Annotated in this window: 116 protein-coding genes, 3 tRNA genes and 3 pseudogenes (1 of these 122 cut by a window edge); 62 read left to right on the top strand and 60 right to left on the bottom strand. The window is 69.2% G+C overall.

Features of this window, described 5'->3' with window-relative positions; all coding sequences use genetic code 11:
• The 5 genes from rplI to ABEA10_RS39915 form a co-directional block, all read right to left on the bottom strand.
• Positions 1-163, bottom strand: the beginning of a protein-coding gene (gene rplI, locus ABEA10_RS39935; protein WP_329248684.1) for a 50S ribosomal protein L9. 284 nt of this gene lie to the left of the window's left edge; only the first 163 of its 447 coding nucleotides appear in the window; it begins with the start codon at positions 161-163; its stop codon lies beyond the left edge, outside the window.
• A 17-nt stretch (positions 164-180) separates the two neighbouring features.
• A complete protein-coding gene (gene rpsR, locus ABEA10_RS39930; RefSeq protein WP_252781265.1) occupies positions 181-417 on the bottom strand; it encodes a 30S ribosomal protein S18 in 237 nt (78 codons plus the stop codon).
• Between the two features lie 72 nt (positions 418-489).
• Complete coding sequence (locus ABEA10_RS39925; protein ID WP_345473078.1) at positions 490-1059, bottom strand: single-stranded DNA-binding protein; 570 nt, start codon at positions 1057-1059, stop codon at positions 490-492.
• 46 nt (positions 1060-1105) lie between these two features.
• Complete coding sequence (gene rpsF, locus ABEA10_RS39920; RefSeq protein WP_329248690.1) at positions 1106-1396, bottom strand: 30S ribosomal protein S6; 291 nt, start codon at positions 1394-1396, stop codon at positions 1106-1108.
• A gap of 140 nt (positions 1397-1536) precedes the next feature.
• Positions 1537-1674 carry a hypothetical protein gene (locus ABEA10_RS39915; protein WP_285577270.1) on the bottom strand — a complete coding sequence of 46 codons (138 nt, stop codon included), beginning with the start codon at positions 1672-1674 and terminating at the stop codon, positions 1537-1539.
• A gap of 134 nt (positions 1675-1808) precedes the next feature.
• Between ABEA10_RS39915 and ABEA10_RS39910 the strand changes: the two genes are divergently transcribed.
• Both ABEA10_RS39910 and ABEA10_RS39905 read left to right on the top strand, forming a co-directional pair.
• On the top strand, positions 1809-2234 hold the full coding sequence (locus tag ABEA10_RS39910; RefSeq protein ID WP_345473073.1) for a hypothetical protein: 426 nt from the start codon (positions 1809-1811) through the stop codon (positions 2232-2234).
• Positions 2235-2303: 69 nt separating this feature from the next.
• Positions 2304-3059 (top strand): deoxyribonuclease IV, encoded by a 756-nt coding sequence (locus tag ABEA10_RS39905; RefSeq protein ID WP_345473071.1) that lies wholly within the window; start codon positions 2304-2306, stop codon positions 3057-3059.
• 30 nt (positions 3060-3089) lie between these two features.
• Here ABEA10_RS39905 and ABEA10_RS39900 read toward each other — a convergent pair whose 3' ends face one another.
• The 5 genes from ABEA10_RS39900 to ABEA10_RS39880 all read right to left on the bottom strand — a co-directional run bounded on the left by ABEA10_RS39900 (position 3090) and on the right by ABEA10_RS39880 (position 9184).
• Positions 3090-3503: a barstar family protein gene (locus ABEA10_RS39900; protein ID WP_345473069.1), complete on the bottom strand. Its 414-nt coding sequence runs from the start codon at positions 3501-3503 to the stop codon at positions 3090-3092.
• A 50-nt stretch (positions 3504-3553) separates the two neighbouring features.
• Positions 3554-4669: a mannosyltransferase family protein gene (locus tag ABEA10_RS39895; RefSeq protein WP_345473068.1), complete on the bottom strand. Its 1116-nt coding sequence runs from the start codon at positions 4667-4669 to the stop codon at positions 3554-3556.
• The gene (locus ABEA10_RS39890; RefSeq protein WP_345473067.1) at positions 4670-6091 is read right to left on the bottom strand and encodes a glycosyltransferase family 87 protein; all 1422 of its coding nucleotides are present in this window, start codon (positions 6089-6091) and stop codon (positions 4670-4672) included. It lies immediately after the preceding gene.
• Between the two features lie 11 nt (positions 6092-6102).
• The gene (locus ABEA10_RS39885) at positions 6103-8349 is read right to left on the bottom strand and encodes a transglycosylase domain-containing protein (protein WP_345473065.1); all 2247 of its coding nucleotides are present in this window, start codon (positions 8347-8349) and stop codon (positions 6103-6105) included.
• Positions 8350-8785: 436 nt separating this feature from the next.
• The gene (locus ABEA10_RS39880) at positions 8786-9184 is read right to left on the bottom strand and encodes a DUF5318 family protein (protein ID WP_329248711.1); all 399 of its coding nucleotides are present in this window, start codon (positions 9182-9184) and stop codon (positions 8786-8788) included.
• A gap of 185 nt (positions 9185-9369) precedes the next feature.
• Here ABEA10_RS39880 and ABEA10_RS39875 point away from each other — a divergent pair, with 185 nt between their 5' ends.
• The 8 genes from ABEA10_RS39875 to ABEA10_RS39840 all read left to right on the top strand — a co-directional run bounded on the left by ABEA10_RS39875 (position 9370) and on the right by ABEA10_RS39840 (position 19259).
• Positions 9370-9942, top strand: coding sequence for a PadR family transcriptional regulator (locus ABEA10_RS39875; protein WP_329248714.1), 573 nt, complete (start codon positions 9370-9372; stop codon positions 9940-9942).
• 46 nt (positions 9943-9988) lie between these two features.
• The gene (locus ABEA10_RS39870; RefSeq protein ID WP_329248716.1) at positions 9989-11068 is read left to right on the top strand and encodes an inositol-3-phosphate synthase; all 1080 of its coding nucleotides are present in this window, start codon (positions 9989-9991) and stop codon (positions 11066-11068) included.
• Positions 11069-11777: 709 nt separating this feature from the next.
• Complete coding sequence (locus tag ABEA10_RS39865) at positions 11778-13583, top strand: ABC transporter substrate-binding protein (protein ID WP_345473061.1); 1806 nt, start codon at positions 11778-11780, stop codon at positions 13581-13583.
• A 182-nt stretch (positions 13584-13765) separates the two neighbouring features.
• Positions 13766-14854: an ABC transporter ATP-binding protein gene (locus tag ABEA10_RS39860; RefSeq protein WP_345473059.1), complete on the top strand. Its 1089-nt coding sequence runs from the start codon at positions 13766-13768 to the stop codon at positions 14852-14854.
• Positions 14851-15921 (top strand): ABC transporter ATP-binding protein, encoded by a 1071-nt coding sequence (locus ABEA10_RS39855; RefSeq protein WP_345473057.1) that lies wholly within the window; start codon positions 14851-14853, stop codon positions 15919-15921. The genes ABEA10_RS39860 and ABEA10_RS39855 overlap by 4 nt, the downstream gene beginning before the upstream one ends.
• A 9-nt stretch (positions 15922-15930) precedes the next feature.
• Positions 15931-16917 (top strand): ABC transporter permease, encoded by a 987-nt coding sequence (locus tag ABEA10_RS39850; RefSeq protein ID WP_345473055.1) that lies wholly within the window; start codon positions 15931-15933, stop codon positions 16915-16917.
• A gap of 11 nt (positions 16918-16928) precedes the next feature.
• Entirely contained in the window at positions 16929-17873 is a 945-nt protein-coding gene (locus tag ABEA10_RS39845; protein ID WP_345473053.1) for an ABC transporter permease, read from the top strand.
• Positions 17874-17954: 81 nt separating this feature from the next.
• Positions 17955-19259 (top strand): MFS transporter, encoded by a 1305-nt coding sequence (locus tag ABEA10_RS39840; RefSeq protein ID WP_345473051.1) that lies wholly within the window; start codon positions 17955-17957, stop codon positions 19257-19259.
• 57 nt (positions 19260-19316) lie between these two features.
• Here the strand turns inward: ABEA10_RS39840 and ABEA10_RS39835 are convergent, their stop codons facing one another.
• Together ABEA10_RS39835 and ABEA10_RS39830 are read right to left on the bottom strand one after the other, a co-directional pair.
• Positions 19317-20582: an adenosylmethionine--8-amino-7-oxononanoate transaminase gene (locus ABEA10_RS39835; protein WP_345473049.1), complete on the bottom strand. Its 1266-nt coding sequence runs from the start codon at positions 20580-20582 to the stop codon at positions 19317-19319.
• Positions 20583-20606: 24 nt separating this feature from the next.
• Positions 20607-22031, bottom strand: a complete 1425-nt coding sequence (locus tag ABEA10_RS39830) for a CCA tRNA nucleotidyltransferase (protein WP_425551023.1) — start codon at positions 22029-22031, stop codon at positions 20607-20609.
• 244 nt (positions 22032-22275) lie between these two features.
• Between ABEA10_RS39830 and ABEA10_RS39825 the strand changes: the two genes are divergently transcribed.
• From ABEA10_RS39825 to trxA, 8 genes are all read left to right on the top strand, one after another.
• On the top strand, positions 22276-22776 hold the full coding sequence (locus ABEA10_RS39825) for an NUDIX domain-containing protein (RefSeq protein WP_345473047.1): 501 nt from the start codon (positions 22276-22278) through the stop codon (positions 22774-22776).
• Positions 22773-24863: a DUF6049 family protein gene (locus tag ABEA10_RS39820; protein WP_345473045.1), complete on the top strand. Its 2091-nt coding sequence runs from the start codon at positions 22773-22775 to the stop codon at positions 24861-24863. The genes ABEA10_RS39825 and ABEA10_RS39820 overlap by 4 nt, the downstream gene beginning before the upstream one ends.
• On the top strand, positions 24856-26622 hold the full coding sequence (gene murJ, locus ABEA10_RS39815; protein WP_345473043.1) for a murein biosynthesis integral membrane protein MurJ: 1767 nt from the start codon (positions 24856-24858) through the stop codon (positions 26620-26622). Before ABEA10_RS39820 ends, murJ begins: the two co-directional genes overlap by 8 nt.
• 184 nt (positions 26623-26806) lie before the next feature.
• Positions 26807-28381, top strand: coding sequence for a protein kinase family protein (locus tag ABEA10_RS39810; RefSeq protein ID WP_345473042.1), 1575 nt, complete (start codon positions 26807-26809; stop codon positions 28379-28381).
• Between the two features lie 183 nt (positions 28382-28564).
• A complete protein-coding gene (gene sigM, locus ABEA10_RS39805; RefSeq protein ID WP_425551022.1) occupies positions 28565-29185 on the top strand; it encodes an RNA polymerase sigma factor SigM in 621 nt (206 codons plus the stop codon).
• On the top strand, positions 29182-29925 hold the full coding sequence (locus ABEA10_RS39800) for a zf-HC2 domain-containing protein (protein WP_345473041.1): 744 nt from the start codon (positions 29182-29184) through the stop codon (positions 29923-29925). Before sigM ends, ABEA10_RS39800 begins: the two co-directional genes overlap by 4 nt.
• 175 nt (positions 29926-30100) lie before the next feature.
• Complete coding sequence (gene trxB / locus ABEA10_RS39795) at positions 30101-31105, top strand: thioredoxin-disulfide reductase (protein WP_345473039.1); 1005 nt, start codon at positions 30101-30103, stop codon at positions 31103-31105.
• A gap of 41 nt (positions 31106-31146) precedes the next feature.
• A complete protein-coding gene (gene trxA / locus ABEA10_RS39790; RefSeq protein ID WP_329248764.1) occupies positions 31147-31467 on the top strand; it encodes a thioredoxin in 321 nt (106 codons plus the stop codon).
• A 299-nt stretch (positions 31468-31766) separates the two neighbouring features.
• Here trxA and ABEA10_RS39785 read toward each other — a convergent pair whose 3' ends face one another.
• From ABEA10_RS39785 to rsmG, 4 genes are all read right to left on the bottom strand, one after another.
• A complete protein-coding gene (locus tag ABEA10_RS39785) occupies positions 31767-32369 on the bottom strand; it encodes a GNAT family N-acetyltransferase (RefSeq protein ID WP_425551021.1) in 603 nt (200 codons plus the stop codon).
• Between the two features lie 3721 nt (positions 32370-36090).
• On the bottom strand, positions 36091-37053 hold the full coding sequence (locus ABEA10_RS39780; RefSeq protein ID WP_345473035.1) for a ParB/RepB/Spo0J family partition protein: 963 nt from the start codon (positions 37051-37053) through the stop codon (positions 36091-36093).
• A gap of 91 nt (positions 37054-37144) precedes the next feature.
• Positions 37145-37969 carry a ParA family protein gene (locus tag ABEA10_RS39775; protein ID WP_425551020.1) on the bottom strand — a complete coding sequence of 275 codons (825 nt, stop codon included), beginning with the start codon at positions 37967-37969 and terminating at the stop codon, positions 37145-37147.
• 270 nt (positions 37970-38239) lie between these two features.
• Positions 38240-38947 (bottom strand): 16S rRNA (guanine(527)-N(7))-methyltransferase RsmG, encoded by a 708-nt coding sequence (gene rsmG, locus ABEA10_RS39770; RefSeq protein WP_345473395.1) that lies wholly within the window; start codon positions 38945-38947, stop codon positions 38240-38242.
• Positions 38948-39174: 227 nt separating this feature from the next.
• Here rsmG and ABEA10_RS39765 point away from each other — a divergent pair, with 227 nt between their 5' ends.
• Positions 39175-39507, top strand: a complete 333-nt coding sequence (locus tag ABEA10_RS39765; protein WP_345473033.1) for a DUF6458 family protein — start codon at positions 39175-39177, stop codon at positions 39505-39507.
• Positions 39508-39582: 75 nt separating this feature from the next.
• On the opposite strand, the gene ABEA10_RS39760 is transcribed toward ABEA10_RS39765, so the two are convergent.
• Genes ABEA10_RS39760 through rpmH form a run of 5 tightly spaced genes read right to left on the bottom strand, consistent with a single transcriptional unit; the run spans position 39583 to position 42004 of the window.
• Positions 39583-40083, bottom strand: coding sequence for a Jag family protein (locus ABEA10_RS39760; protein WP_345473031.1), 501 nt, complete (start codon positions 40081-40083; stop codon positions 39583-39585).
• Between the two features lie 43 nt (positions 40084-40126).
• Positions 40127-41191: a membrane protein insertase YidC gene (gene yidC, locus ABEA10_RS39755; protein WP_345473029.1), complete on the bottom strand. Its 1065-nt coding sequence runs from the start codon at positions 41189-41191 to the stop codon at positions 40127-40129.
• Between the two features lie 10 nt (positions 41192-41201).
• A complete protein-coding gene (gene yidD, locus ABEA10_RS39750; RefSeq protein WP_329248787.1) occupies positions 41202-41498 on the bottom strand; it encodes a membrane protein insertion efficiency factor YidD in 297 nt (98 codons plus the stop codon).
• Positions 41495-41854, bottom strand: a complete 360-nt coding sequence (gene rnpA, locus ABEA10_RS39745) for a ribonuclease P protein component (RefSeq protein WP_329248790.1) — start codon at positions 41852-41854, stop codon at positions 41495-41497. The genes yidD and rnpA overlap by 4 nt, the downstream gene beginning before the upstream one ends.
• A gap of 12 nt (positions 41855-41866) precedes the next feature.
• Positions 41867-42004 (bottom strand): 50S ribosomal protein L34, encoded by a 138-nt coding sequence (gene rpmH, locus ABEA10_RS39740; protein ID WP_345473026.1) that lies wholly within the window; start codon positions 42002-42004, stop codon positions 41867-41869.
• 314 nt (positions 42005-42318) lie between these two features.
• Here rpmH and dnaA point away from each other — a divergent pair, with 314 nt between their 5' ends.
• The 9 genes from dnaA to ABEA10_RS39695 all read left to right on the top strand — a co-directional run bounded on the left by dnaA (position 42319) and on the right by ABEA10_RS39695 (position 54640).
• Positions 42319-44064: a chromosomal replication initiator protein DnaA gene (gene dnaA, locus ABEA10_RS39735; RefSeq protein ID WP_345473024.1), complete on the top strand. Its 1746-nt coding sequence runs from the start codon at positions 42319-42321 to the stop codon at positions 44062-44064.
• A 495-nt stretch (positions 44065-44559) separates the two neighbouring features.
• Complete coding sequence (gene dnaN, locus ABEA10_RS39730; protein WP_329248795.1) at positions 44560-45681, top strand: DNA polymerase III subunit beta; 1122 nt, start codon at positions 44560-44562, stop codon at positions 45679-45681.
• A 40-nt stretch (positions 45682-45721) separates the two neighbouring features.
• Entirely contained in the window at positions 45722-46654 is a 933-nt protein-coding gene (gene gnd, locus ABEA10_RS39725) for a phosphogluconate dehydrogenase (NAD(+)-dependent, decarboxylating) (RefSeq protein WP_345473394.1), read from the top strand.
• Positions 46655-46840: 186 nt separating this feature from the next.
• Positions 46841-47962 (top strand): DNA replication/repair protein RecF, encoded by a 1122-nt coding sequence (gene recF / locus ABEA10_RS39720; RefSeq protein ID WP_329248801.1) that lies wholly within the window; start codon positions 46841-46843, stop codon positions 47960-47962.
• Positions 47963-47981: 19 nt separating this feature from the next.
• Complete coding sequence (locus ABEA10_RS39715; RefSeq protein ID WP_345473021.1) at positions 47982-48476, top strand: DciA family protein; 495 nt, start codon at positions 47982-47984, stop codon at positions 48474-48476.
• Between the two features lie 339 nt (positions 48477-48815).
• The gene (gene gyrB, locus ABEA10_RS39710) at positions 48816-50756 is read left to right on the top strand and encodes a DNA topoisomerase (ATP-hydrolyzing) subunit B (protein ID WP_345473019.1); all 1941 of its coding nucleotides are present in this window, start codon (positions 48816-48818) and stop codon (positions 50754-50756) included.
• A 54-nt stretch (positions 50757-50810) separates the two neighbouring features.
• Positions 50811-53327: a DNA gyrase subunit A gene (gyrA, locus tag ABEA10_RS39705; RefSeq protein ID WP_345473018.1), complete on the top strand. Its 2517-nt coding sequence runs from the start codon at positions 50811-50813 to the stop codon at positions 53325-53327.
• Positions 53328-53376: 49 nt separating this feature from the next.
• Positions 53377-54456 (top strand): DUF3566 domain-containing protein, encoded by a 1080-nt coding sequence (locus ABEA10_RS39700; protein ID WP_345473017.1) that lies wholly within the window; start codon positions 53377-53379, stop codon positions 54454-54456.
• Between the two features lie 110 nt (positions 54457-54566).
• Positions 54567-54640 (top strand) — tRNA-Ile (locus ABEA10_RS39695).
• 583 nt (positions 54641-55223) lie between these two features.
• Here ABEA10_RS39695 and ABEA10_RS39690 read toward each other — a convergent pair.
• The 3 genes from ABEA10_RS39690 to ABEA10_RS39680 form a co-directional block, all read right to left on the bottom strand.
• Entirely contained in the window at positions 55224-55724 is a 501-nt protein-coding gene (locus ABEA10_RS39690; protein ID WP_345473016.1) for a hypothetical protein, read from the bottom strand.
• A gap of 70 nt (positions 55725-55794) precedes the next feature.
• Complete coding sequence (locus tag ABEA10_RS39685) at positions 55795-56211, bottom strand: hypothetical protein (protein WP_345473014.1); 417 nt, start codon at positions 56209-56211, stop codon at positions 55795-55797.
• Between the two features lie 325 nt (positions 56212-56536).
• On the bottom strand, positions 56537-57055 hold the full coding sequence (locus ABEA10_RS39680; RefSeq protein ID WP_345473012.1) for a cation efflux transmembrane domain-containing protein: 519 nt from the start codon (positions 57053-57055) through the stop codon (positions 56537-56539).
• 217 nt (positions 57056-57272) lie between these two features.
• Between ABEA10_RS39680 and ABEA10_RS39675 the strand changes: the two genes are divergently transcribed.
• The 3 genes from ABEA10_RS39675 to ABEA10_RS39665 all read left to right on the top strand — a co-directional run bounded on the left by ABEA10_RS39675 (position 57273) and on the right by ABEA10_RS39665 (position 59181).
• A complete protein-coding gene (locus ABEA10_RS39675) occupies positions 57273-57644 on the top strand; it encodes a CPCC family cysteine-rich protein (RefSeq protein WP_345473009.1) in 372 nt (123 codons plus the stop codon).
• Positions 57645-57965: 321 nt separating this feature from the next.
• Positions 57966-58430: a GNAT family N-acetyltransferase gene (locus ABEA10_RS39670; RefSeq protein WP_345473007.1), complete on the top strand. Its 465-nt coding sequence runs from the start codon at positions 57966-57968 to the stop codon at positions 58428-58430.
• A 355-nt stretch (positions 58431-58785) separates the two neighbouring features.
• Positions 58786-59181, top strand: coding sequence for a hypothetical protein (locus tag ABEA10_RS39665; protein WP_345473005.1), 396 nt, complete (start codon positions 58786-58788; stop codon positions 59179-59181).
• A gap of 148 nt (positions 59182-59329) precedes the next feature.
• On the opposite strand, the gene ABEA10_RS39660 is transcribed toward ABEA10_RS39665, so the two are convergent.
• The 3 genes from ABEA10_RS39660 to ABEA10_RS39650 form a co-directional block, all read right to left on the bottom strand.
• Entirely contained in the window at positions 59330-59503 is a 174-nt protein-coding gene (locus tag ABEA10_RS39660) for a hydrophobic protein (protein ID WP_285577350.1), read from the bottom strand.
• A gap of 94 nt (positions 59504-59597) precedes the next feature.
• The gene (locus ABEA10_RS39655) at positions 59598-60008 is read right to left on the bottom strand and encodes a RidA family protein (protein ID WP_345473003.1); all 411 of its coding nucleotides are present in this window, start codon (positions 60006-60008) and stop codon (positions 59598-59600) included.
• Positions 60009-60066: 58 nt separating this feature from the next.
• The gene (locus ABEA10_RS39650; protein ID WP_345473001.1) at positions 60067-60591 is read right to left on the bottom strand and encodes an XdhC family protein; all 525 of its coding nucleotides are present in this window, start codon (positions 60589-60591) and stop codon (positions 60067-60069) included.
• A 296-nt stretch (positions 60592-60887) separates the two neighbouring features.
• Between ABEA10_RS39650 and ABEA10_RS39645 the strand changes: the two genes are divergently transcribed.
• Both ABEA10_RS39645 and ABEA10_RS39640 read left to right on the top strand, forming a co-directional pair.
• A complete protein-coding gene (locus ABEA10_RS39645) occupies positions 60888-61007 on the top strand; it encodes a DLW-39 family protein (protein WP_285577356.1) in 120 nt (39 codons plus the stop codon).
• Between the two features lie 40 nt (positions 61008-61047).
• Positions 61048-61761, top strand: coding sequence for an HAD family hydrolase (locus tag ABEA10_RS39640; RefSeq protein ID WP_345472996.1), 714 nt, complete (start codon positions 61048-61050; stop codon positions 61759-61761).
• 568 nt (positions 61762-62329) lie between these two features.
• On the opposite strand, the gene ABEA10_RS39635 is transcribed toward ABEA10_RS39640, so the two are convergent.
• Positions 62330-62569 (bottom strand): helix-turn-helix transcriptional regulator, encoded by a 240-nt coding sequence (locus ABEA10_RS39635; RefSeq protein WP_329248848.1) that lies wholly within the window; start codon positions 62567-62569, stop codon positions 62330-62332.
• A 133-nt stretch (positions 62570-62702) separates the two neighbouring features.
• Between ABEA10_RS39635 and ABEA10_RS39630 the strand changes: the two genes are divergently transcribed.
• The 4 genes from ABEA10_RS39630 to ABEA10_RS39615 all read left to right on the top strand — a co-directional run bounded on the left by ABEA10_RS39630 (position 62703) and on the right by ABEA10_RS39615 (position 65174).
• Positions 62703-63155, top strand: coding sequence for a helix-turn-helix transcriptional regulator (locus ABEA10_RS39630; protein WP_329248850.1), 453 nt, complete (start codon positions 62703-62705; stop codon positions 63153-63155).
• Positions 63156-63327: 172 nt separating this feature from the next.
• Positions 63328-63403, top strand: a tRNA-Ala gene (locus ABEA10_RS39625).
• A 567-nt stretch (positions 63404-63970) separates the two neighbouring features.
• Positions 63971-64249, top strand: coding sequence for a hypothetical protein (locus ABEA10_RS39620; protein ID WP_345472991.1), 279 nt, complete (start codon positions 63971-63973; stop codon positions 64247-64249).
• A gap of 244 nt (positions 64250-64493) precedes the next feature.
• On the top strand, positions 64494-65174 hold the full coding sequence (locus ABEA10_RS39615) for an MmyB family transcriptional regulator (RefSeq protein ID WP_345472989.1): 681 nt from the start codon (positions 64494-64496) through the stop codon (positions 65172-65174).
• 303 nt (positions 65175-65477) lie between these two features.
• On the opposite strand, the gene ABEA10_RS39610 is transcribed toward ABEA10_RS39615, so the two are convergent.
• Positions 65478-65984, bottom strand: a complete 507-nt coding sequence (locus ABEA10_RS39610; protein ID WP_345473393.1) for a cell division protein SepF — start codon at positions 65982-65984, stop codon at positions 65478-65480.
• Positions 65985-66114: 130 nt separating this feature from the next.
• Here ABEA10_RS39610 and ABEA10_RS39605 point away from each other — a divergent pair, with 130 nt between their 5' ends.
• Positions 66115-66357: a cold-shock protein gene (locus tag ABEA10_RS39605; protein ID WP_345472987.1), complete on the top strand. Its 243-nt coding sequence runs from the start codon at positions 66115-66117 to the stop codon at positions 66355-66357.
• Positions 66358-66411: 54 nt separating this feature from the next.
• Entirely contained in the window at positions 66412-66795 is a 384-nt protein-coding gene (locus tag ABEA10_RS39600; protein ID WP_345472985.1) for a nuclear transport factor 2 family protein, read from the top strand.
• Between the two features lie 112 nt (positions 66796-66907).
• Here ABEA10_RS39600 and ABEA10_RS39595 read toward each other — a convergent pair whose 3' ends face one another.
• The 4 genes from ABEA10_RS39595 to ABEA10_RS39580 form a co-directional block, all read right to left on the bottom strand.
• Entirely contained in the window at positions 66908-67525 is a 618-nt protein-coding gene (locus ABEA10_RS39595; RefSeq protein WP_345472983.1) for a hypothetical protein, read from the bottom strand.
• Positions 67525-67962 (bottom strand): hypothetical protein, encoded by a 438-nt coding sequence (locus tag ABEA10_RS39590; RefSeq protein ID WP_345472981.1) that lies wholly within the window; start codon positions 67960-67962, stop codon positions 67525-67527. The genes ABEA10_RS39595 and ABEA10_RS39590 overlap by 1 nt, the downstream gene beginning before the upstream one ends.
• Positions 67963-67994: 32 nt before the next feature.
• The gene (locus tag ABEA10_RS39585; RefSeq protein WP_345472979.1) at positions 67995-68393 is read right to left on the bottom strand and encodes a YbaB/EbfC family nucleoid-associated protein; all 399 of its coding nucleotides are present in this window, start codon (positions 68391-68393) and stop codon (positions 67995-67997) included.
• Positions 68394-68609: 216 nt separating this feature from the next.
• Entirely contained in the window at positions 68610-69110 is a 501-nt protein-coding gene (locus ABEA10_RS39580) for an FBP domain-containing protein (protein ID WP_345472977.1), read from the bottom strand.
• 191 nt (positions 69111-69301) lie between these two features.
• Between ABEA10_RS39580 and ABEA10_RS39575 the strand changes: the two genes are divergently transcribed.
• The 3 genes from ABEA10_RS39575 to ABEA10_RS39565 are packed head-to-tail and all read left to right on the top strand — an operon-like array spanning position 69302 to position 71066.
• Positions 69302-69709 carry a YbaB/EbfC family nucleoid-associated protein gene (locus ABEA10_RS39575; protein ID WP_345472975.1) on the top strand — a complete coding sequence of 136 codons (408 nt, stop codon included), beginning with the start codon at positions 69302-69304 and terminating at the stop codon, positions 69707-69709.
• A gap of 23 nt (positions 69710-69732) precedes the next feature.
• Positions 69733-70062 (top strand): hypothetical protein, encoded by a 330-nt coding sequence (locus ABEA10_RS39570; RefSeq protein WP_345472973.1) that lies wholly within the window; start codon positions 69733-69735, stop codon positions 70060-70062.
• The gene (locus tag ABEA10_RS39565) at positions 70059-71066 is read left to right on the top strand and encodes a hypothetical protein (RefSeq protein ID WP_345472971.1); all 1008 of its coding nucleotides are present in this window, start codon (positions 70059-70061) and stop codon (positions 71064-71066) included. The genes ABEA10_RS39570 and ABEA10_RS39565 overlap by 4 nt, the downstream gene beginning before the upstream one ends.
• A gap of 128 nt (positions 71067-71194) precedes the next feature.
• Here the strand turns inward: ABEA10_RS39565 and narI are convergent.
• The 6 genes and pseudogenes from narI to ABEA10_RS39535 form a co-directional block, all read right to left on the bottom strand.
• Positions 71195-71719: pseudogene (gene narI, locus ABEA10_RS39560) on the bottom strand (respiratory nitrate reductase subunit gamma); the annotation flags it as partial.
• Positions 71698-71907, bottom strand: a pseudogene (locus ABEA10_RS39555) (hypothetical protein); the annotation flags it as partial. The pseudogenes ABEA10_RS39555 and narI, both read right to left, overlap by 22 nt.
• A 103-nt stretch (positions 71908-72010) precedes the next feature.
• Complete coding sequence (locus tag ABEA10_RS39550; protein ID WP_345472969.1) at positions 72011-72301, bottom strand: hypothetical protein; 291 nt, start codon at positions 72299-72301, stop codon at positions 72011-72013.
• A gap of 402 nt (positions 72302-72703) precedes the next feature.
• Positions 72704-73291: a dihydrofolate reductase family protein gene (locus tag ABEA10_RS39545; RefSeq protein ID WP_345472967.1), complete on the bottom strand. Its 588-nt coding sequence runs from the start codon at positions 73289-73291 to the stop codon at positions 72704-72706.
• The gene (locus tag ABEA10_RS39540) at positions 73291-73788 is read right to left on the bottom strand and encodes an SRPBCC family protein (protein ID WP_345472965.1); all 498 of its coding nucleotides are present in this window, start codon (positions 73786-73788) and stop codon (positions 73291-73293) included. Before ABEA10_RS39540 ends, ABEA10_RS39545 begins: the two co-directional genes overlap by 1 nt.
• The gene (locus tag ABEA10_RS39535) at positions 73785-74123 is read right to left on the bottom strand and encodes an ArsR/SmtB family transcription factor (RefSeq protein ID WP_329248913.1); all 339 of its coding nucleotides are present in this window, start codon (positions 74121-74123) and stop codon (positions 73785-73787) included. The genes ABEA10_RS39540 and ABEA10_RS39535 overlap by 4 nt, the downstream gene beginning before the upstream one ends.
• A gap of 108 nt (positions 74124-74231) precedes the next feature.
• Here ABEA10_RS39535 and ABEA10_RS39530 point away from each other — a divergent pair, with 108 nt between their 5' ends.
• Both ABEA10_RS39530 and ABEA10_RS39525 read left to right on the top strand, forming a co-directional pair.
• Positions 74232-74900, top strand: coding sequence for a GNAT family N-acetyltransferase (locus ABEA10_RS39530; RefSeq protein WP_345472962.1), 669 nt, complete (start codon positions 74232-74234; stop codon positions 74898-74900).
• Between the two features lie 58 nt (positions 74901-74958).
• Positions 74959-75858 carry a proteasome assembly chaperone family protein gene (locus tag ABEA10_RS39525; protein ID WP_345472960.1) on the top strand — a complete coding sequence of 300 codons (900 nt, stop codon included), beginning with the start codon at positions 74959-74961 and terminating at the stop codon, positions 75856-75858.
• A gap of 54 nt (positions 75859-75912) precedes the next feature.
• Here the strand turns inward: ABEA10_RS39525 and ABEA10_RS39520 are convergent, their stop codons facing one another.
• On the bottom strand, positions 75913-76305 hold the full coding sequence (locus ABEA10_RS39520; protein ID WP_345472958.1) for a hypothetical protein: 393 nt from the start codon (positions 76303-76305) through the stop codon (positions 75913-75915).
• Positions 76306-76404: 99 nt separating this feature from the next.
• Complete coding sequence (locus ABEA10_RS39515) at positions 76405-76650, bottom strand: hypothetical protein (RefSeq protein WP_345472956.1); 246 nt, start codon at positions 76648-76650, stop codon at positions 76405-76407.
• Positions 76651-76851: 201 nt separating this feature from the next.
• On the opposite strand from ABEA10_RS39515, the gene ABEA10_RS39510 reads away from it, so the two are divergent.
• On the top strand, positions 76852-77694 hold the full coding sequence (locus ABEA10_RS39510; protein ID WP_345472954.1) for a DUF5919 domain-containing protein: 843 nt from the start codon (positions 76852-76854) through the stop codon (positions 77692-77694).
• Positions 77691-78515 carry an inositol monophosphatase family protein gene (locus tag ABEA10_RS39505; protein WP_345472952.1) on the top strand — a complete coding sequence of 275 codons (825 nt, stop codon included), beginning with the start codon at positions 77691-77693 and terminating at the stop codon, positions 78513-78515. Before ABEA10_RS39510 ends, ABEA10_RS39505 begins: the two co-directional genes overlap by 4 nt.
• A 35-nt stretch (positions 78516-78550) precedes the next feature.
• Here the strand turns inward: ABEA10_RS39505 and ABEA10_RS39500 are convergent, their stop codons facing one another.
• Positions 78551-79306, bottom strand: coding sequence for a sulfite exporter TauE/SafE family protein (locus ABEA10_RS39500; protein WP_345472950.1), 756 nt, complete (start codon positions 79304-79306; stop codon positions 78551-78553).
• 136 nt (positions 79307-79442) lie between these two features.
• Between ABEA10_RS39500 and ABEA10_RS39495 the strand changes: the two genes are divergently transcribed.
• Positions 79443-82625 (top strand): AfsR/SARP family transcriptional regulator, encoded by a 3183-nt coding sequence (locus ABEA10_RS39495; RefSeq protein WP_345472948.1) that lies wholly within the window; start codon positions 79443-79445, stop codon positions 82623-82625.
• Here ABEA10_RS39495 and ABEA10_RS39490 read toward each other — a convergent pair.
• Both ABEA10_RS39490 and ABEA10_RS39485 read right to left on the bottom strand, forming a co-directional pair.
• Positions 82622-83416 (bottom strand): ABC transporter permease, encoded by a 795-nt coding sequence (locus ABEA10_RS39490; RefSeq protein WP_345472946.1) that lies wholly within the window; start codon positions 83414-83416, stop codon positions 82622-82624. The genes ABEA10_RS39495 and ABEA10_RS39490 overlap by 4 nt on opposite strands.
• Positions 83413-84369, bottom strand: coding sequence for an ATP-binding cassette domain-containing protein (locus ABEA10_RS39485; RefSeq protein ID WP_345472944.1), 957 nt, complete (start codon positions 84367-84369; stop codon positions 83413-83415). The genes ABEA10_RS39490 and ABEA10_RS39485 overlap by 4 nt, the downstream gene beginning before the upstream one ends.
• A gap of 202 nt (positions 84370-84571) precedes the next feature.
• On the opposite strand from ABEA10_RS39485, the gene ABEA10_RS39480 reads away from it, so the two are divergent.
• The 3 genes from ABEA10_RS39480 (at position 84572) to ABEA10_RS39470 (ending at position 88021) form a co-directional block, all read left to right on the top strand.
• Positions 84572-85663, top strand: a complete 1092-nt coding sequence (locus ABEA10_RS39480; RefSeq protein ID WP_345472942.1) for a sensor histidine kinase — start codon at positions 84572-84574, stop codon at positions 85661-85663.
• 6 nt (positions 85664-85669) lie between these two features.
• Positions 85670-86323, top strand: a complete 654-nt coding sequence (locus ABEA10_RS39475; RefSeq protein ID WP_329248946.1) for a response regulator transcription factor — start codon at positions 85670-85672, stop codon at positions 86321-86323.
• 99 nt (positions 86324-86422) lie between these two features.
• Positions 86423-88021: a carboxylesterase/lipase family protein gene (locus tag ABEA10_RS39470; RefSeq protein WP_345472939.1), complete on the top strand. Its 1599-nt coding sequence runs from the start codon at positions 86423-86425 to the stop codon at positions 88019-88021.
• Positions 88022-88042: 21 nt separating this feature from the next.
• Here the strand turns inward: ABEA10_RS39470 and ABEA10_RS39465 are convergent, their stop codons facing one another.
• Entirely contained in the window at positions 88043-88789 is a 747-nt protein-coding gene (locus ABEA10_RS39465; protein ID WP_345472937.1) for an acyltransferase, read from the bottom strand.
• Positions 88790-88902: 113 nt separating this feature from the next.
• Positions 88903-89364, bottom strand: coding sequence for a hypothetical protein (locus ABEA10_RS39460; protein WP_345472935.1), 462 nt, complete (start codon positions 89362-89364; stop codon positions 88903-88905).
• Positions 89365-89508: 144 nt separating this feature from the next.
• Here ABEA10_RS39460 and ABEA10_RS39455 point away from each other — a divergent pair, with 144 nt between their 5' ends.
• On the top strand, positions 89509-90027 hold the full coding sequence (locus ABEA10_RS39455) for a peptidylprolyl isomerase (RefSeq protein ID WP_345472933.1): 519 nt from the start codon (positions 89509-89511) through the stop codon (positions 90025-90027).
• A 32-nt stretch (positions 90028-90059) separates the two neighbouring features.
• Entirely contained in the window at positions 90060-90950 is an 891-nt protein-coding gene (locus ABEA10_RS39450) for a rhomboid family intramembrane serine protease (RefSeq protein WP_345472931.1), read from the top strand.
• A gap of 394 nt (positions 90951-91344) precedes the next feature.
• Here ABEA10_RS39450 and ABEA10_RS39445 read toward each other — a convergent pair whose 3' ends face one another.
• Positions 91345-91602 carry a cell division protein CrgA gene (locus tag ABEA10_RS39445; RefSeq protein ID WP_345472929.1) on the bottom strand — a complete coding sequence of 86 codons (258 nt, stop codon included), beginning with the start codon at positions 91600-91602 and terminating at the stop codon, positions 91345-91347.
• 120 nt (positions 91603-91722) lie between these two features.
• Between ABEA10_RS39445 and ABEA10_RS39440 the strand changes: the two genes are divergently transcribed.
• From ABEA10_RS39440 to ABEA10_RS39425, 4 genes are read left to right on the top strand one after another with little or no spacing between them, the layout of a single operon-like run.
• A complete protein-coding gene (locus ABEA10_RS39440) occupies positions 91723-92481 on the top strand; it encodes a DUF881 domain-containing protein (protein WP_345472927.1) in 759 nt (252 codons plus the stop codon).
• Positions 92462-93106, top strand: a complete 645-nt coding sequence (locus ABEA10_RS39435) for a class E sortase (protein ID WP_345472925.1) — start codon at positions 92462-92464, stop codon at positions 93104-93106. Before ABEA10_RS39440 ends, ABEA10_RS39435 begins: the two co-directional genes overlap by 20 nt.
• Before the next feature lies 1 nt (position 93107).
• Positions 93108-93296 carry a hypothetical protein gene (locus ABEA10_RS39430; RefSeq protein WP_329248967.1) on the top strand — a complete coding sequence of 63 codons (189 nt, stop codon included), beginning with the start codon at positions 93108-93110 and terminating at the stop codon, positions 93294-93296.
• Positions 93296-93868 (top strand): anthranilate synthase component II, encoded by a 573-nt coding sequence (locus tag ABEA10_RS39425; protein WP_345472922.1) that lies wholly within the window; start codon positions 93296-93298, stop codon positions 93866-93868. The genes ABEA10_RS39430 and ABEA10_RS39425 overlap by 1 nt, the downstream gene beginning before the upstream one ends.
• 214 nt (positions 93869-94082) lie before the next feature.
• Here the strand turns inward: ABEA10_RS39425 and pknB are convergent, their stop codons facing one another.
• From pknB to ABEA10_RS39390, 7 genes are all read right to left on the bottom strand, one after another.
• On the bottom strand, positions 94083-95873 hold the full coding sequence (gene pknB / locus ABEA10_RS39420) for a Stk1 family PASTA domain-containing Ser/Thr kinase (RefSeq protein WP_345472920.1): 1791 nt from the start codon (positions 95871-95873) through the stop codon (positions 94083-94085).
• A 22-nt stretch (positions 95874-95895) separates the two neighbouring features.
• Positions 95896-97242 (bottom strand): protein kinase domain-containing protein, encoded by a 1347-nt coding sequence (locus tag ABEA10_RS39415; protein ID WP_345472917.1) that lies wholly within the window; start codon positions 97240-97242, stop codon positions 95896-95898.
• A 141-nt stretch (positions 97243-97383) separates the two neighbouring features.
• A complete protein-coding gene (locus ABEA10_RS39410; RefSeq protein ID WP_345472915.1) occupies positions 97384-98826 on the bottom strand; it encodes a peptidoglycan D,D-transpeptidase FtsI family protein in 1443 nt (480 codons plus the stop codon).
• Positions 98823-100319 carry an FtsW/RodA/SpoVE family cell cycle protein gene (locus ABEA10_RS39405; protein WP_345472914.1) on the bottom strand — a complete coding sequence of 499 codons (1497 nt, stop codon included), beginning with the start codon at positions 100317-100319 and terminating at the stop codon, positions 98823-98825. The genes ABEA10_RS39410 and ABEA10_RS39405 overlap by 4 nt, the downstream gene beginning before the upstream one ends.
• A complete protein-coding gene (locus ABEA10_RS39400) occupies positions 100316-101884 on the bottom strand; it encodes a PP2C family protein-serine/threonine phosphatase (RefSeq protein WP_345472912.1) in 1569 nt (522 codons plus the stop codon). Before ABEA10_RS39400 ends, ABEA10_RS39405 begins: the two co-directional genes overlap by 4 nt.
• Positions 101881-102363: an FHA domain-containing protein FhaB/FipA gene (locus tag ABEA10_RS39395; RefSeq protein WP_329248986.1), complete on the bottom strand. Its 483-nt coding sequence runs from the start codon at positions 102361-102363 to the stop codon at positions 101881-101883. Before ABEA10_RS39395 ends, ABEA10_RS39400 begins: the two co-directional genes overlap by 4 nt.
• 11 nt (positions 102364-102374) lie before the next feature.
• The gene (locus ABEA10_RS39390) at positions 102375-103115 is read right to left on the bottom strand and encodes an FHA domain-containing protein (protein ID WP_285629075.1); all 741 of its coding nucleotides are present in this window, start codon (positions 103113-103115) and stop codon (positions 102375-102377) included.
• Positions 103116-103222: 107 nt separating this feature from the next.
• On the opposite strand from ABEA10_RS39390, the gene ABEA10_RS39385 reads away from it, so the two are divergent.
• Positions 103223-103305, top strand: a tRNA-Leu gene (locus ABEA10_RS39385).
• Here the strand turns inward: ABEA10_RS39385 and ABEA10_RS51425 are convergent.
• A pseudogene (locus ABEA10_RS51425) lies at positions 103287-103613 on the bottom strand (MmyB family transcriptional regulator); the annotation flags it as partial. The gene ABEA10_RS39385 and the pseudogene ABEA10_RS51425 overlap by 19 nt on opposite strands.
• A complete protein-coding gene (locus tag ABEA10_RS39380; RefSeq protein WP_425551019.1) occupies positions 103613-103822 on the bottom strand; it encodes a helix-turn-helix domain-containing protein in 210 nt (69 codons plus the stop codon). The pseudogene ABEA10_RS51425 and the gene ABEA10_RS39380, both read right to left, overlap by 1 nt.
• A 147-nt stretch (positions 103823-103969) precedes the next feature.
• On the opposite strand from ABEA10_RS39380, the gene ABEA10_RS39375 reads away from it, so the two are divergent.
• Positions 103970-104563: an SDR family NAD(P)-dependent oxidoreductase gene (locus tag ABEA10_RS39375; protein WP_345472907.1), complete on the top strand. Its 594-nt coding sequence runs from the start codon at positions 103970-103972 to the stop codon at positions 104561-104563.
• A gap of 78 nt (positions 104564-104641) precedes the next feature.
• Here ABEA10_RS39375 and ABEA10_RS39370 read toward each other — a convergent pair whose 3' ends face one another.
• Complete coding sequence (locus tag ABEA10_RS39370; RefSeq protein ID WP_345472905.1) at positions 104642-105601, bottom strand: alpha/beta hydrolase; 960 nt, start codon at positions 105599-105601, stop codon at positions 104642-104644.
• A gap of 73 nt (positions 105602-105674) precedes the next feature.
• On the opposite strand from ABEA10_RS39370, the gene ABEA10_RS39365 reads away from it, so the two are divergent.
• The gene (locus tag ABEA10_RS39365; protein ID WP_345472903.1) at positions 105675-105848 is read left to right on the top strand and encodes a hypothetical protein; all 174 of its coding nucleotides are present in this window, start codon (positions 105675-105677) and stop codon (positions 105846-105848) included.
• A 171-nt stretch (positions 105849-106019) separates the two neighbouring features.
• Positions 106020-106787 carry a MerR family transcriptional regulator gene (locus tag ABEA10_RS39360; RefSeq protein ID WP_345473391.1) on the top strand — a complete coding sequence of 256 codons (768 nt, stop codon included), beginning with the start codon at positions 106020-106022 and terminating at the stop codon, positions 106785-106787.
• Between the two features lie 180 nt (positions 106788-106967).
• Here ABEA10_RS39360 and ABEA10_RS39355 read toward each other — a convergent pair whose 3' ends face one another.
• Positions 106968-107852, bottom strand: a complete 885-nt coding sequence (locus ABEA10_RS39355) for a ClpX C4-type zinc finger protein (RefSeq protein WP_345472901.1) — start codon at positions 107850-107852, stop codon at positions 106968-106970.
• Between the two features lie 98 nt (positions 107853-107950).
• Complete coding sequence (locus tag ABEA10_RS39350; RefSeq protein ID WP_345472899.1) at positions 107951-108562, bottom strand: TetR/AcrR family transcriptional regulator; 612 nt, start codon at positions 108560-108562, stop codon at positions 107951-107953.
• Between the two features lie 127 nt (positions 108563-108689).
• On the opposite strand from ABEA10_RS39350, the gene ABEA10_RS39345 reads away from it, so the two are divergent.
• Positions 108690-110156 (top strand): MFS transporter, encoded by a 1467-nt coding sequence (locus ABEA10_RS39345; protein WP_345472897.1) that lies wholly within the window; start codon positions 108690-108692, stop codon positions 110154-110156.
• A 111-nt stretch (positions 110157-110267) separates the two neighbouring features.
• Here the strand turns inward: ABEA10_RS39345 and ABEA10_RS39340 are convergent, their stop codons facing one another.
• The gene (locus ABEA10_RS39340; protein WP_345472895.1) at positions 110268-111254 is read right to left on the bottom strand and encodes an Acg family FMN-binding oxidoreductase; all 987 of its coding nucleotides are present in this window, start codon (positions 111252-111254) and stop codon (positions 110268-110270) included.
• A gap of 391 nt (positions 111255-111645) precedes the next feature.
• Here ABEA10_RS39340 and ABEA10_RS39335 point away from each other — a divergent pair.
• On the top strand, positions 111646-112039 hold a 394-nt coding region (locus tag ABEA10_RS39335; RefSeq protein ID WP_345472892.1), incomplete at its 3' end, for a ferritin family protein.

Below are 112039 nucleotides of genomic sequence, written 5' to 3'. Positions count from 1 at the left end.
CGCGGGCCTTGCGGATCGAGGCGATCTGCTTCTCCGCGCCACGAGTCCACTGCATGGCGAAGCCGCGCGGGATCAGGTAGTTACGGCCGTAGCCGTCCTTGACCTCGACGACCTCGCCCGGGGCGCCGAGCCCGGAGACCTGCTGAGTCAAAATGAGCTTCATGATCAGTGTCTCCTTTCTCAGCGAGCCGTGCTGGTGTACGGCAGCAGCGCCATCTCGCGGGCGTTCTTGATCGCGGTGGCGACGTCGCGCTGGTGCTGGGTGCAGTTGCCCGTCACCCGGCGGGCGCGGATCTTGCCGCGGTCGGAGATGAACTTGCGCAGCAGCGCCGTGTCCTTGTAGTCGACGTAGGAGAGTTTCTCCTGGCAGAACAGGCAAACCTTCTTCTTCGGCTTGCGTGGTGCCGGTTTCGCCATCGTGGTGCTCCTCCTAGGAGAGCCCCGCTCGCGCGGGAATGGTCGGTTGGATGATGAGGGGTGTCGCAGGGGCTAGAACGGCGGGTCGTCGGAGAATCCTCCGCCGCCGCCTCCGGTGGCCCACGGGTCGTCGGCGGGCTGGTTGCCCCCGCCGAAGCCGCCGCCACCCTGGCCGCCGCCGCCGAAGCCGCCGCCCTGACCGCCGCCGCCTCCGCCGCCGAAGCCGCCGCCCTGACCGCCGCCGCCACCGAAGCCGCCGCCACCGCCGCCCTGCCGCTGGGTCTTGTTGACCTTCGCGGTGGCGCTCTTCAGGGACGGACCGACCTCGTCGGCCTCGACCTCGTACACGGTGCGCTTCTCACCCTCGCGGGTCTCGTACGACCGCTGCCGGAGCCGGCCCTGCACGATCACGCGCATGCCACGCTGGAGGCTCTCGGCGACGTTTTCGGCCGCCTGCCGCCAGACGTTGCAGGTGAGGAAGAGGCTCTCGCCGTCCTTCCACTCACCGGACTGCTGGTCGCGGAAGCGTGGGGTGGAGGCCACGCGGAAGCGCGCGACCGCCTGGCCGTTGGGGGTGAAGCGCAGTTCCGGATCGTCGACGAGGTTGCCGACGATCGTGATCTGGGTGTCGCCTGCTGCCATGCGGCTCTCCAGCTAACAGATTCGGGTTACGTGGGCGGCCGGAAACTCAGTGAGCCTCGGGCCGGATGACCTTCGTACGCAGGATGGAGTCCTGAAGGTTCAGCTGCCGGTCGAGTTCTTTGACCGTGGCAGGGTTGGCCGTCAGGTCGATCACCGCGTAGACGCCCTCGGACTTCTTGTCGATGTCGTACGAAAGGCGCCGGCGGCCCCAGACGTCGACCTTCTCGACGCTGCCGCCGTCGGTCTTCACGACGTTGAGGAACTGGTCGAGCGACGGAGCGACAGTGCGCTCTTCGGTGTTGGGGTCGAGGATGACCATGAGCTCGTAACGACGCATGCGGGTCCCAACCTCCTTTGGACTGGTGCGGTCACGGTCTCTCCGTGACAGGAGGGCCTTGCGTCTCGCCGCGGATCGGCTCCGCGCGATCGACACAGGCTATCAACAACGAGCAGCTCAATCGTCCGTGACGCGAGGACTCAGCTCGCCCTGCGCCGATCGAGCTCGGACATGATGTCGGCCATCCGTGACCGCATTCGCGCGGTCTGGGTGGTCAGCAGGGACAGCTCCTCGATCAGCTCGACGTCGTCGACGGCCGTCAGGTCGCGGGTCATCATCTCAGGCCTCCGTTCGAAACCACGTTCGAGCGTAGCGGGTGGGTCCGACAGAATCGGGCGCGCCCACACCGACATGGGCCCAGGCCACCGCGGGAATCACCCCGAAAACGGACGAATCACGGGGGATGGAAACCATGCGGAAGGTTCTCTCCAGGCATCACCATCGGCAGCCCGCTCCGCCGCAACACCACCGGGAGCCGCCACCGCCGCCGGTCAAGGACGAGGCCACGGCCGCCCACCCGGGCGCCGCCGACGTTGAGAGCCCCCACCAGTGCCCGGTGCATCACCGGGAGTACGCACGCGAGCATCCAGGTGAGTGCCGGCGCAAGGCCTCGCTCGCGTACCTCACCATCGCCGGCGGGGTGATCGCGTTCGTGTGCGGCGCCCTCAGTCCCACGCACTTCGCCGCGGTCTGCGTCGGCATCATGACCATAGCGTTCGGCCTGTACTCCCAGCTGGTGTCGGACACGACGGTCGAGCGCTGGATCAACGTGATCGGCCTCGGCCTGGCGTTCCTGGGCCTCGGACTCGGGCTCAGGCACGGCGGGTTCCACATCTGAGCGACCGTCCGGAGCATCACCCGGCGAGCAGGGGGCTCCGGGCGGTCCGTTGCGCGTAGGCTCGTCGCCATGGTGCGTATCGGAGCCCACGTGGACCAGACCGACCCTCTCGCCTCGGCCGCGGCCAAGAAGGCGGAGGCCGTGCAGTTCTTCCTCGGCGACCCGCAGGGGTGGAAGGCCCCCGTGCTCCCGGAGGGGCACGAGGCGATCCGCGACTCCGAGGTGGACGTCTACATCCACGCCCCGTACGTCGTCAACGTGGCGACCTCGAACAACCGCATCCGGATCCCGAGCCGCAAGATCCTCGCCCAGCAGCTCGAAGGCGCGGCCCAGATCGGCGCCAAGGGCCTGATCGTGCACGGCGGCCACGTACTGAAGAAGGACGATCCGCAGACCGGCTTCGACAACTGGCGCAAGGTCTTCGAACGCATGGAGTGCCCCATCCCGGTGCTCATCGAGAACACCGCGGGCGGCGACAACGCCATGGCACGCATGCTGGAGCGGATCGCGCGGCTGTGGGACGCGCTCGACGGCTTCGACGTGGGCTTCTGCCTGGACACCTGCCACGCGCACGCGGCGGGCGAGGACCTGACGGACATCGTCGACCGCGTACGCGCGATCACCGGCCGGATCGACCTGGTGCACTGCAACGACAGCCGTGACGCCTTCGGCTCCGGCGCCGACCGGCACGCGAACCTCGGCGACGGCCAGATCGACCCCGAGCTGATCCTGAAGGTCGTACGCGAGGCGGGCGCGCCGGTCATCGTCGAGACGCCCGGCGACGGGCAGGCCGCCGACATCGCCTGGCTCCGCGACAACCTCTGACAGTCGTCGCGGCGCGCGGGGCCCGCGGCCTCAATCGGCGGGCGACAGCAGCAGCACGGCCATCGGCGTCGCGGTGCGCCGCCAGTGGTCGACGGCGGTCTCGAAGACGTCCACGAGGGTACGGTGCGCGGCCGGATCGGCGTCCGCCAGCTCGCCCCAGTGGTCGTACACCACGAGGTATCCGCAGTTCGCCGGCGTCCAGGACAGGTCGCGCAGGGAGTCCTGCAACGCGTCCCAGTTGTGCCCGAAGTACGACGGCAGCGCGAACTCCTCCGCGCACCGCGCCAGCAGCGTCCGCTTGTCGCGCACCCCGGCACCGTCGAGCCAGAACACCCGCCAGCCCGCGCGCTCGGCCTCGGTGACGCCGCGGGCCGCCTCACGCCGGTCGGCGGCCCACGCGTGCACGCCCGGTTCCCGGCGCCCGGTCAGCAGTTCCTCGATCATTCGCAGCTCCCTACCCCGATCATGCGCCCGCAGACGCCGGTTCGGAAGGCTCAGCCCGCCCAGTGGCCGGAGGTGAAGAGGATGACCTCCTCGGTGAGCAGCGGCACGAACACCACGAGCACCACCGCGTACGCCGGCCACCGCAGCCTGCCGATGCCCAGCCAGAGCGGCCACCACAGCAGCGCCGCCCGCCCGATCGACAGGTAGAACGCCGAGGTCAGGAGCGAGGCGAGCGGCAACCCGACATAAACGGCCTCGGACCAGCGGCGCCGGGCCAGCAGCCAGCAGGTCAGCGCGACCCCGACGACCGCCGCGACGATCTCCACCCGGAAGGCTCCGGAGAACTCGTTGGACTCCCCGAACGCCGCCTGCCACGTCGTACGGAACGCGTCCCACGGCCAGGCCATCGACCGGCCCCAGCCCTCCTGCTGGGCGTGCTGCCACGCCAGCCAGTCGCCCGTACGCCGCCACTGGTAGAGCGCGTAGGCGGCCACGGGTGCGAACGGCAGCGCGAGCCACGGCGTCAGCCGCCATCGCCGGTCCGCCACCAGGAACTCCACGATCAGCGCCAGCGCGAGGAAGATCCCGGTGACGCGTACGCACGCCGCCCCCATCGCGCACAGGACGGCCGGCTCCCAGCGGCGCTGCCGGGCCAGCAGCCAGGCGGGCACCGCGAAGGCCAGGAACAGCGACTCGGAGTACCCCGCGAACAGGAACACCGCGTACGGGCTGAGCAGCAGCGCCATCACGGCCTTCAGGCCGGTGCCCGGGCCGGTGAGGCGCGCGAGCCGCGCGAGCGCGACCGTCGCCACCGCCCCGGCCACGAGGCTGATCAGCAGTGCCGACAGCTCCCAGCTCGGGATCACGTAGTGGACGCCGCGGATCAGGATCGGCAGGCCGGGGAAGAACGCCGGCAGCCCCGCGTCCTGCGGCTGGCTCGGATCGCCCCGGTAGCCGTACTTGGCGATCTCGATGAACAGGTCGACGTCCCACTGCGTCCACCGGCCGAGGAACGAATCCTTCAGGTCCCCGTACGACCAGACGGCCGCGACCGTGACCGACAGGACGAGCACGCCCAGGCGGGTGCCGGCCCAGGCGCCCAGCGCGGCCCGGTCGGTATCGAGACCGGGGAGGAGACCGGCGCCCTCACGCGTGCGAACGGCCACTCACGCGGCCTGAGGTGCCGGGCGCCGGAGCAGGACGAACCGGTCCTCGGCACCGTCGAGGACGCCGCCGGCCGGGTCGTCGACGCCGTCGCGGCGAACGACGTCGAGCCGTGGCACCAGGATGTCGACGACGACGAGCGCGGCGAGCATCAGGACGGTGAGGAACCGGGCGAGCAGTGCGATGTAGTAGACGCTGTCGTTGATGCCGCCGGCGGGCGCGTGCCCGGACAGCACGGCCGACAGCGTCTCGGACAGGCCCATTCCCGGCTGCTCCAGCGACCCGGCCATCAGGTACCACCAGATGCCGAAGAAATAGACGATCTCTCCGGCCTGCCAGACCAGATACGCGGGCAGCTTGGGCCGGGCCAGCGCGATCACGGGCAGCAGCCAGAGGACGTACTGCGGCGACCACACCTTGTTGGTCAGCAGGAACGCCGCGAGCACGAGGAACAGCACCTGAGGAAGCCGGGGGCGCCGCGGCGCGAGCAGCACGAGCAGCGCGATGAGCAGCGCCAGCACGGCGAACCCCGCCTCACCCATGAGGTTCAGCGTCGGCACCTTGTCGACCGACGACAGGCCCTCGCGCCCGGCCATGAAGAAGATCGAGCCCCAGTCGACCGGACGCTCCTGGTTGAAGGTGTAGAAGCGGCTCCAGCTGTCGAAGGCCGCCAGCATGATCGGCACGTTCACGACGAGCCAGGCGATGACGGCCCCGGCGAGCATGCGGCCGAACTCCCGCCACCGGCCGGCGCGCAGGCACAGCAGGAACAGCGGCCCGAGGAACAGCAGCGGGTAGAACTTGGCGGCGACGCCGAGGCCGAGCAGCACGCCGGCGGTGGCGTGGTGGCGGCGCGCCCAGGCCGCGACCGCGAGCGCGGACAGCGCGACGGCGAGCAGGTCCCAGTTGATGTACGCCGACAGCAGCAGCGCGGGCGAGGCGGCGACGAGCAGGCCGGCGCGCAGGCCGTGCCGCCCCGAGGAGTACGCGGTGGCGATGACGGTGACGACGGCGCAGAGCATGAGCGCCACGGCCGTCAGGTCGTAGAACCACATGCCGCGCGAGACCGCGTCCGGCCCGCCGAACCAGCGGGAGATCACCGCCATGACGTGCATGAACCCGCCGGTGAGCACGGGGTACTCGACCGGCTCAGGGATCTTGTCGAGATAGGGGATCTTGCCGTCGGCGAGGCCGCGCCCGAAGTAGAGCGGATAGATGTCGGTGTAGCAGGCGTTGCGCACCGTCGGCAGGAAGTCGAACCCGACGCCGCGACAGGGCAGCTTCTGCAGGTAGCCGAGAAGCGAGACGACGACGGTCGTGGCGAACAGCGCGGGCACCGCGTGCCAGGGTCCGGTGCGTACGGCGGCGGGGCCGGAGGAGCGCGCGGCTCCTCCGGCCCCGTCGGTGACCTGGGGCTCCTGCATCAACGGTCAGGCTATTCGTCGATCGGCCTCGCGGCGCGGGCGTTCGGCCCCTGTCCTCCGTTGTTGTTCCCGTCCGGCGGCGACTCGCAGCCGACGATGCGCTTGCAGGTCGGCGATGCCGGAGGCGAGGTCTCCGGACAGTTCGGCCGGGTCGGGTGCAGAGTGCAGTTCGGGTTCTGGTTGCCGCCGTCGCCGGGCTTGCAGTTGTCCCTCATCGGGCTCTGGTTCGGCAGGCAGGTCGGCGTCGGGGTGTTCTCCGGCGTCGGCTTCGTGGTCGGCTTCGCCGTGGCGAACGCCTGATCGTCGCCGACGTACGCCGGCGGCGGGAAGGTTGTGACTTCCTTGCCCTGCAGCGCGGCGCTCATGTAGTCGTGCCAGATCCGCGCCGGGAAGTCGCCACCGTTGACCCTCGGAATTCCGCCGATGCCCACCATCGGCAGATAGCGGCCGGCGCGCTTGTGCTTGCCCTTGGAGATCGGATCGTCGTATCGCCACATGCCGACCGAGGTCACTAGTTGCTTCGCGGTGAAGCCGTTGAACCAGGCGGCCTTGTTCTCGTTGGTGGTACCGGTCTTACCGGCGACCTCCCGACCGGGCAACGCGGCCCGGAAGCCGGTGCCGCCCGTCTTGACCACGGACTGCATGGCGAACTGCGTGTCGTGCGCGACGTCGGCGCTGAACGCCCGCCTGTGCTCGATGTCCTTCCACTTCGACTGCAAGTACGGGTGACTCTGGGCGTCCAGGACACGGCGGATGCTGTGCGGACGGATGTACTCACCGTCGTTGGCGATCGTGGCGTACCCGGTCGCCTGGTTCAGCACGCTCATCGAGGACTGGCCGAGGAAGAAACCTGCCTGGCCGACGTGCGGCTTCATCGCGTCCCCGGGCAGCCCGGCCTTCTCGGCGAGGCTTTCGACATTGTCCGAGCCCGCCTTGTATCCGAGCGGCACGTAGACCGTGTTGTAGGACATCTGGGTCGCCGTGATCAGGTCCACGATCGGGTTCGTCGGGTTGCCCTCGTCGTTGTGCACCTGGAACGCGTCACTGGAGGAGCCGGGCGATACCCGGTCGCCCTTGGTGTCGATCCAGGCGGGCGCGGTCGCGTCGAACTGGCTCTTGAGCCCGATGCCCTGGCTGAGCGCGGTGGCGAGCACGTACGGCTTGAAGCCCGAACCCACCTGTGCCGTCGCGTAGAAGGCGTCGTCGACGTACCGCTTCAGGTAGTCCTTGCCGCCGTACGCCGCCTTGATCTCACCGTTCTTGGGGTCGATCGAGACGAGACCGACGCGGGTGTCGCTGGGCAGATGGTTCGCGGTGAGGGTGTGCTCCACCGCCGTCTTGGCCTTCGCCTGCAGCCCTTGGTCCCACGTGGTGTAGATCTTCAGGCCCTTGGTCTCCAGATCCGCGTCGGAGATGCCCATGTTGTGCATGGCGTTCTTCGTGCGCTGGAGCAGGTAGCCCTTCTGCCCGGCGTAGGTCTCGGAGTCCTTGCGAGCGATCGTCATCTTGGGATGGTCTTTGTACTTGGCGTAGTCGGCCGGGGACAGCTTCCCCATCTTGACCATGCCGTCGAGCACAAAGTTGTACCGCGCGATGGCGTCGGCGTGCTGCTTGCCCTTGCTACGCGGGTCGTAGTACGTGCTTCCCGAGCCATCGTCCGGCTCTTTGATCGCGGCTGCCAGCACTGCGGCCTGCTGGACCGTCAGGTCCTTGGCGTGGACGTTGTAGTAGGCCTGGGCCGCAGCCTCGATGCCGTTCGCGCCACGCCCGAAGTAGATGGTGTTGAGGTAGTTCTGCAGGATAGTCTGCTTATCCTGCTGCTTGCCGACCTTGACGGCGATGAACAGTTCCTTGAACTTACGCGTGATCGTTCGCTGCTGGTTCAAGTAGGCGTTCTTGACGTACTGCTGGGTGATGGTCGAGCCACCCTGCGTGTCACCGCCGGCCAGGTTGTTGGCCATGGCGCGGGCGATGCCGGTCGGGGAGATCGCCGACTCGGAGTAGAACTTGCGGTCCTCCGCAGCCAGTACGGCGTTCTGCATGGCCGGCGAAATCTGGTCGAACCGAACGATCGTGCGGGAGGACCCGATCTTGCCCATCACGGTCTTGCCGTCGCTGTAGTAGATCGTCGAGCCCTGGATCGTCGCGTCGGCGTTCACCTTGGGCACCTTCACCATGGCGTACGCGACACCGAACATGCAGATGCTGGCGAGCGTGCCGATGCCCATGGTGGCGAGCACGAGCTTCCAGGAGGGCATGAAGCGCCGCCAGCCGGTCGCGGGGGGCTCGCCACCGCGCGGGCCGCGTCCGCCTCCTCCGGTGCCGCCGTTGGCGGCGCGCCGCCGCCCCGGGCCACCGGGACCACCGGCGCCTCCAGGACCGCCGGGACGTCCCCCCGGACCGCCAGGACGCCGTGGCGGGCCGTCACCGCGGCGGGGCGGGCCTCCGTAGCGTTCGAGGCCCCCTGCGGGCGATCCGCTGGGCAGGGATGGCATGTCCGACCGCCCGACCGGCGTCTGCGGTCGGGTCGGTGGGGTGGGCCGTTCTCGTCCCCGCTGCCCGTACTCTGGCCCGTAATCGCTTCCGTAACTCACGCGACCTCGTTCACTGGGGTACGGCGGTCAATCCGTCCGACAGTACTGGGGTGGGCAAGCGACCGAGACCACCACTCGGGGTTTCCACGCCGGAACGCGGCTACGAGCGTGCGGTTCTGCCCTCGTCGGAGGGGGCCTCCCCATGCCCTAGTACGTACGAGAGAGTCAAGTGGTTCCAGCCACAACTTTGGCACACTTCGACCACATACGCCCGGAACTCCCCAAATTCGTGGGCCATCTGCTGGAGCTCCGGGGTGGCCTTGACGCGTCCGGCGTAGCGGCCCAGCTGGTCACCGTAGACGTACGTCACATGCGTGAGCCGCTCTTTCCGGCAGACGGGGCACACCTTCTCGGTCGGCTCCCCGTGGTACTTGGCGGCCCTCAGGAGGTACGGGTGCGCGTCGCAGGCGTCGTCGACGGTCAGCCCGCCGGAGAACAGGTCGGACAGGGTGGCCCGCCGGGCGAGCCCGTAGTCGACGACCATTCGCTGCGACCACATGCCAGCAGAGTACGACGCACCGCAAGGCCGGCCCCAGCCCCGGGCTCGCTCCTCTCTCGCCCGAGTCACGGAAACCCCGTCCGCGTGGGCGCTTGCGGCCGCTTACCCGTCGCCGTATCGTTCTGATGTATCGGTTCGATACATTCGAGCGATACATCGAGGCGAGTGGTCGGACGGAGGGGTGCATGAGAGGCAAGGGTGGCGAGCTCGAGCTCGCAGTGCTCGGGCTGCTCCACGAGTCCCCGATGCACGGCTATGAGCTGCGCAAACGGCTCAACGCTCTGCTCGGCATGTTCCGCGCCTTCTCCTATGGCTCGCTCTACCCCTGTCTGAAGCAGCTGCTCGAACAGGGGTTGATCACCGAGGACGACCAGGAGCCCGCCGTGGTCCGGCCCGCCGCGACCCGCCGTTCGAAGATCGTGTACAAGCTCACCGCCGAAGGAAAGGAGCGCCTGCAGGAGCTCCTCTCCGAGGCGGGCCCCGCTTCCTGGGAGGACGAGGGCTTCGGGGTGCATTTCGCCTTCTTCGCCCACACCCGCGCCGACGTACGGCTGCGGATTCTCGAAGGCCGGCGCAGCCGCCTCGAGGAACGGCTGGAGGGCGTACGTGCCGCGCTGGCCCGCACTCGGGAGCGAGTCGACAACTACACGCTCGAGCTGCAACAGCACGGGCTGGAGTCGGTCGAGCGCGAGGTCCGGTGGCTCAACGAGCTGATCGGGCGCGAGCGCGCACAGCAACAAGAGGAAGAGAACCGCTGAGAGACGCGAGCGCGTCCCGGCATCAAGAGAAAAAGGAGCACCCCGCATGGGTTCAGTGCGCGTCGCCATCGTCGGTGTCGGCAACTGCGCGAGTTCGCTCGTCCAGGGAGTCGAGTACTACAAGGACGCCTCGCCCGACACTCGTGTTCCCGGCCTGATGCACGTCCAGTTCGGTGACTACCACGTCGGTGACGTGGAGTTCGTCGCCGCGTTCGACGTGGACGCCAAGAAGGTCGGCCGCGACCTGTCCGAGGCGATCGTGGCCAGCGAGAACAACACGATCAAGATCTGCGACGTCCCGCCGTCCGGGGTGACCGTACAGCGCGGCCACACCTTCGACGGCCTCGGCGAGTACTACCGCGAGATCATCCAGGAGTCCGACGAGACCCCGGTCGACGTCGTGCAGGTCCTCAAGGACACCAAGGCCGACGTGCTCGTGTCGTACCTGCCGGTGGGCTCGGAGGAGGCCGACCGCTTCTACGCACAGGCCGCCCTCGACGCCAAGGTCGCGTTCGTCAACGCGCTGCCGGTGTTCATCGCCAGCGACCCCGCCTGGGCCCAGAAGTTCACCGACGCCGGCGTCCCGATCGTGGGCGACGACATCAAGTCCCAGGTGGGCGCCACCATCACGCACCGTGTGATGGCCCGTCTGTTCGAGGACCGCGGGGTCGAGCTGCTGCGCACGTACCAGCTCAACTTCGGCGGCAACATGGACTTCATGAACATGCTGGAGCGCAAGCGCCTCCAGTCCAAGAAGATCTCCAAGACCCAGTCGGTCACCTCGCAGATCCCGCACGAGATGGCAAAGGCCGACGTGCACATCGGCCCGTCCGACCACGTGCCGTGGCTCGACGACCGCAAGTGGGCCTACGTCCGCCTGGAGGGCAGGTCCTTCGGTGACACGCCGCTGAACCTGGAGTACAAGCTCGAGGTCTGGGACTCCCCGAACTCCGCCGGCGTCATCATCGACGCGGTGCGCGCCGCGAAGATCGCCAAGGACCGCGGCATCGGCGGCCCGATCCTGTCGGCGAGCTCGTACTTCATGAAGTCGCCGCCCGTCCAGTACAACGACGACCAGGCCCACCAGGCGGTCGAAGACTTCATCGCCGGCAAGGTGGAGCGGTAGCGAACGAGCGAGCGGAGTGGGTGGTGAGGTACGAGCCGCCCGCGAAGCGAGTGAGGAGCTACCGCGACCGGAAGCACGAGCGGTAGCGAACGAGCGAGCGGAGTGGGTGGTGAGGTACGAGCCGCCCGCGAAGCGAGTGAGGAGCTACCGCGACCGAAAGCACGAGCGGTAACGAGCGCTAACGAGCGAGCTGCCGCGCCGAGGATACGAACGGTAGCGACGCCGGTGAGCGGAGAGTCACCGTCACCGCGGATGTGAGCGGTGGCTTCCGCGACGCCCCAGGAGGCCCGCACGCGATTGCGCGTGCGGGCCTCCTGATGTCGGCGTTCTGGGGCGACCGGCCTACAATCCCCTTGATGGACGGCCGTGACCTGCTAGAACGCCAAGGCCTTATCTCAGGCGCTCCAGCGTCGGCCGTCTGTCGCAACGGGAATGCGAGAGAGGAAAGGGCTCGACCAGAGCGGATACGCCGGCCAGGACTCCCCCAGGTTTTTGCGACACGTAGTGCGATGCCCCATTAACGGTATGTCGTCACGTTGTCACGGGCTTGTCTCGCGATCTGAACGGTTGAGTAACCAGTCCCACTCTTTACCAATCTGAGCTGGACAGTGACTCCGGCTCAGGGTGTTCTCGCACCTTGAGGCGTGCCTGCCCCGGCATGCTTTGACCCCATAGCGTAAGACGGCCGCAAGGCCGGAGGAGGGCGTACATGACTGGTAGAACGACGGGGCTAAAGGCAGCGGCCGCCATCGGCGCGCTCGCTGTCGGCCTTGCCGCCTGCGGCGGCGGCAGTGGTGGCGGCGGCGGCTCTGATGACGGCAAGCCCAAGAAGGGCGGCACGCTGAAGATCGTCGGTGCCGGTGGTCAGGAGAACCTGGACCCGACCAGCGCCTACAGCACGGTCTCAAGCGCCCTCCAGCGGACCTACTCGCGCCAGCTGTTCGCCTACCCCGCGTCGAAGGACCCGAAGGCGGCCAGCACCCCGGTGCCGGACGCTGCGGCCGAGATGCCGACGGCGGAGAACGGCGGCATCAGCAAGGACGGCCTGACCTACAAGATCAAGGTCCGTCAGGGCATCATGTGGGACTCGCAGCCGCCGCGGCCGATGGTCGCCGGCGACTTCGTGCGGGCCTTCAAGCACATGTGCAACCCGGCCTCCCCGGTCGGTGCGCCGAACTACTACGTGCCCAACATCAAGGGCATGCAGTCGTACTGCGACCCGTTCCTGAAGGACAAGAAGCTCCAGCAGGACCCCAAGGGCATCGAGAACTACGAGAACAGCCACGACATCTCCGGTGTCAAGGCGCTCGACGACTACACGCTCCAGGTCACGCTGACCAAGCCCGCCTCGGACTTCATCAGCCTGCTGGGCATGACCTTCGCGTCGGCCGTGCCGGTCGAGTACTACAAGTACGTGCCGGGCAGCCCGGACCAGTTCCGTCACCTGGTGTCGGCCGGTCCGTACAAGGTCACGGTGTTCAACCCCGGCAAGCAGATCGTGCTGGAGAAGAACACCAACTGGAAGCAGGAGACCGACCCGCTGCGCCACCAGTACGTGGACCGCATCGAGGTCACCGAGGGCCAGGAGTCGCCCGAGACCGTCCAGCAGCAGCTTGAGGGCGGCAACGCCGACATCTCCCTCGACCAGCCGGTGCCGGCGTCGGCGCTCGGCCGGCTCGCGTCCAAGAACGACCCGAACCTGACGGTCAACGGCCCGCCGGTCTCCAACCCGTACCTGGTGTTCAACTTCCGGAGCCCGAACGCCAACAAGGCGATGTCGAAGCTCAAGGTGCGGCAGGCGATCGAGTACGCCATCAACAAGGTGGCGCTGGCCCGCATCTACGGTGGCCCGAAGTACAACACGCCGCTGAACACCATCATCCCGCCGGACAGCGTCGGCTACCAGGACTACAACCTGTACCCGACGAACGGCAGCCAGGGTGACCCGGCCAAGTGCAAGCAGATGCTCGCCGAGGCCGGCTACCCGAACGGCCTCAAGGTCAAGGCCGCCTACCGCCAGGCGGGCAACCACCCGGCGATCTTCCAGAGCTACGCGCAGGACATGAAGGCGTGTGGCATCACCGTCGAGGGCGTGCCGGTTCCGCAGGCCGACTTCTACACGCAGTTCCTGCAGAAGACGGACAACACGCTCGCCGGCAAGTGGGACGTCGCCGCTCCGGGCTGGGTGCCGGACTGGTTCGGCAACAACGGCCGTGCGGTCATCTCCCCGCTGTTCGACGGCCGCAACTGGGCCGATGGCACCTCGAACTACGGTGACTACAACAGCCCCACCACCAACGGTCTCATCGACAAGGCCCTCACCGCCAAGACGACGGACGAGGCCGCGAACTTCTGGCACCAGGCCGACCAGCAGATCATGAAGGACGCGGCGATCGTGCCCTTCATGGCGCAGAAGACCCCGTGGTACCACTCCTCGAGGGTCAAGGGCGCCACGTGGCTGCCGATCGCTCAGCAGTTCGACTACACCAACCTGTGGATCAGCTCCGGTAGCTGACGCACCACAGCGAGTATGGCGGCCGGGCGCGTCGGTGGCGGCGAGCCCGGCCGCAGTGCTGTACGACGGCTCAAGTGAGCCGGGCCGCGTACTCGCTAGACGGTGATGTCGCAGGCAGAGCCGTTATCAGGTAGACATGCTGTGGCTCTTAGATGAGGCGCTAGTTTTTCGAAGGGGAGGACATGAGCCTTCTCGAGGTTCGAGACCTAAAGGTCTCTTTCGACACATCTGACGGATTGGTCCAGGCCGTCCGCGGAGTGTCGTTCACCGTCGAGCGAGGAAAGACACTTGGGATCGTCGGTGAGTCAGGATCCGGGAAAAGCGTCTCGACCCAGACGCTTCTTGGCCTGACGGCAGGCGCTCTGATCGATGGGGAGGCCCTCTTCGAGGGCCAGGACCTTCTGGCCATGACCGACGAGCAGCTTCGTCGCGTCCGTGGCAAGGAGATCGCGATGATCTTCCAGGACCCCCTGTCGAGCCTCCACCCGCTCTACAAGGTGGGCAAGCAGATCGTCGAGATGATCCGGCAGCACGAGCCGGACGTCACCAAGGCCCAGGCCCGCAAGCGGGCGATCGAACTTCTCGGCATGGTCGGCATTCCCGAGCCCGGCCAGCGCGTCAACGACTACCCGCACCAGTTCTCCGGGGGTATGCGTCAGCGCGCGATGATCGCCATGGCGCTCGCGCTCAACCCGAAGCTCATCGTCGCGGACGAGCCGACCACCGCGCTCGACGCGACCGTCCAAGCCCAGATCCTCGACCTCATGCTGCGGCTGCAGCGTGAGTTCGACACCGCGCTCATCATGATCACGCACGATCTCGGTGTGATCGCCGACCTCGCCGACGACGTGTTGGTGATGTACGGCGGCAAACCGGTCGAGCACGCGGACCGGCGGTCGCTCTACTACCGACCCCACCACCCGTACACCAAGGGCCTGCTGGAATCGATCCCCGGTTCGACCGGCGCCAAGACGCGGCTCAAGCCGATCGCCGGGCAGCCGCCCTCGCTCATCAACCTCCCGACGGGATGCGCCTTCCACCCCCGGTGTGAATACGTCATGGACCGTTGTGTTCCGGAGGAGCCGCCGCTGACGGCCGTGGGCGACAAGGACGGCTTCCCCGACCTGGGGCACACCTCCGCGTGCTGGCTGCCCAAGGAGGCCGCCGGTCTGGACGCGGAGGCCGACCGCCTGCGGCAGGAGGCCGCCGAGCTCGGCCGGTCGGCGGATTCGCCCGCAGCTACCGTCGTGGACGCCGGGGAGGCGCAGTGAGTCAGGACGCGGACGTCCTCGTTGAGATCGACGACGTCTACAAGCACTTTCCGATCAGGCAAGGGATCATCTTCAAGCGCGAGGTCGCCCGCGTGCACGCGGTCGACGGCGTCAGCCTGCGGATCCGACGCGGCGAGACGATCGGCATCGTGGGTGAGAGCGGCTGCGGCAAGTCGACTCTCGCCCGTTGCATCACCGGCCTGCATCCCATCACCAAGGGCCGGATCGTCTTCGACGGCCAGGACATCTCCCAGCTGCGCGGCCGGCAGCTCAAGCCGTTCCGCCGCGACGTGCAGATGATCTTCCAGGACCCGTACGGCTCGCTGAACCCGCGCCGCCGGGTCGGCGCGATCATCGGTGACCCGTTCGACATCCATGGCATCGCGTCGGGCGCCGACCGCAAGAAGCGCGTCCAGGAGCTGATGGAGCTCGTCGGCCTGAACCCCGAGCACTACAACCGGTTCCCGGCGGAGTTCTCCGGCGGACAGCGGCAGCGCATCGGCATCGCGCGGGCGCTGGCCCTCAAGCCGAAGCTCATCGTCTGCGACGAGCCGGTCTCCGCACTCGACGTCTCGATCCAGGCCCAGGTCATCAACCTGCTGAAGGACCTGCAGGAAGAGCTCGGCCTGACCTACGTCTTCATCGCACACGACCTGTCGGTCGTGCGCTACGTCAGCGACCGGGTCGCGGTGATGTACCTCGGCAAGATCGCCGAGTACGCCGAAGGCGAGGACCTGTACGAGAAGCCCCGTCACCCGTACACCAACGCGCTGCTCTCCGCGGCCTCGATCGCCGACCCCGACGCCGCCGAGCGCCGGGAGCGCATCGTGCTCACCGGCGACGTGCCCTCGCCGATCCGGCCGCCGTCCGGCTGCCGGTTCCACCCGCGCTGCCCGAAGGCACAGCCGAACTGCGTCGAGCTCGTACCTGAGCTGACCGCACGGGACGGCGACACCGCGGACCACGTGACCGCGTGTCACTACCCCGTCGATCCGGCCGAGAACCTCGCCACCGAGGAAGCGGCGATCGAGCAGCTGTCCACTGAGCCCACGCTCCCGAGCGCATAGGTATCGATCATGAGCCTCACTGATCTCGAAGCCGAGGCCTCGGTCCCGCCCGCGAGCGAGGAGCCCGACGGACGCAAGATCGAAGGCCGCAGCCCCTGGCAGCTCGCCTGGGCCCGCCTCCGCCAGGACAAGGCCGCGATGACCGCCATCGTGGTGATCGTCCTGCTCATCGTCATGGCGCTGATCGCGCCGCTCATCGCCAAGTGGGTGGGCTACGCCCCCGACTTCGGCGACCGCAAGCTGGGCCAGACCGCCGACGGCCTGCCGGTCGGCCCTAACGGCCACCACCCGCTCGGCACCGACCGGCTCGGCCGCGACATCCTCGTCCGCGCCGTGTACGGCGCCCGGATCTCGCTTCTCGTCGGCCTGGTCTCCACGCTCCTCGCCGTCATCTTCGGTGTGATCATCGGCTCGGCGGCCGGCTACTACGGCGGCGCCATCGACACGATCCTCGCCCGCTTCATGGACGTGACGCTGTCGTTCCCGTACCTGCTGTTCGCCATCGCGCTCGCCGCGGCCTTCGGCGCCAGTACCCCGCTGACGATCTTCGTCATCACCTTCTTCTCCTTCGCCTCGATCGGCCGGATCGTGCGAGGGCAGGTACTGCAGATCAAGGAGCGGGAGTTCATCGAGGCGGCCCGGTCGCTCGGCGCCGGCAGCGTCCGCACGATGTTCATCGACGTGATCCCCAACCTGATCGCGCCGGTGACCGTGCTCGGGTCGATGACGATCCCCACCGCGATCATCTTCGAGTCGACGCTGTCGTTCCTCGGCGCCGGCATCGACCCCCGCACGCCGAGCTGGGGCAACATGCTCTCCGACGCGACCGAGACGTACACGGTCGCGTGGTGGACGCTGTTCATCCCGGCGCTTTTCCTGCTCATCACCACGCTGGCCTTCAACATCCTCGGTGACGCCGTACGGGACGCTCTCGACCCGCGGGCCGAGCGGCTGTTCGCGGCGCAGAAGGCCAATCGGAAGAAGAAGAGGAAGTAGGGAACACCGATATGTTTCGTTTCCTGATCCGACGGATCCTCTTCGGAATCCTGGTCCTGTGGATCGTCACCCTGGGCGTGTTCATCCTGTTCTTCGCCACGTCCAAGGACCCGGCGGCCCGTTTCGCCGGCAAGTCCGCGACCCCGGCCACGCTCGCCCTGGTCCGGCACCGGCTGGGTCTGGACGACCCGCTGCCGGTGCAGTACTGGCACTTCCTGACGCGGCTGCTCCACGGCGACCTGGGCTACTCCTTCGCCACGCAGGCCTCGGTCACCAGCATGATCAAGCAGGCGCTGCCGGCCAGCCTGTCCCTGATCCTGGGGGCGGCCGTCCTGTGGCTGGCGGCCGGCCTCGTCGCCGGTGTCATCAGCGCGACACGCGCCCGCACGCTCCTCGACCGTGGCATCACCCTGTCGGTGCTGGTGGGAATCTCGATGCCGGCGTTCATCGTCGGTATGACCCTGCAGTACGTTCTGGCGGTCAAGCTGCAGATCTTCCCGCAGACCCAGTACAAACCGCTCGGGGAGAACCCGGTGCAGTGGTTCGAGCACATGATCATGCCGTGGATCACGCTGGCGCTGCTGCAGTCGGCCATCTACACCCGGCTGACCCGCGGCTCGCTACTGGACGTGCTCGGTGAGGACTACATTCGCACCGCCCGCGCCAAGGGCCTGCGAGAACGGCGTGTCATCTACCGGCACGGCCTGCGGTCGGCCCTGACGCCGGTCGTCACCCAGGCGGGTGTCGACATCGGCGTCCTGATCGGCGGCACGCTCGTCACCGAGACCGTCTTCGGCCTGCAGGGCATCGGCCAGATGACCGTCCAGTCGCTGACCAACGGCGACCTGCCGGTCATCATGGGCGTCGTGCTGATCGCCTCGTTCTTCGTGGTGCTCGGCAACCTGGTCGTCGACGTCGTCTACTCCTTCCTCGACCCGCGCGTCCGGCTCTCCTGACGCTGGTTCTCGCCACGCGGCCGGTCGCCTCCGTACTGGGGCGACCGGCCGCTTCGCGTTCCGCTGCCCTACGCTGTGCTGGTGTCATACGCGTCGGATCTGCGGCTGGTCCTCAAAGGGCGGGACTTTCGCCGACTCTTCGCGACGCGGATCGTCTCCGCGCTCTCCGACGGCGTGTTCCAGGTGGGTGTCGCCGGGTATGTCCTGTTCTCCCCCGAGCAGGAGGCGACGGCGGCGGAGGCGGCCGTCACGGCGGCCGTGCTACTCCTGCCTTACTCCGTGCTCGGGCCGTTCGTCGGCGTCTTCATCGACCGCTGGCGGCGCCGGCAGATCCTCGTCCACGCACCGCTGATCCGGGCGCTCCTGCTGGTCGTCACCGCGGCGCTGCTGGTGTACGCGCGCCGCGAGGGGCCGTTCCTGTTCGCCGCGCTCCTGGTGCTGGGGGTCAACCGGTTCTTCCTGTCCGCGCTGTCGGCCGCGCTGCCGCACGTGGTGGGCCGCCAGGAGCTGATCACCGCGAACGCCGTGTCGGTCACCTCCGGGACGATGGCCTCCTTCGTCGGCGCGGGTGTCGGCTACCTGCTGCGGCTGGTGTTCGGCGCCGACCGGCACGGCACGGCGCTGATCCTGTTCTGTGCCGCCGCGGCGTACGTCGCGACGTCGGCCATCGCAACGAGGCTCGGCCGCGACCTGCTCGGCCCCGAGCTGCGGACGGCCCGCCCGGAGGCTCGTGAGGCGGTGCGGCGGGTGCTGCGCGGCCTGCTCGACGGCGCGCGGCACGTACGCGACCGCCGTCCCGCGGCGTTCGCCCTCGGGGCGATCGGGGCGCACCGCTTCCTGTACGGCATCACGACGATCATGACGGTGCTGCTGTTCCGCAACACCTTCACCGGCAGCGCCGAGGCGGGCATGGGCGGCTTCGCGCTCGCCCTCGTCGTCTCCGGCGCCGGCTACTTCCTGGCCGCCGTGGTCACGCCGCTGGTCACCGAGCGGATCAGCAAGGAAGTGTGGATCACCGTGCAGCTGGCCTTCGCGGCCGTGGCCGAGGTGGTGTTCGGCGCGCCGTTCGCGGCGTTCCCGTTCATCGTCGGCGGCTTCCTGCTGGGCCTCGCCGCCCAGGGCGTGAAGCTGTGCGTGGACACGATCGTCCAGACGATCATCTCGGACGCCTACCGGGGCCGCGTGTTCTCGTTCTACGACATGATCTTCAACGGCCTGTACGTGGCGGGCTTCGCGGTCGCCGCGATCATCCTGCCGCCGAACGGTAAGTCGTACGGCGTCCTGATGCTGATCGGCTGCGGTTACGCCATGGCTGCGGCGGCGTACTGGCTGGGCGCCAGAAACCAGAGGAATGTTGCCACCGCCGGTAGTGACCTGAGCCCATGAGCAAGTCTGCTCGGGCGGATGACTCCGGACATGACGTATCCCATCCTGCATGTCTGATCAGGTGTGGGCGGCGGCGACCATGGCGGTGGTGATGCGGTGGACGTCGCCGGGCTCGGTGACGTACGGGGGCATCGTGTAGATGAGGTTGCGGAACGGGCGGAGCCATACGCCCTCGCGCATCACCGTCTCCTGGACGGCCGCGACGTCCACCTCCTCGACCATCTCGATCACCCCGATGGCGCCCAGCACCCGCACGTCGCGCACGCCCGGCAGGGCCCGGGCCGGCGCCAGGCCCTCGGTGAGCCCCTTCTCGATGGCGGCGACCTCGGTCCGCCAGTCGCGCTCGCGCAGCAGCTCGATCGATGCCACCGCGACCGCGCACGCGAGCGGGTTGGCCATGTAGGTCGGTCCGTGCATGAGCACTCCCGCCTCGCCCTCGCTGATCCCCCGCGCCACCCGGTCGGTGCACAGAGCCGCCGCCAGGGTGAGGTATCCGCCGGTCAGCGCCTTGCCGACGCACATGATGTCGGGCGACACGCCCGCGTGCTCGCAGGCGAAGAACGCGCCCGTACGGCCGAAGCCGGTGGCGATCTCGTCCAGGATCAGCAGCACGTCGTGCTCGTCCGCGAGCGAGCGCAGCAGCCCGAGCCACGCCGGATCGTAGAAGCGCATCCCGCCGGCGCCCTGCACGACCGGCTCCACGATGATCGCGGCCAGCTCGTCCGCGTGCGTCGCCACCAGCCGCGACAGCTCCGCGGCGTACCCCGGCTCGTACGCGCTGGGCGGCGGCGGCGCGAACACGTGGCGCGGCAGCAGATCCGCGAACACGTGGTGCATCCCGCCGACCGGGTCGCACACCGCCATCGCCCCGAACGTGTCGCCGTGATAGCCGCCGCGCACCGTCAGCAGCCGCGACTTCGACCCGCGTCCGCGCGAACGCTGGTACTGCAACGCCATCTTGATCGCGACCTCCACCGACACCGATCCGGAGTCGGCGAAGAACACCTTCGTGAGCGGCTCCGGCGTGAGGGATATCAGCAGCCGCGCCAGGTGCACCGCGGACGGGTGCGTCAGCCCGCCGAACATCACGTGCGCCATGTCCCGCAGTTGCCCGGTCACCGCCGCGTCGAGGACGGGATGCCGGTAGCCGTGGATCGCCGCCCACCACGACGCCATGCCGTCCACCAGCTCACGGCCGTCGGCCAGCGTCAGGCGTACGCCCTGGGCCGAGACCACCGGATGGACCGGCGTGGTGGCGGGCATGGGGGAGTACGGGTGCCAGATGTGCTCACGGTCGAAGGCGAGAAGCTCGTCGGCGGACATGCGTCCCCATGATGGCAGGGCCGGTCAGCCCTGGTCACGCCACCACTCGCGCAACGCCTTCGCTGCCGCCTCCTTGCCGATCGGCCCCTGGTCCAGGCGCAGGTCGAGCAGGAACTTGTAGGCCCGGCCGACGGCCGGTCCCGGCTTCAGGTCGAGGATCTGCTGGATCTCGTGCCCGTCGAGCTCAGGACGGATCTTGGCGAGCTCCTCTTCCTTCTCCAGCCGCGCGATCCGGCGTTCGAGGTCGTCGTAGGTGCGCGCCAGCGCCGCCGCCTTGCGCTTGTTGCGCGTCGTGCAGTCGGCGCGGGTCAGCTTGTGCAGCCGCGACAGCAGGGGACCCGCGTCGCGTACGTAGCGCCGCACCGCCGAGTCGGTCCACTCGCCCGTGCCGTACCCGTGGAACCGCAGGTGCAGCTCGACCAGCCGCGACACGTCCGCGACGACGTCCTTGGGGTAACGCAGGGCGGTGAGCCGCGCCTTGCTCATCGAGGCGCCGACGACCTCGTGGTGGTGGAAGGTGACCCGGCCGCCGTCGACGAACGAGCGGGTCTTCGGCTTGCCGATGTCGTGCAGCAGCGCGGCCAGCCGCAGGATCAGGTCCGGGCCGTCCTTCTCCTGCGCGATCGCCTGCTCCAGAACGATCAGCGAGTGCTCGTACACGTCCTTGTGCCGGTGGTGCTCGTCGATCTCCAGCCGGAGCTTGGGCAGCTCCGGCAGCACTCGCGCGGCCAGGCCCGTGTCGACCAGGAGCGACAGGCCCTGGCGCGGGTGCGCCCCGGTCAGCAGCTTGGACAGCTCGTCACGGACCCGCTCGGCCGAGACGATCTCGATCCGGCCGGCCATCTCCGTCATGGCCGCCACGACCGCCGGCTCGACGGTGAAGCCGAGCTGGGAGGCGAACCGGGCCGCACGCATCATCCGCAGCGGATCGTCGCCGAAGGAGTCCTCCGGGCGGCCGGGCGTGCGGATCGTCTTGGCCCGCAGGTCGGCCAGCCCGCCGTACGGGTCGACGAACTCGTGTCCGGGCAGCCGGGTGGCCATGGCGTTCACCGCGAAGTCGCGGCGTGCGAGGTCTTCGGTGAGCGACGTGCCGTACGCGACCTCCGGCTTGCGCGACTTCGGGTCGTAGGACTCGCTGCGGTACGTCGTGATCTCGATCTGGTGGTCGCCCTTGCGCAGGCCGATCGTGCCGAACTCGATGCCGATCGTCCACACCGCGTCGGCCCAGCCGTTGACGATCTGGAGGATGCGCTCCGGGTGGGCGTCGGTGGTGAAGTCGAGGTCGCTGACCGGACGCCCCAGCAGAGCATCGCGTACGGGGCCGCCGACCAGCGCCAACTCGTGGCCGGCCGCGGCGAAGACCCGGCCGAGATCGTTGGCGAGGGGGGCCACGCGGCTCAGCAGTTCGCTGATCGCTGCGGCCGGATTGGAGGTCAGTTCGTTCGACACGGCAATCGAGCGTAGATCCTCGCAGGTGGCAGGCAAAACAGGAATCGCCTACCTGCCGGTCCTCATTTGTTCCGATACGGGGTGCAGCGCGATGAGATCCCAGGCAGCGAAGTCTGTCCGCCGCCGTATCTCCCCCGACCAACCAGCCCCGACCGACCTCCCGGGGCGCGGACTCTCGGTACGGCCCGGCGAAATCACCCCGAGCAATGACCGATTACGCATGCCTGGCTACTACCATAACGCCGTGCCCCGCCCGCGTAATCGTCGACGGCTCGCCGGTCCGCCCGGTCCTCATCACGAGGAGACGTCGGCGGGCGGCCTGGTCGTCGACATCGCGGGCGCCGCGCGAGCTGCACTGATCGCCCGGTACGACCGTGATGGCCGACTGCGGTGGTCACTGCCCAAAGGACACATCGAAGGCGCGGAGACGATCGAGGAGGCGGCGGTGCGCGAGGTGGAGGAGGAGACCGGCATCCGCGGCCGGATCGTCGCTCGCCTGGGCTCCATCGACTACTGGTTCTCCGCGAGTCATGCCCGTCATGCCCCACCGTCCAGAGACCGGCGGGTCCACAAGACCGTGCACCACCACCTGCTGCTGGCGACCGGCGGGGTCCTTTCCGACACCGACCCGGAGGTCGCCGAGGTCGCCTGGGTCCCGCTCGCCGAGGTGGCCGGCCGCCTCGCCCACGCCGACGAGCGCCGGCTCGTCGCCCACGTACCCGAGATCCTCGTGGCCGTCACGTGAGACGACTCATCGCCCTGGTCCTGCCTCTGCTGTTCAGCGGAGCACCGGCGTTCGCCGCGGCACCGAAGCCGACGCCGTCCTCCGCGCACACTCACGCCTCATCGCACGCCTCGCAGGGGCGCGCCTCACGGGACCGCGAGCCCACGCCCAAGTCCCCCGTCAGCGTGAAGCTGTCCTCGATCCATCCCGCCGGGTACCTCCGGGCGAACTCGACTCTGCACGTGACCGGCCGGATGATCAACCAGTCCGAGAGCGGGTACCAGCGGGTCTCGGTACGGCTGCGGTTCCGCTCGCAGCCGATGGCCAACCGCGGCGAGCTGGAGACGTACGCCGACGGAAAGGGGCTGGACCCGCAGCAGGCCGGGCCGCAGCGGCTCGCCGCGGCGAGCCTGCCGGTCGGTGGCCAGCAGTCCTGGTCGGTGTCGCTCAAGGTACGGCAGATGGGCCTGAGCACGTTCGGCGTCTACCCGATCTCGGTGGAGGTGCTCAGCGCCGCGGGCACCGTGCTCGGCCACGTGCGCACGTTCGTCACCTACTACCCCGCGGGCAGCTCTCCCCAGAAGACCAAGGTGGCCTGGGTCTGGCCGATCATCGACCAGCCGCACCGCGCCGACGACTCCACGTTCGTCGATGACGGCCTCGAACGCCAGCTCGGCTCCGGAGGCCGCCTGTCGAATCTGGTCGCCGCCGCGGCGCGGACGACCACCCAGGTGAGCTGGCTCCTCGACCCGAGCCTGGTCGAAGACGCGACCCGCATGGGCGACACCGACGGCTACTCCATCAAGGGCACGTCCCGGCCCCAGAGCGTGGCGGCGAACGACTGGCTGCGATCGCTGCACGCGGCGGTCACCGCCCCCGGTGACCGTCTCATCGCCACGCCGTACGCCGATCCCGACGTGATGGCCCTCGCTCAGCACGGCATGAGCGACGACGTCAAGTTCGCCGCCCAGCAGGGCACGCGCACGCTCGCCACGGCCGGCCTGAGCGGCGCGACGCCGGAGGTGGCGATGCCCCCGGACGGCCTCGCCGACCAGGCCACGCTCTCCTCGCTCGTCGCCAGTGGCTCTCGTACCATCCTGCTGAGCAGCTCGGTGCTGCCGGACTCGCGCGCCGCGACGTACACCGTGGACCCGGTCGCGCACAAGATGGTCTCGGGCACGAACGTCAGGCTCGTCGCCTACGACGACACCCTGCGCAAGATCCTGGCCACCCCCACGACCGAGCCCGGCGGCACGATCGCCGCCGAGCAGCGGTTCCTGGCCGAGACCGCCATGATCACCGGTGAGGCGCCCCAGAAGTCCCGCACCATCGTCATCACTCCGCCGCGCCGCTGGAACCCCAGCCCGGCCTTTGCCAAGGCGGTGCTGTACTACACCTCCAAGATGCCCTGGATGCAGGCCGTGCCGCTGGGCGCGGCGGAGAACACCCCGGCCGCCGGCCGCGTCTTCCAGGCGCAGAAGGACTCCGGCCTGAGCAAGAACTACCTGCGCCAGGTCCGGGACCTCCGTTCCAGGGTCCGGCAGTTCACCTCGATCTTCACCTCGGCCGCCAGCGGCTTCACCCTCGGCATCGCCCGCACCGAGTCCTCGGCGTGGAACGGCCAGTCGCGCAAGGGCACGAAACTGCGCGACACGCTCACGGACGAACTCGACCACGACATCGGCAAGATCAAGGTGCTGAACGACGGCATCACGATGGCGGGCAGGTCGGGCCGTACCGCGATCACCATCTCCAACGGGCTCGACCACGGCACCGTCGTCGTCACCCTGCGCGCCTACTCACAGAACAAGACACGTCTGCGAGTGGACTCCGTCAACCGCACCCTGAGGCTCGAACCCGGGCACAAGGACCAGGTCACCCTCGACATGAAGGCGTCCGCCAACGGCATCGCCTATGTCAACCTCGAGCTCCTGGCCCCGGACGGCCGCCCGTTCGGCACGGGTCCGCACGTGCTGCACGTACGGACGACCGCGTACGGGCGAACCGCGCTGCTCATCACCGGCGTCTCACTTGCCGTACTCTTCGTCGGCGTCGCCATACGCGTCGTACGCCGCAGAGCCGAGCGAGCGGAGGAGTCCGTTGAGTGACCTGGAGCCGGGCCGATCGGAGGCGGCGAGCACGCTGCCGGACATTCCGATCGTCGACCCGAGCACACAGATCATGGAGACCGCCGAGGACGTCCGGGCGGAGCAGGCCGGATCCTCCGGCTCCCGCGTCGGCGGCCTGCTGAAGTCCAGCGCCGTCATGGCGCTGGGCACCGTGGCGTCGCGCGCGCTCGGCTTCGTCCGCAACGCCGTCATCGTGATCGCGCTGGGCACCGGGCCGCTCGGCGACGTCTACAACGTCGCGAACACCTTCCCCAACGTCGTCTACGACCTGCTGCTGGGCGGCATCCTCACCGCGGTGCACGTCCCGATGCTGGTCCGCGCCCTGGAGAAGGACCGCAGGTACGGCGAGGAGTACGAGGCGCGGCTGCTGACGATCGTGCTCGGCGGCCTGCTGGCCCTGACCGCGATCGCGATGGTCTGCGCGCCGCTGCTCGTCGACCTGTACGCCAGCGGCTTCACGCCCGCGCAGCACAAGCTGGCCGTGATCTTCGCGCTGTTCTTCCTGCCGCAGATCTTCTTCTACGGCGTCGGTGCACTGGCCGGCGCCTCGCTGAACGCCCGCGGCAGCTTCGCCGCGCCGATGTGGACACCGGTGCTCAACAGCGTCGTCGTGATCATCATCGGCGGCGCTTTCCTGCTCGTGGCGGGCCCGGGCGTCACGCCGTCCAGCATCAGCAACAACGAGGTCACTCTCCTGGCGGGCGGCACCACGCTGGGCATCGTCGTCCAGACCGTCGCGATGTGGCCCTCGCTGCGCAAGGTCGGCTTCCGCTTTCGGCCACGCTTCGACTTCCGTCGCGATGAGCTCGCCCCGGTCGGCGGCATGGCCCTGTGGACCCTGCTGTACGTCGCGATCATGCAGGTCGGTTTCGTGGTGAACACCAACATCGCCGTACGCGCCGGGGTGCGGGGGGAGCACGAGCACCTCGGTTACGGCGTCGGGCTCACTCCGTGGAACAACGCCTACCTGCTGTTCCAGCTCCCGTACGCGATCGTCGGCGTCTCGGTGATGACGGCGCTGCTGCCGCGGATGAGCCGGCACGCCGCCGAGAACCGCACGGACCTGGTCCGCGACGACCTGGCCTCGGGTCTCAACCTCACCTCGGTGATCATCATCCCGTCGGCGGCGCTGCTGTTCGCGCTCAGCCCTGAGCTGGTCACCGCGTTCTTCGCGCACGGCGCGACCGGCCTGGCCGACGGTCTGATGATCGCCAACGTCGTGCAGGCGTTCGCGCTGACCCTGGTGCCGTTCGCCGTACAGCAGCTGTTGCTGCGGGTCTTCTACTCCCTGGCCGACACGCGTACGCCGGCGCTGATGGCGATGGGCACCATCGTCATCAGCATCACGCTCGGCCTCGTCGGCTACGCGATCCTGCCCACCGACATGATCGTCGAGGGCATCGCGATCTCGCTCGGCATCTCCTGGACGGTCGGTTGCCTGGTGTCGGCGACGATCCTTCGGCGGCGGCTGGGCGGGCTCGGCGCGGGGCGGATGGTGCGCACCCACACCAAGATCGCGGTGGCGACCGTGCCGGCGTTCGTGTTCGCTCTCGGAGTCCACGAACTGTTCTTCAAACTTTTCTATTATCGGCTGATCACCTCAGTGGCGGCGCTGGCCATCGGAGGCGCGGGGGCCGCCGTGCTGTATGTGCTGGTTGCGCGTCGAATGCGGATCTCCGAGGTGGAAACGCTCACGGGAACCGTGATGCGCAGGTTGCCCGGACGTGTCTCGAGTTAGGAGAGGGTGCCCGTATGGTGGGAGAGCGCAACCGTCTACGGGTAGTAATCCGAAGACGCTCCTCGAGCGTCCTACCTAAGGGCGGGGGCACGCACAACACCGCCCACGAGGCATCGAGGGAGGGTCGAAGGCGTAAGGGAGCCACGGCACATATGGGACGCGATTACCTGCGCCGGACGCCGCGTTGAGCACGTCCGTCATCGAACCCGGCACCCGCCTCGCCGGTCGTTACCGTCTGGACGACCGTGTCAGCGAAGCGGGTGGTTCCACGTTCTGGAAGGCGACAGACGAGATCCTCGCCCGCCCCGTCGCGGTGCTGACCTTCGCCCCGGGCTTCCCCCGGGTGCACGACGTGGTCACCGCCGCCCGTGCCGCCAGCCGGCTCACCGACCCCCGCCTCACCCAGGTGTTCGACGCGGACGACAGCGGCGAGAACGCCTACGTCGTCAGCGAATGGGTCACCGGTGAGACGTTGGAGGACCTGCTCGCCGAGGGCCCGATGGAGCCCGGCCGCGCGGCCGCGTTCCTCATGGAGGCCGCCGAGGCGCTCGCGTCGGCGCACAGCGCGGGCCTGGCCCACCTGTGCATCACGCCGCACAACCTGGTCTGGACCAGCGGCGGCACCGTCAAGGTCACCGGCCTGGGCGTCGAGGCCGTGCTCGCCGGCTCCGTCTCCGACACGCCGGCCGCCGACGACACCCAGGGGCTCGGAGAGCTGCTGTACGCCTCGCTCACCGGGCACTGGTGCGGCGCCGAGGGCACCCAGCTGCCGGCCGCGCCGAGCGGCCCGGACGGACGCCCGGCGCCGCCCTCCCAGGTCCGCCCCGGCGTGCCGCCCGACCTCGACGACATCGCCTGCCGGGCGCTGCACATCCCCGCACGAGCCGGTCAGGAGCCGCTGAGCGCCCCGTCGGAGTTCGTCTCCGCCCTGAGCCGGGTGCCGCGCTCCCCGCTGCCCTTCGTGCCGCTGGCGGGCTCCACGCCGCCCGGCGTGATCAACCGGCCCGACCAGCCGCGCTCGACGAGCACGACGACCTCTCCGGTCGACCCGCTCTCGCGCACCGTGCCCGACCCGCCGCAGGCCCGCACCCAGGCCACGCACCGGCCCCAGCGGTCCGCGCAGCCTCCGCGCCAGGCGCCGGTCCGGCACTCCTCCTCCGGCGGTGGCGGCTCGATCAGCCGGCCCGTGCTCGCGGCGATCATCGTCGGCGTCCTGGTCATCATCGCGCTCGGCGGCTGGGGCCTGTCCCAGCTCGGCGGTGGTGACGACAACGGCACCAACCCCAAGGCCGGCACGAAGACCAGCCCGGCCACCAAGGCGGCGACCGAGAAGCTCCCCGTCAGCAAGGTGCTGGCCTACAACCGGGGGCCCCATGCGGACAGCTCGGCCAACAGCGACCTGGGCAAGGCCACCGACGACAACAAGTCGAGCTACTGGACCACCCAGCACTACAACGGCGCCGACTTCGGCAGGCTGCGGTCGGGCATCGGGCTGGTCCTCGACATGGGCAAGACCGTTTCCGTCTCCAACGTCAAGGTGTCGATGCCCCCGGGCACGCCGGGCACCGTGGAGCTGCACATCGGCGACTCCCCGACCTCCGGCACGCAGCAGACCGACACCGGTGACGCGGTCGGCTCCTTCACGCTGAACGGCAAGCAGGCCAAGGGTCGTTACGTCACGCTCTACTTCACCAAGCTGCCCAACATCGGCGAGTTCAAGGCCCGCGTACAGAACGTCGCGGTGTACGGAACCGGCTGATTCCGTCACATCGGGCACGATGGAGCGCAGACGACTACCATCGGGTGCGTGCTGATGATCCCCCAAGTGGCCGAGACCGGTAAACGCGACCGTTTTCCCGCTGGTACGGGACGGCCTGGGCAGGTCCGGCACACGCTCAGCGACGATGCCCTCGACGGAACGGGCTGACGGACTATGGCGATCATGCGTGGGGGACGCTCGGTCGAGGCTGCTCCGGACAAGGAGCTGCTGCGACGTCACGCCGACGGCGATCCGGACGCTTTCTCAGAACTCGTACAACGGCACCGCGACCGAATGTGGGCGGTGGCGCTGCGCACGCTCGGCGATCAGGAAGAGGCCGCGGACGCGCTGCAGGAGGCGTTCCTGTCCGCCTACCGCGCGGCGGGCCGGTTCCGCGGCGACGCGGCGGTGACGACCTGGCTGCACCGCATCGTCGTCAACGCCTGCCTCGACCGGCTGCGCCGGCGCTCGATCCGGCCGGTCGTCCCCATGGGCGACGACGCCACGCTCGACTCGGTCGCCCCCAAGAACCCCGACCCGACGTCGGCGCACGAACTGTCGCTCGACGTCAGCGACGCACTCCAGCGCATACCCTTCGAGCAACGGGCGGCACTCGTCCTCGTCGACATGATGGGGTACGCCGTCGATGACGCGGCCAAGGTCCTGGAGGTACCCCCGGGCACGATCAAGAGCCGGTGCGCGCGCGGTCGCGCGCGGCTCGCACCGCTTCTTGGTCACCTTCGGAACCAGGGCGCCGGCTCCGACGTCAGATCTGCGGAGGAAGGAGGTGGCAAACCCGCGTGACTGCCGCACACCTTGACTATGAAGCGCTGGCCGACTTCGCCGAGGGAATTCTCGACGACGCCACGGCCACATCCGCTGAGGCCCACTTGGCGGCGTGCGACGACTGCCGCCGACGCGCTGCCGAGGTGGCGGAGGTCTCCCGCGTTCTCGCGCGGGCGCCCGTACCACCGATGCCCGCGCATCTCGTCGACCGGCTCGACGCGGCGCTGGCCGCCGAAGCGGCCTCGCACGCACCCGTGCGCCGGCCTCACCGCCGGTTTCAGTACATCGCCGCGGCTGCCGCGGCGGTCGTGCTGGTAGGCGGGGGAGCCGCCGCCGTCCGCACCGTCGTGGACGACGGAGGCTCCAGCAACGCGACGAGCGCCCGGCCGCCGATCGCCGACCCTACGCACTCGGCACCGGGGCCGGCGGTCGCGCCGGCGGTTCCGTTCACCGTCGTCCATTCCGGCACGAAGTACACCTCCAAAGATCTGCGGTCGCAGGTCGTGCGCGTTCTCGCGAAGCCCGCCACCGGCGGCGCACACGCGTTGAGCGCGCCGGAGGCACTCGGCGCCTGCGTGGCCCGGGTGGGCGGCGGAAAGGTCCCGCTGCTGGTCGACTCTGCGACGTACGACGGCCGGGCGGCCACCGTCATCACGCTGCCCGGACAGGACGCCGGACACGCGGACGTGTGGGTCGTGGGCGATCGGTGTTCGGGCTCGAACGCCGACGTACTGGCACATCGGTCGGTCGAGCGCTGACCGACCGCTTCACGGGCCGGTCCTTCCCCTCCCGGGGACGGGCCGGCCCTTTCTCATGCTTGTCGGTGCCGGTGACCGGTGCGGGAATCCAGGCCGCCTAGGATCGGTTTACTCGTACTGCGAAGCAAAGTGATCGACACGGGCTTCGACGACAGGATCGGAAAGAGGCGCGACTGTGAGCGACGTGCGTAATGTGATCATCATCGGGTCGGGGCCCGCGGGCTATACGGCCGCGATCTACGCCGCGCGTGGTGACCTCAAGCCCTTGGTCTTCGAAGGCGCCGTCACCGCCGGCGGGGCGCTGATGAACACCACCGAGGTGGAGAACTTCCCCGGCTTCCCCGACGGCATCCAGGGCCCGGAGCTCATGGACAACCTGCGCAAGCAGGCCGAGCGCTTCGGGGCCGAGCTGGTGGCCGACGATGTGACCGAGGTCGACCTGGCGGCGAACCCGAAGGTCGTCAAGGTGGACGGCGAGACCCATCTGGCCCGCGCGGTCATCATCGCGACCGGGTCGCGGTACCGCGAGCTGGGGCTGCCGAACGAGAAGCGACTGTCCGGGCACGGCGTGTCCTGGTGTGCGACGTGTGACGGGTTCTTCTTCCGCGAGAAGGAGATCGCCGTGGTCGGCGGTGGCGACTCCGCGCTCGAAGAGGCCATCTTCCTGAGCCGCTTCGGCCGCTCGGTCACCGTCATCCACCGTCGCGACCAGCTGCGCGCCAGCAAGATCATGCAGGACCGCGCCTTCTCGAACGAGAAGATCAACTTCTTGTGGGACTCCGAGGTCGTCGACATCCTCGGCGACGACCGTGTCACGGCCGTACGGACCCGCAACGTCAAGACCGGCGAGGAGAGCACGCTCGACGTGTCGGGTGTGTTCATCGCCATCGGGCACGAGCCACGCACGGAGCTGTTCGCGGACCAGCTCGACCTCGATGAGGAGGGCTACCTCCGCGTCAACGCGCCGACGACCGAGACCAAGCTGCCCGGCGTGTTCGGGGCCGGTGATGTGGTCGACCATCGGTACCGTCAAGCCATCACCGCCGCCGGCACCGGCTCGGCGGCCGCGCTCGACGCCGAGCGCTGGCTGCAGGAGCAGGGCACCGCCGAGCTGACGGAGCAGTCACCGGCCGAAATGCCGGAGCAGCCGCCGGCCGAGGTCAAGCCGCAGCGCGCGTGAGTTCCGCCCAGTCATACCTCAGCACGAGTTAGGAGATCCCCGTGGCAACCAAGGCTGTCACCGACGCCGACTTCGACGTCGAGGTCCTCAAGAGCGACAAGCCGGTGGTGGTGGACTTCTGGGCTGAGTGGTGCGGCCCGTGCCGCCAGGTGAGCCCGATCCTCGAAGAGATCGCCACCGAGCACGCCGACAAGCTCTCCGTCGTAAAGATCAACATCGACGAGAATCCCAAGGTGCCGGCGACCTACGGCATCATGCAGATCCCGACGCTCAACGTCTTCCAGGGCGGTGAGGTCGTCAAGCAGATCATCGGCGCCAAGCCGAAGGCCGCTCTTCTGAAGGACCTCGCCGACTTCATCTGAGCGCTGCCTGCGCTTCCGCGGCCCTTTCGGCTCCGGCTCCACGTCTCTGACGTGGGGCCGGAGCCGTTTTTACGCCCCTGACCTGGTAAAACTCGCGAGAGGCCCGCTGGCGGGAGAACGCCGTTGTTCTGGTGTGATCGGTTAGAGATGGGGTCTGAGAGGCCTGTGGGCCTTCTGAGACGGCAAAACGGCGTACGTACGGGGTGAGGGGGCGAGGCCGGTCGTACGGCGTCCGTTGATGTTGATTTTGGGCGGCGTGTCGTCTTGCTTTGCCGCTGGGCCGTGGTCGTCAGAGGGTCTCAGACGGGGCGGAGGGCGCCTTCGGGGGACATGGACCCGAGGAGGCGTTCGAGGGCGACCTCGACGTCCTCACGCCAGGAGACGGCGGATTTGAGCTCGAGCCGGAGGCGGGGGTAGCGGTGGTGCGGCCGTACGGTCTTGAAGCCGACGGCGAGCATGTACTCCGCGGGCAGGACGCAGCCGGGCTTCTCCCACTTGAGATCCCCGAACGCCTCGATGGCCCGTACACCGCGGCGGGTCAGATCCTTGGCGACGCCCTGGACGAGCATGCGCCCGAGCCCACCACCCTGAAACTCGGGAAGGATGTGAGCGGTCATCATGAGCGCCGCGTCGGCACTGACCGGACTGGTCGGAAACGCAACCGAACGCGGAACGTAGAGCGGCGGCGCGTACATCACGAATCCGGCCGGCACCCCGTCGACGTAGACGAGCTTGCCGCAGCTTCCCCACTCGAGGAGCGTGGAGGAGATCCAGGCTTCCTTTTCGAGTGCGGGATCCCCGGTGTCCTCGGCGCGCTGCATGCTGACCGGGTCGAGCTCCCAGAACACGCACTTGCGACAGCGGGTCGGCAGATCCTCGACGTTGTCGAGCGTGATATTCACTAGACGACGCGACACCGGCCAGGCCCCCTTCTTGGGCGGAGCGCCTTCATCACCAGGACCTATTCCCGCTACAGGAAGATCTTAGAGCTACTTCTCGAACTCTGTTATCACCAGAGCACAACCCTCAGGCCACGCCTACGCGGAACAGTCCCGGCTCTGACTCCGAGATTAACCCGGCAACGGGCACGACGACCCGCCTCTCCGAGGACGAACGCCGGCGTCTTGCGTCAGGCGCTCCATGACGCCCGAGATACCCGACAACCCTGAGGCAAATTCGGACGTTGGTGGAGCGGCCCGAGATTCGGATTGCGGCGTGGGGCGCGGGCCGAGGGCCAGGCGGCCGAACTGGGCAATGCCGTGGGCTTGCCGGGTGCGTACGGCGCAACGCCGCCCAGCGCACGGTGCACCGGTCCATGACCTCGCCGCAGTCGTACGTGGAGCGGACCGGTTCCGCCCTGGCAGGGGGCAACGACCCGGCCTCGCGCCACGCGGTCCGGTCGTTGCGGCACTGGTGGCTCACTATGCCCACGTCTTCGGCCACCTCGACGTCAGTGCGGGATCCGAAACACTGGTGCGGTGGGTGCGGGGCTGGGCAGCGGGGGATTGCATGCCGCGGGCGGGATGTGACGCCGCGCGCTTCCGAGGCCCCCACCGGCTGGGCCTTCGACGCCCCGGGGCCGATGGGCTGGAGCGTCCGGTCAGCGGAGCTGATGAGGTCTCCCGGTCCGTGGGCAGTGGATGAGGATCCGGTCCGGCAGGGCACGAACCTAACGCTCGGCACGCAGAGGGCCTCCCGGCATGCCAACGACTGTGCGGGCAGGCATTCGTTCCTGCCATCACATGCCTGGCGGACCCGGCGGTGGAGCCGACCGAACAGTGCATGGCCCTGGCGTGGTTGCGACGGACCGCCTTCTGGTGCTCTCCGGTGGTCTCCGTACCTCGATGATGCCTACCAACCGCTCGTGGGTTAAGGGCCACCCAGAGCGCTGGTCGATGGGTGAGTCACCCGGCCACCGCTTCCCGCTCTCCCCCGCACGTATGAAGACGGCCCCGCTGTACTCGCTGAAGGGAAGTCCGTCCTGGGACGCCTGGCAAATCTTTGTCGACGGCGATCGACCACGTGGGTTTCACGTGAAACGGGCTACCGGCCGAAGATCTGGCCAACTCAGTCATGCGATACGCGCTGCGTCCACTCGGCCGTGTCTGCCGTCGACGCCGGGGCCATCGGCCTGTCGGCATGGTTGATGAGCCGGCAAAGCGATCCGGATTGTCCCGCCGTCGTAGGTCACCGGGGCCGGGCTCATCGAACGGGCCACCACCCAGTGACACGAACCACGGGAACTGGCAGCCGAACGCGAGAAGAACTCCGAGTGCGGCGAAGGGAGCTCCCTTCGCCGTCGCGGGCATATTCGAGGCCCATGCCGCTCATCATTGCGGCGCATCCAGCGGTGCGAGCAGGCGGCGGGCGTGGAACACCAACCGGCCGTTAGTGACCGGGTTAGGCCGGGCTAGACGTTCCTTCTGGCGACATCAAGGTGCCCCACACCTGGCGTCCACCAAGAGCTACATTGCCTGCTTCCCCATCGTCGACAGCGGCGCGGGCCGGTGTTCATCGCGGCCGCCAGAGCAGTATTCCCAAAGGCCTCGCTGGAGCGGCAAAGCCCCCGGAGCGCGTCGGCCAACTCAAGTGCCGTGCCGCCACATGTGCCTCACTGGCCGCGTGCCGGTCCGCACTGACGCACCCATCCATCCGTCCCCGGCATCACACCACCACGCCTGCGAACGCAACGCGGTCTCCGCGTCCGTGGCCAGCGGGTCGTCCTCTGTTGCCCTGGGACGCGAAGGCCATCTCTTTCGTAGGCAATGTTCTTGCGCCGTTTCACGTGAAACCCGTCGAGCAGACAGTCTTCCGCCAACTCCGTGCCAGGCATCGACCTACGACGTGGGTGGCACAGAACAGCCTGGTCGCCGTGAAGGGAGTTCAGCATTCCGAGGGGAGGACACGGCGGGAATCAGACGTCCCTTGCCGAGCACCGCCCTCGATCGAACCGGAGCAGCCTCGCCGGTCGTGCGCTGAACGCGACGCAGCCCGCCCGGCCGGTGGGGCCCCCGGTGTCGGCGCTGGCGGTCGGCATCGCGGAGGCGTTGCAGGCGATCTACTTGGAGCGCGTTGGAGTGCTTGAGCATCTGCCGCGGGCCGCGCCTCGCCGTCAAAGAGGCTCGGTTGGCCATCTCGCCTTCAGCTCACCGTCGGTGCACCCCGGTCGTTCCATCGGGTACGGCCGCTGTACCCGTTCGCTGCGCCGATCGAACGATCCCCCGACAGCCTCTTGGAAGGCCAACCCGCCACCTACCGCCGAGAACCAGAAACCCCTCGCGTCGCGCGCAACCGCGGACTGTCGATGGCCCGCCATGGGCGCCCCCGTTTCACGTGAAACACGGACTGAAGACCGAAGAAGGTGGCTACCGATTTGGCGAAGGAACCCGGGCAGCAGCCGACCGCGACGATGGGCTCGTAATGATCGCCAATCGGAGCGCGGCGTGTTCGGCCCGCGCGAGATCGATGAGATCGTCCCTAGCGTCGAAGCCGCCCGCGCCGCCGGGGTGGACGCGGGGCCCGTTCCCCCTCGACACGATCTCCCTGAAGGGCCGCAGCGGCCGCTCCGACGGCATCTTGACGATGTACCACGATCCAGGTCGCGGTGAAGCTCATGCGCCACGAAGGCCGTTGTCTTGGCAATCGAGCGCGGCCGCATCGGATCGGCGTGGATGGTCTTCAGCCGACGCCTAACGCCCAACTGCGGCACGTCTCCGTGCGTCACGACCGGTGGGCGGTGCAGCGCGCGCAGCTCGTCCGCGCGCCGACGTGTCCGCGGCGATATGCGGCGGAGGCTCAGACGTCACGGGCGTCCAAACGATGGCGCCGACCACCGCGCGGCACCCGAACCAACCGGTGCGAGAAGACAGCCAGGCGCACCGCGAACCAGCGCCGGGTGCCGGGTCATCCGGCGCTCCGGCCAATATCCGTCAGCCCCTGGGCCCAGTCTGTGATGCGGCTTCGGAAGGGACGATCGCCTCGGTCCGAGAATGCGTATCTGCGCTCAACCCTCCGCCCCGTGTCGCGTACACGCACCGCTGCACGCCGGGGGGCTGGAGACGCATGGGGAGTGTCGGTTCCGGACTGCATGCGCCCGTGGGAGCTCACCGGTCGCGGCGGAAAGTCGATTGTCGTCCTCGCGGGCCGTCGGACAACGCCGCCTCTGAGTCGTTGCCGACGCCACCTCACCGGCTAAGGCGCAGCCTTCCACGGACGGCTGGAGAGCCATCTACGCAAAGTCGCATCGGACGGTGCAAGGGGACGAGCAGCGTGCGCCATTCAGCCAACACGACCGCCCGATCGCCATGCGGCCCTTCCCCGTTTCACGTGAAACGGGGAAGGGCCGCATGGAGGGCCTCGACGATTCGCGGCCTGGACTCCGTCAGTTTGCCGTTGGCACCGCGCGAGGGGTTCCGGGCTCTCAGCGGTCAGGCGGCGGATCGTCTTCCGAGACGCTGGTAGGAGTCTGCCCGATAGATGGAAGATCGGTCGCGCGCCGCCGGTGCGCTGGCTGCGCGCCGGTCATCGGGGGGCCCTGGCGGCAAGGGCCGCGGCAGATACTCAAGCCCGCCAGCCGAGACGGCTGCCCCAGGCGTCGGCTCGACGGACGAGCCGCCAGGTGTCCTACTGTGGGTCGGGGCCCGGTCGGGATCCGGGACTCATCGCGTCGATGATGCGTTCCAAATCCTCAAGGGACGCGAACTCGACCACGATCTTCCCCTTGCGGTGGCCGAGGTCGACTCTGACCTTGGTCTCGTAACGTTCCGAGAGCTCCGCGGCCAGTTCCTGGACGCGAGGGTTCACCGGTTTGTTCCCCGACTTCCGGCGCGCCGCCTTCTTGGTGTCGCCGGCCTCCCCCAGGGCGATCAGTTCCTCCACCGCGCGCACCGACAGGCCTTCCGCCACGATGCGGGTCGCCAGTCGCTCCTGCATCTCCGCGCTGTCCAGACCCAAGAGCGCCCTCGCGTGGCCCGCGCTCAGCACGCCGGCCGCGACCCGGAGCTGGACCGCCGACGGCAGGTTCAGCAGGCGGAGCGTGTTGGTGATGTGCGGCCGGGAGCGGCCGATGCGGGCCGCCAGTTCTTCGTGCGTCGCGCCGAAGTCGTCCAGCAGCTGCTGGTACGCCGCCGCCTCCTCCAGGGCGTTCAGCTGCTGCCGGTGGAGGTTCTCCATGAGCGCGTCGCGCAGCAGGTCGTCGTCGGTCGTGTCCCGTACGATCGCCGGGATCGTGTCGACGCCGGCGAGTTTCGACGCCCGCAGGCGCCGCTCGCCCATGATGAGCTCGTACTCACCCGAGCTCAGCTCGCGGACCACGATCGGCTGCAGCAGGCCCACGATGCTGATCGACGCCGCGAGCTCCTCCAGCGCCTCGTCGTCGAACGTCTTCCGCGGCTGGCGTGGATTCGGGGTGATCTTCTCGATGGGGAGTTCGGCGAAGTGCGCACCCGCGACGAGGACCGGCTCCTGCACCTCGCCGTCGCCGGACGGCGGTGCCGGGCGGGTGGCCTCCTGGTCCGCGGACGGCGCGGGCGCCGTCGGGATCAGTGCGCCCAGGCCCTTGCCCAGCCCGCGTCGTTGCTGACTCACTTCGGTCCCTCCATGCCCCCAGCGCCGGGCGACCGCCCTGGCTCACTGACACCGCGAAGGTCAAGCGTACGGGCGGACCGGCGCCGCGTCCTCATTTGCTGTCTTCCGCCCCGCGGTAGGCCATCTCCCGTGCCGCCTCCGTGTACGCGAGCGCACCGCTGGATCCCGGGTCGTACGTCAGGACCGACTCGCCGTAGCTGGGGGCCTCCGACACCCGGACGCTGCGGGGGATCACCGTCCCGAGGACGAGATCGCCGAAGTGGCTACGGACCTCGTCCGCCACCTGGGCCGCCAAGCGCGTACGCGCGTCGTACATGGTGAGCAGGATCGTGGAGACCGCGAGGTTCGGGTTCAGGTGCTGCTTGACCAGATCGACGGTGTGGAGCAGCTGGCTCAGGCCTTCGAGCGCGTAGTACTCGGTCTGGATCGGGATCAGCAGTTCGTTCCCGCCCGTGAGCGCGTTGACCGTGAGCAGCCCGAGCGAGGGCGGGCAGTCGATGAGCACATAGTCGAGGTTGCTCAGGTCGTACGACTCGAGCGCCTTCCGCAGCCGCGACTCGCGAGCCACCATCGGGACGAGGTCGACCTCGGCGCCCGCCAGGTGCAGGGTCGCCGGAGCGCAGTAGAGGTTGGGCAGACCCTCCGCCGGCACGACGATGTCCTCGAACGCCCCACCCTCGAGGATCACGTGGTAGACCGACGGGATGTCGCTGTGGTGCTCGACGCCGAGAGCCGTGGAGGCATTGCCCTGCGGGTCCAGGTCGACCACGAGCACACGGTTGTTGTGCATCGCCAGCGCCGCGGCCAGGTTGACCGCGCTCGTCGTCTTTCCGACGCCGCCCTTCTGGTTGGCGATCGTGATGACGCGGCACCGCGGGGGACGGGGCCACTCCTTCTCGCCGCGCTTCGCCTGCACCCGTAGCGCCGCGGCTGCCGCCTGAGCGATCGGCTGGCTCGTTTCACGTGAAACTTCGGCCGCTTTGAGCGCCTCGCTTACCAACTTCGACTCCCCGTGTGCCGGATCACGTTGCGACGTCTCTTTGACAGGATCAGGAGCGGGCTGCGGCGGACTCTCCGAACTCTCCGAAGGACCCTGCGACGGCCATCCGAGCCCCGTCGCATCGTCCGAAGGCGCCCGCGTGGCTCGGTTCGGCCAGCCCAGTCCCTCTGCCGTGGTCAAGGACCGTCACCTCTTCCGTCCATGCGCTCCACCGCGCCGACGCCCGCCTCGACGGGAACCAGACCGCCCCTTCGGCGGCTGCGGGACCCTCCCCGCGACCGCGCGAACTACCGTCGTCGGCGGCTCGACCTTACCGTGACCGACGTGGAGTACCTCTGCCACGCGGACCCCGAATTTCTCCAGAACGGGTCGTGCTTCGTCGAGTTCCGCCGCCGCGCGCTCACCTTTCAACGCGAGAAGCTCGCCTTCCGGCCTGAGCAACGGCAGTGCCCACCCGGCGAGTCGCTCAAGGGGAGCGACGGCCCGGGCCGTGACGACGTCCACGGCGTACTCGCCGGCGACCTCCTCGGCACGCGCCCGGCGTACGGTGACGTGAGAGAGCGACAGGAGATCAACGCATTCCTGAAGAAAGACAGTACGCCGCAAAAGCGGCTCCAGGAGCGTTACCGACAGATCCGGGCGCATGATCGCGAGAACGATGCCCGGCAGGCCGGCGCCCGAGCCCACATCAATGACATTCGCCGACTCGGGCACCAGTTCGGTCAGCACGGCACAGTTGAGCACATGCCGGTCCCAAAGACGCTCGACCTCGCGAGGTCCGATGAGACCGCGCTCGACGCCGGGACCGGCCAGGAAGGCGGTGTACCGCTCGGCGAGGGGAAGCGCGTCACCGAAGATCTCGCGGGCGGCCGACGGCGCAGGAAGTGAAGGCATGGTCACAGGCTCTGGAAGCGACTCGGGAACGGTTGGGGATTCCCACCGACATCGAATGCTTCCACACGTGAGCGGCCTCGCGAACGCCGACCCGGCAACGCCTCCGATTCGATGCCTCCCACCAGGGCGGATGTCCGTCGTACGGAACGAAGATGCCACGACACGCATATCCCCCGAGGCAGGGGTATCCCTCCGATGGATGTTCCGTCGAAGGAGAGGTAGCAACCATGGGTATCGGCTCAGCGTTGGTGTTGATCGCACTGGGTGCGATCCTCGCGTTCGCGACCCATTTCCACGTCAGCGGGATCGACGTCCAGATGATCGGCTGGATTCTCATCTTCGTAGGCATCGCGATGTTGGTCATCACGCTCGCCTACACGAGGCCGCGCGCCCGGCGCCGCGCCGCCGTGGTGCAGGACGTCGACGTCATCGACGGCGAGCCCCAGCCCGGGGCGTACATGAGGGGGGCCGCAGACGAGCCGACCGTGGTCGAGCCGGTCGACCCCGCGGGTCACTCCCAGGTACGCCGCACCGTCCACGAACGCCGGGACGTCCGGTGACGCCTACAAAGGCCACAAAAAGACGGTCCCGTCACAGGTGACTGTGACGGGACCGTCGATGGCCGAGAGTGCCGGCTACTCCACGTGGACCACAACGTAGCGGCTGGGCTCCTCGCCCTCTGACTCGCTGCGCAGCCCGGCCGCGGCGACGGCGTCGTGCACGACCTTGCGCTCGAACGGGGTCATCGGCGCCAGCGGCTTGGACTCGCCGGTGCGCTTGACCTCCTCGGCCGCCTCGCGGCCCAGCTTGGTCAGCTCCGCGCGGCGCCGCTCGCGGAAACCGCTCACGTCGAGCATCAGCCGGCTGCGTTCGCCCGTACGGCGGTGGACCGCCAGGCGGGTGAGCTCCTGCAGGGCCTCGAGCACCTCGCCGTTCTTGCCGACGAGCTCATCGAGGGTGGCACCGACGACGGAGACCATCGCGCGCTCGCCCTCGACGTCCATGTCGATGTCGCCGTCGAGGTCCGCGATGTCCAGCAGGCCCTCGATGTAGTCGGCCGCGATCTCACCCTCTTGCTCCAGCGCCTGGACGTCGACCGTCCTGGGCTCGGTGGTCTCGGCTTCGGCTTGGCTCACACCGGGCTCCTCGTGGGTACTCGGACTGGACTGAGAAGTCACGCTACCGCTTCCTCTTGCTGCGGGACTGCCGTGTCGGCTGCTGTCGCGCGACCTTCGGCACCGGAGGGGTGTCCTCCGGCTCCGGTTCGGCGTCCGCCTTCTTTCTGGTCTTGCCGCCGGCCACGGAGCTGCCGGCCCGCACACTCGCCTTCGCGCCGGTCTTGGTCGCGCCCGCCTTGGCGGCACCCGCCTTCGCCGTACCCGCCTTGGCCGTGCCGGTACGCGAGGCGCCCGTCTTGGAGGTACCCGTCTTGGCCGTGCCCGCCTTGCCGTCGGCCGTGGCCTGCCCCTGCGCCGTGGACATCGGGTACTTCTTGTAGACGTAGTGCGACTGGGCCAGGGTCCAGGAGTTGGTGGTCACCCAGTAGATCAGCACACCGAGCGGCAGCGTGAGGCCGAAGAGGCCGAACAGCGGCGAGAGGTACACCAGGAACTTCTGCGACTGCATCATCGGATTGTCGGCCGTCATCGTCTGCATCGAACGGCCGACGCTCGACTTCATCGTGAAGAACGTCGTGGTGGAGCTGATCAGCACCGCCAGCAGCGTCACGATCATCGCGCCGACGTGCTTGTCGTGGAACGACTCGACGAACGTCGTGGGGATGGAGGCGCTGAAGATGTGCGCGTGCTGGGCGCTCTGGATCAGGTCGGCCGACATGCCGTACTTCGACTGGCCCGGCTTGGTGGTCGAGATGGCCCGCAGCACGTTGTACAGCGAGATGAAGATCGGGAACTGCACGACGAGCGGCAGACACCCGGAGAGCGGGTTGGCGCCCGCCTCCTGGTAGAGCTTCATCATCTCCTGGTTGAGACGCTGCTTGTCCTTCTTGTACTTCTTGCGCAGCGCCTGAACCTGGGGGTTCAACTCCTGCATCTTCCGCGACGCGTGAATCTGCTTCACGAACAGCGGGAAGATGATGAGCCGCATGAGGACGGTCAGGAGGAAGATCGACAGACCCCACGCCCAGCCGCTGTCCGCGGGGAAGATCAAGCTGAGGCCGGCGTGGATCTGGACGATGACCCACGCGACCGCCTCGAACAGCGGATCGAGGAAGCTGAAACTCACCGACTGGCTCCTAGTGCTCTCCGATTGCGGTGCCGCTCTGCCGCGGCGTGAGGTCAGGGGGTGCCTCGTCCTTGCGCGGCGGCACGGGGTCGTACCCACCGGGGTTGAACGGGTGGCAGCGGGCGATGCGGCGTACGGCCAGCCAGCCTCCACGCAGCGCGCCGTGCCGTCGCAACGCGACGAGTGCGTACGTGCTGCAGCTGGGCTGGAAGCGACAGACGGGCCCGAAGAGGGGGCTGATGAATCGACGGTAGAAGACGATCGGCAGCATCAATGCCCGGGCGACGGGCGTCGGCTTCCCTGTCATCTCCGCCTCTTGACCTCTCGCCGAAGGAGCCGGTCGAGTGCCGCGTCGACATCCGCGGCGAGTTCGTCGTTTCGTGCGGTCGCCGCCTTCGGATTGGCGCGCACCACAAGCAGGCTACCCGCTGGCAGCCGGTAGAGGCGCTCACGCACGATATGCCGGAGTCTGCGGCGCACCTTGTTGCGGGTCACCGCGTCACCGACCGGCCGACCGACGGTGAAACCGACACGTACCGGCTCGTCGGCGTCGTCGCGATGCTGCAGATGCAGGACCAGACGCGGCCGTCCGGCACGATCACCGCGCCGGACGGCCGAAGTGAACTCTTCTCGCCGCCGCATCCGGTTTCCGGACGGCAGCATGACTGCCGCTGGTCAGACCGCGACGTGGGCGCGCCCCTTGCGACGGCGCGAGGAAAGGATCGCGCGCCCCGCCCGGGTGCGCATGCGGAGCCGGAAGCCGTGCTTCTTGTGCCGGCGACGGTTGTTCGGCTGGTAAGTACGCTTGCTCACTCGAGACTCCAGAGGGGTGCTGCGGTCAACGTTGGTATAGGTCGCATCACGGGCGCATAGACCCCGCCTGCGGGAGTCGGCGACCTGCGGGCGTGCAGCACCGCCGTCGATGCGACTCGACCGTCGTACGTTACGGTCTGACCTGCCTCGCGGTCAAACCGGCGAGAGTTATCCACCGCGTTCCCCCTCCCCGTGCACAACTTGTGGACAACCCTGTGGATGACGCATGAGAGAGTGGTCCACTGCAGGTGCACGCGGTACGCCGGGGAAGTGACGTGTCGCCGCACACCTGGCGAAGGAGGGGAGAACAAAGGATGGACGGTCTGGATCTCGCCCTGGTATGGACCAGGGCGCTCGAGGCCCTTCCGGGTGATCTCCCGCCCCAGCACCGGGCATGGCTGGCCATGACCCGGCCGCTGGCCCTGGTCGAGGACACCGCCCTGTTGGCGACCCCCAACGACTTCGCCAAGGACGTGCTGGAGAACCGCCTGCGGCCGCTGATCACCCAGGTGCTGTCGAACCAGCTCGGCCGCGACATCCGGGTCGCCGTCACCGTACAGCCCGACCAGCCGCCACCCGCCGACCGGCCGCTGCCGGCCGAGCCGGAGTCCGACCACGAGCAGCCCCGGCCGTACCCACCCGAGCCGCAGGGATACTCCGGCCAGACGCTGCGCGGCCCGGCCGCCGACCCGCGCCCGTACACCCCGGAGCACTACGGCGAGTACACCGACCGGTACGCCGGCCGCTACGGCGCAGGCTCCGAGGGCAACCGTGACTACACGGGAGGCCCGGGGAACGGCCAGGACTATCCACAGGACTACGGCGCGGGCTCCCCCAGGAACGGCCAGGACTACGGCGGCCACTACCGCCAGGACCAACAGCCCGCGGGCCAGAACCCCACCGACCAGAAGGGTCCGCAGCGCGACCCGTTCGTCCCCACACCCGGGTCGGCGCCCGGCGGGGGCTGGCAGCCGCGCCCGTCCGCGGCGCCCGCCGAGAGCAAGGGCACCGGCGAGCACGCGCGGCTCAATCCCAAGTACACCTTCGACACGTTCGTGATCGGCTCGTCCAACCGGTTCGCGCACGCCGCCGCGGTCGCGGTGGCCGAGGCGCCGGCCAAGGCCTACAACCCGCTGTTCATCTACGGCGACTCGGGCCTGGGCAAGACGCACATGCTGCACGCCATCGGCCACTACGCGCAGAGCCTGTTCAACGGTGCGCGGGTGCGCTACGTGAGCTCGGAGGAGTTCACCAACGACTTCATCAACGCGATCCGCGACGGCAAGGCCGACAACTTCCGCCGGCGCTACCGCGACATGGACATCCTCCTGGTCGACGACATCCAGTTCCTGGAGAACAAGGAGCAGACGCAGGAGGAGTTCTTCCACACGTTCAACACCCTCCACAACGCCAACAAGCAGATCGTGATCTCCAGCGACCGCGCGCCCAAGCAGCTCGTGACGTTGGAAGACCGGCTGCGCAACCGGTTCGAGTGGGGGCTGATCACCGACGTGCAGCCGCCCGAGCTCGAGACGCGCATCGCGATCCTGCGCAAGAAGGCCGTGCAGGAGGGCCTGGTCGCGCCGCCCGAGGTGCTCGAGTACATCGCCTCGAAGATCTCCACCAACATCCGTGAGCTGGAGGGCGCGCTCATACGGGTCAGCGCGTTCGCGAGCCTCAACCGGCAGTCGGTGGACCTCCAGCTCGCCGAGATCGTGCTGAAGGACCTCATCCCCAACGACACCGGCCCGGAGATCACCGCGGCGACGATCATGGCGCAGACCGCGACGTACTTCGGCATCGACATGGAGCAGCTGTGCGGCCCGTCGCGCTCGCGGGTGCTGGTGACGGCCCGGCAGATCGCGATGTACCTGTGCCGCGAGCTGACCGAGCTGTCGCTGCCCAAGATCGGTCAGCAGTTCGGGGGGCGCGACCACACGACCGTCATGCACGCGGAGAAGAAGATCCGCAAGCTGATGGCCGAGAAGCGCCCGATCTACAACCAGGTCACCGAGCTGACGAACCGCATCAAGCAGCAGGCGCGCAACGGCGGGGCCTGAGCCGCCTCGGAGTCCCTGAGCAGCCGTCCCGGAGTTATCCCGATGCCGTCCCGGAGTTCTCCACAGTCGTCCACAGGCGTCCACAGAGTCTCCACAGCGGTTATCCAGAGACGGTGGATTGCACAGGGTGGGGAAAACTCTGTGGATCAATCCGGTGGACAACCATGTGGACGGCGGGGCCGATCCGGTGGATGAGATGGGGATGAACGGTGGACCGTCGGTGGATGAGATGGGGACGCTTCGCGACTGTCCTCAGGCATCCACGGAGTCCACAGGCTCGATACACAGCAGCGGTGGACAGAGATTCGGGGGTTGACCTGCGAAGACTAGGGTTTTCCCCAGTATCCACGGCCCCTAAGACTGTGACTGTTGTTCTATCTACTGAAGAGAAAGACAAGAACTAGGGGCTCGCGCGGGGCCACGATTGGGTGGACCCCGTACGGTCTCTTCTGTTCCACGACCCCAGGTGATCAAAACCTCAGGAGACGGTCCAAAGTGAAATTCCGCATCGACAGAGACGTCCTCGCCGACGCCGTTGCCTGGACCGCGCGCACACTGCCGGTCCGCCCGCCCGTCCCGGTGCTCGCCGGCATGCTCATCGAGGCCGGGGAGACGCTCAAGCTGTCCTCGTTCGACTACGAGGTCTCCGCGCAGATGACGATGGACATCGACGCGGACGAGCCGGGCACCGCGCTGGTGTCGGGCCGGCTCCTCGCCGAGATCTCCCGCAGCCTGCCCGCGCATCCGGTCGAGATCACCACCGACGGGGCCAAGGTCACCCTCAAGTGCGGCACGGCGAAGTTCACACTGCTGACCATGCCTGTGGAGGACTACCCGAGCCTCCCGGCGATGCCGCCCGCCGCCGGCACGGTCGGCAGCGACGAGTTCGCCGCGGCGGTGTCGCAGGTGGCCATCGCCGCCGGCCGCGACGACACCCTGCCGATGCTCACCGGCGTGCGGGTGGAGATCGAGGGCGAGACCGTCACGCTCGCCTCCACCGACCGCTACCGCCTCGCCGTACGCCAGTTCCGGTGGAAGCCCGAGCAGCCCGACATCTCCGCCGTCGCCCTGGTGCCCGCCAAGACGCTGTCGGACACCGCCAAGTCGCTGACCTCCGGCGCCGAGGTGTCGATCGCGCTCGCGTCCGGCGGCAGCGGCGAGGGCATGATCGGCTTCGACGGCGGCGGCCGCCGTACGACCACACGGCTCCTCGACGCGGAGTTCGTCAAGTACCAGTCGCTGTGGCCGAAGGAGACCTCCTCGGTCGCCGAGGTCGAGACCGGTCCGTTCGCCGAGGCCGTCAAGCGCGTCGGTCTCGTCGCCGAGAAGAACACCCCCGTGCGCCTGTCGTTCCGGCAGGGCGAGGTGGTGCTGGAGGCGGGCAGCGGTGACGATGCACAGGCTGTGGAAGTTCTCGGCGCCTCGCTGGAGGGCCAGGACATCGACGTCGCCTTCAACCCGCACTTCCTGCTCGACGGGCTCAGCGCGATCGGCTCCGACGTCGCGCGCCTGGCCATGACCACCTCGACCAAGCCGGCCGTCATGACCGGTAAGCCGGCCGACGACGCCGACCCGGACTACCGTTACCTGATCATGCCCATCCGCCTGTCGAGCTGATCAACAGGTTCACTACGCTCATAGGGGACAGGGATCCCTTCTGAGGAGAACTCACATGGAACTGGGGATGATCGGCCTTGGCCGCATGGGCGGCAACATGGCCGAGCGCCTGCGCCAAGCCGGCCACACGGTCGTCGGTTACGACCGCGACCCGAAGGTCAGCGACGTCGGCTCGCTCCAGGAGCTCGCCGACCGGCTCAGCGCGCCACGTGCGGTGTGGGTCATGGTCCCGGCCGGTGAGGCCACCCGGGCGACCGTGGAGAGCCTCGCGGACGTCCTCGAGCCCGGTGACCTGGTCATCGACGGCGGCAACTCGCACTACATCGACGACCAGGAACACGCGAAGCTGCTCGATCAGAAGGGCATCGGTTTCGTGGACGTCGGGGTCAGCGGCGGCGTCTGGGGCCTGAAGAACGGTTATGCCCTCATGGTCGGCGGCAGTGAGGAGCACGTGAAGCGCCTCATGCCGATCTTCGAGGCGCTCAAGCCCGAGGGCGACTTCGGCTTCGTGCACTCCGGCGAGGTCGGCGCCGGCCACTTCGCCAAGATGGTCCACAACGGCATCGAGTACGGCATGATGCAGGCCTACGCCGAGGGCTGGGAGCTGCTCGAGGCCACCGACCTGGTCAAAAACGTGCCCGAGACCTTCCGTAGCTGGCGCGAGGGCACGGTCATCCGTTCCTGGCTGCTCGACCTGGCCGACCGGGCGCTGCAGGACGACCCGGAGCTGCACAAGCTCAAGGGTTATGCACAGGACTCCGGCGAGGGCCGGTGGACGGTGCAGGCGGCGGTCGACCACGCCGTCCCGCTGCCGGTGATCACGGCCGCACTCTTCGCGCGGTTCGCCTCGCGGCAGGACGAGTCGCCGGCCATGAAGATGATCGCGGCGCTGCGCAACCAGTTCGGCGGCCACGCGGTGGAGACGGCGAAGGGCGCCGACTCGCCCGGCGCCGACGTCACCCCGCCGGCCTGATCCACGTACGACGCGGGCGGTCTCCACAGCCGGCGACCGCCCGTGCTCGGTGGCCTTCGGCCGCCTCAGGGGACGATCCCCCGGAACCGCGCAGCGTCGTTTCCACAGACCGGCCCGGGTTGTGCACAGCCTGGGGACAACGCGTCGGTGCGGCGAGCGCGCCGCACAGGCCCTACTCTCGTCTGGGTGTACGTCGCCCACCTGACGCTGCGGGACTTCCGGTCCTATGAGTCCGCCGAGATCGCCCTGGATCCGGGGATCAGCGCGTTCATCGGGCCGAACGGCCACGGCAAGACCAACCTCGTCGAGGCCGTCGGCTATGTCGCGCTGCACGGCAGCCACCGGGTTTCCACAGACGCTCCCCTGGTCCGGCAGGGCGCGCCGCGGGCGATCGTACGGGCCGGGGTGGTCCGCGACGAGCGCCGCGCGCTGATCGAGCTGGAGATCAATCCCGGTCGCGCGAACCGCGCCCGCCTGAACCGTTCGCCGGTGCAGCGGCCCCGCGAGGTGCTGGGGATGCTGCGGACCGTGCTGTTCGCCCCCGAGGATCTCGTGCTGGTCAAGGGCGACCCCGGCGACCGGCGGCGCTTCATGGACGAGCTGCTGACCGTACGCGCGCCCCGGTTCGCGGGCGTGCGCTCCGACTACGACCGCGTCCTCAAGCAGCGCAACGCCCTGTTGAAATCGGCCGCCCAGCACCGGCGGGCGCCCGGCCCGGAGGTCATCAGCACGCTGGACGTGTGGGACACGCATCTGGCGCGTACGGGCGCGGAGCTGCTCGGCGCGCGGCTGGACCTGGTCGCCGCGCTGCGCCCGCTGGTGGCCAAGGCGTACGCCGCGCTGGCGCCGGGCGGCGCCGCGGACCTGGAATACCGCTCCTCGGCCGGCGCGGAGTTGTCCACAGACCGTGCCGAGCTGGGGGAAAAGCTGCTGGCCGCGATGGCCGAGGCGCGGCGGGGCGAGCTGGAGCGCGGCGTGAGCCTCGTCGGCCCGCACCGCGACGAGCTCCTGCTGAAGCTGGGCGACCTGCCGGCCCGGGGATACGCGAGCCACGGTGAGTCCTGGTCGTTCGCGCTGGCGCTGCGGCTGGCCGCGTTCGAGCTGCTCCGCGCGGACGGCGACGACCCGGTGCTGATCCTCGACGACGTGTTCGCCGAGCTGGACACCGGGCGCCGTGAGCGCCTGGCGGAGCTGGTCGCGCCCGCCGAGCAGGTATTGATCACCGCGGCCGTGCCCGCCGACGTGCCCGAGAGGCTGACCGGCGCGGCCTATGACGTCGCCGAGGGGGAGGTCACCCGTGTCCGATGAGCCTCGCGATCCACAGCCTGTGGAAAACTCGGGTGAGGAGAAGTCCGGCATCGAGCTCGCCCGTGAGGCCCTGGCCCAGGCCAAGGCGGACGCCCGCGAGCGCGGGGCACTGCCGGGCCAGACGCGCAAGAAGCGGCGCCGGCCGGTGCGCGAGTCCGGCCGCGGCGGCGACCCCACGGCGTTCGGGCCCGCGATCCGCGAGCTCCTGGCCGCTCGCGGCTGGCAGGAGCGCGCGGCCGTCGGCGGCGTCTTCGGCCGCTGGCCGCAGATCGTCGGTCCCGAACTGGCCGAACACACCAGACCCGAGACGTTCGAGGACGGCGTCCTGGTGATCGCCGCCGACTCGGCCAACTGGGCCACCCAGGTACGCCTGCTCGCGGCCAACCTCGTCAAGCGCCTCAATGAGGACCTCGGCCACGGCACCGTGCAGCGGGTCAAGGTCGTCGGTCCCTCGGGCGGGCAGCACGGCGGAGGGCGACTGCGCGTGACCGGCGGGCGCCGGCCGCGCTCCTGACACGGGGCCGCGCGGGAGCCTCGGCGCGCCGCTTCCTGACGAGTTGTCCACAGCTTGTGCGTAGCACTTGACAGCGGCGCGGAAGCAAGAAGCTCGACACGATTTCGCCGTCCGTACGCCTCGTGACCCCCCGGACCCAATAGGGGGATCCCCAAGGGGTCGGTTTCAGGGCTCACACGGGCTTACAACGCGCTTCATGGCCCAGGAACGGGGCTGGTCTGGGTAGAATAGGAGCGGATACAGGACACGATCGCCGTTGCGGGCCGCCCGTGGATCGGGCGCCCCGCTTGTTGTACGGGGAGCTGCGCGGCGAGTGTCCTCCGGCAGGAGGATCTCCACTTGGCGTACGACGCTAGCTCGATCACTGTCCTTGAAGGCCTGGAGGCGGTCCGTAAGCGCCCCGGGATGTACATCGGTTCCACCGGCGAACGTGGTCTGCACCACCTCGTCTACGAGATCGTGGACAACGCGGTCGACGAGGCCCTCGCCGGATACGCCGACACGATCACGGTGACGTTGCTCGCCGACGGTGGTGTCCGCGTGACCGACAACGGCCGCGGCATCCCCGTGGGCGAGCATCCCGTCGAGAAGCGCCCCGCGATCGAAGTCGTCCTCACGACCCTGCACGCCGGCGGTAAGTTCGACAGCAAGTCCTACGCCGTCTCCGGCGGCCTGCACGGCGTCGGCTCGGCGGTCGTCAACGCGCTGTCGACCCGGCTGGAGGCCGAGGTCCGTTGCGACGGCCACGTGTGGCGGCAGGCCTACACCTGGAGGGGCGCCGAGGGCCCGCTGGTCAAGGGCGAGGCGACCGAGGACACCGGCACCGTCATCAGCTTCTGGCCCGACGGAGCGATCTTCGAGACGCTCGAATGGAACTTCGAGACCCTCAGCCGGCGCATGCAGGAGTACGCCTTCCTCAACCGCGGGCTGTCGATCACGCTGACCGACGAGCGGCCCGAGCACATCAACGGCGAGCCCAAGACCGTCACGTATCACTACGAAGGCGGCATTGAGGACTTCGTTCGCTACCTCAACGCCAAGAAGGAAGTCGTCCACCAGTCGGTGATCGCGTTCAGCGACGAGGTCGACGGCATGTCGGTCGAGGTCGCCATGCAGTGGAGCGGGTCCTACTCCGAGTCCGTCCACACCTTCGCCAACACGATCAACACGGCGGAGGGCGGCACCCACGAGGAGGGCTTCCGCGCCGCGCTGACGACCGTCGTCAACAAGTACGCGCGCGAGCAGAAGCTCCTGCGCGAGGGCAAGGACGACAACCTCGCCGGTGAGGACGTACGCGAGGGTCTGACCGCGATCATCTCGATCAAGCTGGCCGACCCGCAGTTCGAGGGCCAGACCAAGACCAAGCTCGGCAACACCGAGGCCAAGTCGTTCGTCCAGCGCGCGATGTACGAGAACCTGCGCGGCTGGCTCGACGCCAACCCCGGCGAGGCCAAAGAGGTCATCAACAAGGCCACGCAGGCGGCACGCGCGCGCATCGCCGCCCGGCAGGCCCGCGACCTGACCCGCCGCAAGAGCCTGCTGGAGTCGACCTCGCTGCCCGGCAAGCTGTCGGACTGCCAGTCGACCGACCCGGGCAAGTGCGAGATCTACGTCGTGGAGGGCGACTCGGCCGGCGGCTCGGCCAAGGGTGGCCGCAACCCGCAGTACCAGGCGATCCTCCCGATCCGCGGCAAGATCCTCAACGTGGAGAAGGCCCGCATCGACCGGGTCCTGAAGAACAACGAGGTCCAGGCGATGATCACCGCCCTGGGCACCGGCATCCACGATGAGTTCGACATCGAGAAGCTGCGGTACCACAAGATCATCCTGATGGCCGACGCCGACGTCGACGGCCAGCACATCCGCACGCTGCTGCTGACCCTGCTGTTCCGCTTCATGAAGCCCCTGGTCGAGGCCGGCCACGTCTACCTCGCCCAGCCCCCGCTCTACAAGATCAAGTGGGACGCCCGCGGTCAGGACTCCGACTACGCCTACTCCGACCGCGAGCGCGACGCGATCATCGAGCAGGGCATCGCGGCGGGCAAACGCGACCCGCGCCCCCGCGACGGCGTGCAGCGGTTCAAGGGCCTCGGCGAGATGAACGCCACGGAGCTGTGGGACACCACCATGGACCCGGAGAACCGCATCCTGCTGCAGGTCACCCTCGACGACGCCGCCCAGGCCGACGAGCTGTTCACCGTGCTCATGGGTGAAGACGTCGAGGCCCGGCGCTCGTTCATCCAGCGCAACGCCAAGGACGTGCGCTTCCTCGACATCTGACGGCGGCGCGGGCCTGCCCGCGCCCCGTACACCACAAGCTGGAAGAGGTCTTTCGTGACGGACGTTACGCTGCCGCCCGACGGTCCACAGGACCGCGTCGAGCCGGTCGACATCCAGGTCGAGATGCAGCGCAGCTACCTCGACTACGCGATGTCGGTCATCGTGTCCCGCGCGCTGCCCGAGGTCCGCGACGGCCTCAAGCCGGTGCACCGCCGCGTGCTGTACGCCATGTACGACGGCGGATACCGCCCCGACCGCGGCTACTTCAAGTGCGCCCGCGTCGTCGGCGACGTCATGGGCAACTACCACCCGCACGGCGACAGCGCGATCTACGACGCGCTCGTGCGGCTGGCCCAGCCCTGGGCGCTGCGCTACCCACTGGTCGACGGCAACGGCAACTTCGGCTCGCCGGGCAACGACCCGGCCGCCGCCATGCGGTATACCGAGTGCCGCATGGCGCCGCTGGCCATGGAGATGCTGCGCGACATCGAGAAGGAGACCGTCGACTTCGCGCCGAACTACGACGGTCGCTCACAGGAGCCCGAGGTCCTGCCGAGCCGCTTCCCGAACCTCCTGGTCAACGGTTCGGCCGGCATCGCGGTCGGCATGGCGACCAACATCCCGCCGCACAACCTGCGCGAGGTGGCCGCCGGCGTCCAGTGGTACCTGGAGAACTACGAGTCCTCCGACGATGAGCTGCTCGACGCGCTGATCGAGCGCATCAAGGGCCCCGACTTCCCCACGTACGGTCTGATCGTCGGCCGCCGGGGCATCGAGGACGCCTACCGTACGGGCCGCGGCCTGATCACCATGCGGGCCGTCGTCGAGGTGGAGGAGATCCAGGGCCGTACCTGCCTGGTCGTCAGCGAGCTGCCCTACCAGGTCAACCCCGACAACCTCGCACTGAAGATCGCCGAGCAGGTCAAGGAAGGCAAGATCACCGGCGTCGCCGACGTCCGTGACGAGACCTCCGGCCGTACGGGCCAGCGCCTGGTGATCGTGCTCAAGCGCGACGCGGTCGCCAAGGTGGTCCTCAACAACCTCTACAAGCACACGCAGCTCCAGGAGACCTTCGGCGCGAACATGCTCGCGCTGGTCGACGGCGTGCCGCGCACGCTGCGCCTCGACCAGTTCGTCCGCTACTGGGTCGCCCACCAGATCGACGTCATCGTCCGGCGCACCCGGTTCCTGCTGCGCAAGGCCGAAGAGCGCGCCCACATCCTGCGCGGTCTGCTCAAGGCTCTCGACCGCATCGACGAGGTCATCGCGCTGATCCGCCGGTCGCCGTCGGCGGCCGAGGCCCAGACCGGCCTGATGCAGCTCCTGGAGATCGACGAGATCCAGGCGCAGGCCATCCTCGACATGCAGCTCCGCAAGCTGGCCGCCCTGGAGCGTCAGCAGATCACCGATGAGTACGACAAGCTCATGGCGGAGATCGCGGACTACAACGACATCCTGGCCTCGCCGGAGCGGCAGCGCGCGATCGTCGGCGAGGAGCTCGGCGCGATCGTGGACAAGTTCGGCGACGACCGCCGTACGCAGATCATCCCCTTCGACGGCGACGTGTCCATGGAGGACCTGATCGCCGAAGAGGACATCGTCGTCACGATCACCCGCGGTGGTTACGCCAAGCGCACCAAGACCGACCTGTACCGGGAGCAGAAGCGCGGCGGCAAGGGCGTACGCGGAGCGCAGCTCAAGCAGGACGACATCGTCGACCACTTCTTCGTCACGACGACGCATCACTGGATCCTGTTCTTCACCAACAAGGGCCGCGTCTACCGGGCGAAGGCCTACGAACTGCCCGAGGGCGGCCGCGACGGACGCGGCCAGCACGTCGCGAACCTCCTGGCGTTCCAGCCGGACGAGCAGATCGCCGAGGTCATGGACCTGCGTGACTACGACGTCGCGCCGTACCTCGTCCTGGGCACCAAGCAGGGCCGGGTCAAGAAGACCTCGCTGTCGGCGTACGACTCGCCGCGCTCGGCCGGCCTGATCGCGATCAACCTCGAAGAAGGCGACGAGGTGATCGCCGCCCGCCTGGTCTCCCCCGAGGACGACCTGCTCATGGTCAGCAGCGGCGCCCAGGCCATCCGCTTCCCCGCCCGCGACGACGTGTTGCGGCCCATGGGCCGCGCGACCGCGGGCGTGATCGGCATGCGTTTCGACGACGGTCAGGAAGTTCTCGACATGCATGTCGTCCGCGAGGGCGAGGATGTGCTGGTCGCGACGGAGGGTGGCTATGCCAAGCGCACTCCGGCGGACCAGTACCCCCTCCATGGTCGTGGGGGTAAGGGCGTTCTGACCGCTAAGATCGTGGAGACCCGCGGCCGGTTGGTGGGCGCTCTCATGGTCAGGCCTGACGATGAGGTCTACGCCATCACCGCGAGCGGCGGCGTAATCCGTACGCGAGCCTCCGGTGTGAAACAGTCTGGACGCTCGACCATGGGGGTACGTCTAATGAACCTCGCCGATGGTGACAGCGTCGTAGCCATCGCGAGGAACGTAGAGTCCATCGAGGACGCGGACGCAGAGCCGGACACAGGGTCCGGGGAAGGGAGCGACGCGTGATCAACCTGGTCGTAAACCAGGCGATGCGTCGCCTTCCCGGGGAGGTCATATGACGGCCAACGCCGGCAAGGGCGCAGACGGCAAGCCCGGACAGCGCTCGACCGGGTCGGACGCCAAGAGCGGCCGGACGCGCAAGAAAACGAGCGCGGCCAAGCCGCCGAGCGACGAGGTGACCGTTCGGACGGACGCCAAGGACGACACCAACGGCTCCGCGTCGGACGAGGCGGAGAAGACGGTCATCGACAAGGCGAAGAAGAAGAGTAACGAGGACACCGTACGCGACGTCCCTCCGGCCGACTCGGAGCCGGACAACGACGCGACGGTGGTGGACGCCCTTCCGTCGTTGTCCTCGTCTTCGTCCTCCTCTGAGGACGCGAGCAACCGTACGGCGACGTTCGGCCTGCCGAAGGACGCCGACTCGGACCGGTCGAAAAAGGATGGCTCGGGCGCGAGCAAGCGGGCGATCGAGCCGGCGAGCCGGGACGACGCCGCGAAGAAGCCACAGGAAAGTGGGGAGTCCTTGCCGACTTCGGGTAGGGGCGCGGGCATGGGATCTTCGACGTCCGGTTACGGCGGCGGCACGGGGGCCGGCACGCCGTCGTACGCGCCGAGCGGCTCTCTGTCGGCCGCGGCCATGCCGGGCGGCGGCCCGGGCGACGGCTCCGGCCCGCCGGCGATCGAGGCTCCCTCCTCACGGGCCGCGAAGCTGACCGGCGCGCTGCGCAAGGCGGACAAGCCCGGCCGCAAGGCGCCGCGGAAGGCACACCTCCAGGTGGCCCGGTTCGAGCCGTGGTCGGTGATGAAGTTCAGCTTCATCATGTCGCTGGTGTGCTTCCTGGTGCTGTTCGTCGCCGTCGCGGTGCTGTACGTGATCCTGTCGTGGCTGGGCGTCTTCGACGCGCTGTCCAACACGATCCGCGACCTGACCTCCAACGACCAAGGCAAGAGCGGCGGCCTCAACCCGGCGAGCTGGTTCTCGGCGGCGCGCATCCTCGGCTACACCGCCCTGATCGGCACGCTGAACGTCCTCCTCATCACGGCCCTGGCCACGGTGTGGTCGGTGATCTACAACATGGCCGCCGATCTGGTCGGCGGTGTCGAGGTCACCCTGAAGGAGGCCGACCAGTAACCGCGACTGCCCACCACCGGGAGGACCAAACGATTACCGGTTTGGGGCGCCGATCGGGTACTGTTTCTCGACGTCGCCTCCTGGTCTTTCCGACTCGGGAGCAGCTGCACGGGCCTATAGCTCAGTCGGTTAGAGCGCATCCCTGATAAGGATGAGGCCGGTGGTTCAAGTCCACCTAGGCCCACCCAGGTCAAAGCCCCCATCGGGTATCCGATGGGGGCTTTTGACAGCAACGGCTAGCTCTCGGAGTCTCCGAGCAGCTCTCCCGCCACCTTCCCGAGTCCCTCGCGGCGACTGGCGCGGGCGCCGGTCCCTTCGGTCGCGCCGGTCGGCCGGCCCGGTGGCCTCAGTGGCCCTTGGAGGAAGCAACTCCTGTGTGACCTCAGGTACGGCAACCGGCACTGTGGTCGCCGTGAGTACTCGGTGCGGCCAGCCCATCACGACGGCGGTCAGCGCATGGCTTTCAAGTCGCTGCTCGACCGCGCTGTTAATGATCCGATACGGCGCACGCATGCTCGCCGTAGGCCGCCAGGAAGCCGCAGAGCCGCTCCGAGACAGAAAGATCACCAAGGACACGCACCAGCTCCGGACCGTTCTCGCGGGACCGTCGCAGGACCGCCGGCCAACTCCACCTCGTTCGCCGATGGATCGCCTACGGCGATTGGCAGGCCGCCCCGCTCACCGCGTTACTCGGGGATGGCCCCAGCCCGCATACGGCGCGAGCGTGGTCAGCGGTTGGTACGGGCGGTGCTGTGGCGTAGGCCCGCCTAGATCTCCCCGGCTCGATCCACCGCCCTACCGTCCGACTCACCCGGCCACGAGTGCCAGGTGAACGAGTCTCGCCAACCTGGCAACCGGTACAGCCACTTCGTGAACGTCTGGAATACCAGCCCAAGGCTTCGGCTAGAAGTCTGAAAGTGAGTATCGGCGGCACCCTCCCGGTACTCCAGCCGATACGTGCCATTATCTTCGAGGTAGGCCTGCATGTAGTGCTCGTCGTTTTCGACATCAAGTCGCTCCACGATGACGAACCGATTGGCGTAGGTCAGGCCGCTCAGCAGCGTACGGATATCCTCCGAGGTCGGCCCTTCTATCGCCTCACCGCGTTCATTCGATGCACGTGCTCGCGATTTCACGAGGACGAAGGTAACAACTGTCGGCCTCAACGCGTGTGACAGCAACGGCGGCAGCGACACCGGCATACGACGCCGGATGATCACGGCCATGGGTTCCCGGCCGGTCACCAACCTTGGGTCCGGTTTGCCCATGGCTACTTTGGTCGGGCTCGTTCGTGTAGATCTCCAGCGTCACCGCGATGTAACTGCAGGCGCTGCGCGCTCATCTAATGCCGCTGTCGAAGCCCACCGTTACCGACGTGTAGGCATGTGCGCGAACCCTCACCGGAATCGCGGACTGCCTCAGGTACGGCAAGGGCGGATGCCAAGGGCTATGAAGCACATGAAGCGTGTACTGACCGGGCGCAAGCCGCACCCGGAAGCGCCCGTCGGCGCCGGTATGTACGACCGCCGCAACGCCAGGCCAGCCGCGACGGGTCATGACCGCTGAGATCGCGATGTGGCCAGGAGGACAGACCTCACCCACACGTCCGACCGGACAGGCCGGAGTCGGGCCGATAGTGGCTTCTCCCATGACCCCACTGTCCTCAGAAGCCAGATACAGCCAGGTCGGTTCGCCGGCGCCGATGACCAGCAGTCCCAACAGCACGCCTGACGCGATCTTCAGGGCTTTGTGCATCCCGGTTCGACGGAAGCGACCGACGTTCGGTTCCGTCCACAGCAGCAGTTCGCTGAGTCACTGGGAACGGCCCAAGCGCCTCCGGCGGGGGCCTCAGGCTCGAGGATGGGTCCAGACCGCAGGCGCCGCAAGGGCGGTCACTGGTTGAGGTGGAAGCGGGGGCATCCCCTCTGCCTCCGTCCCAGGCCGAGCCCAGCAGACCAGGCCCTACGGGGTGAGATGAAGGCAGAGGGATGACCCGCAGGCGGTGGTGAGGCGTGGGCAGACCTCGCCTCCTCGGCCGACCACAGTGCGTGATGAGACCGGCTTAGACGGGGAGCGCTCCTCACTCCTTGGCGAAGAAGATCTCTCGTGCTTCGCGCACGGCGTAGAACACGAGAACGTATCCGGCGAGCGGGTCAGACCACCACCAGCCAAGTCCGGCGTTGAGGACTAGGCCGACAAGGACCGCAGCCGCAAGGACGCCATCGATCAAGGTGACGCGGCCCTCAGTGCGAAGCACCGGGTTGTCCAGTGCGGCTCCGATGCGGGTTTTCCCAGCGGCGAGGGCGAACATCACCACCGCAGTGATGGCAGTCCAGGCGATCCCTGGCAGTGAGTGATGAGGGTGGTAGCCAGTTACCAGCACCCAGGAGGATTGGATGAGCAGGTAGACCGCCAGCGCGGCGAATGCGCCGCCGATCAAGTGCAGCGCCCGCCGCCGGCGGGTCTCACCGGTGCCAGACAGCTCCCAGACCACGACGACCGATGCGCCGATCTCGATGAGGGAGTCCAGCCCGAACCCAGCGAGTGCGACCGATCGGGCCGACCATGCCGCAACCGCAAGCACGACGATGCCGATCACATTCCAGCACAGCGTGGCGTACTCCAGGGCGAAGCCACGGCGAATCAATGCGCGCGAACCGAGTCATTCAGAGCGGTCACGAACGGATTCTCTCAGGGGCGGTTCCTGTCAAGGAGCGGCTGACGGATCTCGGTGAAGCCTTGATGACCATGGAAGGATCGAACTGATGTGGAAGCCGGGTCGGGCGTGCGCGGTGCGCAGCATGGACAATGCGGCCATGGCGAAGCAGTCCGACCCGCCCGGTCCCGAAGAACTTGAACGGCGAATCCGCTGGTTCGAGCAGTACACGGACACGGTGAGCAACAACAGCGTGCATCGGCCGCCCAGAGATCAGCCCTATTCCTGTCCATGCTGCGGATACCTCACGCTAGGCGAGCGGGGCGCCTACGAGATCTGCGAGGTGCGTTTCTGGGAAGACGACGGTCAGGACGACCACGACGCTGACGCCGTTCGCGGTGGGCCCAACGGGAACCTGAGCCTCGCCCAGGCGCGTCGGAACTTCGCCGCATTCGGAGCCAACCGCGAACGCGACCTCCCCCACGTACGCGAGCCCTATCCGGATGAGCACCCGGACAACGGGAAATCCTGAGCGCGGAATTCGCGGAACCGCACCCAGCCTCGGGTCCAGAAAAGCGCTCCCGGCCGCAGGTCAGGGCCTCATCCTCCTGACTTGCGCTACCGCCCTCCGGAGCCAGGCGCGTTGACGGCAACGGTGACGGCAACTCCAACGCTGTTGACCAGGTCGTTGGTCGGCTGTCGGTGGGGCAATTGGCGGGTCGCGTCGGAGTGCGAGCTGACACGGTTCGGTAATACAAGCGTGCTGGGCTGCTGCCTGTGCGGGAGCGGACGGAAGGCGTGCTGGCTATAGCAGCCGCCTGTCCCGGCCGCGACAAGGTGCGATGCTGCTCGCGTGATCGTCAGGCCTGCCCTTGAGCAGGACGCGCCGGGATTCGTTGAGCTGGCGGCACAGGTCGAGCACTGGTTCGGCCCCATGGTCAACGAGCCGGGATTCCGCGCCGCCGTCCACAGGCACATTCGCCGGGCCACGGCCCTGGTCGCGGTGTCCTCCACCCGGGCGGATCTCCTGGGCGGGCTGCTCATGGGTGCCAAGCCTCCGACCCACCACGTGCACTGGCTTGTCGTCTCCGAACACGCACGCGGGCAGGGCGTCGGCCGTGCTCTGATGGCGGACGCGCTCCGCCGGTTCGTCCACAGCCCCGCCACGGTCGAAGTCGTGACCTTCGGTCCCGACCATCCCGGGGCAGTCGCCAGCGGTGCCCGTGCCTTCTACGAACGACTCGGATTCACTCCTGCGGAGCCTGCGGACCCGGGCCCTGAGGGCGGCTCCCGACAGGTCTACCGCAGAGCCGTCTGATGCGGCTTCCGGGCAGACTTATCCACACGTTCGGCCGGACAGGGCGGACCGGCAAGTGGCCTGCCGCACGCGAGGTTCCATGCGACACCGAGCACGCCGCGATCGTGGATACTGCCGCCATGCGGCGGAGCCTCGGCGCTCGGGCGGAGTGTCGTCACTGCCCGCCTTGGGCCGAGGCGGGCGTCGCGTACGGCGTTCAGGTCGGCCAGGTGCATGTCTCGCGTAGATGTGGCCCTCCCGGCGCCGGGAGTTGTCCACAGGCTGTGGATATCGCTGGCCGTACGTCCGGGCTCCACGTCGGGGCGTGGTGAACTTGGGAAGCGGTCGGGGCGTCTCCATCGATATGTATTCGCTCGTGGTGCGGTGGCCGAGCGTGGTGTCGGTCGTGGCGTGGGCGGCGATGCTCGCCGTGGCGCTGGTCTTCGTCGGGGCGCGAGGGAACGCGGGGACGCACGCGTGGATGACCGCGCTCGTCTTCGTCCTGGTGCTCTGTGGCGCCGCGGCGGCCTGGTACCTGGCCTACCGGGCGCTACCGGGCGGCAGGCCCCCTGAGCGCGTCGTACGGCTCCTCTACGGCGCCGTCCTGGCCGCGTTCCTCCTCTCGGGTCTCCTGGTCATGTCCGGGGCTGCCCTGTTCGCCCTGTGGCTCGCGTACGCGGTGAGTGTCGCTCAGGTCGGCTGGTACACGGGGCATCTGCGGGGCGAGCGCGCGGGCGATGATTTCCGCGGAAATTCCGAAGCGATAGATTGATGTGACCTTCGAGGCGGTCCCCGTATCCAATGCGACAGGCGGGAATTTAAGACCGGGCGATATCGCATTTACCTTTGGAAAACGGGCGAACGCGCCGCCATCGCTTGGACAGCGGCGGCGACGCGTTCTCGTGTTGATTTCGCCGGCGCTACCAGCGGTACCAGCGGCTGCGCGGTCCGCCGGCCGTACCCGGTCCGCGGAAGACGAAGCCGAGCAGCCAGAGCACCAGGACGGCGAGGGCGATCCACCACAGGACGTGTACCGCGAAACCCACGCCGCCGAGGATGAGGGCGAGCAGGAGAACCGCAATAACGATACCCATTTGACGTCTCCCTTCCGCACTAATTCATCCCCGCAGGTAGAGAAACAAACCCATGCGTGGTCGAAGGGGGTGATCGTTCCCGCTCGCCGGTTGATTACCGTACGGCCGAATTAGGGCGTAGGGCCACCGCCTCGAGTTCGACGAGTTGGTCGGTGTATCCGAGGACGGCCACACCCAGCAGAGTGCTGGGCACGTCGTGCTCGCCGAACGCCGTACGGATCTCCTCCCAGGCGGCGACGAGGTCCGTACGGCGCGCCGACGCCACGTACACGGTCGTCTTGAGCACATCCCCCAGGCCCGCGCCCGCGGCGGCCAGAGCGGCCCTGAGGTTGGCGACGCACGCACGCGCCTGAGCCCGTACGTCGCCGGGGCCGATCGTCGCCCCACTCTCGTCCAACGGGCATGCGCCCGCGGTGAAGATCAACGCGCCCGGCGGGGCGACGGTGGCATAGGCGTACTCGACTCCGCCGTAGAGATCGGCGGTACGGATGAGTTGGACGGCCATGGCCACAGCGTACGGGCGGCGTTCACGGCCGCGCCGGGGCGCCGAGCGGAGACGGCGGTCAGAACTCGAAGCCGCCGGAGCGTCCGTTGCGGTCCGCGATCAGGCCGGCGAGCGTCGCGAGGGCGATCTCCGGAGGCGTACGCGAGCCGATGTTCAGGCCCACCGGCCGGTGCACGCGGGCGATCTCCTCCTTGGGCACGCCGAGATCGGTGAGCGCCTGGACGTGCGGGCCGGGATGGCGGGGGTTGCCCATGATGCCGATCCAGCGGACCGGGTGGGCGAGCAGGTCGCGGAGCACGGGGCCGAGCTCCGGGCGGTGGTGGTCGGTGACGACGACGTCGGTGGTGCCGTCGAGACCGTCCGGCGGCGCGGTGACGACGCGGACGTCCCGTGCCGCACCCGCCGCGCGGTCCGCGGCGGGCTCCAGGAGGACGCCGCGGTATCCCAGGTCGGCGCCGTACCGCAGGAGGAACTCGGCGACCGGAGAGGCGAACACGGCGACGAGCGTACGGTCAGCGGTCTCGAACGGTGCCTCGCCATGGGCGACCGCGCACGATGGGTCATGTTCGTGGATCTGGGCCATGCCGCCAGTGTTTCATCGCCTGGGTATGGCGGAGCAGTTGTCCACAGGCCTGTGGACAACCGTGTGGGGAGGCACGGGACGCCCGGCGCGACCGTGGCCAGGCGGCCGAGAGTTATCCACAGGTGTGGACGAGCGAGTGCTCGTGCCGCCCCTGCCTCTGCGACTCATGTGCCGCCCTACGTTGGACAACGCCGACAATCTCATGATCGATAGCGTGCGGGGGGAAGCCGCCCGGCACACGTGAACGGTTGCTAGGCTGCGAGACGCACTGTCAGTCAGTTTGAAGGGGTCCCACCGTGAAGAAACTCATCGTTCTCGCGCTGGTCGCCCTCGGTGGTTTCGCGGTTTGGCGCCGGCTGCAGCAGGACCGGGCCGAGCTCGACCTGTGGACCGAGGCGACGTCGGCGGACAACTGAGACACGACTTTGATACCGGCGGGGAGCATGGAGGGCGTGCGTGGACCACGGAGCACGGATCACGCTCGCCTGCCTTGACCTCGCCGGTACGAGTGTGGCGGACGGCGGCGTGGTCGAAAAGGCCTTCGCCGAGGCGCTGGCCACACAGGGAGTCGTCCCCGGCACCGGGGCGTACACCGGATCGATGACCCGCGTGCGTGAGGCACGTGGGCAGTCGAAGCTTGCCGTTTTCCGGCAGATCTTCTCCGACGAAGATCGCGCCCGGGCGGCCAACCACGCGTTCGAGCATGCGTACGACTCGGTCATCGACCGCATCGGCCTCGCGCCGATCCCCGGTGCCGAGGCGGCCATGGACAAACTCGCCGACGCCGGCGTCCGCGTCTGCCTGATGACCGGCTTCGGCCGCTCCACGCTGGGCCGCGTCATCGACACTCTCGGCTGGTGGAAGCGCGCCGACCTGCTGATCTGCCCGGACGACGCCGGCGGCCGCGGCCGCCCGTACCCGGACATGATCCTCACTGCGGCGCTCCGCCTCCAGGTCGAGGACGTCCGTCACATCGCGGTCTGCGGCGACACGGCGAACGACATCCTGAGCGGCCACCGCGCCGGCGCGTCGATCGTCGCCGGCGTCCTCACCGGCGCCCACGACCGCACCCGCCTCGACCAGGCGGGCGCCACTCATGTCCTGGAGAGCGTCACCGACCTCCCGGACGTCATCTTCCGTACGACCGCCGCGATCCCGGCGCCGAGGTAGCCCAGGGCAACGGCGTCCCAAGACTTTCGGCCTGCCGACCGGCGGTTTCCCCGGATTGCACTGGTCACGTCTCGGGCATGCCGAGTTTTCGCTACGGTCGTGCAGCAGCACCTCCCATCCTCCGGCCGGTTCGGCACCGGCCGACCGGAAAGGATGGCCGGCCGGCCGATCCCGCGCGGGATCGGACGTCCACTCCCGCCGTATCGCGGGTCGCCTGTGATGGGAGGCTGCGATGGCCGGTAAACACCGGCGCGCAAAGCCGTACGACTGGTGGCTTTTCTTCCAGCTGACACGACTGCTGGTGGAGTCCCTGATCACGTTGTACGGCCAGGGTCCTGGCCCCCGCTCCTGACGGAACGCGGACCAGGACACCGAGAACGGCCCTCGCGTCATGCCTGGCAGCCCGGCGCGGGGGCCTTTTCGTACGGTCGAGCCGTACGAATGCGACGTTCCAGTCAATTCCGGGTTCGTCGAATCAACGTGAGCCCACGGTACCGTGCGCGCTCCGTGGGCACCACGAAAGCGGAGGATGAGGCCCGGGGGCAGGTACGCGGCTCCGTCGCGGGCCTCAGGTCGACCTGGCTTCGCCTTTGGGAACCTCCCTCAGGCCGTCGGTGATGTCTTCGATCTCGCAGCCGAGCACCCGCGCGGCGGCGCGGATGAACTTCGGACCGCCGTTCGCCTTGCCGACTTCGATCAGGTGAACGCTGTTCATCGCGTAGCCCACCTGCTGGGCGAATTCGGTGAGCGTGAGCGCCTTCCGCTCGCGCAACTCCCGAATCTTCGCGCCGTCCGTCTTCAGAGGCATGAGGGGAAGCGTAGCAGGACTTCTAGAGATTCTAGAGAGATAAGCGAGGAAGTGGAACGGTCGGCGGGCTTTTTTAGAAGATTTCTAGAGAGTTGCTAGACTCTAGTAGGTTCGTAAGAGACGATGTGCAGCGATGAGCGACGACGCCACTTCCCCGGCAGTCGTAGGGCGCCAACTAGCCCGACGCCGTGAGGATCTCGACTACACCCAGGACGACCTGGCCAACCGCATCGGCGTGAGCGGTCGCACCGTCAGCGCGATCGAACGCGGTGTGAACTCCATCCAGCGCAAGAACCGACCGGCCTGGGAGACGGCCCTCGGCCTCGCGTCCGGAACGATCAACCGCGCGTACCGAGACGGCACGCCCATCGAGGTTCGTGAGCGACCGGCCACGGAACCCCGAACCGCTGCTCCCCACGATGACGTGGTGGCCACCTTGCTGGCCCGAGTGGCGCGCTTGGAGACCGCGGTGGACGTGGAGCGGCGCGCCCGGGAGGAGCTGGAGCGGAGGATGATCGATCTCGGTATCATCCCGGCCGCCGCGGCTGAGGAACGGGAGAACGAGCAGCTCCCACGCACCACCTGATCGAAGACAATGCCGCGCCGGGCACGCGGCAGCCATGAGGCGTCGCCATCGGGCGCGGACACCTCGCCGGGGCCTCCGGGAGGTCGTCGTCGCCCCGACCGCCCGGTACCGCCATACTGACGGGGTCGGCACGGCACACCGAGTTCCCGGTAGGCTGTAGGACGTTTCGCGAGGGGCCTTAGCTCAGTTGGCAGAGCGCCTGCTTTGCAAGCAGGAAGTCAGGGGTTCAAATCCCCTAGGCTCCACCAGCCAAAACGCCCCCGTCCCGATCATGGACGGGGGCGTTCGTGCAATTAACGTGCAAGGCGGCGGCGCTCCGCGCCGTCGCAGGCCGCGGAGGCGAAGCCGTCCTCTACGCCTACGGCCCTCACGCAGGCGACCTCTTCACAGCAATGGAACCCGCCCTCCGAGACTCCACCATCAGGCCGGCCTACGCGATCGTCCGCTACGGCACGCCACCGACCCCCACAGCCGCGAAGACCTCATCCACCTCTAGACAAAACGCCCCCGGCGGGGGCCTCAGGCCCCGGGATGGGCGCCGCCAGTCGGGTTGAGCTGGATGGGTGGTTGAGGTGGAAGCGTTTTGCGCCGTTAGGGCGCCGGAAATTGGGCGGCGAGTCTGGCTGGTTCCTCCGGCTCATGCAGCCGTTAGGGTGACACTGTGGCGAGCGAGCTGCCGATGCCCATACGTGCCTGTTGGCTTTCGTGGATAGCGGTGAAGACGTCGGACCAGGCTGGTGTTGTCGCGCAGACCAGGCTTGCCAGCGCGCGAGAGGTCTCCTGGGCGGACGGACGGCGAGGCGTGGCTGGTCGCTGTGGACGGCAGGATCGTCAGGCGATGGATTGGCGAATACCCGGAGCTGGCGTTGGGCGAGCCGTTCGGCGTCGAACGCCGTTTGCTGGATGCCTACGGCATCACTGGCAAGCCCGAAGACCTGGCGCCTGAGGACGACAAGCTCGGTGAGTGGACCGCCGGATGGGGCGACTGCTACGCCACCACCATCGCGGCGGAGTTCAGCCTCGATCCGACAGAGATCAGTCAGGACACCAACGTCTCTGGCGCCATGCTCGTAGCCAACACGCCGTCCTTCTAGCCACTGGACTCGCATATGGGCTTCACGTGTGGCCGGCCAGGGGTGACGGCGAAGCGCCGGGCCATTAGCGGGCCATTAGCCATGGTGAACAGGATCGGTTGCCCCCATCGGCCGCGGCGCTGCCGGTCGGCCGGGGACGCCGGGCGGTCGGGCTGCGCCGGGAGGAGCTCGCCGAGTTGGCCGGTGTGTCGGTCGACTACGTCGTCTTCTGGAGCAGGGACGGGCCACGACGCCCTCGGCACAGGTGGTCGCGTCCCTCGCACGCGCCCTGCAGCTGACCGACACCGAACGGGATCATCTCTACCGGCTGGCGCATCTCGTACCGCCGGCGGACGGTGCGATCTCCGACCACATCCCACCTGGCGTGCACCGCGTGCTCACCCGGCTCGGGGACGCCGCGGTCGCGGTGTTCGCGGCGGACTGGCAGCTGATCTGGTGGAACCGCGGCTGGGCCGCGCTGCTGGGCGATCCGTCGTCGACTCCGCCGCGCCTGCGCAATTTCGCCCGTGGCAGGTTCCCGGTGGACGGGAGTTCCGCTCGCCTCGCACAGTGGCCGGTGACCGAACAGGACAGGGAGACCACCGACGTCGCCGTCGTGTCCGACCTGCGCCGCGCCACGGGCCGGTTCCCCCAAGACGCTCGCCTGGCAGAGCTGATCCGCGACCTGTGTACGGGCAACCAGCGGTTCGCCGAACTATGGGCGCTCGGTACGGTGGCCGCTCATCGTGAGGACCACAAGACGATCGAGCATCCCTCGGTGGGACCGGTCACGGTGGACTGCGGTGTGCTGACCGACGGCGACTCCGAGCGCAAGATCGTGATCATGACGGCCGCGCCCGGTAGCGCGGATGAGGACAAGCTCCGGCTCGCCGCGGTCGCCGGTCCGCCGGTCCCCCATGCACAGCGCGTGCATACGGACCGGTGAGATCACGTGGGGCGTTCGGCGGCGCACGGGCAAGAGCCGTCGAGGTGCTTGTAGTCGTAGTAGCGGGGATGTCCGCAGTAGCACACGCTCGTCCCCATGCTTCCGGGGTCAGAGGACTGCTCCGGGCCCGCACCACACGCCGGACAGGGGGAAGGCACACCCGTCTCCCACGCCTTCCGCAAGCCGTCCTCGTCCACGTCCGCATCGTAAAGCGACGGTGCCGGACAGACGGACCGCATGGACTCGTGGCGAGTCCGACGCGCGGGCACGCCCTCCGTACGGGACGGCTCTGTCGCGACGCCTTCAGGTGAATTCCGGGGCGGCCTCTTCGGCTCCGTCTCCGGCGGTGCTCGGCCTGGTCAGCCCGGACGGAACGAGCATGAAGACCTTGGGGCTGAGGCGTTCCATGTCTCCGCCGCGTGCGCAGATGAGGCCTGCGGCGAAGTCGATGAGTTGTCTGGCCTCGTCGTCCGTCATGGCCGTCAGGTCCATCACGACCGGAACGCCCTCGCGGAAGTAGTGCCCGACGTACAGCACCTCGTTGTAGTCGCGCGGCCGCAACCGCTTGATGATGCCCGTCGTGGTGCTCGGCGTGGCCGGCTCCGAGGGAACGAGCATGAAGACCTTGGGGCTGAGGCGTTCCATGTCTCCGCCGCGTGCGCAGATGAGGCCTGCGGCGAAGTCGACGAGTTGTCTGGCCTCGTCGTCCGCCATGGCCGTCAGGTCCATCACGACGAGTACGCCCTTGCAGAAGTAGTGCCCCACATGCCGGACGTCGTTGTAGTCGCGGGGACGTACTCTCTCGACCATCACGTCGTCAGTCTTCCTCAGCCGACCGGAGCATCAAAGAGATCCACGGCAGATGTCCCCGAGCGGGCCGGCCAGGAGCCCGGCCCGTACTCCGCGGAACAGAGGAAACGACCGACGTTATCCTGCGAACGTGCCCTCCAGCGAGCACCGTACCGGTGAAACAGATGCGCTCGTCCGCGAATGGCGGTCCGAGGAGGGGTGGGGCGTGCTCGACTCCGCCGAGACACCGGGCGGCTGCTGGGCGCATTTCAGCAATATCGCCGCGCCCGGCTACCGCGAGCTGAACGCCGGGCAGCGTGTCCGCCTTGAATGGGAGTCACCGGGACAGGACCGCTATGACTTCCGGGCCATCCGCGTCGTCCCCCGGCAATGACGGGCGGCAGGCCCCCGTCAGTAGCCCCGGCCGGGGGCGGACATAATCGCGGTCATGGATTCTGTTTCGGCGCGGAAGTTCGCAGCTGACTGGGAGGCGGCGTGGAACGCCCATGACCTGGACGCCCTGCTGACCCACTTCGCGGACGAGGTGACGTTCCGGTCACCGGTCGCGGCGCAGCTCGTCGGCGGCGACGGGGTCATCCGTGGCAAGGAGGCGTTGCGCGCGTACTGGTCGGAGGGGCTGCGACGCATCCCCGACCTGCGGTTCGAGGTCGTGGGCACGTACGTCGGTGTCGACTGCGTGGTCATCAACTACCGCAACCAGAAGGGCGGCCTGGTCAACGAGGTGCTGATCTTCGACGGCCCGCTGGTGGTCGAAGGGTACGGCGCCTACCTCGGCGACGATGCGAACCCCGCCGGCGCCACATCCGACTGACCCGAACCGCGCCGTCGCCGGACAGCCACCCCGCAGGTGACCCGGCAGCCGCGGCCCATGGGCGGACGGGGGTCAAAGAGAACGCGCGGGGCTCTCTCCGGTGAGGCACACGCTATTCGTCGGTCAGCTTGTCGCCCGTCTTCGCGGCATCGGGGGTGAAGCGCTTGACGATGTCGTCGTAGAGCTTGGCCTCCTGCTTGATGGCCGAGATGCTGTTGGCCATGGTCGCGCGGAAGTTCGCCAGGTTGGCCTGGTCGGCCAGGTCGAAAACGCCGATCATCGCCACCGCGCGTTTGTGGATGGCACCGTCGTCGGACCAGGGCAGCCACGCCCATTTCTGGTTGTCGTCGAGGTACTTCTTCAGCTCCGAGAGGTTCTTGATCGCGGCGTTCTTGTACGCGATGAGGGCCGCGTTCATGGCGAGGAGCGCCGCCGACACCCGTTTGAACGACCGGGTGAGGTCGGTGACGTTGCGGGCAGGGACATCGCGCCAGTACTTCGCGAACGCGTCGATCGCGGGCCCCTCGTTCTTCTGGAGCACCTTCTTGATCGCGTCTTCGGGGTTGAGCTCGTTGAGCTCGACCTCGACCTCGCGATCGTTCCAGGAGTCACCGCTGACCTTGAAGTTGATCTCGTCGTCGGTCGGCCAGCGGAACTTCATCGCGCCGTCCGAGGTCCAGCGCTTGACCAGGTCCGCCAGGTCACCTGGCAAGGTGATGGTCTCTGCCATCAGCCACCTCGATTCTGGGTCTTGTCGAGTGCGTTGAAGATGGCGGTGATGTTCTTGTCTTCGACGGCCTTGGCGTTCAGCGCCATCCGGTCCAGGCCATAGCCGCCATACTCGGCCTGCTGAGAGGTGGTTTCGACCGCCTTTTCGGCGGCCCTGTACACCGTCTCGAACGTGGTAAAGAAGTCCTTCGTCAGAAAGATCTGCCACGACTCCGGCTTGAAGTCGTCGAGGGTCTGGTAAGTCTCCTGGTCAGTGAGCGCTTCGAAGTCCTTCACCAGCAGCAACGACATGCGTTCGTGAGCCGGCAGTGTCGTCGATGCCGGCCACGAACCGTACTGACTCCCACCTGCCGGGTTGTAATGCTCATGGGTCTCGTCGGTAGCGGAGCTTATGCTCTGCGCAGCCTCCGTCAGCGAACTCTCGTCGTATTTCGGCATCTGAATACCGACCTCTCTCGCCGGACCGTCGACTACCGGCTGCTTCTCAAGCCGGCTATCAGGCGATTGATCTCTTCCATGCGAAGGGAGTACTCCGCGTTGATCTCTTCCAGCTTCGCGCGCAGCGCGTCCTCCGAGGCCACCGCCGGGTCATGCTCGCCCAGCCGGCCGAACCAGTCGCGCTGCGCTTCGCGTACCGCCTCACGGGTCAGTTCCTCAAGGGCCTGCGCGCCCTTCCGGAGCGCCCGCGGATTGATCGCCACGGTGTCGACCAGACCGTCGGTGCCGATGGTGACCTTCACGCTCTCGTCCTCCGACGCCCCGTGCCCGGTAGGGGGCGAAGCAGGAGCGACCGGCCCGCCCGGCCAGGCCGTCCCGCTCGATTCGGGCGTGGCACCTCGTCTCGGGGGACGACTGCGGGTGTCATCCATGAACGGCACCATCCTCCTCGTACGGGGTGGTTCATTCAGCGTGCGATTCGGCGTGGCTGAAAAGCGGTTAGAGAGTAACAGAAATGCCGGTAATCACATGGCATCTCGTGATAACTCCGGCGCACCGATGATTGCCCTCGGACGAGCGGGCGGACCCCGTACGGAATCCGCCCGTTGATCGCTTCGCGGCCGGGCCCGCGGCCGTCCGTTCGGAGGTCAGGAGTCCAGCACCCGATCGACGAACGAGGCGAGATTGACCAAGGTGCGGTCGATCTTCGCCTGGAGGGGGAGGTCCTCCTCGAACCGCGCGCCGAGGCCGGTCTCCTTCCTGCCACGTACGTACAGCGAGCAGGCCAGGTCGGCGCACATGTAGGCGCCCACGGTGTTGCCCTGCCGTCCCGCCGCGCCCGCCCGCGGCGCGGCCAGCAGGGACACGCCCGTACCCGGGTGGGTGGTGACGCACAGCGAGCACACCGTGGTCTTGGTGAAGCTGCGGCGGACACCCTGGGGAGCGCGCAGGGTGACGCCGACCAGGCGGCCGCCGTGCTCGACCACGATGTATCCGCGGTCGGGCGCACCGGGGTCGCGCCAGCCCAGGAAGTCGAGGTCGGCCCAGGGCTGGTCGGACAGCGGCTTGGGCAGGTTGATGCGCTTCATCTCGCTCTTGGAGCAGTTGACGAAGGAAGCGCGGATGTCGGTTTCGTCGAGCGTTTCCATGATGGCCGCAAGCTAACAGCAGGTGAGACCGGACGTCGTCCGAATATTTCCTGCTCAGCCCCGCTCCGACACACAGACGCCGACACACAGACGCCGACGCGCGGAGGAGCGTAACGGGAACTTAACGCGCCGGCCCCTCCGGGAGAAACAGGCCGTGAATAACGTGCCGGCAGCGATCACCAGGAGGGCGAATGGACGACGCGGTGGATGCCGGATCGCGGCTTCACGACATGGTCGCGACGATCACCCGCCAGAACACCGCACTGCGCGAGGCGCAGACACGGATGAGCGAGCTGCGCGGCACCGGCCGGGCCGCCGGCGGTCGGGTGACGGTCGAGGTCGACCGGTTCGGCGCGCTCACCGGGTTGCGGATCGACCCGCGGGCGCTGCGCCTCAGCACCGAGGCGCTCGCCGAGGCGATCCTCGACGCGGCGCGGCAGGGCGTACGGGACGTACGGGCGCGGGCCGACGAGATGATGCGGCCACTCGTCACCGGGCCGACGGGCGCGAACGCCGTCGCCGATGCCGACCTCGGCGGGCACGACCTCGACGACATCCTCGCCGCGCTCCGCGACGTACGGCACGACCTGCGCATGTGACCCGGCAGCCGAGTGGAGAGCCGATGCACATCGACCACACCGAACTCGAACACGCGGCACGGGCCTTCGTGGCCGAGGATCGCGACCTCGCGTCCCTGGTGAACCGTCTCCTCGGGAGGATCGATGATCTGGGAGACATCTACGGCGACGACGACGCCGGGCGAGCGGCCAAGGCGGGGTTCGCCACGGCACGCGAGAAGACCGCCGAGTACTCCGGCGCGCTGTGCGCCGCCTACGGCGCGGTCGGCGTCAACCTCGCCCTCATGAGCACGGACGTGGGCCGGGCGGACTGGGACGGCATCGCCGCCCTGCCCCGGGTCGATCGGACGAGCGTGCCGCGGTTCACCTCATGACGCCGGAGGACGTCCTGCTGTGGGTCGCGGGTGTGCGGATGCCCAAGGCCGACAGCCAGGGAGCGCGGACGATGGCCGGCTACTACCGGAGCATCGCGGACGCCGTCGACCGGAGCGGTACGGCTATGGAGAAGGTCGCCGGCCAGGTGAAGAGCCACAACGACGGTGACGGACCCGCCGCGTTCCAGCGGTACTGGGACGGGCCCGCGCCCACCGGAGCGGTCCCTCCGTCGGCCCATCCGGCCGCCGTCTCCGGGTACGCGCGCGAGGTCGCCGAGCAGCTCGAGCGGTTCGCCAAGGTCAACGACGAGATACGCGCGGCGCTGTGGGTGCTGGCGATCCAGATGTACGCCAACATCATCTTCACCATCTGCTACGGCTGGCTGACCGGCGCTTTGGAGGCCCGGTTGCTGATGCTGGTCGGGCAGGCCCGCTGGTACGGCAGGATCCGCGACGGCCTCGTCCAGCTGCTCGTCAAGCGGGTGATCTACGCCCTGGCCGACAGCGTCGCGTACGCGGGCGGGCAGCAGGCCCTCCAGCTCGGCATCTACGGCACCAGCCTGGCCGCCGGCGTCGACCGCGAGACGCTGACGAAGGCGGCCGGCTACGACCCGCTGTCGGTCCGGGCGAACGCCGTGCAGCTCGCCGACGGGTTCGCCGGCAACCTGGCCTACGACGCCGTCGCCGACGCGCTGCCCGGGCTGAACCCCGCGTCGAGGTACCGGCAGACGTTCGGCCGGTACTTCCTGCGCCGGCCGGGCGTCGCGGGCGCGGTCGGCGGCCTGACGACGCGCCTGGCGGCCTCGAACGCCTACACGTACGCGAGCAACGTCACCGACTCCTACCTGGAGGGCGACGGCGACGGATGGACGAAGCCGCCCGCACTCCGGCAGGAGGCCGCCAAGCTCTTCATGCACGTGCCACGGATCTTCGTGAAGTACCCGCTGCGCTGGAAGAACTGGCCGGACGTTGGAGCCCAGACGGCCGGCCCCGGCACGCCCTGAGCCGTCCGGCCGCCGCAGGAGAGGGTCTCCCAGCCGCGGCGGGGTGGGCGGTTTCCGAGGCCCGTGTCGCGGCTCCGGTAGACGATGTACGGGCGGGTGAGATAGCCGACGGGCGCGGTCAGCATGTGCACGAGGCGGGTGAACGGCCAGATCGTGAACAGGGCCAGGGCGCTGAGGGCGTGCAGCCGGAACAGGATCGGCACCCCGGCCATGTACTCGGCGTGCGGCCGCAGGTAGAAGACCGAGCGGAACCAGGGCGAGACGGTCTCGCGGTAGTCGTATCCGCCGCCGACGACGTTCGCGGCGACCGTGGCCGACAGGCCGAGCACGATGACCAGAGTGAGCACGGCGTACATGAGCTTGTCGTTGCGCGTGGTGGCGGAGAAGACCGGGCCGACCGTACGGCGGCGGTAGATGAGGATGGCCAGGCCCGCCAGGGTGCAGAAGCCGGCCGCGGTGCCGAGCGTGACGGCGCCGAGGTGGTAGGCGTGTTCGCTGACGCCGACGGCCTTGGTCCAGCTCTTCGGGATGACGAGGCCGCCGATGTGGCCGAGGAGCACGAGCAGGATGCCGAAGTGGAAGAGCGGGCTGCCGACGCGGAGCAGGCGGCTCTCGTACAGCTGGGAGGAGCGTCCTTGACGTACACCTTCCACGAGCAGGACCCGGTGCAGTTCACCCCGTGCGTGGAGCGCACCACCTTGTCGTGCGACCACCGGTCCCGGTAGAACGCGTCCGCCTGCCGCCCTTCGGACTTGAACAGCGCGCGCTGGTCGGAGGAGACCTCGGCGCGGGTGAAGAACCGGCGGGTGCCCACCAGCGCCTCTTCCAGCGGCCCGTCCATCCGCGCCCGCGGTTTGGCTGAACCCACCGTCGTGCTCCTTCCCGGCGCGGAACCGGCCGCCGCCCTGGTCGTCAGGCATGATCGGCGACGACCCGGCCGGGCCTCACCGCTCGTCGTACAGCCGTCGCGGTGAAGACCGCCGACGCGGCAGCGCCGCCGCCACCGCGTACACCGCCAGCAGCACCGCGGTCACCACGAACGGCGTCGCCGTCCTCCCGGCCAGCCCCAGGTACAGCACCGGAACGATCGTGGCCGCCGACACCAGCGGGAACATCACCCGCCCGCCGAACCGGTCGGTCAGCGCCCCCACGGGAGCGCGTCCCAGCGACCCCACCACCACCGGTACCCCCACTTCGCTCGTCCGGGGCTCGGCATGCTCCAACGATCCGTCCATCGCTCGGAATCCTCCGTGGCACCTCATGGCGCATGGCACATGACCGCTGCCTGTTCCCGGTCTGCGGCGGTGTATTCATGATCGACCGCCTTGGCCGAACCAACTCTGGCCGACACGATCAGCCGGCGACAGGGACCTTGGTCCTGCGAGAGGCGGGCCCGACTTCCCCCGCTGGACGAAGAGTTCGAAAGCCGAGGTGGTCGCCGGCCCCGGGCATGCCGTCGCCGGATCGACACGCGAGGCGGATCGATCCGGCGATATCGGAGAGGGCGAAGCGGCGGGTGGGTCCAGCCGCCCTCTGCTGCGAAACCCGCTCAGCCAGTCGGTTGCACGGCCCGCTGACTCGTACGCCCGCTCTCACCTGCGGCTCGGCTTGCCCCCTTCATCCAATATCTGCCCATTTCAGCGCTCGACCCGATAGCGCAGATGAGTGACCCCGGCCCCGTTGATGATCGTGGGATCGGAGAGCCGGACCTCTTTGACATCGTCGAGGTAGCGGATGCCCTCGCCCAGGAGCACCGGCACGAGATCCATCCAGACCTCGTCCAGCAGCCCTGCCCGCAGGCACTGCTGGGCGAGGTTCGCGCCCGACACGCTGACGATCCCCTCGCCCGCGACCGCGGTGGCCTTCGCGACGGCGCTCTCCAGGTCGCCGACGAAGGTGTACGGCGCCTCGGTACGCGCGGGCCAGTCCGCAGGCGGCGGCCGGTGGCTGACCACGAACGTCGGCACGCCCAGCGGCGGGCGGCCGCCCCAGCCACGGGTGTGGTCGAACAGCCGGCGGCCGCACACGAAGGCGCCCCGGCGTTCGATCATCTCCCGCCAGTGCCGCGCGCTCGCCTCGGAGACGCGCAGCGTCAGCGGGTAGCCGGGCGGGCGCACCTCCACGTCACCGGAGTGATGCCAGTCGAAGAGCGGGCCGACCGAATCGTCGGGCCGGGCGACGAAGCCGTCGAGGGACGTGCAGAAGCTGGATATGACCGTGGCCATCAGTCATCGTCCTCAGGAAGCAGCGGTAGGTCCCCGCCGGCCACCTCGTCCAGGCGATCCATCGACTCGACGATGCCGTGCTCCATGCCGCTGGCGAGGGCGGCGTCGCGCGCCTCCACGGAGGGGAAGACGGTGTGGGTGTGCAGCCGGGTGCGGCCGCCGAGGTCCTCGTAGGTGGTGCAGTCGACACTGACGACGTCCGGCGCGCCCGCGTACTCGAACGTCTGGACGATCCGCTCTTCCGGGACGACGGTGTGGAACACGCCGCGGAAGGCGTACTCGTTGCCCGCCGCGTCGCGGTGCACGTAGCCGTAGGACCCGCCGGTGCGCGCGTCGTAGGAGTGCAGGTCCATCTCCAGCTCGCGCGGTCCGAGCCAGCGTGCGACCAGCTCCGGGTCGGTGGACGCGCGGAACACCTTGGTGCGGCTCGCCTCGAACTCGCGTACGACGTCGATGAACGGCGTGCCCGGGGGCGCGGTGATGGTCGTGGGGTTCATTGGTCCTCCATTTCCTCCAGTACGGCGTCGAGCCGGCGGTGACGCCGTTCGACCTCCAGCCGATAGGTGTCGATCCAGCTCGTGAGCGCCTCCAGCGCCGCCGGGTCGAGGTGGCAGGGACGCCGCTGGCCGTCGCGGCTGCGCGTGATCAGCCCGGCCGCCTCCAGCACCTGGATGTGGCGTGAGATCGCCTGCTTGGTGATGGAGAAGGGCTCGGCCAGCTCGTTCACCGTCGCGTCGCCGCGCGACAGGCGCGCGACCAGAGCACGGCGTACCGGATCGGCCAGTGCGGCGAACGCACGGTCGAGGCGTCCCTCAGCTTCGTCAACGGTCATCTTTATCAACCAAACTGTTTATCAACGAACAGGTTGACTATAAGCGGTGGGGTCGAGGGTCGTCAAGGCGTGTGAAGCCGCGAGCGAGGGGTGGAGAATTAGGCGACGATGTCCCCAGCGTCATCGTCGGCTCCCGCTCGTTGGATCCTTGAGGACAAGCCGGTACGAGCGTGTTTCGCCCATGACGGGACCGGTGAGGTCCATATCGAGGAGGAGAGACCGCTGGCGAGCATCGCCATTGAACTGCACGACGTCGACGGCGACGAGGCCGCGCGGCGCATCGACGAGTACCACGACCTTTACGCCGAGATCTACGCCGGAGAGCCGTACTCCTGGGGGCCGGAGTACGCCGAGCTGTTCCAGCGGCGTTTCGACACGCACCGGCAGCAGGCCGGGTTCGCGCTGGTGGAGGCCAGGACCACGGGCACTCTCATCGGGCTCGGTTACGGCATCTCGCTGTCACCGGCGATCCCGTGGTGGCAGAACCTCATCACGCCCATCCCGCCCGAGGTCACCGACGAGCCGCCCGGCCGCACCTGGGCGCTGACCGAGCTCATGATCGGCGAGCGGTGGCGGCGGCTGCACCTCGCCGAGGCCGTTCACGACCGCCTACTCGCCGGCCGTACGGAGGAGCGGGCCACCACGACCGTGCTGCCCGCCGCCACGGCCGCACAGGCCGCCGTGCTCAAGTGGGGCTGGGAGAAGGTCGGCCGGAAGCGCAACCCGCTGCCCGGGGCACCGGTCTTCGACGTGCTGGTGAAGCCGCTCGAACGGTAATGGAATTCACCTTGCTCGTCACGCGTTCGTACATGCGTAACCGGGCTAGGGAGGACTCGTGACGGACCAGACGCGGCTGTACACGCTGGCCGAGGAGATTCCCGAGCTGGAACGGCCGGTGCTGCTCTACTTCCTGGACGGTTTCATGGACGCGGGCGCCGCGGGCCGTCTCGCCGCCGACCACCTGCTGAGCTCCATGGGCCCCCGGACGGTGGCCACCTTCGACATCGACTCGTTGCTGGACTACCGCTCCCGGCGGCCGCCCATGGTCTTCGACACCAATCGCTGGGTCGACTACAAGGCGCCCGAGCTGAGCCTTCGGGCCTGTGAGGACGCGGTCGGCGTACCGTTCCTCGTGCTGTCCGGGCCCGAGCCCGACCGGTCGTGGGAGGCGTTCAGCGCGGCCGTGGTCGAGCTGGTCCGGCGGCTCGACGTGAGCCTGTCGGTCGGCCTGCACGGCATCCCGATGGCGGTGCCGCACACCCGCGAGACCGAGCTGACGCCGCACGGCAACCGGCCCGACCTGCTCGGCGAGAGCACGTCGTGGATCACGCGGGTCGAGGTGCCGGGCAGCGCCGGTGCGCTGATCGAGTACCGCCTCGACGAGGCGGGACACGACGCGATCGGCTTCACCGCGCACGTGCCGCACTACCTGTCGCAGGCGGAGTACCCCTCCGCCGCGATCGCCCTGCTGAACGGCGTCACCGCCGCCACCGGCCTGGCCTTCCGCACCGCCGAGCTGGAAGAGGCCGCCGCGCGGGCCAGGAAGCAGATCGACGACCAGGTCGCCGCCTCCGAGGAGATCGCCGAAGCGGTCCGCGGGCTGGAGGCGCGGTTCGACGCCGTGGCGGCGGCGAGCGACAACAGCCTCCCGATGGCCGGCCCGGACGCGCGCATGCCGGACGCCGAAGAGATCGCGGCCGAGTTCGAGCGGTTCCTGGCCGAGCAGGAGGAGTAAGACCCCGCTCGAAGGGCCCGACGCCGGCGGCATCGGGCCCCGTCGATGACCCCGTCAGCCGCCGCAGGCCGCCTTGAGATGGACGCCGGCGGTGGTCAGCGGTGCCGTGTCGGGCATCTGGGGCGTTCCCCCGCTGCCCAGCGCCTTCATCTGCTGGCCGAGGCTGTCCATCGCGGACGCGGCCTCGTTGGCCGCCTTCTCGACGTCGTCGTCGCCGGAGTCCTTGCCCTGCTCGCGCATCTGCTGGGCACCGTTGGAGTACGTCTCGGCAAGGGCGTTCGGATTGTTGATCTGGGTCATGCCCGTCTTGCTGACGTTTCCGATGGTCTGCTGAAGCTTGTCGCAGGCGGACTTCTTCTGCTCGCTGCCGCCGCACGCGGTCGCGGAAAGCGCCAGGGCGGCGGTGACGACGCTGACCACGGTGATCCGCACGCCTGAAGTGCGCACTGAAATCGACTCCTCGCTGTCGGGGGTGGGGCCGGCCGTACGGGTGGCTCGGCCGGACCCTCCCTTCGACACCTCAGGGGTCACATCGGTTCCGTCTTTTCACTCGCGATCTGCCGCGGCACGCCGGACTTCGGTCGCGATCCGCCGTGCCGCCCCCGCCGGGTCGTCCGCCGCGTGCCGGCTGCCGTCGCGACGGCACCACTCGAAGAAGCCGTCGCATACGTCGATCGAGATCCACAGGCGGGGGTTGCGGCGGCTCTGACGCACGGACACCGCCGGCTTGGCGTCGCTCATGCCCACGTCGAGCCCCAGCAGCGCGAGCTCCCGGCACAGTGCCGCGAGCAACCGGAGTTGGTCGCTGTGCTCGATGCTGATCGCCCCCGTGCGCTCGCCGGGCCACCAGCATCGCGCCGCCGGGCGTCGCGTGGCGAGCGTGTCGCGGCGGCGTTTTCGACGTCATTGTCTACTCTCCGTCTCGACTTCGTCTCCCTAGGTAATGGAATGCCATTATTCTGTGCCGCGGACCCGACGAGAAAGGGGCGGACGGTGTCCGGTCGGCCGATCCTGCTCCAAATCCTGCTGCGGCAGCGGCAGTGGCATCGCTACGGGCTCTTCCGCGCCGCCTACGACGAAGCCGCACGCCGGATCGACCGCGACCTCGTGGGCACGGCGCCGAGCCGGGCGCAGCTGCATCGCTGGACCTCCGGCGAGCTGAAACGCCTCCCCTACACCGACCACTGCCGGGTGCTCGAGCACATGTTCCCCGGCTGGACGGCCGATCAGCTGTTCGGTCCGTGCCCGGACGACGTCCTGACCCCGCCGCCCTCCGCGGACGCCCGTGCCGACGGGCCGATGGCCGACGTCGCCGCCGTCTTCCCCACCCGGGCCGACTTCACCGGCGCGGTTCCGCCGTACGCCCTGTTCGACGCCGCCGCCGACATCAGGGCCGTCGGCCTGTCGCTCAACCTCATCTGCCAGCAGTACCCCGACCAGCGCCTGCACGGCCTCATCGAGAAGGGCACGACGCTGCGCTGCCTCTTCCTCGACCCCGACGGCGAGGCCATCCGGGCGCGCGAGCGCGAAGAGGGCTACACCGACCATCACCTGATCACGCTCACCAGGCTCAACATCGAGGTGCTCTCCCGGCTGCGTGCCCGGCTGCCGGACGCCGCACGCGACCGGCTGTCCATCGCCGTCTACGACGAGACCATCCGGTTCGGCATCGTGCTGGTCGACGACACCACGTGCGTCGTGCAGCCCTACCTGCCGCAGGCCCGCGGCGTCGACTCGCCGACCTTCATGCTGCGCAGGTCGTCCGAACAATCGGGGCTTTACAACACATTTGAGCGGATTTATACCGAGTTATGGGAACGGAGTCGGCCGGTATGACGGCGTCCCCCGGAGCGCTGGTGCCCGTCGCTCTGGAGGCGGTCGCCCTCGCCGGCGACCTCATCCGGTCGCGGCGGCCCGGCACGCTCACCGCCAAGGGCGACCGCGACATGGCGAGCGAGCTGGACTTCGCGGTCGAACGCGCCGTCCGTGCCCGTCTGCGGCTCCGCACGCCCGAGGTGGCCGTCCTCGGCGAGGAGGAGGGAGTCACCGGACGCTACGACGGCGATCTGCTGTGGGCGCTCGACCCGATCGACGGCACCGCCAACTTCGTGCACGGCCTGCCGCTGACCGGCGTCTCCCTGGGCCTGCTGCGCGGTGACCGCCCGGTGCTGGGCGTGATCGACCTGCCGTTCCTCGGCGCGCGCTACTGGGCGGTGGAGCACGCCGGCGCCTACGAGGGCGACCGGCGGATCTCCGCGAGCCGTACGGGCGGCCTCCGCGAGGCGATCGTGGCGATCGGCGACTACGCCGTCGGCGCGGGCGCCGAAGAGCAGAACGCCCTGCGCCTCGCGCTCACCGAGCGGCTGGCCGGCCGGGTCCAGCGCGTGCGCATGCTCGGCTCGGCCGCCATCGACCTCGCGTGGGTCGCGGAGGGCAAGCTCGACGCGTGCGTCGCCCTGTCGAACAACCCCTGGGACACCGCGGCCGGCGTCGTCATCGCCCGTGAGGCCGGCGCCGTCGTGATCGACCTGGACGGCTCCGACCACACCGCCGCCTCGGCCGCCACGATCGCCGTCGCCCCGCGCGTGGCCGGCGAGCTCCTCGACCTCGTCCAGTCCTGGCGGCAGGTGGCCCCGCCGCACGCCCGCGGTGCCTGATCGGGCCGTGGTCATCCCCTGCCGAGACTCACCGGTCAGCGGTAGGCGTCGTAGCCGAGCTTGACCGCGACCGCCAGGCCGCAGACCACCACGACCATCCGCAGCGCCTCGCCCGGGAGCCGGCGTACGAGGGAGGGGCCGAGCCAGCCGCCGGCCAGAAAGCCGGCCGCCAGCGGCAGCACGGCGACCCACCGCACCGGGCCGAAGGCGGCGAAGCCCAGCGCGGCGACCCCGTTGCTCAGCCCGGCCACGACGTTCTTGACCGCGTTGACCCGGATCAGCGGGAGTTCGAGCATCGCGCCGAGCACCGCGAGCATCAAGATGCCGCCGGCCGCGCCGAAGTAGCCGGTGTAGATCGAGACGGCGAACACCGCGAAGCGCAGCGGCGCGCTGTGCTCGCCGCCCACGGCGGTCGCGACGGCGGTGATGCGCCGCTGCGCGAGCAGCACGAGGCAGGCCGCCGCGACCAGCACCGGCGCGACGTACTCGAACGCGCCGGCCGGTGTGAGGAGCAGCAGCGCCGCCCCGGTGGCGCCGCCGAGCGCGGTCAGCGCGCCGATGCGCACGACCCGGCCGGACTGACCGGCCAGTTCCCGCTGCGAACCGGCCGCGGCCCCGACCGCGGTGAAGAGCAGGGCGACGGTGTTCGTCACGTTCGCGCTCAGCGGCGGGATGCCCAGGGCCAGCAGCGCCGGATAGGAGACGATCGACGCGAGGCTGACCACCGTGCTGACGACTCCGGCGACGACCCCCACACCAAGCAGAATCAGGACATCGGTGACGATCACCATGCAACCCAAGCACAGAGGACATCCGGCCCCGGCCTCGCCCCGTCCACCGCCCGGCCGGTCCGGCGGTTCAGGCGGCATCGCGGCGGTAAGGGTGGCATGACCCGCCACGGGGCGATTGGTTGCGACAATGGGCGACGTGCGCATCGGCATCCTAGGCCCGCTGGACGTGCGGGACGAGGCCGCGCGGCCCATCGAGGTCAGTGGCCCGCGGCTGCGCGCCCTGCTGATGCGGCTGGCCGTCGACGCCGGGCGCACCGTGTCGGCCGATCGGCTGATCGACGACCTGTGGGGCGACGCGCCTCCGGCCGCCGCCGCCAACGCGCTCCAGGCACTGGTCTCGCGCCTGCGCGGCGTGATCGGCCACGACACCGTCGAGTCACGGCCGGGCGGCTACCGCCTCAGCGTCGCGCCGGACCGGGTGGACGCGGTCGTGTTCGAACGCCTGGTGGCCACCGCCCTCGCGACGGACGATCCGGCCACGCGGGCCGAGGAGCTGCGCCGCGCGCTCGGCCTGTGGCGCGGGCCCGCGCTCGCCGACGTCTCCGGGGCGGCCTTCGCCGCGGCGCCGATCGCGCGGCTGGAAGAACTGCGTGTCGAGGCCGCCGAGGAGCGGTTCGAGGCCGAAATCGCGCTCGGCCACGCCGCGCGCCTCGTGCCCGAGCTCGAGGAGCTCACCACGCTCCACCCGCTGCGTGAGCGGCTGCGCGGGCAGCTCATGCGGGCGCTGTACGCCGCGGGCCGCCAGGCCGACGCCCTTACCGTCTATGAGGACGCTCGCCATGCCCTCGCCGACGGCCTCGGCGTGGACCCCTCGCCGGAGCTGGCCGCGGTGCACCTGTCGATCCTGCGCGGCGCGCCGGCGGCGCGCCCGCCCGCGCCCCCGCCCACGCGCGAGCCGGAGCGGCGGACCAACCTGCCCGCCCGGCTCACCAGCTTCGTCGGCCGTGCCGAGGAGATCGAACGGATCGGCGAGCTGCTCACCACCCACCGGCTCGTCACGCTCACCGGCCCGGGCGGTACCGGCAAGACCCGGCTCGCGGGTGAGGTGGCGGGCCGGATGGCCGCCACCTCACCCGACGGCGTGTGGTTCGTGCCGCTGGCGCCCGTACGCGGAGCGCTCGACGTGCCGCAGGCCGTGCTCGTCGCCATCGGCATCCCCGAGACGGTCCGTCTGCTGGAGGCCCGGGAGATCACCCACCCGCTCGACCGGCTCGCCGACGCGCTGGCCACCAAGCGGCTGGTCCTGGTGCTGGACAACTGCGAGCACCTGCTCGACGCGGTCGCGACGCTGGCCGATCGGCTGCTGTCCGCCGCGCCGGGCGTACGGATCCTCGCCACCAGCCGCGAGCCGCTCGGCATCACCGGCGAGGCGCTGTGCCCGGTGCCCTCGCTGGCGCTGCCCCCCGAGGACGCCGACGCACACGACGCCCAGGCGTACGACGCGGTGCGACTGTTCATCGATCGGGCCAGCGCGGTACGCCCGGGGTTCGCGCTGGACGCGGCCACGGTCGAGCCGGTCGTCCGCATCTGCCGGGCGCTGGACGGCGCGCCGCTCGCGATCGAGCTGGCCGCCGCGCGGCTGCGCGCGCTCACGCCGGTGCAGGTCGCCGACCGGCTCGTCGACCGGTTCCGGCTGCTCAACGTCGGCAGCCGCACCGCCCTGCCCCGCCACCAGACGCTGCGCGCGGTCGTCGACTGGAGCTGGGACCTGCTCGACGACGCCGAGCGCCGGGTGCTGCGCCGCCTGTCGGTGTTCGACGGCGGTGCGACGGTGGAGAGCGCCGAGGAGGTGCTCGGCGAGGACGTCATCGACCTGATCGCCTCGCTGGTCGACAAGTCGCTGGTCATGGCCACGGGCGAGACCGACGTGCGCTACCGGCTGCTGGAGACCGTGCGCGCGTACGCGGCCGAGCGGCTGACGGAGGCCGGAGAGGACGAGCGCCTGCGCGACGCCCACGCCGCGTACTTTCTCCGCCTGGCCGAGCGGGCCGAGCCGGAGCTGCGCGGACGCGACCAGTTGCGCTGGCTCGACCGGCTGAACACCGAGCGCGACAACTGCAACAACGCGCTGCGCCACGCGATCGAGACCCGCGACGTGGAGACCGCCGTACGCCTCATCGGGGCGCTGGCGTGGTTCTGGATCCTGTGCGACTACGAGGCCGAGGCCGGCCAGTGGGCGGTCGAGGTCTGGAGCCTCGTCGACGGCGACCCGCCGCCGGGTGCCGAGGACGCGTACACCATCTGCGGCTTCACGGCGGCGCTGGTCCAGGAGATGTCCCGGGAGGGCGGCCCCGATCCGGAGAGCCTGCGCGAGCAGATGGAGAAGATCGTCGCGCTGCGGGCGGAGCCCTCCGCGCATCCGATCCTGGCCATGGTCCGTCCCCTCGTCGCGATCTTCTCCGGCGACATCGACCTCGCCCTGCGCGAACTCGACCTCATCGGTGACCATCACGATCCGTGGACGAGGGCGGCTCGCCATGTGTTCATCGCCTTCCTGACCGGGAGTGGAGGCGACATCGACCGGTCGGCCCGCGCCGCGGCCGAGGCGCAGGCGGGGTTCCGGGAGATCGGTGACCGCTGGGGGCTCGTCAGCGCACTGTCGGGCATCGCGGAGACGCGTCTCGTACGCGGCCGGCCCGAGGAGGCGATCCGCGCCTTGGAGGAGGCCTACGGCTACACCGTCTCCGGCATCAGCCCCGACCAGGCCGCGACCCTCCGGATCCAGCTCGGCCGGGCACGCGCCATCGCGGGCGACCTCGCGGGGGCGCGCGTCGACCTGGAGGCCGGCGCGCGGAACGCCGAGCGGATCGCCGAGCACGCCGACGCGGCCCGGGGATGGCTGTTGCTCGGCGAACTCGCCCGGTGGGAGAACGATCTCGAGCGGGCCCGCGAACTCATCGACCGTGCGATCGCCCTCATCGAGACCAGAGCGGCGCGGCTGGACTTCGGCACCACCGCGGCGATGGTCTTCAGCAAGCGCGGCAGCCTCGCCGAGCAGGAGGGCGACCTCGCCGCCGCGGCGCGATGGCACGACCGGGCGATGCGGGCGATCAGCGAGATCGTCCTCATGCCGATCGACCGGCTCATCGGCTCGCTCGTGCAGGGGCTGGCGGCGCTGGCCGCCTGCCGGGGCGAGCACGTGCGCGCCGCCGAACTGCTCGGCGCCGCGCACACCCTCCAGGGCGAACCCGACCCGTGGAACCTGGAGATCGAACGCGCCACGACCGCGGCCCTCGCCGCACTCGGCCGGACGGCCTTCGACGAGGCGTACGCCCGTGGCCGCGAGACCACCCGCGACCAGGCCATCGCCCTTCGTTAGACCTTGCGGCCGTACATCCATACGGCGACGGGGAAGGTCGCGATCACGATCCCGGCCGCCCACGCGAGCGTGTACCAGGCGTGGTCGCCGACCGGTCCGCCGACCATCAGCGCGCGCGTCGCGTCCGCCAGGTGGGTCACCGGGTTGACCTTCACCCACGCCTGAAGCCAGCCGGGCATCGTTCCGGTGTCGGCCAGCAGGACGCTGCTGCCGAAGGTCAGCGGCATCGCCCAGATGAACCCGAGGCCCTGCACGGTCTCCGGTGACGGCGCCACCAGTCCGACCAGCACCGAGACCCAGCAGACCGCGAAGTACAACGCGTAGGCCAGGCCGAACGCCGCGAGCACCGACAGCGGGTTCGTGTGGAAGCGGAACCCGAGCAGCGATCCGAACGCCGTCAGCACCACCATCGACACGCAGAACCGGACCGCGTCGCCGATCACCGCGCCGATGAGCGGTGCGGACCGGGCGATCGGCAGGCTGCGGAACCGGTCGAACACCCCCTTGCGGATGTCCTCGCACAGCGACGTTCCCAGGCCCATCGAGGCGAACATCCCCATCTGCGCGACCAGGCCGGGCAGCAGCTGCTGCAGGTACGCGTGGGTGCTGCCCGCGACCACACCGCCGAAGACGTACAGGAACAGCAGGAGGAACACCACCGGCATCAGCGTGACGTCGATGAGCTTCTCCGGCGAGTGCTTGAGCTGCGTGACGTTGCGCCAGGCGAGCGTCAGCCCGTTGCCCAGCGTTCGTGACGGGCCGATCCTCTTGCCGGCGGTGATCGCGGTCATTCGTCGTCTCCTTCGGGTTCGGCGTGGTGGCCGGTCAGGCTGAGGAAGACCTCGTCCAGGCTGGGCCGGCGCAATGCCAGGTCGGACGCGACGACGCCGGCCTCGTCGAGACCGCGCACCACCGCCGTCAGCGCCGCCGGGTCGTCCAGCGGCGCGGTGACCAGGCCGGTGTCCTCATCGGTCTCGGGCCGCGCGCCCGTGACCCGGGCGACGACGCCGACGATCTCCGGCATGCGCGCCCGGTCCCGCGCCCGTACGGCGAGAGTCTGGCCGCCGACCTTCTCCTTCAGCTCCTCGGAGGTGCCGTCGGCGACCACCCGGCCGTGGTCGAAGACCACGATCCGGTCGGCGAGCGCCTCGGCCTCGTCCAACTGCTGCGTGGTGAGCAGTACGGTCGCGCCGTCGCGCACCAGTTGCCGCACGGTGTCCCAGACGGCGTTGCGCGCCCGCGGGTCCAGGCCGGTGGTCGGCTCGTCCAGGTAGATCACCTGGGGGTCGTTGACGAGCCCGGCCGCGAGGTCGAGCCGGCGCCGCATGCCGCCGGAGTAGGTCTTGGCGGCCCGGCCGCCCGCCTCGGACAGGCTGAACCGGTCGAGCAGATCCTGTGCCCGCCGCCGCGACTCGCCACGGCCGTGGCCGACGAGCCGGGCGATCATGATGAGGTTCTCCACGCCGGTCAGCTCCTCATCGACCGAGGCGTACTGCCCGGTCAGGCTGATCAGCCGGCGTACCTGCGCGGCGTCCTTGACGACGTCGAAGCCGCAGACCTCGGCTCTCCCCTCATCCGGCCTGATCAGGGTGGCCAGCGTCCGTACGGCGGTGGTCTTGCCGGCGCCGTTCGGTCCCAGCACGCCGAGCACGGTCCCGCGGCGCGCGAGGATGTCGACGCCGGCCAGCGCCTGGGTCTCTCCGAAGCGTTTCTTCAGGCCTTCGGCCCGTATCACGTGTTCCATGCCGAGTCTTCCGCTAGTTCGTCTCGTGCGTGGCCCACGGTGCACCGGCCGGCTGACGCGGCGCGGACATCGCGGGCACGGGCGCTGACACGCCGCTGATACGCCTCCGCCTGGAGAGTGAGCGGTGACCGGGCCGCGCGAGGGAGGCGGAGTGCCGGAACCCGGCCGTACGCTGGACGGTCCCCGAGCCGGAAGGGCGGCCGTGAAGCCTCTGCGAGTGCCGCGCGTGGACCTCGCGGTCGGTGCCGTCGTCACCGTCGCGATGGTCGTGCCCGCGTTCGTGCCGTACGTGCAGCCGTGGTGGGTGGTGGTGCTGTCCGTCCTGGGGTCGGTGCCGGTGACCTGGCGCCGCACGCTCCTCATCCCCGTGGGCCTGGTGACGGGCGGCGCGGTCACCGTGCTCGCGCTCGCGCACCAGAGCCTCGTCCACCAGCTGCCGTGGCTGATGCCGTACGGGCCGCTGGTGTGGACCTACACGTTCGCCGAACTGGCCAAGCCGGTCTGGCGTGCGGCCGGCAGCGTGGTGCTGGTGGCGGGGGTGATCTTCTCCCTGGCCCTGCCGCACGAGAGCTTCGACACCTTCGGCTACGTCATCACCTCCTACGTCGCCGCGTACGCCCTGGGCGTGGGCGCCCGGGCCCACCGCGCGCAGCGCGAGGCCATGGACGAACGCGCGCGGAGGCTGGAAGAGGAGCGCGCCGTCGCCGTCGCCGAAGAACGCACGCGGATCGCCCGCGACATGCACGACATCGTCACCCACTCCGTCGGACTCATGGTCGTGCAGGCCGAGGCGGGCCCGCTGGTCGTGCGCTCCGACCCGGCACGCGCCGAAGCGACCTTCGAGGCGATCGCCGACACCGGGCGGGAGGCGATCGGCCAGCTCCGCCAGATCCTCGGCGCGCTGCGGGGCACGGCCGAGCGCGAGCCGCAGCCGGGCCTCGGCGCGGCGCCCGGACTGCTCGACCGCGCCCGCCGGGCCGGGATCGAGGTCCACCTCCAAGAGCGCGGGACGCGGCGGCCGATCCCGGCGGCCGTCGACGTCGCGGCGTACCGGATCATCCAGGAGTGCCTGACCAACACGCTGCGCCACGCGGCCGCCCGCTCGGTGCGGCTGTGCCTCGCCTGGTCGGACCGGGCCCTGACGATCGAGGTCGCCGACGACGGCGGGGGCGCGCCCGACGTACGCGAGGGCCACGGCATCGTCGGCATGCGCGAACGCGCGGGCGCCTGCGGAGGCACACTCGTCATCGACCCGCGCGGTTTCACCGTCACCGCCACCCTGCCGATCGGATAACCGGACATGCGAGTGCTCGTCGCCGACGACCAGGACCTGTTCCGCGGCGGTTTCGCCATGATCTTGAACGCCCACGAGGACATCTCGGTGGTCGGTGAGGCCGCCGACGGCGCCGAGGCGATCGCCAAGGCGGTCGAGCTGGCGCCCGACCTCGTGCTCATGGACATCCGGATGCCGAACGTCGACGGGGTCGCGGCCACGGCCGAGATCTGCCGGCGCACGTCGGCGAAGGTGCTGGTCCTGACCATGTACGACGTGGACGACCACGTCTATGACGCCCTGCGGGCCGGTGCCAGCGGCTTCCTGCTCAAGGACGTCCGGCGCGACGACCTCGTCCGCGCGGTGCGGCTCGTCGCCGCGGGCGAGTCGCTGCTCGCGCCGTCGGTCACCCGGCGGCTGATCGAGGACGTCGTCCGCCGCGGCAGCCCGCGTCCCGCTCTCCGGAGACGCCTCGCCGAGCTGACCGACCGCGAGCTCGACACCCTGCGGGGGCTCGCCCGCGGCCGGTCCAACAGCGAGATCGCCGCCGAGCTCGTCGTCAGCGAGCACACCGTGAAGACGCACGTGAGCAACGTGCTGACCAAGCTGCACCTGCGCGACCGGGCGCAGGCCGTGGTGTTCGCCTACGAGTCCGGCCTGGTCGTAGCGGGCACGGACTGACCTCACCCGTACGGGTGGCCCCGCGTTCACCCGTACCGGCGATCCGCCGGAGCGGTCGTCTCGCGTTGGCTCGGTGCGGTCGACACGAGAGGAGACCTCATGTTCCGCCGTATCCGGATCGCCGGGTTCGCGGCCGCGCTCGTCGCGGCGGCGGCCTGCGGCGCGCCGTCCGCCTCGGCGCACCCGCGCCCGGGCTGCACGACCAGGACCTCGCTCGGCCTCGTCGCCGGCACCGCGCGGGCCGGGATCTGCGCCTTCCGCGGCATCCCGTACGCCGCGCCGCCGGTCGGCGACCGCAGGTTCCGCCCGCCCCAGCCCGTACGACCCTGGCACGGGACGCTGACGGCCGACGACGACACGCGCGTGTGCCCGCAGGAGCGCGACGAGATGTCGGAGGACTATCCCGACCGGCGGCAGATCTACGCCGACGAGGACTGCCTCTACCTCAACGTCTGGACGCCGCGCCCCGACCGCGCCAAGCGCCCCGTGATCGTGTTCATCCACGGCGGTGCCGCGCGCTTCGGCACCGCCAACGAACCCCGCTACGACGGGACGAGACTCGCCACTAGCGGAGACGCCGTGGTGGTCTCCCTGAACTACCGCCTCGGCGTGTTCGGCTGGACCGAGCTCGGCGGCGTGGACCCGTCCTACCGGGGGTCGGGGAACAACGGGCTGCGCGACCAGATCGCGGCGCTGACCTGGGTGCGGCAGCACGTCGCCGACTTCGGCGGCGACCCGTCCCAGGTCACGGCCGTCGGCGAGTCGGAGGGGGCGTTCTCGCTCAGCGCGATGCTCGCCACCGACCACCCCGAACGGCTGTTCCGCCGCGTCATCCTGGAGAGCGGCAACGGGTCGCTGGTGCACTCCGCGGCGATGGAGCGCAAGCTGGCCGCGTCGTTCCCGGTCAGGAGCATCGCCCGGCTCAAGGCGATGTCCACCACGGAGCTGATCGATCTGGGGAACAAGGCGGCCGCGTCCCTGCCCGGCTCCGCCGGCGGCGCGCTGTACTTCGGTCCGTACGTCGACGGCACGCTCGTCCGCGGCTCGGTGACCAGGCGCGTGGCGGCCGGCAACGCGCGCGGCGTCGACCTGCTCATCGGCACGAACAAGGACGAGATGAATTTCTTCGGTCAGTACGATCCGCGGGGGCTGGACCGGCTCGCCGCCGAGTACGACGGCTTCTTCCCGCCCGAGCTCGCCGCCCGCCGCCCGCGGATGACCGCGGTCTACCGCAAGAGACGTACGGCGCGGGACGCGGCACTGGCGATGTTCACCGACCAGGGCCTCCGGGTGCCGGCGACCCGGCTCGCGGAGGCGCAGAGCCGGTGGCGGCCGACCTACGCGTACGAGTTCGACTGGCGTCCCCCGAAGGGCGTGGGCGCGGTGCACACGATCGAGCTGCCGTTCGTGTTCGGCACGCTCCGCTTCACCGGGATCGAGGGCGGCGCCGAGGCGCTGAAGACGGACCGGGCCCGGCTGACCCGCCTGTCGGACCAGATGGTCGACGCCTGGACGTCCTTCGCCCGCACCGGCGACCCGAACGGCCGCCGTACCGTCGCACGGCCCTCGTGGCCCGCCTACCAGGTGCCCCGGCGCACCACGATGATGTGGAACCTCCGGCCGGGGACCGCCAAGGACCCGCGCGGCGCCGAACGCGCCCTGTGGGACGGCTACCCGTTCGACGCCTTCGACCTGTGAGTGACATCGGCGGGTCCCCGCTCAGCTCGCGCGTTCGCCGGACTCGGGGACCTGCGCCGGCTCCCGGTCGCCGGTCAGCTCGGCGATCTGGGCGAGAGTCTCCTCGTCCAGGGGCACCTCCGGCTGCGGGGGGAGCCAGCCGGCCTCCGGATCGTAGCTGCGGACGACCTTCGCCGGCACACCGGCGATCACGCTGTGGTCGGGGAACTCGCCGCGGACGACGGCGCCTCCGGCCACCACGACGTTCCGGCCCAGGCGGGTGCCCGGCAGGATGATCGCGCCGGTGCCGAGCCAGCAGCCGGAGCCGATGACGACGGCGTCGTTGACCGGCCACTGCCGTCCGATGGGGGTGTCGGGGTCGGTGTAGCCGTGGTTCTGGTCGGTGATGTAGACGTACGGGCCGGTGAAGACGTCGTCGCCGATCTCGATCGACTTGTGCCCGACGATGTGACTGCCCCGGCCGATGGAGCAGGCCTTCCCGATCGTCACGATCGGGTCCGGCCCGAGGTCGAGGCCGGGCACGAACCCCGCCGAGAGCGTGACGTGCACGCCGATGAGGGTGTGGTCGCCGATGCGGATCCACGGCTCGCCGTAGATCGCGCCGGTGGGGAAGCCGATGCACGCGCCTTCGCCGAGATAGCCGAACCGCCGGCCGGCCGGCGTGCTCGGTGAGATCTCGGCGTGGGCGCGCAGCCACTCCCAGACCCGGTGCAACACCACCGCGATGACCCTGCGGCTCGCGGCACTGAGCGAGGATCTAAGCGACATGGGACAGACGGTACAGGGAACCCGAATGTCATTCGCCCATGGTTGACCGGTTCCGGAACGCCGAGGGGCCCGGCCAGTGCGCCTGGCCGGGCCCTCGACGGTGAGGCCCGCGATCAGCTGTTGCTGTGCGCACGGTCGGAGTCGGAGTTGTCCGACGCCGACGAGAGGTGCTCGGGGGAGGTCGCCTCCTCGGCCGGTCGCGACGTCGCGCGGCGTGTCGCGATCGCGCCGGCGGCGCCCACGGCACCCCCGACGACGAGGAGCGCCGCGGCGATGCCACGGCGACGCTTCGGAGTACCCGGCTCGACCCGGTCGGCCGTACGGTGAAGGAGCGCGCCGACACGCGGCCCGACCTCCTCCTCGATGTAGTGCCCGGCCTGGTCGATGCGTGGCGCACTCCAATGACGCGCGTTCTTCATCTGCTTTGCGGCCATCTTCTGCGCCTGACGAGTGGTGGGGCCCACCCGCTGCGCCGCCTGACGGGCACCCTCGGCAACCCTCTCCTGAACGTCCTGCAGACGCGCGCTGTCGATGTTCACCTGCGGCATCTTCCGACTCTTGTTTCGTAGGGACATGCTGCCCTCCGTCATGTGCGGTCTCGTCGGACTCTGTTCCCACGACAAGCGATGTCAATCGCCGATCTGACAGGATGCGTTCACGCGGGGGTACAGGCACCTGTGTCCCTGTGAACATCGGATTCGATACGAGAAGGAGTCTTCGTGGCTGAGGACCTCACCGCGACGCTGCGCACGACGATGGGCACCATCGTCGTGCGTCTCTTCCCCGACCGCGCGCCCAAGACGGTGCAGAACTTCGTGGGTCTGGCCGAGGGCACGATCGAGTGGACCGACCCGCGCACGGGCCGGCGCACGAGTGACCCGCTGTACAACGGCACGATCTTCCACCGGGTGATCGACAAGTTCATGCTCCAGGGCGGCGACCCGCTGGGCAACGGCCGGGGCGGCCCGGGCTATGAGTTCGAAGACGAGGTCCACGCGGACCTGCGCTTCGACCGCCCGCACCTGCTCGCGATGGCCAACGCGGGGCCGGGCACCAACGGCTCGCAGTTCTTCATCACCGTCGTGCCGACGCCGCACCTGAACGGCCGGCACACGATCTTCGGTGAGGTGATCGAGGGCGCCGACGTCGTCGACGCGATCGCCAAGACCGAGACCGACCGCAGCGATCGGCCCGTCAAGGACGTCGTTGTGGAATCGGTGACCATCGACCGTCGTTAGACAGGTACCGATAGACGCAGAGGAAGACCACGATGAGCAGCGACACGCCGCACGCTCCTCAGGCTCCGCAGGTTCCGACGTGCTACCGGCACCCGGGCCGGGAGACGTACGTCAGCTGCACGCGCTGCGAACGTCCGATATGCCCGGACTGCATGCGCGACGCCGCAGTAGGCCACCAGTGCCCGGAATGCGTGCGTGACGGCAACCGTACGGTGCGCCAGGCGCGTACGGTCTTCGGCGGGCGTGTCGCCACCCGGCCGACCGTGACCCTGACGCTGATCGCGATCAACATCATCGCCTACGTCGGTGAGCTGACCTCACCGAGCTTCGTCGGCCGGTTCGAGATGCTGGGCGTGTGGAAGCAGTTCGGCCAGGTCGTTCCGGGCTACGGCGTCGCCGAGGGCGAGTGGTACCGCCTGATCACCGCGGCGTTCTTGCACGTCCCGCTCAGCCAGGGCACTTTCGGCATCACCCACATCCTGTTCAACATGTGGGCGCTGTGGGTGCTGGGGCCGCAGCTGGAGCAGGTGCTCGGCCGGCTGCGCTTCTCAGTGCTCTACCTGCTGTCGGCGCTGGGCGGCAACGTCCTGCTCTTCCTGGTCGACCCGAGTCAGCCCGCGCTGGGCGCCTCGGGCGCCATCTTCGGCCTGTTCGCGGCGTTCTTCGTGGTCGGACGCCGCCTGGGAGTGGACACCAGGGGCATCGTCTTCCTCATCGTGATCAACCTGATGCTGACGTTCACCGTCTCGGACATCTCCTGGGAAGGGCACGTCGGCGGGCTGATCACCGGTGCGGTGCTGGCCGCGGCGTTCGCGTACGCACCCCGGGGGCGGCAGCAGGCCGTCCAGGTGGCGGTGTCCGCGATCGTCGCGGCGGTCCTGGTCGTCCTGACCGTCGTTCAGACCACCGCGTTGACCGCCTGACGCACGAACGACGAAGGCCCCGCCGGTTCGGTCGGGGCCTTCTCAGTTCTCAGGCTCAGGGAAGGTGGGGAGCGAAGGCAGGCCTCATCCACAGGGTCATCCACAGCATGTGGAAAACCCTTGTTGGGTGGCAGCGGTGCTGCTGGGGAACTTCTGGCTTTCGCTCTGGCGGGGGTACACGGTCCGCGGGCGCCTCGTTGCGCCGTGCGCCGTCGCCGAATATGGGGATCAGCGCGCGTCTGTTGTCGAGCATAGCGATGCTTTGTCCTGGCCGCAGGGAGATCGGCGAGATATCCCGCACGATCCGATGCGCCCCCCAGGGGCAGCGGCCCGCACGCCGGCCGCTACCCCGCTCCGTCTCAGCGGACCTGTGGATAACGCTGTGGAGAACCTCTCAACGCCAGCGCGTTGAGAGGATCACGCCGATGACGATCACCCCGAAGCCGATCAGCAGGTTCCAGTTGCTGAGCGAGGTGATGACCGGAACAGTCGCGTTGACGCTCGCCGTGATGTAGTAGACGGCGATCCAGGCCAGGCCCAGCAGCCAGCAGCCCACCATGGTCGGCACCAGCCACCGCGGGCTGACGGCGACCTTCTGGGAGCGCTGCGGCGGAGTGTAGACGGCCTTCTTGCGTACCTTCGACTTGGGCACGGTGGGTCTCTCCTCGGGGCGGGCATGGCCTGATGCCGACCCGCGCATGGGTCAGTTTGTCGGTTAGCGTAGTCGCTGGTGAGCAGCGTACGACCATAACAGTGGCAGTGGGGGATGCCGATGGGAGTAAAACCCCGGTCTAGGGCCCTGACCTGGCGTCATGCCATTCCGGCCCTCACGCTTTTCGCCGGCACTCTCTTCGCCGCCAGCGCCAGCACGGCCCACGGCACCGATCTTCGCGGCGGCGACCGTACGCGCGTCACCGAGCTGATCGCCCAGGAGCAACGCGGCTACCAGCGGGCCCAGGGCACCTATCGGAGCCTCCACCGGCAGGTCGACCGGCTCGGCCGGGAGGCCGGGCGGCGCGACGCCGGTGTGCGCACCGCGCAGCAGGAGGCCGACCGGCTCGCCGCGCTGTCGGGGTTCACTCCCGTGAGCGGACGGGCCGTCCGCGTATCGCTGAACGACGCTCCGCACGACCGCCGGGTGCCCGGCGACCCGAGCCCCGACGATCTCGTCGTCCACCAGCAGGACGTACAGGCCGTGGTCAACGCGCTGTGGGCCGGCGGCGCCACGGCCATGCAAATAATGGACCAACGGCTGATCTCCACCAGCGCGGTCCGCTGCGTAGGCAATACGCTCATCCTGCAGGGAGTCGTCTACTCGCCGCCCTTCCGCATCACCGCCACCGGCGTCCCCGAGCGGTTGCGCGCGGCACTCGACGCCTCGCCGGAGATACAGATCTACCGACAGTACGTCGACGAATACGGACTCGGGTACACGGTGAAGACCCTCCAGAAGACGACGTTGCCCGCCTACAGCGGCAACGCGACGCCGAAATACGCCACGGAGACCGACGGTGCGGATACTCATCCGTAGCATCGGCGAGCTGTGCATCACGGCCGGCCTCGTGGTGCTGCTCTTCGTCGCGTACGAGCTGTGGGGTACCGGCGCCTACACCCAGGCGGAGCAGAACAAGCTGGGCGACGAGCTCACCCGCTCGTGGAACGCCGGGGCCGGCGCCGGCAAGGTCACCACCGAGCGCGTACGCCTCGGGCACGGCCTCGCGCTCATCCGCATCCCGCGCCTCGGCAAGAGCTTCCACTACGTCATCGTCGAGGGCGTCTCGGTCGCCGACCTGCGCAAGGGGCCCGGCCACTACCCCGGCACCGCGATGCCGGGCCAGGTCGGCAACTTCGTGGTCTCCGGCCACCGCACGACCTACCTCGCGCCCTTCAACAAGCTCGGTGAGCTGCGCGCCGGTGACAAGATCCTCATCGACACCCGCGCCAGCCAGTACGTCTACGAGGTCACCTCGACCAAGGTCGTGCGGCCCAGCGACATCTCCGTGGCCGCGCCGGTGCCCGAGCACCCGAAGGCCAACCCGACCAAGCGGCTCATCACGCTGACCACCTGCAACCCGAAGTACTCCGCGGCCCAGCGGCTCATCATCTTCGGCCGGCTCGTCTCGTCGAAGCCGCGGGTGAAGGAGGCGAGCTCCTGAGATGTACGCCTGGATCTGGCGGCACCTGCCCGGCGACCGGCTCCAGCGCACCGGCCTCGTCCTGGCCGCGCTGGTCGTCGTCGGCGTACTGCTGTGGTACTTCGTCTTTCCCTGGGTCGAGCCGAAACTCCAGTTCGACCACGGCACGGTCGGGGGTGGCGCCTCGGCTCCGGCGAGCCCGGGTCCGTGATGTCCGCCGCGCGCCGGGTGCTCGTCGTGGACAACCAGGACAGCTTCGTCCACACGATCGTGTCCTACCTGCGCGAGCTGGGCGCCGACTGCGTCGTACGCGACCGGTCAGAGGTGGCGCCCGGCGACGTCGAGGCCTTCGACGGCGTGCTGCTCAGCCCCGGCCCCGGACGCCCGGAGGACACCGGGGTCTGCCTGGACATCGCCGCGGAGGCCCGGCGGCCCGTACTCGGCGTCTGCCTCGGCCACCAGGTGATCGCCACGGTCAACGGCGGTACGGTACGGCGCGCGCCGGAGCTCGTGCACGGCTACACCAGCGACGTCCACCACGACGGGGCCGGGGTGTTCCGTGGGCTGCCGGATCCGCTGACCGTCACGCGCTACCACTCGCTGGCGCTGGACCCCGCGACCGTGCCGGAAGACCTCGTCGTCAGCGCCCGTACGCTCGACGGCGTGATCATGGGGATCCGCCACCGGAGCGCACCGGTGGAGGGGGTCCAGTTCCACCCCGAGTCGGTGCTCAGCGCGGCCGGCCACGATCTTTTTGCGAATTGGATCGTGCACGCTCTGTGAGACCCGCAGGTCGCAGGTGCGTGATGAAAAGACCGGTAAAAGAATGCTCCCGGCGGGTGTAACACCAAGGATGGTAAGCCTGATTCCACCAATGAGGGCTTCCGCCGTTGCCCCCGAGCGGCGGAGGCCCTCCCTTTATGCCCGGGCACGCATGTCGTCCCCGACGTGACAGGACCCCCGCACGCGATGCGTGCGGGGGTCCTGTCGTTCGGCCCTAGTTGTCGCCGCCGCCCCACGGCGGAGTCGGCATCCCGGACCCCGGCGGACTCGGCTCGTCCTGCTGCGCCCGGCTGACGGTCAGCGTGACCGTGCTGCCGCGGTTGGCCGTCTCCCCCTCGCTCGGCGTCTGCTGCATGACCCGGCCGTCGGCCTGGCCCGCCGGAACGTCGACGTAGTGGATGGAGTAGCGGAAGCCGTGGCTGCGCAGATCGGACTTCGCCTCGTCGACCGACTTGCCGACCTCGTTGGGCACCAGCGTCTTGCCCGGGCCGCTGGAGATGTACAGCGTCACCTCGGTGCCCTTCTCCACCTTGGAACCGGATTCCGGGTCCGACTTCACGACGCTGCCCTTGGGCACCGTGGTGGAGGAGATCGTCTGGGTCGCCCCCTCCTTGAGGCCGACGCCCTCCAGCGCGGACTTGGCGTCGTCCTCGCTCATGTTCTTGACCGGGGGAACCGTGACCTTCGGCTTGCCCAGCGAGACGGTGAGGGTGACCTGTGTGGTCGCCAGCTTCGCCTTGTCGATCTTCGTCTGCGGGGCGGGGTCGACGTCGAGCACCTGGTTCTTCTCGGCGTTGTCGTCGGTCTTGTGCTTGATGTGGATGTTGCTCGACGTGAAGCCCAGCCCGACCAGCTCCTGCTTGGCGCTCGTCTGGTCACTGCCGACGATGTCGCTCGGCATGGCGATCTGGTTGCTGTTGCCCGACTCGGTGCCACCGCCACTGAAGATCATGTAGAGCGCGACGATCGCTCCGACCGCGAGCACGCCCACGAGCGCCCACACCGCGACCTTCTTGCCCCTGCCCTCCTCGGGCTCCGGCTCGGCGTAGCGCGCCGGGGGCAGGTCGTACCCCATCGTCGACGAGGGGCCCATCGCCTGCGTGCGCGGGCCGCCCTGCATGACCTGCGTGCCGGCGTTCATCGCCATCGTCGGCGCGGCGACGGGCATGCCCTGCGACGCGCGCTGGATGTCGCCCCGCATCTCCGCCGCGCTCTGGTAGCGGTAGTTCGCGTCCTTCGTGAGCGCCTTCATGACGATCGCGTTGGCGTACTGCGGGATCGACGGGTCGAGCTGCGACGGCGGGATCGGTTCTTCCCGTACGTGCTGGTAGGCGATGGCCACCGGGGAGTCGCCCTGGAACGGCGGACGGCCGGTCATCAGCTCGTACAGCACACAGCCCGTGGAGTAGATGTCGCTGCGGGCGTCGACCCGCTCACCGCGGGCCTGCTCCGGCGAGAGATATTGGGCGGTGCCGATGACCTGCGCGGTGGCGGTCATCGTGGCCGCGGAGTCGGCGAGCGCGCGCGCGATGCCGAAGTCCATGACCTTGACCTCGCCGCTGGTGGTCAGCATGACGTTCGCGGGCTTGATGTCGCGGTGCACGATGCCGCCGCGGTGGGAGTAGTCGAGGGCGCGCAGGATGCCGTCGGCCATCTGCAGGGCGCGGTCCGGCGCGATCCGGTGCTCCTCCTGGAGGACGTCGCGGAGAGTGCGGCCCTCGACGTACTCCATGACGATGTACGGCACCGGGTTACCGTCGATCGTGTCTTCGCCGGTGTCGTACACGGCGATGACGGACGGGTGGTTCAGCGACGCCGCCGACTGGGCCTCCCGGCGGAACCGGGCCTGGAACGTCGGGTCGCGGGCAAGGTCAGACCGAAGTGTCTTGATCGCCACCACGCGGTCGAGGCGAAGGTCGCGAGCTCGGTAGACCTCGGCCATACCGCCACGCCCGATGACACCATCGAGTTCGTAGCGGCCACCGAGTAGCCGAGGCTGAGTCATATCTGGCACTTTCCCTAGTCGTCTACGCCCTGCCCTCAGAACCTAGCGCGCCGTCGGCACTGCTCGACGGAGTCGGGTCCGGAGAACTCGGCGACGATGGTGTCACCGGTGGTGTGGGCGTCCGCTTTGAGGGCTTAGGTGTCGGAGTCGGGTTGGTGGACGGCGCCGATGTCGAGGAACTCGGCGATGGGAAGGGATACGAGTCCGTGGGGACGGGCTCGGACGGCTCAGGCCGCTGAGACGGGACGCCGGTGTCCGGCTCACTGCTGAACTGCCCGGTCGGCGCGGGGCTGTCCGCGGGTGCGACCCGGTTGCCGTCCACGAGTTTAGTGTGGCCGGAACTCTTCCACAGGGCGCTCGCCGCGAACACCCCCGTGGCCACGAGGATCACCGCGCACGCGATCGCCGCGACGAGCAGGTTGGTGCGGCGGCGCCTGGAGGCCTCGCCCGGCACGGCCCGCGTCTCGGCGAGGGACGCGGTCTCCTGCATGGGGACGTGCACGTCGTCGGCTGCTACGAATTCGGTGTCGGCTCCCGCGTCCGCGCCGAGGGCGCCGCCGCCCGACAGCCGCAGCCGGTGCGCCTGCTCGGCCACCTCGTGCGCGCCGGCCGGACGGTCGTCGGGCTCCTTGGCCAACATCGCGCTGACCAGGCCGCGTACGGCCGGGGGCACGTCGGCGGGCAGCGGCGGCGGGTCCTCACGGACGTGCATGAGGGCCAGCGCGATCGGGGTGTCGGCGGCGAACGGCGGCATGCCCGCGAGGCACTCGTACGCCACGACGCCCAGGGAGTACAGGTCGGACGCCGGGGTGATCCGGCGGCCCGTCGCCTGCTCGGGCGAGACGTACTGCGCGGTCCCCATCACCTGGCCGGTCTGGGTCATCGTGGCCGAGCCGCCGCCCCGGGCGATGCCGAAGTCGGTGATCTTCACGACGCCGTCGCCGGTGACCATGAGGTTCGCCGGCTTGATGTCGCGGTGGATGATGCCGGTGCTGTGGGCGATGTGCAGGGCGCGCGCGGCCTGACCGATGATGTCGAGCGTGGTGTCCGGGCTGAGACGGCCCTCGACGGACAGGATCCGCGACAGCGTCTCGCCGTTGACCAGCTCCATCACCAGATAGGCCAGCTCGTCTTGCTCGCCGTAGTCGTACACCTGCGCGATGCCGCTGTGCTGAAGCGACGCGGCGAACCGCGCCTCGGCGCGGAACCGGTCGCGGAAGCTCTCGTCGGAGAAGTACATCTCCTTGAGGAGCTTGACCGCGACCGGGCGGCCGAGCAGCTCGTCGGTGGCCTTCCAGACCTCACCCATGCCGCCGGAGGCGAGGCGCTCATCGAGGCGGTAGCGATGATTGAGGACGAGGGGGGTCATGATCCCTCCCCCACCCGGCAGAGCGACCGCTGCGGCGCGTCTTCGATTCCCTCGCCGCGCTCGGTCGTGAGCCCTCCTGCGTCGGAGGGAGTGACCACAGGGGCGCGTCTTCGGATTCCCTCGCTGCGCTCGGTCATGGGGTTAGAGCACCGCCTGGACGATTCTCAACGCGGTCGGCGCGGAGTTCTGCGCCCCGCTGGACTGCTCGCTGCCCTCGGTGACGACCGCGAAGGCGACCTTCGGGTTGTGCTGCGGAGCGAAGCCGACGAACCAGTCGTCGTAGTAGCCGTTGCCGGTCTCGGCGGTGCCGGTCTTGCCGGCGATGTCCTGGCCGCCGACCACGGACGACGCGGTGCCGGACTGCACCACCTGCCGCATCATCTCCTGCAGCTGGCTGGCGGTGTTCGCGCTGATCGGCTGGCCCAGCACCTGCTCCTGCGCGGTGGCAAGCTCGGACTGGTCCGGCGCGGTGACCCGCTTGACCAGGTACGGCTTCATCTCCTTGCCGTTGTTGGCGACCGCCTGGGCCACCATCGCCATCTGCAATGGCGTCACGGTCACGTCGCCCTGGCCGATGCCAGACATGGCGAGTTTGTCCCCGCCCATGGGCTTGGTCGGGTAGTTCGCGCTTGCGCTGCTCATGCCCGGCTCAACCTGGAACGGCTTGTCGAAGCCGAACTTCTTGGCCTGTGCGAGGAGCTTGTCCTGGCCGAGTGTTCCGGCCAGGCGGGCGAACGTGGAGTTGCAGGACGCCGCGAAGGACTGGATCAGCTGCGGGGATCCACTGCAGCGCTGCTCGTCGCCGTCGGCGTTGTGCAGTGTCTGCCCCGACTCGGGCAGATGGAATTCGTTGGCGTCGAACGGGGAGTTCGCAGTCATCCCACCGCTCTCGAGGGCGGTCGCCGAGTCCACGATCTTGAACGAGGAGCCCGGGGGGAACACCTCGTTCATCGCCTTGTTGAGCATCGGGTTGCCCTTCTGCTCCTGCAGCCGGGTGGACGCCTTGGACGCCTTGGCGCTGTCGTGGGTGGCCAGGTCGTTGGTGTCGTACGACGGGAAGGAGGCCATCGCGAGGATGGCCCCGGTCTTGACGTCGACGGCGACCGCGGCGCCGCGCCTGCCGCTGATGGTGGCCTGACGGATGCCGTCGTAGGCCGCCTGCTGCGCCTTCGGGATGATCGAGGTCTGCACCGTCGCGCCCGCGGCCTTCTTGCCGACCAGCATGTCGAACCAGTTGCGCACGGTCAGCCGCTTGTCGGTGCCGTCGAGCAGGCCGTTGTAGCCGCCCTCGATGCCGGTGCGGTTGAACGGGCTCATGAAGCCGGTGATCGGGGAGTACAGCTCACCCTGCTTGTAGACGCGCTGGTACTCCTTCTTGTTGATCTTCTTCGAGGAGGCCAGCGTCACGCCGCCCGCCGTGATCGGGCCGCGGTTGTGCTGCCACTGCGCGGTGAACTGCCGGGCGTTCAGCGGGTCGCTCTTGAGTTTGTCCGCCTGTGAGCCCTGGATGTAGTTCACGTTGATCATCAAGATGACGAGCAACGTCAGCGCTGCGATCGCCACCCGGCGAAGAGGCTTGTTCACGCGGTGTTCACCACCTGGGTCATTCCCTCGTCCTGGATGGGCTGCGGTGCCGGCCGCCGTGCGGAGTCACTGATGCGGATCAAGATGGCGATCAGGATCCAGTTGGCGAGGAGCGACGAACCTCCCTGGGCGAGGAACGGCGTGGTGAGACCGGTCAGCGGGATGAGCCGCGTGACGCCGCCGACGATCACGAAGACCTGCAGGGCGAACACGAACGACACACCGCCGGCGAACAGCTTGGCGAAGTTGTCCTTGGTGGCGATCGCCGCCTTCATACCGCGCTGCACGATCAGCGCGTACGCCAGCAGGATCACCATGAGGCCGGTGAGCCCGAGTTCCTCACCGAAGGACGTGAAGATGAAGTCGCTGTAGGACAGCGGTGTGCGCCACGGCTCACCCTGTCCCAGGCCCGTGCCGAGCACGCCGCCCTGGCCCATCGAGAACAGGCCGCGCATGAGCTGACCGCTGTCGGCGATGTACTGGCCGCCGTGGGCGGCGCAGCCCTGGGCCATCTGGTTGTGGATGACACCGTTGATCTTGCAGCCGCCGTCGAAGTACGGCCTGGGGTCCAGCCAGGTGTCGATCCGCTGCGACACGTGCGGGATCATCGGCGCCACCAGGCAGGCGCCGGCGAGCAGCACCGCGCCGATCCCCACCCACTCGAAGCGCTCGGTGGCGATGTAGAGCATGCTCACGAACAGGCCGAAGAACAGGATCGCGGTACCGAAGTCGTTCTCCAGCGCCAGCACGCCGAGGCAGATCACCCAGATGACCAGGATCGGGCCGAGGTCACGGGCGCGCGGCAACTTGATCGGCCCGAACTCCTTGCCCACGGTCGACATCGCCTGGCGCTTGTTGACCAGGTAGCCGGCGAAGAACGCCACCAGCGCGAGCTTGGAGAACTCACCCGGCTGGATCGACATCGAGCCGATCCGGATCCAGATCTTCGCGCCCATCGCACCGCTGATCGAGGAGGGCAGGAAGCCCGGCAGCGCGAGGAAGAACAGGCCGAGCGCGCCGATCGTGTAGATGTAGCGCTGCACGACCTTGATGTCGCGCAGCACCAGCAGCGTGACGGCGAAGAAGATGATGCCGAGCGCGGTCCACTCGAGCTGGGCGTTGGTCGAGGGCCCGAAGTAGGAGACCTTCTTGCCGGCCTCGATGGCGGCCTTCATGTCCGCGCTGGTGTTGAGGTCCAGCCGGTAGATCATCGCCAGGCCGATGCCGTTGAGGAACACCGCGAGCGGCAGCAGCAGCGGATCGGCGTACGGGGCGAAGCGCGCCACCACGATGTAGCTACCGGCGGCCAGGATGCCCAGGCCGATCCCGTAGCCGTACATGCCGGCGGGCAGCGATCCGTCACGCGCCAGCCCGACCTGAGCGAATCCGGCGACCGTGATGATCATCGCGAAGATGAGCATCCCGAGCTGGGCGCTGCGCCGGGGGCGCGTCGCGACTGGTATGCCTGCTTCGTTGGTCGTTATGACGCTCATGAGTGTTTATCCGGCTGCGGGCAACCCTGCAGCGTGGTGGGGTGGCGGGTGCACTGGGACGCCTCGTCGCGCAGCTGCTGGACCTTGTCCTGCGCGTGCGGCAGGTCGGGCAGCGTGATCCCCTTGTGGACCTCCTGCTTGGACTTGGAGGTCAGGGTGTTCGTGTGCACCTTGGGGTTGGAGGTCTCGATCACCTTGTTGGCGCAGCCCTCGCCCTGCTGGCCGCGGCCCTTCCAGATGGCGACCACGCCTTTGCCGTCCTCGGCGACCGAGGTGCGGCAGACCTTGCCACGCAGGTTGTCGATGGTCTTGCGGGCGCTCGCGAGGCTGCCGAGGTTGTCGATGGTCTTGCGCACCGAGGACTGGGCGTCGGGAGTGAGGTCGGCGACCTTGAGGTCCGAACGCTCCTTCAGGTGGGACAGCTTCTGCCCGAGGACCTTGTCGTTCATGCCCTGGAAGATCACCACTTGGCCGTTGTCGGCGGCGACGTAGTACTGCCCCTGCACGCTGCTCCAGGCGACGTACGAACCGCCCGCCACCAGCAGGACCAGCACGACCGCGATCCCGATCAGCCAGGGCCACCGGCGGCGCGGGCGCATCGAGGTCAGCTGCAGGGCGTCGTCGGCCTGCGGCGGCACCGCCTGCATGTCGGCGACGGTCACCGCCGCGCCGGACTGCTGCGGCTCCCCGCGCAGCGCCGCGGCACGGTGGGCCGGGGACTCACCGGCCATCGCGCCGCCAGGGGCGCCGCCGCCCGGGTTGTCCGCCTCGCCACGGGTGCGGGTGGCGTTGTGCGCCGCGCCGGCCACGATGGGCTTCGGCGGCGGTCCGGGTGGCTGCTGCTCCAGCTCCACGACGTCGGCGACGACACAGGTGATGTTGTCCGGCCCGCCGCCGCGGTTGGCCAGGTCGATGAGCTGGCGTACCGCCTGCTCCGGCTCGGCGACCGAGCTCAGCGCGTGGTGGATCGTCTCCGCGGTCACCACCGAGCACAGCCCGTCGGAGCACAGGAGGTAACGGTCGCCGAGCTGCGCCTCGCGCAGCGACACGTCGGGCTCGACCTCGCCGCGGCCGTCGAGGGCGCGCAGCAGCAGGGAACGCTGGGGGTGGGAGGCCGCCTCGTCGAGGCTGATCCGGCCCTCGTCGACCAGCGACTGCACGAGCGTGTGGTCGTGCGTGATCTGGAACAGCTCGCCGTTGCGGAGGAGGTACGCCCGTGAGTCACCGATGTGGACGAGGGCCATCTGCCGGCCGTTCCAGAGCATCGCGGTGAGCGTCGTGCCCATGCCCTGCAGGGACGGGTCGCCCTCCACAATGCTGTGCAGCGTCTCGTTCGCGCGGTGGACGGCCTGTTCGAGCACGCCGACGATCTCGTTCGCCGGGATGTCGAGGTCGAGTGGCTTCAGGGTCTCGATCGCCGCGGCACTCGCGATCTCGCCGCCGACGTGACCCCCCATCCCGTCGGCAACGGCCAAAAGCCGCGCACCGGCGTACGCGGAGTCCTCGTTGCCCTCCCGGAGGAGGCCGACGTCCGATCGTGCGGCGAAGCGTATTCCGATTGTCATTTGCGCAGCTCTATGACGGTTTTCCCGATACGAATCGGTACGCCGACGGGAACGGGCTCCGGCCGGCTCACCTTGGCGCGCCCGAGGAAGGTGCCGTTGGTGGAACCGAGATCCTCCACGAACCACTGACCGTTCTGTGAGAAGAGCCGAGCGTGCCGTCCCGAAGAGTAGTCGTCCCCAAGAGGCAGCGTGACGTCATTGCCACGACCCATGACGATCTCTGTACCGGCGAGATCCAAGGTCGTGCCCGCCCGCGCACCCTGAGTGATGACCAGCTTGGTCGGCTCCGAGCGCCTCGAACGCGGCGCCGCGGCCTTCGGCGGCCGGGCAGGCTGGGCCTCCTTGCGGGACCGCAGCGCCTTCGCGGCGGCCTTGGACCCCCACAGGTCGGCCCGGATCACGCCCACGGCCGCAATGACGAACAGCCACAGAACGGCCAGGAACGCCACCTTCATGAGGGTCAAAGTCAGTTGGTTCATCGGAGTCGGAGCTACTCCCTGTCGCGACGGAACACGAGGGTTGTACGGCCCAGAGTGACACGCGCGCCATCACGCAACGTCACGCGCCGGATCGGCTGACCGTTGACGAAAGTGCCGTTGGTCGACCCTAGGTCGACCGCGACCACCTCCGGACCCTCGACTCTGATCTCGGCATGGTGCCGGGAAACTCCCGGGTCGACAAGCCGAAGATCACAATCGGTGCCGCGACCCAGCAAAGTCACCGGTGTGGTGAGGTCGTACGTGTGGCTCTCCTGACCCTCGGTGCTGACGAGAAGCCGCGGCCGACCACCGGAGAACCCGCGCGCCGGCGGCGGCATGTCGCTCATCGGCTGGCGGATCTCACCACCCTCCACCGTCGAACCGCGGATGACGCCGGAACGAATACGGAACATGCCGGTGCGTAGATCATCGGCGTTCTCGAATCGCACGCGTACCGGCCCCACGAAGGAGTAACCCTGCTCCTTCGCGTGCTCACGCGCGAGATTGGAGAGTTCCTGGCTCAGACTGTCGGCGTACACCGCGAGCCGCTCACCGTCGGGATGCGAGATCTCGACGACGAAGTCGTTCGGCACCAGCGTGCGACCCTGCGCGACGATGGCGGCGCGCTCGTCCATCTCACGCTGGATGGCGCTGGCGACCTCTACTGGCTGCAGCTCCGACTTGAAAGCCCGAGCGAAGGCACCCTCCACCATGCCTTCGAGTCGACGCTCGAAGCGCTGTAGGACACCCACGTGCACCTCCCTTCTCCACTGCTAGACGATCGTATCCGGGCGTTGGTTCGCATGGAGCAATCAAGTTCCGACCAGTCCGGGAGGGGTGCTAATCTCTGAGTCGCCACGGGCGAGTGGCGGAACGGCAGACGCGCACGGTTCAGGTCCGTGTGTCCGAGAGGATGTGAGGGTTCAAATCCCTCCTCGCCCACGCGAGACTGGGCCATCGTGGTCGCTCCCCTTCTGGGGGCTTCCCCGGTGGTCCGCGTCATTTTTCCGGGGGGACGACCACCCGAGCCCCCCGATGTGGGGGGCTTGCGCCCCCACGCCCCCCTGCGGGGTGGGGTTGGTGATTTTTTCTGGTTGCTGGGGCTGGGGGCATGTGGTGCTCACGAGCTGCTGGCCGGGGGCGTCGCGTACGGCGAAGGCCTGATAGGTGAGCGTGAGAGGGCCGACGTCGGGGTGCGGGAAGTGCTTGGTGGTCCTGCCCCGGACGGTGTGGGGGTTCCAGAGGCGGGCTAAGTCCGCACTCTGATCGGTGAGGGGTGGCGCTCGCGCCCTTGTTCCAGGCGGGTGTGGTAGTCGACGTTCACTCCGGCCAGGACGGCGACCTCCTCGCGGCGCAACCCGGTGGCTCTACGGGCTCCGTAGCTCGCCATGCCGACGTCCTCCGGCTGCGCTCCGGCGCGGCGTGCGCGCAGGAATCCACCCAGGTGGTTGTCGTCCATGCGGCCAGGCTATGCGGCGGCTGCGTGTGCCGCCCGGGTGCTGCCTGGGTGCGCCACACCCAGGCGGCGCACACCCTGGTTAATGCCCGTTGACCTGCGCAGGCTCGGAGGAGCGGACGACATCAACGAGAATCTGGGGGATCTCCCATGGCAGGACAACGACTCGCCGGCAAGGTCGCGTTGATCACCGGTGCGACCGGCGGCATCGGCGCCGCGACCGCCGAACTCTTCGCCCGCGAAGGCGCTCAGCTGGTGATCACCGGCATCGTGGACTGGCCGGGCGTCGAGGACACACGGGAGGACGCCTGGGACCGTGTGATCGAGGTGAACCAGAAGGGAACCTGGCTCGGCATGAAGGCGGCGATGCCGCTGCTGCGCGCGAGCGGCAACGCGTCGGTGATCAACACGTCGTCGGTGCTCGGGCTCGTGGGAAGCGGCGCCGCCGCGGCATACCAGGCGTCCAAGGGCGCGGTGCGCCTGTTGAGCAAGACGGCCGCGGTCGAGTACGCGCGGCAGGGAGTGCGGGTCAACTCCGTGCATCCCGGGGTCATCGCGACGCCGGTGATCCAGGACCTCCTGGACGAGCAGGGCGACCAGCAGCCGGACATCCAACGCACCCCGATGCGCCGATCCGGCCGCGCCGACGAGGTCGCACCCGCCTTCCTCTTCCTCGCCTGTGGCGACTCATCATTCGTCACCGGTTCGGAACTCGTGGTCGACGGCGGGCTCACCGCCTACTGAGCAGCGAGACGCGCAGAACGGTGATCTTGCCCGGTTTCACTCTCATCAGGCTCCTGCTCGTCGGCCCGTGTGGTGGTGTCAGGCGCCGATGGCGCCGTAGAGCATGCCGAGGGCCTGGTCGAGTTCGGAGGCCCAGTTGCCGGACCACTGGTGGTGGCCGCCCGGGACGGGCCGGTAGGTGTAGCCGATGCCGGCGCGGCGGAGGGAGTCCAGCATCGCCTGGGTCTCCCGGCAGGTGCCCTCCTCGATCAGGTCCGTGCCAGTGCAGGTGGACGGGAAGGTGCCGGAGGTGTCCTGGGGGTCGACGCCGGAGGAGAAGAACAGCCGTACGCCGGCCAGTTTCTGGGTGTTCAGGGCTGGGTCGTGCTGGTTCCACAGGCTTCCTCCCGGTGTCCCCCACACGTCCTCCTCGTTGAGGGTGCAGGGCAGGCCGGGCTGATCGCGGTCTCCGGGGTCATAGGCCGGGTTCGAGTGGGAGGGGTTGAGTTCTCCGGAGAGGGAGGCGGCGGCCCTGAAGAATCCGGGGTTGTGCTCGGTGAGGTACATCGCGCCCAGGCCGCCCATCGAATTGCCGGCGACCGAGCGTGCGGTGCCGGCGTGGTAATGCGCGCGTAGGACGGCGTCGACGTCCTGGGTGAGATAGGTCTCCCAGCGCGGTCCGCTGACCCAGTCGGAGTACTCCGAGCACCAGGAGGTGTCGGGCATCACCACGATGGCCTGGTGATTCAGCGATCTGGCGACGATGTCCGTGTTATCGGGGTCGGTCCAGGAGGTGTAGTCGTCCAGGCCACCGTGCAGCAGCCAGAGCGTGGGCCAGGTCCGGGTCGCGCCGGGCGTCCACCCTGAGGGCAACAGCAGCCGGACCGACTTGATCGGGACCTGGGTGTCGGCCGAGTGAAGCTGGACGTCCACCTCGCGGTTGGGGGTCAGCCAGTTCTCGGACACGATGGTGGCTCCGGCACCCGCGGCCCGCGCGGGCACGACGGCGACGGCGAGAATGGTGCAGGCCGCGGCGAGGACGGCGGTGAGTCGGCGCATCGGAGTTCTCCCTTCGGGTCGGCCGCGGGAGCCGGCGCGAGGTGTCGCCGAGCCGTGCGGCAGGGCGCCGGGTGTGGAAGGCGCGGACGGCGTCGTCGAGCGCGTCGATGACGGAGGCGATCGCGGCCGCCGTGACGGCCGATCGGATGCCGGGCATGCGTCTTCTTCCCTGGGGATCGATGTGGTTGAGGCGATCGCGGGTGAGAAGACTTATGAACAACAATGTTCACCGCTCGAGGGTCCGTGAGAAGACCCATTAAGGTGCGGCCTCCGGTCCGGATGTGGTCACGAACACTGGTGTTCACAGAACGGTCGCGACTATCCAGCTTGGTCGACGGGCCGTGCGCGTGGGTCTTTGCCCGGACGAGACCTTGACCTTCGAGTCGGGTCGAGGGTTTAGCGTCCAGCTGTGAACACGATGCGGATCTCTCAGCTCGCCGAGCACACCGGCGTCCCGGTCACCACTCTGCGCTTTTATGAGACCGCGGGTCTGTTGTCCCCCGACCGGTCCCCGGCCGGGTACCGGGTCTACGACCAGGAGGCCGTGGAGCGCCTGGGGTTCATCGGCGCCGCCAAGCACCTCGGGCTGCCGCTGGAGGAGATCTCGGAGTTGCTGGAGGTCTGGGAGTCGGGAGTGTGTGCGGAGGTGAAGGCCGACCTACGGCCACGCATCGCCGCTCGGATCACCGATGCCGAGGCGCGCGCCGCGGAGCTGTCCGCCTTCACCGCCGCCTTGCACCAGGCCCTGGAGCGTTTGGACGCGCTGCCCGATCGGCCCGCCCCGTGCGCTCCCGAGTGCAGGTCCGTCATCTCCGGCTCCCCGGCCGATGCGCCCTTCGTGCCCGGGCGCAGGCCTCTCGGCGGCGAGCCCGCCGGTAGTGCGGCTGAGCGGTGGCAGAGCGCTCCGGTGGCCTGTTCATTGGACGGTGACGGTATTGGTGAACGCACCGCCCAGTGGCGGAGACTGATGAGTGATGCCGTGATCCAGGAGGTCGATAACGGGGTCCGGCTCACCGTGCCCGCCGAACGTGCCACCGACATCACGGCGCTTGCCGTGGCCGAGCAGCAGTGCTGCCCGTTCTTCGACTTCCGGCTGCATCTCGACGGTCCGGTGCTGCACCTGGAGGTACGCGCGCCCGATGAGGGCGCACCGCTACTCGCCGAGCTGTTCGGCCCGGAAACCTGACCCGCCGCTCTGAGCCCTTGTCCGCGAAGACCGTCCAGAAAGGCCGTCGCCGTTCATGCTCGGCGCCCTCATCTGCCTGTTCGGGATGGCCGTGATCATGTACGCGCCGCGCGGACACTGATTCCGGCCTCCCGGACCGGTCATAGATCGTCCAAGCGAGCGTCTGCCGGGCGATGCGGGCTATCCGGCGTGCAGGCCGCGGGGTTCGGCGCGGAGGATCTCGATCGCGGCTTGTGCGCAACTGCCACAGATCCACACGCCGGGGCCGGCGACGAGAGGACCGAGATCTTTGCAGCCGCAGAACGAACAAGCCCGGTTGGTGCCTCTTGCCTTGCCGATACGGCGGTGGCGGCGTTGGACCGGGGCGATCCACTCCTGAAGCTCCTTCTTGATGCGGGTCACCTCGACGTCGAGTTCGCCCAGGACGCGGTAGGCGGCGGAACCTGGGTCCGAGGCCAGGCAGAACAGTAGGTGTTCGGTGCGGAACTGGGACTGGCCACGGCGCGCGGCCAGCCGCCGCGCGCTGGTGAGGGCCTGTTCGGCTTCGCCGTCACCGACCACGCGCCGCTGCTGCCCGTTCTCATCGGCGATCAGCGCGGGCTCGAACAGGCGGGCGTTGGCCTGGCGAACCTTCTCGCGGGTCACGCCGAGCCTGTCCAGGACACCGGCGGCGCCGCCGACGTGCAACAGCCCGAGCAGCAGATGCTGGGTACCGGGCACGCTGTCGTCGGCGTCCGCGGCGGCCTTGGCCGCCTGCAGACACGCCGACAGCCGTGGGGCCATGACCATCGCCTCGGCCGCATCACCGATGACATCGCTGACCTCAAGGCGGTGCGCGAACTTCTGCCGCGCAGCTTGCTTGGAGACCCCCAGCCGCTCGCCGATCAGTGTCCAGGACACGTTCGCCGCACGGGCGGCGCCGACGTAATGCTCGATCAGATCCTCGGCGGCGCCGCGCGTCTCTGCGGCCACAACGATCGCGGTCTCCAGCAGGACGAGCGGGTCGTCGCCGGCTGCCCGTTCCTGCACGATCTCGACCAGCATCGCTACGTTCATCTCGTCCATGCGACAACGGTAGATTGTCGAACTCGAAACGACAACTGCTGATTGTCATCTGTGCCTGGAGCGACGACTCGAAGATGCTCACCCCGATGGGGCAGGGCTCAGCGGTAGAGGCCGCTGATCGCGGTGTGCAGGCGTTCGCGGGCGGCGCCGGCAGGGTAGACGCCGATGAGGACGTAGTAGGCCAGCCCCTCGGCGAGGGCGACCAGTGTCACGGCCTCCTGGTCGGGCTCGACTCCCGGGCGGAGACGCCCGGTGGCCTGGTCCTGCCGGAGCAGCTCGGCGAGCCGGGTGTGAAGACGGGCGTAGTCGTCGCGCAGCCGGCCGGCGATGGCGTCGTCGGCGAGCGCGGCGGCGGTGAAGGACTGTCGCACCCGCAGGTGGGCGCGCGTGACGGCGTCGTACGGGACGAGCTCGGTGAGCACCACGGTCAGCACCTCGCGCGGGCCGGCGTCGGCGCCGTTGGCGGTGGTCTTGGCGGCGATGCGAGTGCTGGACAGGGCGTTGCCGCGTTCGAACGCGGCCTCGATCAGCTTCTGCTTGGCCGGGAAGTAGTGCTGGACGCGGCCCGGGGACACCCCGGCCTGGGCGGCGACCGCGGTCTGCGACACCGCCGCCAGGCCGCGGTCGGCGACGATCGCCAGCACCGCATCGGCGATCTCGTTGCGTCGCTGCTCGTGCTGGGCGCCCGGGCCGCGGGTTCGGTGTGTCATCGTCCTCCTTCGCCTCGTCCGGCTTCTCCGATGTGACCGCATCGGTTTGACCAGGCCTCAAGCGGGCGGCTACCGTCCGAAGCGTAGCAAAGCAATGTGATCACATCGATTTACATAGGGGCCGTTCATGGTGCGGGATCGCGGCGCGCTGCGACCGGGGAGCGGTGGACCGGCGGCGGGGATCGTGCTCGCGCTGGCGTGCGCGGCGCAGTTCATGGTGGTCCTGGACGTGTCGGTGATCAACGTGGCGTTGCCATCGATCCAGCACGGTCTGGGATTCGATCCGGCGGGGCTGCAGTGGGTGGCGGGCGCTTATGCGCTGGTGTTCGGCGGGTCCTTGCTGCTGGGCGGGCGGCTGGCCGACCTGTACGGGCACAGGCGGGTGTTCGCGGCAGGACTGGGATTGTTCACGGTAGCGAGCCTGGCCGGGGGCCTGGCGACCACGGCGGGCCTGCTGGTGGCCGGGCGGGCGGTGCAGGGGCTGGGTGCCGCGGTGCTGGCCCCGGCCACGCTGACGCTGTTGACCGCGACCTTCGCCGAAGGCGTCCGCCGCACCCGGGCACTGGCCGTCTGGACCGCGGTCAGCCTGGCCGGAGGCGCCGCCGGAAACCTGCTCGGCGGCGCGCTGACCCAGTACCTGACGTGGCGATCGACGCTGCTGATCAACGTGCCGATCGGCGTGATCGCGCTCGGCCTGGCCGCCACCGCCCTGCCCGTCGACCGCGCCCGTACACAGGCGGGAGGCGGCCGCCTGGACGTGGCCGGGGCCATCCTGGCCACCGCGGGCCTGATCGCCGTGACGTACGGGATCACGACGGCGCAGACCCGCGGCTGGGGTGACGTGGTCACCGCCGTGGCGCTGGCGACCGGGCTGGCGGCCCTTGCGGCGTTCGTCGTGGTCGAGGCGCGGATGGCGCGACGGCCGCTGGTGCCGCCACGGCTGGTGCGCCGCCGCGCGATCTGGCTGGGCAACGTGGTGATGCTGCTGTCCGGGGCGGTGTTTCAGGTGCCGATGTGGTACTTCCTCACTCTGTACATGCAAGACGTGCTCGGCTTCGGCCCGCTCGCCACGGGGTTCGGTTTTCTCCCGCACACGCTGGTGATGTTGCTGGTCGGGCTGCGAGTGACCCCGTGGCTGATGCGACGGGTGCCACACCGCGCGCTGATCGTCGCAGGGGCGCTGGTCGCCGCCGCCGGGTTCGCCTGGCAGAGCGGCATCACCGCAGGCAGCACGTACACCTCCGCGGTGCTCGGACCCGCCGTCCTGCTGTCGGTCGGCGGCGGGCTGTTCAACACACCGCTGACGGCGACCGTCACCTCCGGTGTCCCGCCCGCCGACGCCGGCGCCGCCTCCGGGCTGATGAACACCGCCAAGCAGGCCGGCGGCGGGCTCGGCCTGGCCGCCCTGCTCGCCCTCACCACCACCCCCGCCCGCACCCCGCAGGCCCTGGCCACCGCGTACGGCCACGCGTTCGCGATCAGCGCGGGGGCACTGGTCGCGGTCGCGGTTCTCGCCTTCGCGCTCCCGGCCCGCCGCGACGATGCCGCGCCGTCATCTGCTCCCGAACCGGCCGGCCGTCGGCCGACCACCTGACCGGCGATCGCCACCGCACCCGCAGTCGGGTACAGCGCGGTCCGAATCGCGGAGTCTTGTCGAGCCAGGCGTTACTTGCGCAGGCCGCCGGTGCACCGCCTGGTTCACGGCTCAGGGCCGGATGAGTTCCTCGGGAGATCGCCGTACGCTCCGGGCCTCCCGGCCGGCAAGGCCCAGGCGGATGATCATCTGTGGATGTCCGCCGTCGCAGAAGTGTGTGCGGACGAAGTCGCGCAGCTCCGGGATCTCCAGCGCCTGGGTGTGGAACGCGGCGGAGACGTCGTTCCCGGCGGCGTGCAGCAGTACGCGTTGCAGCGCCTGCCCGGCCTGGAGCCACGCGGCGCGCTCGTCGGTCTTCGTGGTCAGGAGGGCGACCACGCCCGGTGCGCCGTGGCGTTCGTCGCTGGTGAGGCCCCAGCCGTGGCCGCGGGCGAAGTCGCGTTGCGCGAAGTGGGGATCGGTGCGTTCGGGGTCGCGCGGGTAGGCGTCCTCGTGTACGCCGTCCCGCCGGCCGCTGCCGGGACGCGGCGCCCAGCGGGCCATTTCGAGGCAGTAGTCCGGCTTCTGGCGCAGCATCTGCTCGGCGACCTCGGTGAGGGCACCGAGCGCGATGCGCGCCCTCGGGTCCGCGACGACGCGGAGGGCGGCGTTCTCGTCGAGGGCACAGGTACGCAGCGCCTGCAACAGCCCGGCCGGCAGGCTTTCGGGACGGAAGCCGCCGCGGTGGGTGCGGCGGCGCCGGATCTGGTCATACATCCGGTTCTCATCCTCGCTGGGAGGCTGAGCCGGTTCCAGCGTGACGTCGGCGATCAGCCCGGGGCGTTCCGGGTCGGAGGCCATCCGTATCTGCGGGGTGAGGCCGAGGCGGCGGGCGGCGAGGCGGAGCGTACAGAGCGCCGCGCCGCAGCTGATCAGCATCTCCCGGCCGTCGGGGTCGGCCACGTTCAGCCGGCGGTCGGGGTCGGCGTGCAGGGTCACCGTGGAGCCTCGTGTGCCGAACCACCAGGGCTGCGTGTTGTGCACCGACGGCGCCCACGCCGCGGCGTCGACGAGAAAGTGCGCGGTGTCCTGTGCGGACGTGGCGTCGGTGATGTTCACGACTCCTCCTGCCGAGGATGCGGACAGGCACCCCATTCGTAACCCTCGCCCCGGCTGCGGCCCGGTCGTGAGTGTCGAACGGCCTCGGGCCACGGGACCTTCGCCCCTCGGGACATCGGTCGCGACGGGAGATGGCCGGGGCGCCGCGTTACGACCTCGGCCGCAGACCCTGACGCTCGCCGTCGACGAACCGGGCATAGGTAACCCTCCGTCACGGTTCGGGTGTCGTGCGTGATTGCCCGGAAGTCATCTGGTGCCGGGACCTTTCGCCCCCGTTGTTGGGAGATGTGACTTCTATCCCTTGCGTATCACCGAGGTCAGGTTGGGAGGTGACAGAGCGGAGGAAGACGCCCAGGTCATGAGGCCGGGCGTGGCATTGCGAGGAGGCACCATGACGAGCCTGCCGACGCGGTTCCTGCTGGGCAGTACGGTGGCCGCCGCACTGAGTGTCCCGCTTTACGGGGCCTTCGCCGCGGCCGCAGCGGGCAGCGCGAGCGCTGCTGTGGTCACCCGTACGCCGAGCCCGCAGACACGCGCCGATCTGGCGAAGGCCATGCGGGGCGAGGCTTTCGCGAACGTCTCGTACCGGCTGTACGCCGACCAGGCCCGGCGGGAGGGGATGGGGTCGGTGGCCGACCTGTTCGAGCGGACGGCCGTGACCGAGCGGGACGAGCACTTCGCCGAGAGCGCGGCGATGGCCGGTCTGGTCGGGACCGACGCGGCGAACCTGCGGGCCGCCATCTCCGGCGAGCACTACGAGGCCAACACGATGTATCCCAAGTTCG

The organism is Actinoallomurus oryzae, assembly GCF_039541955.1.
Classification (GTDB): domain Bacteria; phylum Actinomycetota; class Actinomycetes; order Streptosporangiales; family Streptosporangiaceae; genus Actinoallomurus; species Actinoallomurus oryzae.
Note: the sequence above shows the minus strand (reverse complement) of the source record. Positions and strands in the feature narration are given on the sequence as shown.

Coding starts and splice junctions, on each gene's coding strand:
- ABEA10_RS39500 (WP_345472950.1), bottom strand. CDS start 79,306: ATGGTGATCGTCACCGATGTCCTGATTCTGCTTGGTGTGGGGGTCGTC.
- ABEA10_RS39630 (WP_329248850.1), top strand. CDS start 62,703: ATGAGCGACGACGCCACTTCCCCGGCAGTCGTAGGGCGCCAACTAGCC.
- ABEA10_RS39575 (WP_345472975.1), top strand. CDS start 69,302: ATGGACGACGCGGTGGATGCCGGATCGCGGCTTCACGACATGGTCGCG.
- ABEA10_RS39835 (WP_345473049.1), bottom strand. CDS start 20,582: ATGTCCGCCGACGAGCTTCTCGCCTTCGACCGTGAGCACATCTGGCAC.
- ABEA10_RS39885 (WP_345473065.1), bottom strand. CDS start 8,349: ATGCCCTCCTGGAAGCTCGTGCTCGCCACCATGGGCATCGGCACGCTC.
- ABEA10_RS39880 (WP_329248711.1), bottom strand. CDS start 9,184: ATGTGGTCGCAGCGAATGGTCGTCGACTACGGGCTCGCCCGGCGGGCC.
- ABEA10_RS39600 (WP_345472985.1), top strand. CDS start 66,412: ATGGATTCTGTTTCGGCGCGGAAGTTCGCAGCTGACTGGGAGGCGGCG.
- ABEA10_RS39585 (WP_345472979.1), bottom strand. CDS start 68,393: ATGGATGACACCCGCAGTCGTCCCCCGAGACGAGGTGCCACGCCCGAA.
- ABEA10_RS39375 (WP_345472907.1), top strand. CDS start 103,970: ATGGCAGGACAACGACTCGCCGGCAAGGTCGCGTTGATCACCGGTGCG.
- ABEA10_RS39485 (WP_345472944.1), bottom strand. CDS start 84,369: ATGGAACACGTGATACGGGCCGAAGGCCTGAAGAAACGCTTCGGAGAG.
- ABEA10_RS39395 (WP_329248986.1), bottom strand. CDS start 102,363: ATGAACCAACTGACTTTGACCCTCATGAAGGTGGCGTTCCTGGCCGTT.
- ABEA10_RS39505 (WP_345472952.1), top strand. CDS start 77,691: ATGACGGCGTCCCCCGGAGCGCTGGTGCCCGTCGCTCTGGAGGCGGTC.
- ABEA10_RS39565 (WP_345472971.1), top strand. CDS start 70,059: ATGACGCCGGAGGACGTCCTGCTGTGGGTCGCGGGTGTGCGGATGCCC.
- ABEA10_RS39490 (WP_345472946.1), bottom strand. CDS start 83,416: ATGACCGCGATCACCGCCGGCAAGAGGATCGGCCCGTCACGAACGCTG.
- ABEA10_RS39430 (WP_329248967.1), top strand. CDS start 93,108: ATGTACGCCTGGATCTGGCGGCACCTGCCCGGCGACCGGCTCCAGCGC.
- ABEA10_RS39595 (WP_345472983.1), bottom strand. CDS start 67,525: ATGGCAGAGACCATCACCTTGCCAGGTGACCTGGCGGACCTGGTCAAG.
- dnaA (WP_345473024.1), top strand. CDS start 42,319: ATGGACGGTCTGGATCTCGCCCTGGTATGGACCAGGGCGCTCGAGGCC.
- ABEA10_RS39690 (WP_345473016.1), bottom strand. CDS start 55,724: ATGGGCAAACCGGACCCAAGGTTGGTGACCGGCCGGGAACCCATGGCC.
- ABEA10_RS39660 (WP_285577350.1), bottom strand. CDS start 59,503: ATGGGTATCGTTATTGCGGTTCTCCTGCTCGCCCTCATCCTCGGCGGC.
- ABEA10_RS39845 (WP_345473053.1), top strand. CDS start 16,929: ATGTTTCGTTTCCTGATCCGACGGATCCTCTTCGGAATCCTGGTCCTG.
- ABEA10_RS39405 (WP_345472914.1), bottom strand. CDS start 100,319: ATGAGCGTCATAACGACCAACGAAGCAGGCATACCAGTCGCGACGCGC.
- ABEA10_RS39450 (WP_345472931.1), top strand. CDS start 90,060: ATGAGCAGCGACACGCCGCACGCTCCTCAGGCTCCGCAGGTTCCGACG.
- ABEA10_RS39530 (WP_345472962.1), top strand. CDS start 74,232: ATGTCCCCAGCGTCATCGTCGGCTCCCGCTCGTTGGATCCTTGAGGAC.
- ABEA10_RS39865 (WP_345473061.1), top strand. CDS start 11,778: ATGACTGGTAGAACGACGGGGCTAAAGGCAGCGGCCGCCATCGGCGCG.
- ABEA10_RS39360 (WP_345473391.1), top strand. CDS start 106,020: ATGCGGATCTCTCAGCTCGCCGAGCACACCGGCGTCCCGGTCACCACT.
- ABEA10_RS39635 (WP_329248848.1), bottom strand. CDS start 62,569: ATGCCTCTGAAGACGGACGGCGCGAAGATTCGGGAGTTGCGCGAGCGG.
- ABEA10_RS39925 (WP_345473078.1), bottom strand. CDS start 1,059: ATGGCAGCAGGCGACACCCAGATCACGATCGTCGGCAACCTCGTCGAC.
- ABEA10_RS39915 (WP_285577270.1), bottom strand. CDS start 1,674: ATGATGACCCGCGACCTGACGGCCGTCGACGACGTCGAGCTGATCGAG.
- ABEA10_RS39535 (WP_329248913.1), bottom strand. CDS start 74,123: ATGACCGTTGACGAAGCTGAGGGACGCCTCGACCGTGCGTTCGCCGCA.
- ABEA10_RS39860 (WP_345473059.1), top strand. CDS start 13,766: ATGAGCCTTCTCGAGGTTCGAGACCTAAAGGTCTCTTTCGACACATCT.
- ABEA10_RS39465 (WP_345472937.1), bottom strand. CDS start 88,789: ATGTCGCTTAGATCCTCGCTCAGTGCCGCGAGCCGCAGGGTCATCGCG.
- ABEA10_RS39400 (WP_345472912.1), bottom strand. CDS start 101,884: ATGACAATCGGAATACGCTTCGCCGCACGATCGGACGTCGGCCTCCTC.
- ABEA10_RS39540 (WP_345472965.1), bottom strand. CDS start 73,788: ATGAACCCCACGACCATCACCGCGCCCCCGGGCACGCCGTTCATCGAC.
- ABEA10_RS39550 (WP_345472969.1), bottom strand. CDS start 72,301: ATGGACGGATCGTTGGAGCATGCCGAGCCCCGGACGAGCGAAGTGGGG.
- ABEA10_RS39910 (WP_345473073.1), top strand. CDS start 1,809: ATGCGGAAGGTTCTCTCCAGGCATCACCATCGGCAGCCCGCTCCGCCG.
- ABEA10_RS39890 (WP_345473067.1), bottom strand. CDS start 6,091: ATGCAGGAGCCCCAGGTCACCGACGGGGCCGGAGGAGCCGCGCGCTCC.
- ABEA10_RS39570 (WP_345472973.1), top strand. CDS start 69,733: ATGCACATCGACCACACCGAACTCGAACACGCGGCACGGGCCTTCGTG.
- ABEA10_RS39610 (WP_345473393.1), bottom strand. CDS start 65,984: ATGGTCGAGAGAGTACGTCCCCGCGACTACAACGACGTCCGGCATGTG.
- ABEA10_RS39900 (WP_345473069.1), bottom strand. CDS start 3,503: ATGATCGAGGAACTGCTGACCGGGCGCCGGGAACCGGGCGTGCACGCG.
- ABEA10_RS39370 (WP_345472905.1), bottom strand. CDS start 105,601: ATGCGCCGACTCACCGCCGTCCTCGCCGCGGCCTGCACCATTCTCGCC.
- ABEA10_RS39650 (WP_345473001.1), bottom strand. CDS start 60,591: ATGGCCCAGATCCACGAACATGACCCATCGTGCGCGGTCGCCCATGGC.
- rnpA (WP_329248790.1), bottom strand. CDS start 41,854: ATGCTGCCGTCCGGAAACCGGATGCGGCGGCGAGAAGAGTTCACTTCG.
- ABEA10_RS39700 (WP_345473017.1), top strand. CDS start 53,377: ATGACGGCCAACGCCGGCAAGGGCGCAGACGGCAAGCCCGGACAGCGC.
- ABEA10_RS39345 (WP_345472897.1), top strand. CDS start 108,690: ATGGTGCGGGATCGCGGCGCGCTGCGACCGGGGAGCGGTGGACCGGCG.
- ABEA10_RS39415 (WP_345472917.1), bottom strand. CDS start 97,242: ATGACCCCCCTCGTCCTCAATCATCGCTACCGCCTCGATGAGCGCCTC.
- ABEA10_RS39685 (WP_345473014.1), bottom strand. CDS start 56,211: ATGCACAAAGCCCTGAAGATCGCGTCAGGCGTGCTGTTGGGACTGCTG.
- ABEA10_RS39425 (WP_345472922.1), top strand. CDS start 93,296: ATGTCCGCCGCGCGCCGGGTGCTCGTCGTGGACAACCAGGACAGCTTC.
- ABEA10_RS39590 (WP_345472981.1), bottom strand. CDS start 67,962: ATGCCGAAATACGACGAGAGTTCGCTGACGGAGGCTGCGCAGAGCATA.
- ABEA10_RS39545 (WP_345472967.1), bottom strand. CDS start 73,291: ATGGCCACGGTCATATCCAGCTTCTGCACGTCCCTCGACGGCTTCGTC.
- ABEA10_RS39905 (WP_345473071.1), top strand. CDS start 2,304: ATGGTGCGTATCGGAGCCCACGTGGACCAGACCGACCCTCTCGCCTCG.
- ABEA10_RS39355 (WP_345472901.1), bottom strand. CDS start 107,852: ATGGACGAGATGAACGTAGCGATGCTGGTCGAGATCGTGCAGGAACGG.
- ABEA10_RS39850 (WP_345473055.1), top strand. CDS start 15,931: ATGAGCCTCACTGATCTCGAAGCCGAGGCCTCGGTCCCGCCCGCGAGC.
- ABEA10_RS39580 (WP_345472977.1), bottom strand. CDS start 69,110: ATGGAAACGCTCGACGAAACCGACATCCGCGCTTCCTTCGTCAACTGC.
- rpsR (WP_252781265.1), bottom strand. CDS start 417: ATGGCGAAACCGGCACCACGCAAGCCGAAGAAGAAGGTTTGCCTGTTC.
- ABEA10_RS39380 (WP_425551019.1), bottom strand. CDS start 103,822: ATGGACGACAACCACCTGGGTGGATTCCTGCGCGCACGCCGCGCCGGA.
- pknB (WP_345472920.1), bottom strand. CDS start 95,873: ATGACTCAGCCTCGGCTACTCGGTGGCCGCTACGAACTCGATGGTGTC.
- rsmG (WP_345473395.1), bottom strand. CDS start 38,947: ATGCCTTCACTTCCTGCGCCGTCGGCCGCCCGCGAGATCTTCGGTGAC.
- sigM (WP_425551022.1), top strand. CDS start 28,565: ATGCGTGGGGGACGCTCGGTCGAGGCTGCTCCGGACAAGGAGCTGCTG.
- ABEA10_RS39470 (WP_345472939.1), top strand. CDS start 86,423: ATGTTCCGCCGTATCCGGATCGCCGGGTTCGCGGCCGCGCTCGTCGCG.
- ABEA10_RS39870 (WP_329248716.1), top strand. CDS start 9,989: ATGGGTTCAGTGCGCGTCGCCATCGTCGGTGTCGGCAACTGCGCGAGT.
- ABEA10_RS39440 (WP_345472927.1), top strand. CDS start 91,723: ATGGGAGTAAAACCCCGGTCTAGGGCCCTGACCTGGCGTCATGCCATT.
- ABEA10_RS39475 (WP_329248946.1), top strand. CDS start 85,670: ATGCGAGTGCTCGTCGCCGACGACCAGGACCTGTTCCGCGGCGGTTTC.
- ABEA10_RS39460 (WP_345472935.1), bottom strand. CDS start 89,364: ATGTCCCTACGAAACAAGAGTCGGAAGATGCCGCAGGTGAACATCGAC.
- yidD (WP_329248787.1), bottom strand. CDS start 41,498: ATGACAGGGAAGCCGACGCCCGTCGCCCGGGCATTGATGCTGCCGATC.
- ABEA10_RS39875 (WP_329248714.1), top strand. CDS start 9,370: ATGAGAGGCAAGGGTGGCGAGCTCGAGCTCGCAGTGCTCGGGCTGCTC.
- ABEA10_RS39765 (WP_345473033.1), top strand. CDS start 39,175: ATGGGTATCGGCTCAGCGTTGGTGTTGATCGCACTGGGTGCGATCCTC.
- ABEA10_RS39675 (WP_345473009.1), top strand. CDS start 57,273: ATGGCGAAGCAGTCCGACCCGCCCGGTCCCGAAGAACTTGAACGGCGA.
- rpsF (WP_329248690.1), bottom strand. CDS start 1,396: ATGCGTCGTTACGAGCTCATGGTCATCCTCGACCCCAACACCGAAGAG.
- ABEA10_RS39350 (WP_345472899.1), bottom strand. CDS start 108,562: ATGACACACCGAACCCGCGGCCCGGGCGCCCAGCACGAGCAGCGACGC.
- ABEA10_RS39655 (WP_345473003.1), bottom strand. CDS start 60,008: ATGGCCGTCCAACTCATCCGTACCGCCGATCTCTACGGCGGAGTCGAG.